Annotated in this window: 97 protein-coding genes and 2 riboswitches (2 of these 99 only partly in view); of the genes, 46 read left to right on the top strand and 51 right to left on the bottom strand. The window is 45.5% G+C overall.

Going from position 1 to position 115,343, the window contains the following annotated elements; all coding sequences use genetic code 11:
• Together FDF36_RS04210 and FDF36_RS04205 are read left to right on the top strand one after the other, a co-directional pair.
• On the top strand, positions 1–1,187 hold the 3' end of the coding sequence (locus tag FDF36_RS04210; protein WP_220390447.1) for a glycosyltransferase family 1 protein. Its footprint begins 1,378 nt before the window's first position; only the last 1,187 of its 2,565 coding nucleotides appear in the window; its start codon lies off the left edge, out of view; its stop codon occupies positions 1,185–1,187.
• Between the two features lie 100 nt (positions 1,188–1,287).
• Entirely contained in the window at positions 1,288–1,938 is a 651-nt protein-coding gene (locus FDF36_RS04205) for a hypothetical protein (protein ID WP_220390446.1), read from the top strand.
• Between the two features lie 173 nt (positions 1,939–2,111).
• On the opposite strand, the gene FDF36_RS04200 is transcribed toward FDF36_RS04205, so the two are convergent.
• Positions 2,112–3,215 carry a TlpA disulfide reductase family protein gene (locus FDF36_RS04200; protein WP_220390445.1) on the bottom strand — a complete coding sequence of 368 codons (1,104 nt, stop codon included), beginning with the start codon at positions 3,213–3,215 and terminating at the stop codon, positions 2,112–2,114.
• A 137-nt stretch (positions 3,216–3,352) separates the two neighbouring features.
• On the opposite strand from FDF36_RS04200, the gene FDF36_RS04195 reads away from it, so the two are divergent.
• From FDF36_RS04195 to FDF36_RS04165, 7 genes are all read left to right on the top strand, one after another.
• Entirely contained in the window at positions 3,353–4,738 is a 1,386-nt protein-coding gene (locus FDF36_RS04195; protein WP_220390444.1) for a polyamine ABC transporter ATP-binding protein, read from the top strand.
• A gap of 17 nt (positions 4,739–4,755) precedes the next feature.
• On the top strand, positions 4,756–5,553 hold the full coding sequence (locus FDF36_RS04190; protein ID WP_005778456.1) for an ABC transporter permease: 798 nt from the start codon (positions 4,756–4,758) through the stop codon (positions 5,551–5,553).
• A complete protein-coding gene (locus tag FDF36_RS04185; protein WP_005788416.1) occupies positions 5,547–6,335 on the top strand; it encodes an ABC transporter permease in 789 nt (262 codons plus the stop codon). Before FDF36_RS04190 ends, FDF36_RS04185 begins: the two co-directional genes overlap by 7 nt.
• A 168-nt stretch (positions 6,336–6,503) precedes the next feature.
• Positions 6,504–7,844 carry an ABC transporter substrate-binding protein gene (locus FDF36_RS04180; protein ID WP_220390443.1) on the top strand — a complete coding sequence of 447 codons (1,341 nt, stop codon included), beginning with the start codon at positions 6,504–6,506 and terminating at the stop codon, positions 7,842–7,844.
• Positions 7,845–8,052: 208 nt separating this feature from the next.
• Positions 8,053–8,421, top strand: coding sequence for an RNA recognition motif domain-containing protein (locus FDF36_RS04175; RefSeq protein ID WP_220390442.1), 369 nt, complete (start codon positions 8,053–8,055; stop codon positions 8,419–8,421).
• 228 nt (positions 8,422–8,649) lie between these two features.
• A complete protein-coding gene (locus tag FDF36_RS04170) occupies positions 8,650–9,885 on the top strand; it encodes a 6-bladed beta-propeller (protein WP_220390441.1) in 1,236 nt (411 codons plus the stop codon).
• Positions 9,885–10,289 carry a DUF4891 domain-containing protein gene (locus FDF36_RS04165; RefSeq protein WP_220390440.1) on the top strand — a complete coding sequence of 135 codons (405 nt, stop codon included), beginning with the start codon at positions 9,885–9,887 and terminating at the stop codon, positions 10,287–10,289. Before FDF36_RS04170 ends, FDF36_RS04165 begins: the two co-directional genes overlap by 1 nt.
• 195 nt (positions 10,290–10,484) lie before the next feature.
• On the opposite strand, the gene FDF36_RS04160 is transcribed toward FDF36_RS04165, so the two are convergent.
• Both FDF36_RS04160 and FDF36_RS04155 read right to left on the bottom strand, forming a co-directional pair.
• A complete protein-coding gene (locus FDF36_RS04160) occupies positions 10,485–11,030 on the bottom strand; it encodes a 30S ribosomal protein S16 (RefSeq protein WP_220390439.1) in 546 nt (181 codons plus the stop codon).
• Between the two features lie 189 nt (positions 11,031–11,219).
• Complete coding sequence (locus FDF36_RS04155; RefSeq protein ID WP_005778445.1) at positions 11,220–12,521, bottom strand: Na+/H+ antiporter NhaC family protein; 1,302 nt, start codon at positions 12,519–12,521, stop codon at positions 11,220–11,222.
• Positions 12,522–13,109: 588 nt separating this feature from the next.
• Here FDF36_RS04155 and FDF36_RS04150 point away from each other — a divergent pair.
• The 4 genes from FDF36_RS04150 to FDF36_RS04135 are packed head-to-tail and all read left to right on the top strand — an operon-like array spanning position 13,110 to position 16,981.
• Positions 13,110–14,507 carry an RtcB family protein gene (locus FDF36_RS04150; protein WP_220390438.1) on the top strand — a complete coding sequence of 466 codons (1,398 nt, stop codon included), beginning with the start codon at positions 13,110–13,112 and terminating at the stop codon, positions 14,505–14,507.
• Between the two features lie 4 nt (positions 14,508–14,511).
• Positions 14,512–15,132, top strand: coding sequence for a peptide chain release factor H (gene prfH / locus FDF36_RS04145; RefSeq protein WP_005820657.1), 621 nt, complete (start codon positions 14,512–14,514; stop codon positions 15,130–15,132).
• 23 nt (positions 15,133–15,155) lie between these two features.
• Positions 15,156–15,869: an RNA ligase family protein gene (locus tag FDF36_RS04140; protein ID WP_220390437.1), complete on the top strand. Its 714-nt coding sequence runs from the start codon at positions 15,156–15,158 to the stop codon at positions 15,867–15,869.
• Complete coding sequence (locus FDF36_RS04135; protein WP_220390436.1) at positions 15,866–16,981, top strand: AAA family ATPase; 1,116 nt, start codon at positions 15,866–15,868, stop codon at positions 16,979–16,981. Before FDF36_RS04140 ends, FDF36_RS04135 begins: the two co-directional genes overlap by 4 nt.
• A 51-nt stretch (positions 16,982–17,032) precedes the next feature.
• Here the strand turns inward: FDF36_RS04135 and FDF36_RS04130 are convergent, their stop codons facing one another.
• Entirely contained in the window at positions 17,033–17,293 is a 261-nt protein-coding gene (locus FDF36_RS04130; protein ID WP_259281356.1) for a helix-turn-helix domain-containing protein, read from the bottom strand.
• Positions 17,294–17,351: 58 nt separating this feature from the next.
• Here FDF36_RS04130 and FDF36_RS04125 point away from each other — a divergent pair, with 58 nt between their 5' ends.
• The 3 genes from FDF36_RS04125 to mgtA all read left to right on the top strand — a co-directional run bounded on the left by FDF36_RS04125 (position 17,352) and on the right by mgtA (position 22,211).
• Positions 17,352–18,041 carry a response regulator transcription factor gene (locus tag FDF36_RS04125; protein WP_220390435.1) on the top strand — a complete coding sequence of 230 codons (690 nt, stop codon included), beginning with the start codon at positions 17,352–17,354 and terminating at the stop codon, positions 18,039–18,041.
• Complete coding sequence (locus FDF36_RS04120; RefSeq protein ID WP_065739441.1) at positions 18,038–19,405, top strand: sensor histidine kinase; 1,368 nt, start codon at positions 18,038–18,040, stop codon at positions 19,403–19,405. Before FDF36_RS04125 ends, FDF36_RS04120 begins: the two co-directional genes overlap by 4 nt.
• Before the next feature lie 151 nt (positions 19,406–19,556).
• Positions 19,557–22,211 carry a magnesium-translocating P-type ATPase gene (gene mgtA / locus FDF36_RS04115; protein WP_005820640.1) on the top strand — a complete coding sequence of 885 codons (2,655 nt, stop codon included), beginning with the start codon at positions 19,557–19,559 and terminating at the stop codon, positions 22,209–22,211.
• A gap of 37 nt (positions 22,212–22,248) precedes the next feature.
• On the opposite strand, the gene FDF36_RS04110 is transcribed toward mgtA, so the two are convergent.
• A complete protein-coding gene (locus tag FDF36_RS04110; protein WP_220390434.1) occupies positions 22,249–25,407 on the bottom strand; it encodes an ATP-binding protein in 3,159 nt (1,052 codons plus the stop codon).
• 514 nt (positions 25,408–25,921) lie between these two features.
• Here FDF36_RS04110 and FDF36_RS04105 point away from each other — a divergent pair.
• Together FDF36_RS04105 and FDF36_RS04100 are read left to right on the top strand one after the other, a co-directional pair.
• Positions 25,922–26,275: a winged helix-turn-helix transcriptional regulator gene (locus FDF36_RS04105; RefSeq protein WP_220390433.1), complete on the top strand. Its 354-nt coding sequence runs from the start codon at positions 25,922–25,924 to the stop codon at positions 26,273–26,275.
• Positions 26,272–26,721: a GNAT family N-acetyltransferase gene (locus FDF36_RS04100; RefSeq protein WP_220390432.1), complete on the top strand. Its 450-nt coding sequence runs from the start codon at positions 26,272–26,274 to the stop codon at positions 26,719–26,721. Before FDF36_RS04105 ends, FDF36_RS04100 begins: the two co-directional genes overlap by 4 nt.
• Here the strand turns inward: FDF36_RS04100 and FDF36_RS04095 are convergent.
• Positions 26,697–27,770 (bottom strand): LacI family DNA-binding transcriptional regulator, encoded by a 1,074-nt coding sequence (locus FDF36_RS04095; protein WP_220390431.1) that lies wholly within the window; start codon positions 27,768–27,770, stop codon positions 26,697–26,699. The two genes, FDF36_RS04100 and FDF36_RS04095, sit on opposite strands and share 25 nt — an antisense overlap.
• A gap of 257 nt (positions 27,771–28,027) precedes the next feature.
• Here FDF36_RS04095 and FDF36_RS04090 point away from each other — a divergent pair, with 257 nt between their 5' ends.
• On the top strand, positions 28,028–29,053 hold the full coding sequence (locus tag FDF36_RS04090; protein WP_220390430.1) for a sugar kinase: 1,026 nt from the start codon (positions 28,028–28,030) through the stop codon (positions 29,051–29,053).
• Between the two features lie 46 nt (positions 29,054–29,099).
• Entirely contained in the window at positions 29,100–29,768 is a 669-nt protein-coding gene (locus FDF36_RS04085) for a bifunctional 4-hydroxy-2-oxoglutarate aldolase/2-dehydro-3-deoxy-phosphogluconate aldolase (RefSeq protein ID WP_220390429.1), read from the top strand.
• A 77-nt stretch (positions 29,769–29,845) separates the two neighbouring features.
• On the opposite strand, the gene FDF36_RS04080 is transcribed toward FDF36_RS04085, so the two are convergent.
• The 12 genes from FDF36_RS04080 to FDF36_RS04025 all read right to left on the bottom strand — a co-directional run bounded on the left by FDF36_RS04080 (position 29,846) and on the right by FDF36_RS04025 (position 45,714).
• Positions 29,846–30,370, bottom strand: coding sequence for a threonine/serine exporter family protein (locus tag FDF36_RS04080; protein WP_220390428.1), 525 nt, complete (start codon positions 30,368–30,370; stop codon positions 29,846–29,848).
• Positions 30,367–31,140 (bottom strand): threonine/serine exporter family protein, encoded by a 774-nt coding sequence (locus FDF36_RS04075; protein ID WP_005788374.1) that lies wholly within the window; start codon positions 31,138–31,140, stop codon positions 30,367–30,369. Before FDF36_RS04075 ends, FDF36_RS04080 begins: the two co-directional genes overlap by 4 nt.
• 9 nt (positions 31,141–31,149) lie before the next feature.
• Positions 31,150–31,398: a hypothetical protein gene (locus tag FDF36_RS04070; protein WP_005788372.1), complete on the bottom strand. Its 249-nt coding sequence runs from the start codon at positions 31,396–31,398 to the stop codon at positions 31,150–31,152.
• A gap of 425 nt (positions 31,399–31,823) precedes the next feature.
• Positions 31,824–32,873 (bottom strand): ribonucleotide-diphosphate reductase subunit beta, encoded by a 1,050-nt coding sequence (locus FDF36_RS04065; protein ID WP_005788370.1) that lies wholly within the window; start codon positions 32,871–32,873, stop codon positions 31,824–31,826.
• Between the two features lie 25 nt (positions 32,874–32,898).
• Complete coding sequence (locus FDF36_RS04060) at positions 32,899–35,418, bottom strand: ribonucleoside-diphosphate reductase subunit alpha (RefSeq protein ID WP_220390427.1); 2,520 nt, start codon at positions 35,416–35,418, stop codon at positions 32,899–32,901.
• Positions 35,419–35,483: 65 nt separating this feature from the next.
• Positions 35,484–35,706, bottom strand: a riboswitch (cobalamin riboswitch).
• A gap of 172 nt (positions 35,707–35,878) precedes the next feature.
• Positions 35,879–36,205: a DUF2149 domain-containing protein gene (locus FDF36_RS04055; protein ID WP_005778408.1), complete on the bottom strand. Its 327-nt coding sequence runs from the start codon at positions 36,203–36,205 to the stop codon at positions 35,879–35,881.
• Positions 36,202–36,804 carry a MotA/TolQ/ExbB proton channel family protein gene (locus FDF36_RS04050; protein WP_005788367.1) on the bottom strand — a complete coding sequence of 201 codons (603 nt, stop codon included), beginning with the start codon at positions 36,802–36,804 and terminating at the stop codon, positions 36,202–36,204. The genes FDF36_RS04055 and FDF36_RS04050 overlap by 4 nt, the downstream gene beginning before the upstream one ends.
• A 44-nt stretch (positions 36,805–36,848) precedes the next feature.
• Positions 36,849–37,532 carry a hypothetical protein gene (locus tag FDF36_RS04045; RefSeq protein ID WP_005788365.1) on the bottom strand — a complete coding sequence of 228 codons (684 nt, stop codon included), beginning with the start codon at positions 37,530–37,532 and terminating at the stop codon, positions 36,849–36,851.
• Positions 37,533–37,540: 8 nt separating this feature from the next.
• Positions 37,541–41,773, bottom strand: a complete 4,233-nt coding sequence (locus tag FDF36_RS04040) for a cobaltochelatase subunit CobN (RefSeq protein WP_220390426.1) — start codon at positions 41,771–41,773, stop codon at positions 37,541–37,543.
• A gap of 237 nt (positions 41,774–42,010) precedes the next feature.
• Positions 42,011–44,155 carry a TonB-dependent receptor gene (locus FDF36_RS04035; protein ID WP_220390425.1) on the bottom strand — a complete coding sequence of 715 codons (2,145 nt, stop codon included), beginning with the start codon at positions 44,153–44,155 and terminating at the stop codon, positions 42,011–42,013.
• A gap of 29 nt (positions 44,156–44,184) precedes the next feature.
• The gene (locus FDF36_RS04030) at positions 44,185–44,856 is read right to left on the bottom strand and encodes an HmuY family protein (RefSeq protein WP_220390424.1); all 672 of its coding nucleotides are present in this window, start codon (positions 44,854–44,856) and stop codon (positions 44,185–44,187) included.
• Between the two features lie 6 nt (positions 44,857–44,862).
• Entirely contained in the window at positions 44,863–45,714 is an 852-nt protein-coding gene (locus tag FDF36_RS04025) for a calycin-like domain-containing protein (RefSeq protein WP_220390423.1), read from the bottom strand.
• 604 nt (positions 45,715–46,318) lie between these two features.
• Here FDF36_RS04025 and FDF36_RS04020 point away from each other — a divergent pair.
• The 10 genes from FDF36_RS04020 to FDF36_RS03975 all read left to right on the top strand — a co-directional run bounded on the left by FDF36_RS04020 (position 46,319) and on the right by FDF36_RS03975 (position 59,263).
• On the top strand, positions 46,319–46,663 hold the full coding sequence (locus FDF36_RS04020) for a DUF6686 family protein (RefSeq protein ID WP_005788354.1): 345 nt from the start codon (positions 46,319–46,321) through the stop codon (positions 46,661–46,663).
• Positions 46,664–46,710: 47 nt separating this feature from the next.
• A complete protein-coding gene (locus tag FDF36_RS04015) occupies positions 46,711–47,619 on the top strand; it encodes a cation diffusion facilitator family transporter (RefSeq protein WP_220390422.1) in 909 nt (302 codons plus the stop codon).
• A gap of 677 nt (positions 47,620–48,296) precedes the next feature.
• Positions 48,297–49,895 carry an aspartate:alanine exchanger family transporter gene (locus FDF36_RS04010; RefSeq protein WP_220390421.1) on the top strand — a complete coding sequence of 533 codons (1,599 nt, stop codon included), beginning with the start codon at positions 48,297–48,299 and terminating at the stop codon, positions 49,893–49,895.
• Positions 49,896–50,106: 211 nt separating this feature from the next.
• The gene (locus FDF36_RS04005; RefSeq protein WP_220390420.1) at positions 50,107–50,787 is read left to right on the top strand and encodes an HlyD family secretion protein; all 681 of its coding nucleotides are present in this window, start codon (positions 50,107–50,109) and stop codon (positions 50,785–50,787) included.
• A complete protein-coding gene (locus tag FDF36_RS04000; protein ID WP_220390419.1) occupies positions 50,784–52,313 on the top strand; it encodes a DHA2 family efflux MFS transporter permease subunit in 1,530 nt (509 codons plus the stop codon). Before FDF36_RS04005 ends, FDF36_RS04000 begins: the two co-directional genes overlap by 4 nt.
• 148 nt (positions 52,314–52,461) lie before the next feature.
• Positions 52,462–53,649, top strand: coding sequence for a DUF418 domain-containing protein (locus FDF36_RS03995; RefSeq protein WP_220390418.1), 1,188 nt, complete (start codon positions 52,462–52,464; stop codon positions 53,647–53,649).
• A 254-nt stretch (positions 53,650–53,903) separates the two neighbouring features.
• Positions 53,904–54,224, top strand: coding sequence for a hypothetical protein (locus FDF36_RS03990; RefSeq protein WP_005788335.1), 321 nt, complete (start codon positions 53,904–53,906; stop codon positions 54,222–54,224).
• Between the two features lie 70 nt (positions 54,225–54,294).
• Positions 54,295–56,598, top strand: coding sequence for a TonB-dependent receptor (locus FDF36_RS03985; RefSeq protein WP_220390417.1), 2,304 nt, complete (start codon positions 54,295–54,297; stop codon positions 56,596–56,598).
• Positions 56,599–56,745: 147 nt separating this feature from the next.
• Positions 56,746–56,952: riboswitch (cobalamin riboswitch) on the top strand.
• A 64-nt stretch (positions 56,953–57,016) separates the two neighbouring features.
• The gene (locus FDF36_RS03980) at positions 57,017–57,994 is read left to right on the top strand and encodes a uroporphyrinogen decarboxylase/cobalamine-independent methonine synthase family protein (protein WP_220390416.1); all 978 of its coding nucleotides are present in this window, start codon (positions 57,017–57,019) and stop codon (positions 57,992–57,994) included.
• Positions 57,995–58,153: 159 nt separating this feature from the next.
• The gene (locus FDF36_RS03975) at positions 58,154–59,263 is read left to right on the top strand and encodes a cytochrome-c peroxidase (RefSeq protein WP_220390415.1); all 1,110 of its coding nucleotides are present in this window, start codon (positions 58,154–58,156) and stop codon (positions 59,261–59,263) included.
• Positions 59,264–59,315: 52 nt separating this feature from the next.
• Here FDF36_RS03975 and trxA read toward each other — a convergent pair whose 3' ends face one another.
• From trxA to FDF36_RS03945, 6 genes are all read right to left on the bottom strand, one after another.
• Entirely contained in the window at positions 59,316–59,801 is a 486-nt protein-coding gene (trxA, locus tag FDF36_RS03970; protein WP_220390414.1) for a thioredoxin, read from the bottom strand.
• A 21-nt stretch (positions 59,802–59,822) separates the two neighbouring features.
• Positions 59,823–60,857 carry a TQO small subunit DoxD gene (locus tag FDF36_RS03965; protein ID WP_220390413.1) on the bottom strand — a complete coding sequence of 345 codons (1,035 nt, stop codon included), beginning with the start codon at positions 60,855–60,857 and terminating at the stop codon, positions 59,823–59,825.
• An 11-nt stretch (positions 60,858–60,868) separates the two neighbouring features.
• Complete coding sequence (locus FDF36_RS03960) at positions 60,869–61,084, bottom strand: DUF6132 family protein (RefSeq protein ID WP_220390412.1); 216 nt, start codon at positions 61,082–61,084, stop codon at positions 60,869–60,871.
• Positions 61,085–61,398: 314 nt separating this feature from the next.
• The gene (locus FDF36_RS03955) at positions 61,399–61,761 is read right to left on the bottom strand and encodes a DUF2023 family protein (protein WP_220390411.1); all 363 of its coding nucleotides are present in this window, start codon (positions 61,759–61,761) and stop codon (positions 61,399–61,401) included.
• 21 nt (positions 61,762–61,782) lie between these two features.
• Positions 61,783–62,292: a flavodoxin FldA gene (gene fldA, locus FDF36_RS03950; protein ID WP_220390410.1), complete on the bottom strand. Its 510-nt coding sequence runs from the start codon at positions 62,290–62,292 to the stop codon at positions 61,783–61,785.
• Between the two features lie 127 nt (positions 62,293–62,419).
• On the bottom strand, positions 62,420–63,595 hold the full coding sequence (locus FDF36_RS03945) for a phosphoribosylaminoimidazolecarboxamide formyltransferase (RefSeq protein WP_220390409.1): 1,176 nt from the start codon (positions 63,593–63,595) through the stop codon (positions 62,420–62,422).
• Between the two features lie 208 nt (positions 63,596–63,803).
• On the opposite strand from FDF36_RS03945, the gene FDF36_RS03940 reads away from it, so the two are divergent.
• Together FDF36_RS03940 and FDF36_RS03935 are read left to right on the top strand one after the other, a co-directional pair.
• Entirely contained in the window at positions 63,804–64,508 is a 705-nt protein-coding gene (locus tag FDF36_RS03940; protein WP_005788306.1) for a hemerythrin domain-containing protein, read from the top strand.
• Positions 64,498–65,106, top strand: a complete 609-nt coding sequence (locus FDF36_RS03935; RefSeq protein ID WP_220390408.1) for a response regulator transcription factor — start codon at positions 64,498–64,500, stop codon at positions 65,104–65,106. Before FDF36_RS03940 ends, FDF36_RS03935 begins: the two co-directional genes overlap by 11 nt.
• 598 nt (positions 65,107–65,704) lie before the next feature.
• Here FDF36_RS03935 and FDF36_RS03930 read toward each other — a convergent pair.
• The 13 genes from FDF36_RS03930 to trpB form a co-directional block, all read right to left on the bottom strand.
• On the bottom strand, positions 65,705–66,334 hold the full coding sequence (locus FDF36_RS03930) for an acyltransferase (protein ID WP_220390407.1): 630 nt from the start codon (positions 66,332–66,334) through the stop codon (positions 65,705–65,707).
• 11 nt (positions 66,335–66,345) lie between these two features.
• On the bottom strand, positions 66,346–67,242 hold the full coding sequence (locus tag FDF36_RS03925) for a glycosyltransferase family protein (RefSeq protein WP_220390406.1): 897 nt from the start codon (positions 67,240–67,242) through the stop codon (positions 66,346–66,348).
• 17 nt (positions 67,243–67,259) lie between these two features.
• Entirely contained in the window at positions 67,260–68,420 is a 1,161-nt protein-coding gene (locus tag FDF36_RS03920; RefSeq protein WP_220390405.1) for a sugar transferase, read from the bottom strand.
• The gene (locus FDF36_RS03915) at positions 68,421–68,786 is read right to left on the bottom strand and encodes a response regulator (protein ID WP_220390404.1); all 366 of its coding nucleotides are present in this window, start codon (positions 68,784–68,786) and stop codon (positions 68,421–68,423) included. It abuts the gene before it with no gap.
• Positions 68,787–69,090: 304 nt separating this feature from the next.
• Positions 69,091–71,517, bottom strand: a complete 2,427-nt coding sequence (locus FDF36_RS03910) for an LruC domain-containing protein (protein ID WP_220390403.1) — start codon at positions 71,515–71,517, stop codon at positions 69,091–69,093.
• 299 nt (positions 71,518–71,816) lie between these two features.
• On the bottom strand, positions 71,817–72,863 hold the full coding sequence (locus FDF36_RS03905) for an asparaginase (RefSeq protein ID WP_220390402.1): 1,047 nt from the start codon (positions 72,861–72,863) through the stop codon (positions 71,817–71,819).
• A gap of 262 nt (positions 72,864–73,125) precedes the next feature.
• Positions 73,126–73,896, bottom strand: a complete 771-nt coding sequence (trpA, locus tag FDF36_RS03900) for a tryptophan synthase subunit alpha (RefSeq protein ID WP_220390401.1) — start codon at positions 73,894–73,896, stop codon at positions 73,126–73,128.
• A 59-nt stretch (positions 73,897–73,955) separates the two neighbouring features.
• Positions 73,956–74,576, bottom strand: coding sequence for a phosphoribosylanthranilate isomerase (locus tag FDF36_RS03895; protein ID WP_017142166.1), 621 nt, complete (start codon positions 74,574–74,576; stop codon positions 73,956–73,958).
• A gap of 81 nt (positions 74,577–74,657) precedes the next feature.
• Positions 74,658–75,482, bottom strand: a complete 825-nt coding sequence (gene trpC / locus FDF36_RS03890) for an indole-3-glycerol phosphate synthase TrpC (RefSeq protein ID WP_220390400.1) — start codon at positions 75,480–75,482, stop codon at positions 74,658–74,660.
• 25 nt (positions 75,483–75,507) lie between these two features.
• Entirely contained in the window at positions 75,508–76,503 is a 996-nt protein-coding gene (gene trpD, locus FDF36_RS03885) for an anthranilate phosphoribosyltransferase (protein WP_005803789.1), read from the bottom strand.
• 46 nt (positions 76,504–76,549) lie between these two features.
• The gene (locus FDF36_RS03880; protein ID WP_005792933.1) at positions 76,550–77,155 is read right to left on the bottom strand and encodes an anthranilate synthase component II; all 606 of its coding nucleotides are present in this window, start codon (positions 77,153–77,155) and stop codon (positions 76,550–76,552) included.
• Positions 77,156–77,339: 184 nt separating this feature from the next.
• Positions 77,340–78,746, bottom strand: coding sequence for an anthranilate synthase component I family protein (locus FDF36_RS03875; protein WP_220390399.1), 1,407 nt, complete (start codon positions 78,744–78,746; stop codon positions 77,340–77,342).
• Between the two features lie 134 nt (positions 78,747–78,880).
• Entirely contained in the window at positions 78,881–80,053 is a 1,173-nt protein-coding gene (gene trpB / locus FDF36_RS03870; protein WP_005788278.1) for a tryptophan synthase subunit beta, read from the bottom strand.
• A gap of 1,216 nt (positions 80,054–81,269) precedes the next feature.
• Between trpB and FDF36_RS03865 the strand changes: the two genes are divergently transcribed.
• On the top strand, positions 81,270–82,415 hold the full coding sequence (locus tag FDF36_RS03865) for an iron-containing alcohol dehydrogenase (protein ID WP_220390398.1): 1,146 nt from the start codon (positions 81,270–81,272) through the stop codon (positions 82,413–82,415).
• A gap of 189 nt (positions 82,416–82,604) precedes the next feature.
• Here FDF36_RS03865 and FDF36_RS03860 read toward each other — a convergent pair whose 3' ends face one another.
• Together FDF36_RS03860 and FDF36_RS03855 are read right to left on the bottom strand one after the other, a co-directional pair.
• Complete coding sequence (locus tag FDF36_RS03860; protein ID WP_220390397.1) at positions 82,605–83,519, bottom strand: Ppx/GppA family phosphatase; 915 nt, start codon at positions 83,517–83,519, stop codon at positions 82,605–82,607.
• Positions 83,516–85,582: an RNA degradosome polyphosphate kinase gene (locus tag FDF36_RS03855; RefSeq protein WP_220390396.1), complete on the bottom strand. Its 2,067-nt coding sequence runs from the start codon at positions 85,580–85,582 to the stop codon at positions 83,516–83,518. Before FDF36_RS03855 ends, FDF36_RS03860 begins: the two co-directional genes overlap by 4 nt.
• A gap of 170 nt (positions 85,583–85,752) precedes the next feature.
• Here FDF36_RS03855 and FDF36_RS03850 point away from each other — a divergent pair, with 170 nt between their 5' ends.
• Positions 85,753–86,319 (top strand): HdeD family acid-resistance protein, encoded by a 567-nt coding sequence (locus tag FDF36_RS03850; protein ID WP_220390395.1) that lies wholly within the window; start codon positions 85,753–85,755, stop codon positions 86,317–86,319.
• Between the two features lie 164 nt (positions 86,320–86,483).
• Here FDF36_RS03850 and FDF36_RS03845 read toward each other — a convergent pair whose 3' ends face one another.
• The 6 genes from FDF36_RS03845 to FDF36_RS03820 all read right to left on the bottom strand — a co-directional run bounded on the left by FDF36_RS03845 (position 86,484) and on the right by FDF36_RS03820 (position 92,699).
• Entirely contained in the window at positions 86,484–87,716 is a 1,233-nt protein-coding gene (locus tag FDF36_RS03845) for an LL-diaminopimelate aminotransferase (RefSeq protein WP_220390394.1), read from the bottom strand.
• Positions 87,717–87,803: 87 nt separating this feature from the next.
• Entirely contained in the window at positions 87,804–88,613 is an 810-nt protein-coding gene (gene dapF, locus FDF36_RS03840) for a diaminopimelate epimerase (protein WP_220390393.1), read from the bottom strand.
• A 461-nt stretch (positions 88,614–89,074) separates the two neighbouring features.
• A complete protein-coding gene (locus tag FDF36_RS03835; protein ID WP_022012618.1) occupies positions 89,075–89,854 on the bottom strand; it encodes a LytR/AlgR family response regulator transcription factor in 780 nt (259 codons plus the stop codon).
• Positions 89,847–90,884 (bottom strand): sensor histidine kinase, encoded by a 1,038-nt coding sequence (locus FDF36_RS03830; RefSeq protein ID WP_032530056.1) that lies wholly within the window; start codon positions 90,882–90,884, stop codon positions 89,847–89,849. Before FDF36_RS03830 ends, FDF36_RS03835 begins: the two co-directional genes overlap by 8 nt.
• A 236-nt stretch (positions 90,885–91,120) precedes the next feature.
• A complete protein-coding gene (locus tag FDF36_RS03825; RefSeq protein WP_022012619.1) occupies positions 91,121–91,675 on the bottom strand; it encodes a DUF4251 domain-containing protein in 555 nt (184 codons plus the stop codon).
• 262 nt (positions 91,676–91,937) lie between these two features.
• Positions 91,938–92,699 carry a glycerophosphodiester phosphodiesterase family protein gene (locus tag FDF36_RS03820; protein ID WP_220390392.1) on the bottom strand — a complete coding sequence of 254 codons (762 nt, stop codon included), beginning with the start codon at positions 92,697–92,699 and terminating at the stop codon, positions 91,938–91,940.
• Positions 92,700–93,038: 339 nt separating this feature from the next.
• Between FDF36_RS03820 and FDF36_RS21505 the strand changes: the two genes are divergently transcribed.
• The 5 genes from FDF36_RS21505 to FDF36_RS03795 all read left to right on the top strand — a co-directional run bounded on the left by FDF36_RS21505 (position 93,039) and on the right by FDF36_RS03795 (position 100,493).
• On the top strand, positions 93,039–93,488 hold the full coding sequence (locus FDF36_RS21505) for a glucosamine-fructose-6-phosphate aminotransferase (RefSeq protein WP_220390391.1): 450 nt from the start codon (positions 93,039–93,041) through the stop codon (positions 93,486–93,488).
• 121 nt (positions 93,489–93,609) lie between these two features.
• Positions 93,610–95,493, top strand: a complete 1,884-nt coding sequence (locus tag FDF36_RS03810) for an amidophosphoribosyltransferase (RefSeq protein ID WP_005793382.1) — start codon at positions 93,610–93,612, stop codon at positions 95,491–95,493.
• A 34-nt stretch (positions 95,494–95,527) separates the two neighbouring features.
• Positions 95,528–96,604 (top strand): glutamine-hydrolyzing carbamoyl-phosphate synthase small subunit, encoded by a 1,077-nt coding sequence (gene carA / locus FDF36_RS03805; RefSeq protein ID WP_220390390.1) that lies wholly within the window; start codon positions 95,528–95,530, stop codon positions 96,602–96,604.
• Positions 96,605–96,766: 162 nt separating this feature from the next.
• Complete coding sequence (gene carB, locus FDF36_RS03800) at positions 96,767–99,997, top strand: carbamoyl-phosphate synthase (glutamine-hydrolyzing) large subunit (RefSeq protein ID WP_220390389.1); 3,231 nt, start codon at positions 96,767–96,769, stop codon at positions 99,995–99,997.
• A gap of 199 nt (positions 99,998–100,196) precedes the next feature.
• Positions 100,197–100,493: a thioredoxin family protein gene (locus FDF36_RS03795; RefSeq protein WP_220390388.1), complete on the top strand. Its 297-nt coding sequence runs from the start codon at positions 100,197–100,199 to the stop codon at positions 100,491–100,493.
• A gap of 108 nt (positions 100,494–100,601) precedes the next feature.
• Here FDF36_RS03795 and FDF36_RS03790 read toward each other — a convergent pair whose 3' ends face one another.
• On the bottom strand, positions 100,602–101,489 hold the full coding sequence (locus tag FDF36_RS03790; protein ID WP_220390387.1) for a helix-turn-helix transcriptional regulator: 888 nt from the start codon (positions 101,487–101,489) through the stop codon (positions 100,602–100,604).
• A gap of 331 nt (positions 101,490–101,820) precedes the next feature.
• On the opposite strand from FDF36_RS03790, the gene FDF36_RS03785 reads away from it, so the two are divergent.
• The 7 genes from FDF36_RS03785 to FDF36_RS03755 all read left to right on the top strand — a co-directional run bounded on the left by FDF36_RS03785 (position 101,821) and on the right by FDF36_RS03755 (position 112,304).
• Entirely contained in the window at positions 101,821–102,981 is a 1,161-nt protein-coding gene (locus FDF36_RS03785; protein ID WP_220390386.1) for a 6-bladed beta-propeller, read from the top strand.
• A 280-nt stretch (positions 102,982–103,261) separates the two neighbouring features.
• Complete coding sequence (locus FDF36_RS03780) at positions 103,262–104,518, top strand: TolC family protein (RefSeq protein ID WP_220390385.1); 1,257 nt, start codon at positions 103,262–103,264, stop codon at positions 104,516–104,518.
• Positions 104,519–104,557: 39 nt separating this feature from the next.
• A complete protein-coding gene (locus FDF36_RS03775) occupies positions 104,558–105,454 on the top strand; it encodes an HlyD family secretion protein (RefSeq protein WP_220390384.1) in 897 nt (298 codons plus the stop codon).
• Between the two features lie 13 nt (positions 105,455–105,467).
• Positions 105,468–106,928: an ATP-binding cassette domain-containing protein gene (locus FDF36_RS03770; protein ID WP_220390383.1), complete on the top strand. Its 1,461-nt coding sequence runs from the start codon at positions 105,468–105,470 to the stop codon at positions 106,926–106,928.
• A gap of 3 nt (positions 106,929–106,931) precedes the next feature.
• Positions 106,932–108,032: an ABC transporter permease gene (locus FDF36_RS03765; protein ID WP_220390382.1), complete on the top strand. Its 1,101-nt coding sequence runs from the start codon at positions 106,932–106,934 to the stop codon at positions 108,030–108,032.
• Positions 108,029–109,147 carry an ABC transporter permease gene (locus tag FDF36_RS03760; RefSeq protein WP_220390381.1) on the top strand — a complete coding sequence of 373 codons (1,119 nt, stop codon included), beginning with the start codon at positions 108,029–108,031 and terminating at the stop codon, positions 109,145–109,147. Before FDF36_RS03765 ends, FDF36_RS03760 begins: the two co-directional genes overlap by 4 nt.
• A gap of 88 nt (positions 109,148–109,235) precedes the next feature.
• A complete protein-coding gene (locus FDF36_RS03755) occupies positions 109,236–112,304 on the top strand; it encodes a hybrid sensor histidine kinase/response regulator (protein ID WP_220390380.1) in 3,069 nt (1,022 codons plus the stop codon).
• Positions 112,305–112,399: 95 nt separating this feature from the next.
• Here FDF36_RS03755 and FDF36_RS03750 read toward each other — a convergent pair whose 3' ends face one another.
• From FDF36_RS03750 to uvrB, 5 genes are all read right to left on the bottom strand, one after another.
• Entirely contained in the window at positions 112,400–112,828 is a 429-nt protein-coding gene (locus FDF36_RS03750) for an Hsp20/alpha crystallin family protein (RefSeq protein ID WP_220390379.1), read from the bottom strand.
• Positions 112,829–113,071: 243 nt separating this feature from the next.
• Entirely contained in the window at positions 113,072–113,536 is a 465-nt protein-coding gene (locus FDF36_RS03745) for an alanyl-tRNA editing protein (RefSeq protein WP_220390378.1), read from the bottom strand.
• A gap of 36 nt (positions 113,537–113,572) precedes the next feature.
• On the bottom strand, positions 113,573–114,349 hold the full coding sequence (locus tag FDF36_RS03740; protein ID WP_220390377.1) for a transglutaminase-like domain-containing protein: 777 nt from the start codon (positions 114,347–114,349) through the stop codon (positions 113,573–113,575).
• A gap of 41 nt (positions 114,350–114,390) precedes the next feature.
• Positions 114,391–115,029 (bottom strand): SanA/YdcF family protein, encoded by a 639-nt coding sequence (locus FDF36_RS03735; RefSeq protein WP_220390376.1) that lies wholly within the window; start codon positions 115,027–115,029, stop codon positions 114,391–114,393.
• Positions 115,030–115,313: 284 nt separating this feature from the next.
• Positions 115,314–115,343, bottom strand: partial view of an excinuclease ABC subunit UvrB gene (uvrB, locus tag FDF36_RS03730; protein WP_220390375.1) — the final stretch only. It continues 2,004 nt past the right edge of the window; 30 of the gene's 2,034 nt are visible here — the last part of the coding sequence; the start codon falls outside the window, past its right edge; the stop codon is at positions 115,314–115,316.

Below are 115,343 nucleotides of genomic sequence, written 5' to 3'. Positions count from 1 at the left end.
TAACGATGAAGAACAAGCTGGTGGATTATATCCGTAAGCAGTTCCGTGAAACGTGGTTGAAGAATCAGGGAGATCCTTCACGCATTGTATCACTGTTGGACAAGATCAATCCGAATGCATTGCTGATCGGTTTCGGTCGCCGTTTTGCCACTTATAAACGTGCTCACTTGTTGTTCACCGATCTGGAACGTCTGTCTAAGATCGTTAACAATCCCGATTATCCGGTACAGTTCCTCTTCACAGGTAAGGCTCACCCGCACGATGGCGCAGGTCAGGGACTGATCAAGAGAATCGTTGAGATTTCTCAGCGTCCGGAATTCCTGGGTAAGATCATTTTCCTTGAAAACTACGATATGCAGTTGGCCCGTCGTCTGGTGACCGGAGTTGATATCTGGTTGAATACCCCGACCCGTCCGCTCGAAGCATCCGGTACATCGGGTGAGAAAGCGTTGATGAATGGTGTATTGAACTTCTCTGTACTCGACGGATGGTGGCTTGAAGGTTACCGCGAAGGTGCAGGTTGGGCATTGACCGAAAAACGCACTTATCAGAATCAGGAACATCAGGATCAGCTCGACGCAGCTACTATCTACAGTATCCTTGAAACAGAAATCCTGCCGCTGTATTATGCACGTAACAAGAAGGGATACTCTGAAGGCTGGATTAAGAGTGTGAAAAACTCAATCGCCCAGATCGCTCCTCACTATACAATGAAACGTCAGCTCGACGATTACTACAGCAAGTTCTACTGTAAGGAAGCTAAACGCTTCAAAGAACTGTCTGCCAATGACAATGCAAAGGCAAAAGAAATAGCAGCCTGGAAAGAAGAAGTCGTTGCTAAGTGGGACTCTATCGAGATCGTTTCCAAAGAGAGAGAAGCAGACATTGTACAAGGCGATATCGAAAGCGGCAAAGAGTATACCATTACAATTGTAGTTGACGAGAAAGGATTGAACGATGCGGTGGGACTGGAGTTGGTTACAACTTATACAACTCCGGAAGGTAAGCAGCATGTTTATTCGGTAGAACCATTCAGCGTGATCAAGAAAGAAGGCGATCTGTATACATTCCAGGCTAAGAATGGCTTGTCGAATGCGGGAAGCTTTAAAATAGCATACCGTATGTTCCCGAAAAATCAGGATTTACCTCACCGTCAGGACTTCTGCTACGTACGTTGGTTCGTCTGATTGATGTAGAGTAAAGAGAGATTTACCAAATTTATTTTGAAGGGCTGTTTTGAAGTGTATACTGTCAAGACAGCCCTTTATTGCTTAAAGTCGATGTATTATGAGAAGGATTTTTATTTTTATTGCTTTTGCACTGTGCAGTTTGTGGCAATTGAGAGCTCAGTCTGATACGACTTCGTTCCTGTTTGATAAGTATGAAGATGCCCAAGTGCTCCTGAGAGCCGGAGGCGAATTGAAGTCCCAAATGAATTACAATATAGTAGTCAATAAATTTTATTTTATAGACCCTCAGGATAAGCAGGTGAAAGAGCTTGCCAATCCGGGAGATATTCTGCTGATCAAGATAGCGGGACGTACATTTTATCCCGAATCCAACGGAGCCGGTATAGAAATGTTGCCGACCAAACCGGTGGTTTACGTTCAGTATAAAGCTACCGCCCGTAAGGAAGCTCCCATGGGGGCTTATGGTACCCGTTCGGAAACAACGGCAGTTCAGAGCTATGGCACTATAACGAGCAACGGACAGTCTTACAAGCTGGAAGGTGAAAAAATTATTGTCACCAATCGACACCATATCTATTGGGTGGAGAAGGAGGATAAAATGAAGCAGTTCCGCAGCTTTAAGCAACTTGCCAAAATCTACTCAAAACATCGTGCGGAGGTGGAGAAGTATATTGAAGATAATAAGGTGAATTTTGAAGATGTGGATCAGATTGTGAAGCTCTGTTCTTATGCCGATTCACTGAAATAAATCGGAGTCCGTACCTCTCTATCGGGTAGTCCGTCAAATAAAAAATGAAGATGTGCCGATATTCATATTCACCACAGATTACACAGATTTATATTATTGGTTGTCAGTAGACTAAAATCGTTTTGTGTAAATCTGTGTAATCTGTGGTGAGTTATGACATCGTATTTCACTGATTACTTATTCAGCACTTCTTCCAGTTTGGTCTGAAGCTTTTCGCCGTGCAGGCCGCGTGCCAGGATCGTTCCGTCAGCGTCCACCAACATGGTGTGGGGGATACTCTTTACAGCATACAACTGTGCACCTTCATTTTGCCAGCCTTTCAGGTCGGACATCTGAGGCCATGTGATGTTCAGCTTCTTGATGGCATCTTTCCATTTATCGGCATCCTGATCCAGAGATACACCTACAATTTCGAAGTTTTTGCCTTTATATTTTGCATAAGCTTCTACAATGTTAGGCATTTCGCGGCGGCATGGACCACACCAGCTTGCCCAGAAGTCAACCAATACCACTTTGCCTTTGCCTACATAGTCAGACAGTTTCACCGGTTTTCCGTCAGGTGTCAGCATTTCGAAGTCGATGAATTTCTGTCCGGCGGCAGTAGCTTTCTGCTTTTCAGTGATATCCTTGATTTTCACGATCATTTCGTCATCCTGATAGTTGGCGGGAATTTGTTTCAGCAGAGCGTCGTTATCCTCGGTAGAGTTTTCATAGAAGCTTTGTTTGAACAACATGATACCTACCGGATTGGTGATATTCTTCTGTACGCCTTCTTTGATAGCCTGGCTATACGCCTCTTCCAGTTCTGAAAATTCTTTTTGTTTAGCCATCTTCTGGTCGTCGGTCAATGTGCTGTCGCCCATAGCCTGATAGATAGCGGCCTGTTTCTGGTCGATTGCATTTATCTTGTTCCGTATCTCCTGATAAGCATCGTTGTTCGGAGTACCGGTTGCCGATTTATCGTCTTTAGACAGGTTTACCTTGATTTTACCGTTTTCGAGGAAGAAATCCACATAGACTCCGTCGCCGTCTTTAGAATAAGTGATGTAGCGGTTCACTACGGAATCTTGTGCGCCTTCGAATGTAAATGTTCCGTTAGCGATGATAGCTGTGTCCAGTTTGTTGAACTGTCTGTTCACACGTTCCTGGATAAATACAGTATCTCCGTCGGCAGCGCCTTCCACAGTACCTGTTATTACATAACCGGGTTTGTTGTTGTTACAAGATGCCACTCCGAGAGCAACTGCTGCAACAGCCAGATAAGTTAACTTTTTCATTGCTTTAGTATGTTTAGTGAATAAATATTTATGCAAAGATAGGTGTTTTTTTAATTCCGGATAGAATTTCTCTGTTATATTAGATTAACATGTATGTACGAATCGGATAAATGTGTACCTTTGCACCCCAAATTAGTATGAATATGCAAGAAAGCAAATCCATTATTGAGGTGAACGGTGTGTCTAAATTCTTCGGTGAGAAAACTGCCTTGGATCATGTGACCCTGAATGTAAAGAAAGGTGAGTTCGTCACCATTCTGGGGCCTTCGGGATGTGGCAAGACTACTTTGTTGCGCCTTATCGCCGGCTTCCAGACAGCTTCGGAAGGCGAGATAAAAATATCGGGGAAAGAAATCACACAAACTCCTCCACACAAACGTCCGGTAAACACGGTATTCCAGAAATACGCTCTGTTCCCGCATCTGAATGTATATGATAATATCGCTTTTGGGCTGAAACTGAAGAAAATGCCCAAGCAGACCATTGAGAAGAAGGTAAAAGCGGCTTTGAAGATGGTGGGGATGACCGATTACGAATATCGTGATGTAGATTCGCTGTCCGGCGGACAGCAGCAGCGTGTGGCCATTGCCCGTGCCATCGTCAACGAACCGGAAGTGTTGCTGCTTGACGAGCCTTTGGCAGCTCTCGACCTGAAAATGCGTAAAGACATGCAGATGGAGTTGAAGGAGATGCACAAATCATTAGGGATCACTTTTGTGTATGTCACTCACGATCAGGAAGAAGCACTGACGCTAAGCGATACGATTGTAGTCATGAGCGAGGGACGCATCCAGCAGATTGGTACTCCGATCGATATATATAACGAGCCTATCAATTCGTTTGTAGCCGATTTCATCGGAGAAAGTAATATCCTGAACGGAGTGATGATCCACGACAAACTGGTACGTTTCTGTAATACCGAATTCGAGTGTGTAGACGAAGGTTTTGGCGAGAACATGCCCGTGGACGTAGTGATCCGTCCGGAAGACCTTTACATCTTTCCGGTTTCGGAAGCGGCGCAACTGACCGGTGTGGTGCAATCGTCTGTCTTTAAAGGCGTACATTACGAAATGACGGTTCTCTGCAATGGCTATGAATTTCTGGTACAAGACTATCATCATTTTGAAGTCGGGGCTCTTGTCGGGTTGCTGGTGAAGCCGTTCGATATTCATATTATGAAGAAAGAGCGTGTGTGCAATACTTTTGAAGGCAAGCTGATCGACGAAACCCATGTGGAGTTTTTGGGATGCAACTTCGAGTGTGCTCCTGTCACGGGGATCGAAGCAGGCAGCGAGGTGAAGGTGGAAGTCGGTTTCGACCACGTGATTCTTCAGGACAACGAAGAAGACGGTGCACTGACCGGAGAGGTGAAGTTTATCCTTTATAAGGGTGACCATTATCATCTGACTGTGCTTTCGGATTGGGACGAGAATGTGTTTGTAGATACGAACGACGTATGGGACGATGGCGACCGTGTAGGTATCACCATCCCCCCGGACGGTATCAGAGTAATTAAGAACTAATAAAATAAGAGTTAAGAGTGAAAAGATTATCGGTCTTTTTTTCATCACGTAAGAGTTGGACACTCCCTTACATTATCTTTTCGGCGATCTTCGTCGTTATTCCGCTACTCCTTATCGTGGTCTATGCTTTCACCGATGACAGCGGACATCTGACTTTGGAAAACTTTGCGAAGTTTTTTCAGCACCACGAAGCTATCAATACCTTTGTCTATTCCATCGGTATTGCCATTATTACCACCATTGTCTGTATCCTGCTGGGCTATCCGGCAGCATGGATACTGAGCAACGCAAAACTGAACCGGTCGAAAACAATGGTCGTACTGTTTATTCTTCCCATGTGGGTCAACATTCTGGTACGTACGTTGGCTACGGTAGCCTTGTTCGACTTTTTCAGTGTTCCGCTCGGTGAGGGTGCCCTGATATTCGGTATGGTCTATAACTTCATACCATTTATGATTTACCCCATCTACAACACTTTGCAAAAGATGGATCACAGTTATATTGAGGCTGCGCAGGATCTGGGTGCCAATCCCGTTCAGGTCTTTTTTAAGGCCGTGCTTCCGCTTTCCATGCCGGGGGTGATGAGTGGCATCATGATGGTTTTCATGCCTACTATCTCAACCTTTGCCATTGCCGAGTTGTTGACGATGAACAACATCAAACTGTTTGGTACCACAATCCAGGAGAATATCAATAACAGTATGTGGAACTATGGCGCAGCCCTGTCGCTGATTATGTTGCTGCTGATTGCCGCGACCTCTCTGTTCAGCACCGACGACAAAGATAATACGAACGAAGGAGGTGGGTTATGGTAAAGAAGATTTTCGCCCAGACCTATTTGTGGATTCTGCTTTTGCTGCTCTATTCGCCTATCGTGATTATAATGATCTACTCTTTTACCGAGGCAAAAGTGCTGGGCAACTGGACCGGATTCTCCACAAAACTGTATTCGTCACTGTTCACTACCGGCACTCACCATTCGCTGATGAATGCGCTGATCAATACCGTGACCATTGCTTTGATTGCAGCTACGGCTTCCACCCTGCTGGGGAGTATCACCGCTATCGGCATCTTCAACCTGAAGGCACGTTCGCGGAAAGCCATCAGCTTTGTGAACAGCATTCCTATCTTGAATGGGGATATTATTACCGGTATTTCACTGTTTCTGTTGTTTGTGTCGCTGGGGATATCGCAGGGATACACGACCGTTGTACTGGCACACATCACTTTCTGTACTCCTTATGTGGTACTCAGCGTGTTGCCCCGTCTCAAGCAGATGAATCCTAATATTTACGAAGCCGCCCTCGATCTGGGAGCGACTCCGATGCAGGCACTCCGCAAAGTGATTGTTCCGGAGATTCGTCCGGGAATGATTAGCGGTTTCATGCTTGCGCTGACACTTTCTATCGATGATTTTGCAGTAACGGTATTTACGATCGGTAACGAAGGTCTCGAGACACTTTCCACCTATATCTATGCCGACGCCCGCAAAGGAGGGCTGACTCCGGAACTGCGTCCGCTTTCGACCATTATTTTCGTGGTAGTGCTGGCATTGCTGATTGTCATTAACCGGCGTGCCGGAAAAGAGAAAAAGTGACGCCTGACGTTGGTCGGCCTCGCCGTTTAAAGCGAGAGGCCGCTGGTTTAAAACCCAACTGTCATTGCTTTTAAAGATAGTGTCCGTTGGTTTGAAACCAACCTCCTTTGGGTTTTAAACCAAAATAGAAGAGAATTTACGAGAATCAAGAAATAGTATAAAGTGCTAATGAATAAGCTGTTAATAACTCTTTGCCTTGCAGCGTCGTTTATGCTTTCCGGTTGTTACAATTCCGGTGAGCCCCGCGAAAAGGTATTGAAAATTTATAACTGGGCCGATTATATCGGCGACGGAGTGCTGGAAGATTTCCAGGCATATTATAAGAAGCAGACAGGCGAGGATATTCGTATTGTCTATCAAACTTTCGATATCAACGAAATCATGTTGACCAAGATCGAAAAAGGGCACGAAGATTTTGATGTGGTATGCCCTTCGGAATACATCATCGAGCGGATGTTGAAGAAAGACTTGCTGTTGCCCATCGACACCGTTTTCCCCCATTCGCCCGACTACATGAATGACGTGTCTCCTTATATCCGGGAACAGATCGATAAGTTGAGTCAACCCGGACGCGTTGCCAGTCATTATGCCGTGTGTTATATGTGGGGAACGGCCGGGATACTGTATAACAAGGCTTTTGTTCCCGATGCGGATGCCGAGAGTTGGAGTTGCCTTTGGGATCGGAAATATGCCGGCAAGATATTGATGAAAGACAGTTACCGCGATGCGTATGGAACGGCTATCATTTACGCACATGCCCGTGATCTGGCCGGAGGCAAGGTGACAGTAGAGGATCTGATGAACGACTATTCTCCCCGTGCAATGGAGATTGCCGAAAAATACCTCAAGGCGATGAAACCCAATATAGCCGGTTGGGAGGCAGACTTCGGTAAAGAGATGATGACCAAAAATAAAGCATGGCTCAATATGACCTGGAGCGGAGATGCCAAATGGGCCATCGAAGAAGCGGATGCGGTAGGGGTGGACCTGGACTATGTAGTGCCTCGGGAAGGAAGCAACATCTGGTATGACGGCTGGGTGATTCCTAAGTATGCCGGCAATCCGGAGGCTGCCAGCTATTTCATCAACTTCATGTGCCGTCCCGACATTGCTTTGCGGAATATGGAAGCGAGCGGTTATGTAAGTGCTGTGGCTTCGCCTGAAATCATGGAGGCGAAGACAGACACCACCCTGACTTATTATTCGGATTTGAGCTATTTCTTCGGACCGGGAGCAGACAGTCTGCAGATTGATAAGATACAGTATCCGGACCGTCAGGTGGTAGAACGTTGTGCCATGATTCGTGATTTCGGCGATAAGACGAAAGATGTTCTTGAAATCTGGTCACGCATTAAAGGCGACAATCTGGGAGTGGGCATTACGATCCTGATCTTCGTAGTAGTAGGTTTGATGAGCGGCTGGATGATTTATAAACGGATACAGCGCTATAAACACAAGAAGATACAGAGGCACCGGAGCCGCAGGCGGAAAAAACAGAAGTGGGACTAAAGCATCGTCAAAATCTCAATTTTAATAAAAAAAATAAAAGAAAATGATGATTTTGTTTCTCAGTCTGTTGTAAATGTCTATATTTACCGCGTATTAAAGATTTCTGATAGGATGTGTTTTATTTCCAAGGTACTTGTAGAGTAATTTATCTCCTTATTAAGACTTCTCTAAGATAACAAATTTATTAATTGTATTAATTATTTTTTCAATGAACATTTTTATTGCAGGTATCAGCTATAATCTTAGCAACGCTGATTTAGGAGAATTATTCGAAGATTTTGGAGAAGTTATTTCAGCCAAAATTGTCATGGACAGAGAAACTGGCCGTTCTAAAGGATTCGGTTTTGTAGAAATGCCTAATGACGAAGAGGGAAATGCTGCCATCGCAGCACTGAACGAAAAAGAAATAGACGGAAAGACACTTGCCGTATCAGTTGCACGCCCGAGAGAAGAAGGTCCGCGTCGTAACAACAATTACGGTGGTGGTAACCGTGGTGGCTATGGTAACAACCGTGGTGGCGGTTACGGTGGTGGTAATCGTGGCGGCGGCTATGGCGGCGGTCGTGACAGATATTAATCGAAAAAGATTACCTGTTTGTCAAAACAGACTTATAGAGGAGATGCTCGGGATTTATTCCGGGCATCTTTTTTTGTGGTTTTATCTCTATGCCAAGCGGTACATTTTGTAGGTAGAGCTTTTCGATATAGATAAATTCTGAGACGAATAAGAAGAAAAAAAACTACGGGATATTCGTAGATTATTTGCTTTTATTTTTATCTTTGCATTTATAGAAATGGAGAGCTTATGAAGAATATCAGGCAATTTCATCTCCTAAGTTCAATTCTGGGGGGAGTATTTTTATTTTCTTCCTGTTCGGTCGTTCCCAAGGCCGGAGAGAAAAATCTTTCGGAGCAATGGCCGGTGGTCGCTTCGTATCAATGGGTCGGTCAAGACTCGGTTGTGGTATGTGATCTCAGCTTGCTGAAAGATACGGTTGACTTACCGTCCAGCTTCTTCTTGAAAGACTTTCAGATCATCAAGCTCGATAATCGTGATGAAGCGATGGTCGGAGAAAACAATCTGTGTGCTTCCGAAAACTATATCCTTGTCTACGGCTCTGTTAATGAACTCCATCCCTGCCGGTTATTTACTAAAAAAGGAGAGTTTATTTCCAATATAGGTGCCATCGGGCAAGGGCCGGGAGAGTATCGTGCCGTATACAAAGCCGAGATTGACGAAAAACACAATTGCATCTATCTGATGCCTTTCGCTAACTGTAATGTCATCTATGTCTATGATCTGGCTGGGAAGCCGTTGCGTTCCATTCCGTTACATCAGTCGGTCTCCAAGGCTGTATTCAAGGTCGATGCCGATAAACGTGAACTTACGGTGGGGGCACTTCCCTTTACCGGATACCCTTTTGTGGCATGGGTACAGGATTTTGAAGGACATCTGCTCGATTCGGTCCCTGCTGCCAGGCATCTGTCTGTTCTTCCCGATTATAGCAATGAGGTGATGTACGGTGCCAATACGGAAGTATTCGATTTTTATATCAGCACCTTCTTTGAACTGCGTCCCGATACGCTTTATCATTATATCCGTTCGGAAAGCAGGCTGAAGCCCCGCTTCACACTCAACATTGGAGACAGAAAACGTTCGATAACCACATTCTATGAGTTGCCTCAGGCCTATGTCGGCAGATTGATGGTAGAGGAACAAGTGGGTGATGGAATGTGGGAGACGAAATCACCTTCGAATTTTATAGTGGATAAGGCATCGTTGCGCGGAACTTTTTTCCGGGTGATCAATGACTTTGCGGGAGGGATGCCGGATCGGTTGTGGACCCCTTGGTCACTCCGTAACAAACAATATATAAGGCTGGTGGAACCGGGAGTGCTGAAAGCGGAAATAGAGTCTTATCTTTCCTCGGCAGATGGTAGGAAGGGGAAGAATAGGAAAAAGTTACAGGAATTGTGTGAGTCGATCGCTGAGGAAGATAATAGTTATGTGATATATGCTAAACAGAAAGGAGTTCAATAATGAAAAAAGTATTTGGATTATTGTTGTTAATTTTATTCGTCTGCACTTCGTGTGGCGATAGTGGCAGTAAGAGTGAACCTTCATTTAAAGTGTACGATGAATACTCTAAAGAGAAGAAGGTGGAAAAGAAGAATAATATCGGGAAGGCGACTTATATCTTCTGGATAAATAAAGCAGAAGCCAAGAAACTACGTGGGTTAACTTTTAATATCAAATGTAAAGTGACGATCAACGAGGACGGTAGCATAAAGATTCTCGGGTATGAAAAGGAACAGCCCTATACGGTGACTAAAAGTTTGAAGAAGTACCTGAAAACCTTCCGGGTAGACCAGGAAGCTCTGAAGGATGGAAGAGTTAAGATCGGCGATCAGGTGGTCTTTCTGCGTTATGTCGTGCTGAAGTAGGAATTGGTGAGCTTGCTACAAGGGTATACAAGGCTACAGAACTAATTATGAACTTACTTGGGGGCATAAAACTTGTCCTCCGTGCTCTCTCTGTGAGCAATTCCGTAGCTGAATGATCCAATAAAAAATCCTCTCCAGCGGACTGAAGAGGATTTTATTGTTTTAATCCTATTTACGAATGATAGATACTGCCGATTATTCAGCAGCAGCTTCAGTTGCAGTTTCTTCTGCCGGAGCAGCTTCTTCTGCGGGAGCTTCAGCAGCAGCCTTAGCAGCTTCTTCAGCAGCTTTCTTTTCAGCCAATGCTTTTGCTTTTGCTTCGTTTACTTTCTTTTCAGCTTCCAGACGTGCTTTTTCGTCAGCTTTCTTAGCTTCATCTTCTTTAGCTTTCAGAGCAGCCAAACCAGACTGTTTGTTGTTCTTCCAAGCTTCGAATTTAGCTTCTGCTTCAGCTTCGCCGAAAGCACCTTTAGCTACACCGCCGAGGAGGTGTTTTTTCATGTAAACGCCTTCACGAGAAAGGATGTTGCGAACTGTGTCTGAAGGTTGTGCACCTACCAGTACCCAGTGCAAGGCACGTTCGAAATTCAAATCTACTGTAGCAGGATTGGTGTTAGGGTTGTAAGTACCAATCTTCTCTGTAAATTTACCATCACGTGGTGCTCTGCTGTCTGCAATAACGATAGAGTAGAAAGCGTAGCTTTTACGTCCATGTCTTTGCAATCTAATTCTTGTTGCCATTTTAAATAAATGTTTTTTTAATGAATGATTTGAATTAATGCTACTAACTCGTAATAGCGGGTGCAAAGATAAAGGTTTTGTTTTGATTGACAAAGTCTTCCTGCTCTTTTTTATAATTACCGGGGTGTTCGGGGCTTTTTCACTCTATTTTGATATTTATAGAATATCCGGAAGTAAGCTGTCTGCTATTCAGGAATACCTCCTCGGATAACGGAATAGAATGGCCAGCAGAGCACAGATACCCATTGTAAACGGATAATACAGGTTTCCGATGATACTGAGCGGAGAGATCTGTGCCAGTCCGGCAGCAATCAGCATTTGTGCTCCGTAAGGGATGATCCCCTGTATCAGGCACGAGAAAGTATCGAGGATACTCGCTGTCTTTCTTCGGTCCAGATGAAACCTCTTCGCGATATCTTTAGCAATCGGTCCGGTAGTGATGATAGCGATCGTATTGTTAGCCGTGCAGAGGTTGGCAATGCTTACCAGTGCGGCAATGCTGAGTTCCGCTCCCCGTTTTCCGTTTACATGCCGGGTCAGTTTGTTAATAATGAAATCTATTCCTCCGTTGTAGCGGATGGTTTCAAGCATTCCACCCGCCAGCAGAGTGATGATGATCAGTTCACCCATTCCGGTAATGCCCGTTCCCATAGCTCCGAACCAATCGAAGAATCCGAGGCTGCCTGTAGCGATACCGATTACACCACTGGTGAAGATGCCTATTATCAAGACCAACATTACGTTCATTCCGGCTATGGCCGTTCCCAATACGATAAGGTAAGGAATCACTTTCACCCATTCGATCTCCTGTACCTGTGGCGGAGCAGCTACCGAAAGTCCCTGAAAGATATAGATACCCAGTACCACCAGTGCGGCAGGCACTACGATCATGGAGTTTACCCGGAACTTATCACGCATTACGCATTCCTGTGTCTTGGTCGAGGCAATGGTTGTGTCGGAGATGAACGAAAGATTATCTCCGAAGAATGATCCGCCCACTACCACCGCTACCATAAACGGCAGGTCTATGCCGGTTTTTTCCGCCAGTCCGATGGCAACGGGAGTCAGTGCCACGATGGTTCCCACGCTGGTACCGATAGATAAGGAGATGAAGCAAGAAGCCAGAAAAATGCCTGCCAATAAAAGGTTATCCGGCAGAATATGGAGTGTGAGGTTTACAGTGGCATCGATGGCTCCCATCTGCTTGGCACTCTGCGCAAAGGCTCCTGCCAGAATGAATATCCACACCATCAGCATGATATTTTTATTGGAAGCTCCTACCGAGAACTGATAGACGCGTTGTTCCAGATTCAGTCCCCGTGTGATGGCGATGGCATAGCACGACGAGATGAGGAAGGCTACCGTTATAGGAACTTTGTAGAAATCGTTCACCAGGATGGAGGTGACCAGATAGAGGCACAAGAATACGAATAAAGGGCTGAGTGCCCACCAGCCTGAAGTGCTTTTATGTATCTTTTCTTCGTTTATCATTGAATGATTCTTAAAATTTTGAGGTGCAAAGATAGTGAATGATAGGGAGAAAAACGGTAATTTTGCACCGACAATATAAAGATTAACGCTAACCGCTTCATGCATTTAAAAATTTCCGGAGAAGAACGCTGTGAGGCGGGAAGCTTTGGTGCGAGTTAGCAACAGGGGCGGTGCGAAGTGATTCGTGCCGCTTTTTCATGAATATGGGTACTGTTCCTGAAAAAAATGTCTTTTTGTTTTGCGGGAATAAAAAGAACTATTACTTTTGCCGCCGATAAACAGAGTATTCACCCTTTAAATAATCAGAAAGGGTTTTAATTATGTCAGAGAAATAATATCTTCAAAATTGGAACTGAGTTGACCCGTCGGGAGGATGGGGCTTTGCAACTTTGTTTTTTATACGCATCGCAATTCTGCTGCTGGCGATGCAGGTTGATTAGTTCCACAATCACGTTTAATTTATTTATTATTCACTTCAATGCTGTGAACAGGATGTGTTATATCCTTTTCTAAAGTATTGGTATCCCGCATATTGTCTGTTGCCTGCCCATGGCAGGTAGCCGGTATTGTATGCGAAAGAAAAACAGTATGGGAATACGTTTGAAAGATTTAAGCAAACTGGGATATAGAGACAACGTGGCCCGTAGTCTGGCCGTTGCCCTCGTCAATAAGTATTGTAAACACGAGACAAAAGAGCGGATATTAGCTATCCTGGGCGATGTACTCGGAAATCCCGAAATATATAAAAACAACGAAGTATGGAGTAAACTGGCCGAACAACTTTCTCCTACTTTAGTCGAAAAAAGTTTTACGTCGTATGACTTACTCGACGAGCCTTTGGCTTATAAAACATACGGAAGCAAGCATATTGAAACATTGGCCAAACAACAGATGAATCTGGCTATGCGCCTTCCGGTCACTTTTGCCGGAGCGTTGATGCCCGATGCACATGCCGGTTACGGATTACCTATAGGAGGAGTATTGGCTACGGATAATGCAGTCATTCCGTATGCGGTGGGAGTTGATATAGGTTGCCGGATGAGTCTTACCCTGTTTGATGCCGGGGAAGACTTTCTAAGGCGTTATTCGCATCAGATGAAAGAAGCGCTGAAAGAATTCACTCATTTCGGCATGGATGGCGGGTTGCCTTTTGTACAGGAACACGAGGTACTTGACCGGGAAGAGTTCCGAATGACTGAATTGCTGAGAGGGCTGCATGGCAAAGCGGTGCGACAACTGGGAAGTTCCGGTGGTGGAAATCATTTTGTGGAGTTTGGCAGGATCAGCTTGCAGGCGGACAATGTTTTAGGAGTTCCGGAGGGTAATTATGCGGCTTTGCTTTCCCATTCCGGTTCACGGGGGCTGGGTGCTGCCATTGCCAAATATTACAGTCTGCTGGCCCGTGACATCTGTCGCTTGCCCTGCGAGGCTCAGCACTTTGCTTGGTTGGGATTGGATACGGAAGAGGGGCAGGAATACTGGCTTAGTATGAATCTGGCAGGCGATTATGCCCGTGCCTGCCATGAACGGATTCATCTGAATCTGGCCAAAGCTCTGGGACTGAAACCTCTGGCCAATGTGAACAACCATCATAACTTTGCATGGAAGGAGGAACTTGCTTCCGGACAAACTGCCATTGTACACCGTAAAGGAGCAACTCCGGCTCAGAAGGGCCTTCCGGGACTGATTCCCGGAAGTATGGCCACCCCCGGTTATCTGGTATGTGGAAAAGGAGTGGGTGAAGCCCTTTGTTCCGCTTCTCATGGAGCAGGACGTGCCATGTCCCGCCAAAAGGCGAAAGACAGTTTTACCCAGTCAGCACTGAAGAAGTATCTTTCGCAGGCCGGCGTGACACTGATTGGCGGTAGTGTCGAAGAAATGCCGTTGGCTTACAAAGACATTGACCGGGTGATGCAGACTCAGGAGGCATTGGTGGAAATTCAAGGTACCTTTATGCCCTGTATCGTACGAATGAATAAAGAGTAGAATGATGGAAAAGACGTATTTACAAATCACTTCGGGACGTGGTCCCGTGGAGTGTTGCCGTGTAGTGGCATTAGTGCTTGAGAGAATATTAAAACAAGCCCAGACCCGGAAACTGAAAGTGGAAATAGTGGAAAAAGAAGCCGGTCCTGCCAACCGTACATTGTTGTCGGCAGTCATTGCACTTGAAGGTGCAGGTTGCGATACACTGGTGGAAGAGTGGGAGGGAACCGTGTTGTGGATTGCCCGTAGCCCGTACCGGATTCATCACAGACGCAAAAATTGGTTTGTCGGTGTGCAGACCTTCTTGCTGTCCGAAAGCCGTGAGGCGACCGAAAATGAAATCCGTTATGAAACTTTGCGGGCTTCCGGACCCGGCGGACAGCATGTCAATAAGACGGAATCTGCTGTAAGGGCTGTCCATATTCCCAGCGGAATCAGTGTAGTGGCATCCGACCAACGTTCACAATGGCAGAATAAGAAACTGGCCACCGAACGATTGCTGGTCAAGCTGACTGCTTGGAATGTAGAGCAGGCAATGATTCAGGCACAGGCCAACTGGAGTAACCACAACAGCCTTCAAAGGGGAAACCCGGTGAAGGTCATTCAAGAAGAGCTCCGGTTTTGAGTATTAACGATTAAAAAAAAGCTATGTTATCAGAAAAATATGGTCGTACCTACCACTATCCGTTCTCTCCCGGGACGACGAGTGACGACCGAATCAATCATACCTATTGGGAGGATATCCGGGAGATAAACACGCTGGTCCATACCGAAAAACTGGATGGGGAGAACAATTGTTTAAGCAGATACGGGGTTTTTGCCCGTTCGCATGCTGCTCCTACCACTTCACCATGGACGAGCCAGTTGCGTCAGCGTTGGGAGTTGTTGAAGAATGACTTGGGAGATATTGAACTCTTCGGCGAGAATCTGTATGCTGTTCATTCCATCGAGTACAAGCGGCTGGAGACACATTTTTATGTGTTCGCAGCCCGCTGTCTCGACAAATGGCTGTCGTGGGAAGAGGTGAAGTTTTATGCTGCTTTGTTCGATTTGCCTACTGTACCCGAATTGTGTACGGAGCAGGTAAACGGACTAACAGCCGAAACCCTGAAACAGCATGTCATCTGCCTGGCCGGGGAACCAAGTGTCTTCGGATCGCGTGATGCGCTGACAGGGATGGACTGTACCCGTGAAGGGGTAGTAACCCGCAATACCAGCGAGTATCTTACCGCAGACTTTGCCCGTAATGTGTTTAAGTATGTCCGTCAGGGGCATGTGCAGACAAACGAGCATTGGACTCGGCATTGGAAGCGTGCCCGCCTGGTGTGGGAGTCGAAACAAGAGAAAGGAGGGAACGAATGATTTGGAGATTGACAGAACGGAAAGATTGGGATTCACTGGTACAGCAGTTCAGCTGGGTGCGGGATATGGATCTGGTTCCCCAGCACGCTTTGCATCATGCCGAGGGAAGTGTAGCCGTACATACCCGCATGGTACTCGAGGCATTGCAGCAACAGCCTTCCTATCTGAGGCTTGCGGAGCAGGACCGGGAGATCCTTTGGGCAGCCGCTTTGCTTCACGATGTAGAAAAGCGTTCGACTTCGGTCGATGAAGGCAATGGGCAGATCACCTCCAAAAATCATGCGAAGCGGGGGGAAGCTACTGTACGCACCCTCCTTTACAGGGATATTTCTACGCCTTTCGGTATCCGCGAGCATATTGCCTCTCTGGTACGCCATCATGGTTTGCCTATCTGGCTGATGGAACGGGAAGATCCCTTGAAACATGCTTGTGAAGCTTCGCTGAGGCTGGACACTTCGTTACTGAAACAGTTGGCTGTGGCCGATATTTGCGGGCGTATCTGCACGGACAGGGAAATACTGCTGGAAGCTACCGAATTCTTTGAAATGTTTTGCCGTGAACAACAATGCTGGGGGAAAGCCCGTGCATTTGCCGGTGATACGGCCCGCTTCCATTATTTTCATACGAATCAGGCTTATATCGATTATGTCCCCCACGATGATTTCAGATGTGAGGTTACTTTGCTTGCAGGGCTGCCCGGTATGGGGAAAGACTATTATATAGAGTCTCGATGTGCCGATATGCCGGTTGTCAGTCTGGATGCTATCCGACGCGAACATAAACTCAGCCCCACGGATAAAGCGGCTAACGGCTGGGTGACACAAACGGCCAAAGAGCAGGCACGGGGCTACCTCCGGAAGGGACAGGACTTTATTTGGAATGCCACCAACGTGACCCGCCAAAGACGTGCCCAGTTGGTCGATTTGTTCATCACCTATGGGGCACGGGTGAAAATAGTCTATATAGAGAAACCTTACTCCGTCTGGCGGCGGCAAAACGGCATACGCGAATATAAAGTGCCGGGGCCGGTTCTGGATGTGATGTTGGATAAACTGGAGGTTCCCCGGTTGACAGAGGCGCACGAAGTGGTTTATGCCGTGCAGGAACAATAGGGCTACACCCAACCGGGGGGAGGGTGTAGCCTTAGGTACCTTGGGGTGTAGCTATCCGGACCGGATGGCTACACCCTGTTTATTTTCCGGCGGTGTCTGTATTTTGTTTGTAATATTGTAACGGCGTTTTTCCGGTAAGCGTTTGAAACTCTTGATGAAATGGTTTAGGTCACAATACCCATTATCGACAGCAATACCCGTTAAGTCATTCTCCCCGTTAGCCGGTAGTTCGCTATAGGCATGAACCAAGCATTGGATGCGGTCGGAGCGAGAAGGGGCAAATAAACGCCGATACTGTTGAGGATTTATCATTATGTGTTTATCTTTGTGCCCGGTGAATTGATAACTAACGGTAAGGAGGGATTGCATCATGATAAAGATACTGGTTGTGGAAGATGAACAGCGTGTGGCGGAACTGCTGAAGCGCGGTCTTGAAGAGTCCGGCTATCAGGTGGAACTTGCCTACGACGGAGCTTGGGGGTTGCGCCTGTTCCGTACCGGAGAGTTTCAGATGGTCATTTCCGATGTAATCTTGCCGAAGATGAGTGGTTTCGAACTCTGTAAAGAGATACGGAACATTAATAACCGGGTTCCGGTGCTGATGCTGACAGCGTTAGGCACAACGGATGATAAGCTCGACGGTTTCGATGCCGGGGCTGACGACTATATGGTGAAACCTTTCGATTTCCGCGAACTCAATGCCCGTATCAAGGTATTGCTGAAACGACGACTTCCCGGTATACCCGAAACACAACTTACGGAACTCGTCTATGCGGACTTGCGCATCGACCGGCAGACAAAAACCGTCTATCGGCAGGAGAGGGAGATTAAACTCTCTCCCAAAGAGTACAACCTGTTGCTTTATATGGCCGAGAACCCCGAACGGTTACTTACCCGTGTTGAAATAGCCGACAAGGTGTGGAATACCCATTTCGATACGGGCACCAACTTTATCGATGTGTACATCAACTATCTCCGCAAAAAGATAGACCGGGACTATGATGTGAAACTGATCCATACCAAACCCGGTATGGGCTTTATATTCAGGCAGGAGTTATGAAGATAGGTACCCGGCTCACTCTCCGCTATACCGGTTTCACGGCAGCCGTTTTTCTGTTGCTGGTAGCTGCTATCTATCTGTTTTCGGAGCGGAACCGGAGCAATGAATTCTTCCGTGACCTGAAAAAGGAAGGCATCACCAAAGCCAACCTTTTCCTCGACAACCGGGTGGATGCCAAGACCATGCAGTCCATTTACCTCAACAACCGCGAATTTATTAATGAAGTGGAGGTAGCCATCTACGATACTACTTTCCATTTGCTTTATCATGATGCCAAGCAGATCGACCTGGTGAAAGAGACCCCTGAGATGATCGACCGAATTTTGCAAAATAAATCTATCGAGTTTTATCAAGACGGTTATCAGGTCATCGGGCTCCTTTACACGTTCCATGGTAAACCTTATGTCATCACAGCGGCTGCTTTCGATGGTTACGGATATGCCAAGCAACACTCTTTGCAGACCATGCTGATTGTTCTTTTCTTTTTAGGTATCGCTCTTTTGGCGGGAGTCGGTTACCTGCTTTCGCGGAGTGCCCTGGCTCCTGTGTCCGATATTCTCGGGGAGGTGGAAGCTATTTCTGCTTCCCGTCTCGACCTGCGTGTGCCGGTGAAGGACGAAAAAGATGAATTGGGCGAACTTGCCACCACCTTCAACCAGATGCTGGAAAGGTTGGAACAGTCTTTCGATTCTCAGAAAATGTTCGTCAGCAATGTGTCCCATGAACTGCGTACTCCCATGGCTGCCCTGATTGCCGAACTTGAACTGGCTCTGTTGAAAGAGCGTTCTTCCGAAGAATATCGCCGTGCCATCGGTAATGCGCTCGACGATTCGCGTAAGTTGGTGAAACTTTCCGAAGGATTGCTCAATCTGGCCAAAGCCGATTATCTGCCCGAGCAGATCAAATTGGAGGAGATCCGTCTGGACGAGCTTCTGCTCGATGCCCGTGAGATGGTGATGAAAGCCAATCCCGACTATACCATCGAATTGATATTCGGCGAAGAAGCCGATGACGACTCCGTCCTCACGGTGTTGGGCAACGGCTATCTGTTGAAAACAGCTTTTGTCAATCTGATGGAGAATAATTGCAAGTTCTCCGCCAATCACACTTCTTTCGTCCAGATCAGCTTTTGGGAGCAAAAGTCTGTTATCCGCTTTTCGGACACGGGTATCGGTATGAATGCCGATGACATGCAACATCTGTTTTCTCCTTTCTATCGGGGAAGCAATAAAGACTATGCCCGTGGAAACGGCATCGGGATGATGCTGACTCAAAAGATCATACATACCCATAAGGGTGAAATCACCGTCAATAGCCAGCCGGGTGAAGGTACGGTCTATACGGTGGAAATTCCTCATATCTGAAGAAGCTCTAATAAAACTCTAATAGTACTCTAATCGTTCTCTAACGTCCCTTTTGCGGGGAGCTCCCTACCTTTGTACTGTAAATGCAAATGAATGAATGGGATTCTTCCAATAGGGAGCGGCCCCGTATCTCTAAAAAAAATGTACTATGATGATTTTTAGAAAGAAACAAACAGACAAGACTGTGCAGTTCAATACCGAGAAGGTATTTCTGGCAGCAACCCAACCGCTGAAGTTGGTGTATGGCTATTTTTGTACTACCCCCCACGGACTCTCGGAGGAGGATGCGGAAGAGCGGCTTAAAAGCTGCGGTGAGAATAAAATCGTGCAAGAGACACGCCCCAATCCGCTTCTGATGTTTTGCAAAACCTTTATCAACCCCTTTATCGGTGTACTGATGGCACTTGTACTTGTGTCGTTGGTGCTCGACGTCTGGATGGCCCGGCCCGAAGAACGGGAGTGGACCAGTATCCTTGTCATCGGAAGTATGGTGATGCTGAGTGTCGTGTTGCGCTTCTCGCAGGAGTGGCGTTCCGGCAGGGCTTCGGACGCTTTGCAAAAGATGGTGAAAAATACCGCATCCGTCATTCGTAGCGGTGGTCCGGAGCCGTACGAGATCAACATTACAGACTTGGTGCCGGGAGACATCATCTGTCTGGCTGCCGGAGATATGATTCCGGCCGATGTCCGCGTCATCGAGTCGAAAGATCTGTTCGTCAGCCAGTCCTCGTTGACCGGAGAATCCGATGCCATAGAGAAGTGTGCCGTATTGGCGGAGGATCGTCACCGTTCCGGCAGTGTGGTCGAGCTCGATGACATTTGCTTCATGGGCTCCAATGTAGTGAGCGGTTCGGCACGTGCCATTGTTTTCGGTACAGGGCGAGATACCTATCTGGGCACCATCGCTCGGAGTATCGTCGGCGTACGTGCGCAGACGGCATTCGATAAAGGAATCAGCAATGTCAGCCTTTTGCTGATCCGTTTCATGCTGGTGATGGTGCCTCTGGTGTTTCTCATCAACGGAGTGACGAAAGGCGACTGGTTCGAAGCCTTTATTTTTGCCATTTCCGTAGCCGTGGGACTGACTCCTGAGATGCTTCCGATGATTGTCACCGCTAACCTGAGCAAAGGAGCTGTCTCTATGGCTAAGAAAAAGACCATTGTCAAGAACCTCAACGCCATCCAGAATTTCGGGGCGATGGATATTCTTTGCACCGATAAGACCGGGACACTGACCCGCGACCACATTGTGCTGGAAAAGTTTATCAATGCCGACGGGAGCGAGGATCACGAGTGCCGCGTACTCCGTCATGCCTATTTCAACAGTTATTTCCAGACGGGGCTGAAGAATCTGATGGATCGCGCCATCCTTTCACATGTTCGTGAGTTACAGTTGGATTATCTCAGGGATACTTATACCAAGGTAGACGAAATCCCCTTCGACTTTACCCGCCGACGTATGTCCGTGGTGGTGGAAGACGGACAGAGGAAGCGTCAGATCATCACCAAGGGAGCGGTAGAGGAGATGCTTGCAATCTGCACTTATGCAGAGTTCGGCAAAACCGTTCACGAGTTGACCGATGACCTGCGGCGGAAAGCCTTTGTCATCAGTGAGCAGATGAACAAAGAAGGTATGCGTGTGCTGGCAGTGGCACAGAAGAGTTGGGTAGAAAAAGAACATGATTTTTCTGTCGAAGACGAATCCGGAATGGTGCTGATCGGTTATCTGGCTTTTCTCGACCCTCCCAAACCTTCGGCAGCCAATGCCATTCGGCAGCTCCATAGCCATGGAGTCGATGTGAAAGTGCTGTCCGGTGATAACGAAGCGGTTGTACGTACCATCTGCCGTCAGGTGGGAGTCGATACGGCCTGTACGCTGAACGGTACGGAGATAGAGCGGCTGACGGATGAAGAACTGAAGTTGAGAATACGGCAGACTACCGTGTTTGCGAAGCTGGCTCCCATGCAGAAGACCCGTATCATCACCTTGCTGCAGGAATTGGGACATACGGTGGGCTTCCTGGGTGACGGCATCAATGACGCTTCCGCCCTGCGCCAGTCCGATGTGGGTATATCTGTGGATACGGCTGTGGACATCGCCAAGGAGAGTGCCGACATTATTCTGCTGGAGAAAGATCTGATGGTGCTTGAAGATGGAGTGATAGAGGGACGCAGAACGTTTGGCAACATTATGAAGTACATCAAGATGACTGCCAGTTCTAACTTTGGCAATATGTTCAGCGTGCTGGCCGCCAGTGCTTTTCTGCCTTTCCTGCCTATGCTGCCTGTCCATCTGCTTGTTCAGAATCTTCTGTACGATACGTCGCAGTCCACCATTCCGTTCGACCGGATGGATCCGGAATACCTGATGAAGCCGCGCAAATGGGATGCATCCGACCTGAGCCGTTTTATGATTTTTATCGGTCCGGTCAGTTCTATTTTCGACATAGCCTTATTTCTGGTCATGTGGTATGTGTTCGGTTGCAACTCTCCCGAACATCAGACTCTCTTTCAGTCCGGTTGGTTTGTAGAGGGCTTGCTGTCGCAAACGCTGATTGTACATATGATCCGTACCCGCAAGATCCCGTTTATTCAGAGTACGGCATCCTGGCCGGTATTAGGACTAACGTCCGTCATCATGGTTCTGGGAATCGTCATTCCCTTCACGCAGTTTGGGGCTTCCATCGGGTTGATGCCGTTGCCGCTCAGTTATTTCCCCTGGTTGGCAGGCATCCTGCTGAGCTATTGTGTGCTGACGCAGCTTATTAAACAATGGTATGTGAAGCGGTTTACGAAGTGGCTGTAAACACGAATAAAGACCTTAAAAACGGGTCATCCTGTTGTTATAGCAGGATGATCCGTTTCTGCATAATCTCTTTGAGCTGTGCCTGTAACTGGCGCGCATTGATGGGTTTGGGCATGTATCCGTCGAATCCGCTTTCCATCACCCGCTGTTCGTCCGAAGCGTAGGCAAAGGCCGTAACTGCGATGATAGGGACTTTGGCCGAATATTTACGGATCTCTTTAGTGGCTTCATATCCGTCCATGACCGGCATGTTGATATCCATCAGGATAATCTGCGGATCTTCTTTGCGGAATATTTCTACGGCTTCGCGGCCGTCCCAGGCATGAAGCAGGCGGTAATCCTGGCGGAGGATGGACTCAAATAACCTGAAGTTGCTTTCGTTGTCTTCGGCAATCAGGATGGTCAGTTTGTCTTTCTCTACCGCAATGGGCTGTATAACTGTTTTCCGGACAGGTTCGGCTGTCGATGCGGCTTCGTAAGGGAGGGTAAACCAGAATGTGGAACCTTTACCTTTTTCTGATTCTACACCGATGTGTCCGCCCATGTGGTTGACCAGTGTCTGGCAGATGGATAGTCCGAGCCCTGTGCCTTGTGCGAAACTGTTCAGTTTGACGAATCGGCCGAATATGCTTTCCTGCTCGTCCTTGGCAATGCCGCAACCGGTGTCGGCAACGTAGAAATAAAGCTCTTTTCCGCGAAGCTCGTAGCCAAAGCGGATACTCCCTTTCTCGGTGAACTTGATGGCATTGGTCACCAGATTGATGATCAGCTGGGAAACACGGTTCTTTTCCAGATGAACCAGGCAGCGGTCTGTCGAAGGTACAAATTCCAACTTTACGGTTTCAGATTTCATCTTGAGCTGTAACGTGCTTTCCAACTCTTTCATTAGGGCATTCAGTTCGACATTGGAATATTGGAACTCAAGGGTGCCGGCTTCTATTTTCGACAGATCCAGGATGTCACTGATCAGTTGTAAGAGCAGGGTATTGTTGTTTTCGATGATGTTGACGTATTCCCGCTTTTCTTCTTCCTCGTCGGTAGATGCCAGAATACCCGAAAAACCTACTATGGCATTCAGCGGAGTACGGATTTCATGGCTCATATTGGCAAGGAAAGCCGATTTCAGACGGTTGGATTCTTCGGCGCGGTCTTTAGCTGTGGTAAGTTCCATCTCCATCTTTTTACGCTTGGTGATGACAAGTGAAGAGCCCACCAGTGTGGTAGGATTTCCATTTTCGTCGCGTGACTCTACGGCGGCTTGTGCTTCTACCCATTCCACTTTGTGGGTGTGGTTCTCTATGTTGATTACGCGATACTCCTCTTTAACCTTGTCCGTGCGTCCTTCTATCAGGTCCTTATAAGCCTGTTCCACCCGTTTGCGGTCCTCTTTGAATATCTTTGAAAAGTATTGCGAGTCCGGCACAGCCAACTGCTCGTCGTTCACGCTGTTGCCGAGCGAGCTGAGTTCGATGGGTTTATTGATATCACAAAGAATAGTTTTGCTGAGTAAGTCCCATTTCCAAGGAATGATATTTGCCACATCCAATGCCATTGACAGTTTACGGTTAGTGGCGGTTAGTTTTTGTTGTGCCAAATGCAACTCAGTGCTGTCCAGACAAAAAATATCGACTACATTGTCCTGATGGGTACTTTTAAGGACGATATCATAGAATTTATTGATTTTCCTGAAATAATATGGGAAAGTAATAACTCGGTTTTCCTTGAGTGACATTTGAATGAAATGCAAAAATTCAGGGAGGGATTCGGGAAACATCTCACTGGCTTTCTTGCCTACTGTATCTTCTCTGCGGAAGAATTTCTGTTCGAAATGGGAGTTTACGTTCAGGTAGATTAAATCTGTGCCTATACCCTGTTCGTTTGTTATCAGCTTCTCCTGCATATAGAGGATGGGCATGTTGTTGATCAGGTTTTTATAGCTGGTCATGGTCTCTATCTCTTTCAACTGTGTTTTCTTGAGCCTGTTCAGTGTGCGGATGCGGTACTGGAAAAACAGGACGAGCAGGACGATGGAGATGCATGTACCTATAAGGAAATAGCTGTATTGTTCCCAAAAGGTGCGCGGTTTGTTGATGAAATACGTGTTGGCCGGACATAAGTCAGGAGAAAATCCTTTATGAATCAGTGTCTCATAATTGATGATAGGCATACCATCCAGAGGATAATAGTAAGGGAGGTTACGGGGTTGCTTGCCATTCAGTACATCGGAAAATATACCGAGAAGCCGTTTGTTGAATTCTGCCTGATTGTAAGAATATCCTCCGGTCATTCCGCTGCTTTTGTCTTTTACGTCAATACTGCTGAGGGCAAACAGGGGAGGTGAAACTGTAGAAACAATTTTGGGTGATACAATAGACAGTGAAGTGTTGCCTGCAAACTTCCGCTTATAGAACCAGGAAGAAAACAGGATGCCGGTGGTCTGGGGATCAACAAAGTTGAGAGAGTCGATCAGTTGGTTGGTTTCCAGAATATTCTCAGGAGATAAAAAAGTATATTGGACTTCGGGATGGCTGGATTGTAGTACTTCCTGTATTTCTATACTGTTCGTTTGATTGACGAATCTCTGATCGCCTACGTAAATCAGCTTTTTCATATCGGGAAGGATATGAAACATTAATTCCAGATTCTCACGAACATACTGGTTGGAATAAAGAAGAACAAGGTTATAGGGTTGGGCCAGTTCAGTCAGCGGAATTCGTTCGGATGGAGGAATGGGTTGTTTTTTCAGATAATATTCTTTGGGACCGATGTAGTCTTTTTCGGAACAAAGTATAACCGGAATGTCACCCCATACTTTTCTGAAGTCGTCTCGTAACATTAAAGTAGAATTACCTAGCAATAATAGCATGCGCGGAGAGTGGGAACCATACTTTTCAAACAGGGTGGTCTTGAATTCACGCAGTGTACTGTCATTATCCATCATTAAGAGATTCATGTGTTCGGCATAGATAGCTAAGTGAGGATCATCCTTGACAAACTCTGTTGCTGTGAAAATCAGGCGATTGCTCCAGGAAAAAGCTTCTGTATAAGTGTTAATGACCAAAATATAGTCTTTAGTATTTATTGTATCTCTTTGGGAAGACACAGGAGTTACTGATAGAAAACAGATGAAAATAATTAACAGTTTCCTCAGTGACTGGGTACGGAAAATAGATTTTACTCCAAAAAAAGTAGTCATAAAAAATTATTAAATAATAGTAGTTTGGGGCTTATTTGACTGTAAAAGTATTAATAATAAATGAATTATGCTCTGTTTTTAGTTAATTATATGAAAAGACTGGGGTAGATAATGTGGCGAGGGAGCAAAACGCAAAGTGTGTCGGGAAGCAGATAGCGTTATGGATGGCTTCCGGTAAACTGTCATGATAAGTCTGTAAGGAGGTGTCTGGCATTACTTTTCCAGAACCTTGGTCAACTGAGGTGCCATGGTTCAAAGGGTATTAGTTGCGAAAAAATCTCCCGAGTGCTGGAACAAGTCAAAGCCGTTGGTCGGATTGACTGCTAATACTGCGACTTTCTTAGTCATAACATAAAATATTAAGTGAAACAATAGTTCTCTTTCGTAAGTTTATTACTTTTGTGCTTGCAAATGTATGTTTCTCTGTGCGGATAAACAAGAACGAACCTCAGAATAAGGAATTTGCACAGAGATAACTATTGCTGGAATTCAATGGAACAGAAAAGATAAAAAAATGAAAAAATTTCATCCTACAGGGACATGTCCTATCAGGGACGTGTTGTGCCGGCTGGGCGACAAGTGGTCGATGCTGGTACTGGTGACACTGAATGCAAACGGAACGATGCGCTTCAGTGACATTCATAAAACGATTGATGACATTTCGCAACGGATGCTGACTGTCACGCTTCGAACACTGGAAACCGATGGACTGGTACAACGAAAGGTGTATGCGGAGGTACCGCCACGAGTTGAGTATTGTCTGACGGAGACAGGACGCAGTTTGATTCCGCATGTAGAGGCGTTGGTAGGCTGGGCACTGGACCACATGACAGTGATTCTTGAAAACAGGGAAGGAGAAAGGAAATGAAGGTAGAGCAAGTGTTTTCTGACAAGAAGCGTTTCCTCGATTTGCTTCTGCTGGCGGACGAACAGGAGGATATGGTGGATCGCTATCTGGAACGTGGAGAGATGTTTACCTTGTACGACAGGGGAGAGCTCAGAGCGGCTTGTGTGGTGACCAACGAGGGGGAAGGTATTTACGAACTGAAGAATATCGCGACTTATCCGGAGAGCCAGCGCAAGGGCTACGGCAGATATCTGGTTGAATTCCTATTCCGTCACTATTCGGACAGATGCTCGGTTATGTTTGTAGGGACGGGCGATACTCCGCATTCACTTTCGTTCTATCAATCTTGCGGATTTGTCCCTTCCCACCGTATTAAGAATTTCTTTACCGACCATTATGATCATCCCATCTATGAAGATGGAATTCTGCTCCGGGATATGGTTTATCTGAAGAGGGAAAAGTTATAATAGTCGATGTTTTCTTTGGTCAGAAGATCAATTGGCATGTAGTTAGTGCATGTCACCTCCTTTTTGAATATCAGGTGGTCACATAGAGTCCTGATACTGTTGAATCCTTGCAACTCCGGTTGCTGGGCAATCAGGAAAGAGACGGTGCCATCCTTCAGGCAAGCCACATTCCGTTCGAGCAGGTCGTAACCGATCAGGTTGATATCGTTTTTCCGACGCATTTTCAAGTATTCACCGATAATGTATACTTTTGAATTGAACGTGATCCCGTTCTTCACTTCCGGATGTTCGCTGAAGAAGTCGTCCAGCATACGGTTGTCTTCAATATTCGGGTCGGCATGCAGGTCGAGTTCAAGGATGTTGCAGTCGGGATGATGCTCCCGCATATATTGGCGGAAACCGATTTCACGGTTTTCCTGCTGGTTCGATCCGATCACTCCTTCGTGTATCTTACGGAAAATCACGATCTCCCGGTCGTTTCCGGCAAGCAGCATCAGCATACGTGCCGCAAAGTATCCGCTTTGGTGGGAGTTTTGACCGAAGAAGGCGAGGGGGGGGACATCTTTTATTTGCGAATCGATATATATATAAGGTATACCCAACTCGTTCAGTGCATCGGTGAATTCTTTTGTGTATTGCGGTATGGTAGGAGCAAACATCACTCCGTCCGGTCGTTCTTCAATGACAGCCCGGCTGGTTGCTGCAAACGAATTGTAATCGTAGGGATCGTAGTGGGTGATGTCCACTGAGATATTAAAATCGGAATATGTGCTAACTGCTTCACGGATACCTTTCTGTACATCTGTCCAGTATTCACCTTCCAAATGCTTGGGTAACAGGCAGGCGAAAGTATATTTTTTGTTGGAAGCCAATGCACTGGCATACATATTGGGCTGGTAGTCCAGTTGTTTCAGGATTTCTTCCACCCGTTTCCGGCTTGCTTCTGATACTCCGCTACGTCCGTGGAGCACACGGTCTACAGTTCCTACAGATACATTTGCCAAATGGGCAATATCTTTAATTCTGATTCTTTCTGGCAATTTATTCATGCGTTCATCTTATATTTATGTGAGGTTTAGTGCTCGGACATATTAATAATTCTATTTTTATGGATACAAATATATAACAATTTTTGTAATCCTGAAAAATTATGTATCTTTGTGCTCGCACACGAAACATTTTTCGGTGTCTGTTTTATGAGTTTGCCATCATTCCTATAACCAATTTGTTATTGGAAAAAACGGAAAGGCAACGATAAATTATAACTGAATAATCTAAATTGTTCGTTTCATTAAAATATTAAATTATGGGAAAGAAAGTCGTTACATTAGGCGAAATCATGCTTCGGTTGTCTCCTCCGGGAAATACACGCTTTGTCCAGTCGGACACTTTTGATGTGGTATATGGTGGCGGGGAGGCTAACGTGGCAGTGAGCTGCGCTAATTATGGTCACGACGCTTATTTTATAACTAAGCTGCCTGAACATGAAATCGGGCAGTCGGCAGTAAATGCACTCCGTAAATACGGTGTAAGGACAGATTATATTGCCCGGGGAGGCGAACGTGTAGGAATCTATTATTTGGAAACCGGTGCAGCTATGCGCCCCAGTAAAGTGATTTATGATCGTGCCCATTCTGCCATCGCCGAGGTCGTTGCAACGGACTTTGATTTTGACAAGATCATGGAGGGTGCCGACTGGTTTCATTGGTCTGGTATTACTCCTGCCATCTCAGACAAAGCAGCCGAATTGACTCGGCTTGCTTGTGAGGCTGCCAAGCGTCATGGAGTGACGGTGTCGGTCGACCTGAACTTCCGTAAAAAATTATGGACGAAGGAGAAGGCGCAGTCCATCATGAAACCTTTGATGAAGTATGTAGACGTATGTATTGGTAACGAGGAGGATGCGGAACTCTGTCTGGGATTTAAACCTGATGCAGATGTGGAAGGCGGACATACAGATGCAGAGGGCTATAAGGGAATTTTTCGGCAGATGATGGAAGAGTTTGGGTTCAGCTATGTGATCTCGACGTTGCGCGAATCTTTCTCTGCGTCACATAATGGTTGGAAAGCCATGATTTATAATGGTGAGGAATTCTATGTTTCCAGACATTACGATATCGATCCGATTATTGATCGTGTGGGAGGGGGGGATTCTTTCTCCGGCGGTATCATACACGGTCTGCTTACAAAGCGAACCCAGGGTGAGGCTCTCGAGTTTGCAGTAGCAGCATCGGCATTGAAGCATACCATTAATGGTGACTTCAATCTTGTTTCTGTGGCGGAGGTCGAAGCGCTTGCTGGAGGAGATGCGAGCGGACGTGTACAAAGATAATCGTGGATGATAGTGGGTTGTCAATCTTTAAATCGTATATATTCTTATGGCTAAATTTGATAAAATAGCTGTCTTGAACAAAATAGGTTCGACAGGTATGGTTCCCGTATTTTACCACGAAGATGTGGAAATAGCGAAGAAAGTGGTAAAAGCTTGTTATGAAGGTGGGGTTCGTGCTTTTGAGTTTACCAACCGGGGGGACTTTGCCCAGGAAGTATTTGCCGGGCTCGTAAAATTTGCTGTCCGTGAATGCCCGGAGATGGCTATGGGAGTCGGATCAGTGGTTGATCCGGCTACTGCGACTCTGTACATACAATCGGGGGCTGACTTTGTGGTAGGTCCCTTGTTCAATCCGGAGATTGCTAAGATATGCAATCGCCGACTGATCGCTTATACACCAGGGTGTGGCTCGGTTTCGGAAGTGGGCTTTGCACAGGAAGCCGGTTGTGATCTTTGTAAGATATTTCCCGGAGATGTGTACGGACCAAATTTTGTGAAAGGCTTGATGGCTCCGATGCCTTGGTCCAAATTAATGGTGACCGGTGGGGTAGAGCCTACCCGGGAGAACCTGACAGGATGGTTTGGAGCGGGTGCATTCTGTGTCGGTATGGGATCTAAATTATTTCCGAAAGATAAGGTAGCAGCCGAAGATTGGGGATATGTTACCAAGAAATGTACCGAAGCTTTAGAATACATTGCCGAGGCAAGAAAGTAATTAAAATGGCGAATAGGGATGTTGTAAAACAGATCCTTATTCGCCATTTTGGATATTTATTTATAACATGAACGCCGTCATCCTTTTTTTACGAACTTTTTCAGTAAACGTGTAGCTGTGAATGATTGGCGATGGAAGATGAATACTGGTACGGCTGCCCCTACAACCAAGGCAAATAGCACGAAGATGGTGGTACTGCCATTGTGGCAAAAATCTACCAGGTATCGCAGTGAATCGGTTTCATCTTTAGTCTGCATGAACTTTGTCAGTGCAAGGATACTTTTATAAGCAAACATTCCCGGAATCATGGGCAGGAGAGACGGAAACGAGAAAACCTCTGCCGGGCAGTGAATCGCTTTGGCAAAAGGGATGGCTAATAAACCGATGGAAACAGCTGCAAAGAATGAAGCTGTAGCAATGTCCATCGTAAACAGATGTGCATGCATCAGAAAGTAACGTAATCCGTGACCTACAGCCGCCAGGAAGGCAGAGATCAATATGGCTTTTCGCGGTGGATTCGATATAATGGCAAATCCGATAGCGGCTACGGCAGCGAATGCACCGTCGAGTACGGTGGCTGTTATAAAATCTATATTTATCATAAGGTGCTGATTCCGGTGATTAAAAGGGTCATTGAAAGGCCGATCGCTATACAGATGATAAGCAGACAGGCGTTAATAAATCTCGAAGTTCCGGCCAATACATGTCCGTCGATGATGTCCATGATGGCATTGATTAGCGGTACACCCGGAATCAGATAAAGTACGCTGGTACCTAAAGCCATATCCGGAGTGTCACCCCAGTGCATCAGATAGCCCGTACTACCGATCATGGAAGCAATGAACGACGAAATGATGAATATTGCCAGATGATTCCAGTGACGTCCCATCAGTTCGGTACGGACAAAGAATCCGGCCAAGGTGGCTACAAATACGATTCCCATGGAAATAAAGTCACCTTGGAACAGGCGGCAGAAAGATGCGTTGGCAAAGGCAACCAGAATCAGTACAAGCCATTTACTTTCACGTGGTTTGCTGACAATTTCGTGATAGCGACGTTGGAGCTCGCTGAGAGACAAATGTTCGTCATATGCTTCCCAACTCAGCGTGCTGAGTGCTGAATTAATGGCGAAGTTCAGTCCCATGGGCTTGATCTTGTTTACCGTACTGTATGAATGCGAATTGTCGGCATCGCGTAATGTCATGATGATGGTTTTCTGAAAGATTGTCATGTCACAGAAGAAGCCGAAAGATTCAGCGATTCGTGATGTATTTCGTACGATTCGTGATGTCTGTACACCTACGGCCATCAGACTGGTCGAATATTCAGACAGGAATTTAGATAGTTCTTTTAGTTCTTGGTGGATGTCCATAAGGTTGGGTTAATGGTGAGTTTTTCTCGTCTTGATGATGCGGTTGATAATCAGGGCAGCAATATAGGCAACGGCGAATCCGATAATGGAAAAAATAGCCGGTTCTTGCTCTTTAAATGATTTCCGGTGCATGGCCGGTGTTGTGGCGGTGTAAGTGGCGATGGTCCTGGGAGTTTCCTGGGTTGCCGTTACAGGTTCACTGACCTGGCAACTGTCGGTAGTGGAAGCTGTAGCTTCCATGGTGTTGGTTACTAACATTTTTTTTACTTTTTCTTAAATCTGTGTGATACATACATGTTGCTTTTCCGCATTTCCGGCGTATGGGAGGAAATGTGGTTAATGTGTCAGTACAGTGTTTCGATTTCGGTTCAGGTTTTGAGTGGGGGAAGAGGATGTGTGAATAATGACACACCCTTGAACTGCGTCTTTTCGGGGTACAAAGGTAATTAAAAAAATCAGGGGTCAAAAGTTTTTTGAATGAAGAAAGGATTTGAATGATTTATGATGGACGAGGAATCATTACTGATGAATATTTTTTTAATGTGGTCATATGTATTCCATCGTTTGGGTATTCATTGATAATGTGAATCAGTAATTGAATTTCATACCGCATAGGTCTCTCAAGAACTGATTCACATGAATGATCCATTGTTTATCGTTGATTGCCCGGAAACGTAGATTGTTTATAAATCATCTTCCAGCGCAGTGCTTTTGGCATACGCCGTACTTTTTGCTTCGAAGAAGTCTGTCTTTACCATGTTGGCGTTTGAATATTGCGATACCCAATGCATGCTTTCCGGTTCCTTCCGGTTGTCTTCGTACAGAGGAGTGTAACCCAGGCTACTCCAACGGAGATTACCCAGAAAGTGGATATAGTCAGAGATCATCTGCCGGTTGAGGCCTTGGATTTGGTCGCCTATCACATATTGTCCCCATGCGATTTCCTGTTTCACTCCTTCACGCATCATCTCTTCATACACTTTCACCTTGTCAGGCGTAAACAGTTCCGGTTCTTCCTTCTTCAATTCCAGAATGATGTTGCGAAATAGCCAGAGATGGGTGTTTTCATCCCGGTTGATGTAACGGATTTCCTGAGCTGATCCGGACATCTTTCCATTGCGGCTCAGATTGTAGAAAAACATAAAACCGCTGTAGAAGTAAATACCTTCAAGGATGTAATTGGCAATTAGGGTCTTCATCAAGGCAAATCCGTCACGATTTTCCTGGAATTCATTGTAGCAATTGCCGATAAACGTATTTCTCCTTAGCAGATGTTCGTCTGTTTTCCATTGATACAGAATATCATTGCGTTCCTCCGGACTACAGATGGAGTCGAGCATATAGCTGTAGCTCTGGCTGTGTACACACTCCTGGAATGCTTGAATATGCAGGCAGAGGTTGACTTCGTTTGCCGTGATGTATTCGCTGAGTGTCGGGAGATTGTTACTCTGCAAAGAATCCAGGAAGACGAGGAAGCTCAGAATTTTATCATACGCCGTTCGTTCGGCCGGGGTCAGGTGGGGATAGTCTTTGGTATCTTGTGTCAGATTGATTTCTTCAGGTATCCAGAAGTTATTCATGGCCTGACGATACCAGTCGCTTACCCATTTGTATCGCATGTTATTGAAATCATTCAGATTGGTTGTATTGCCTCCGATCATCTTTCTGAGACGGGTTTCTGTATCACCTTCGGGATTGAAGAGGGCATTTTTCTTTAATTTTTTTGTTTCCATATCGTTTTCTTGTTTATTCGTTTATTTAAGATGCACAGCTTTCGCATTCTTCCACTTCCAATGATTTACTGCGAACGTAATATACCGTTTTTACTCCGCATTCCCATGCCAGTAAGTAAAGATCGAGTACTTGTCGCATGGTAAATTCATTGGTGATATACAGGTTCAGGCTTTGAGACTGGTCGATGTGCAACTGGCGGGTGCCTGCCGCACGGATACTCCATTTTTGGTCGAGTGTATAGGCATCTTTATATAACCAGAAGGTTTTGTCTGACAGTGCCGGTGCCACACGTGGCAGCATGGCTCCTTTTTTCTCTTCAAGGAAGAAACGTTTCATTACAGGATCGGTACCGGCAGTGGTTCCCGCGATGATACTGGTACTGCTGGTCGGTGCGATAGCGAGAAGATAGGCGTTTCGCATACCGTTTTCCGCTACTTTGGCTGCCAGCCGATTCCATTCGGGGGAAGTATATCCCCGTTTGCCGAAGTATGCTCCCGTTTGCCAGTCGCTTCCTTCGAAGTATTCATAACGTCCTTTTTCTTTTGCCAGGTCGGCACTGGCTTCGATGGCTGCATAATTAATCTGTCCGAATACTCGGTCCACAAACCGGAGATGTTCTTCGCTTTCCCAGCGGATATTGCGTATGGCAAGTGCGTGATGATAACCGCTTACTCCCAGTCCGATACTGCGGTAGCGCTGGTTGGTGATTTGCGCAAAAGGGAGTGGATAGAAATTCAGGTCGATAACATTGTCGAGAGCACGCACTACGGTGCTTACTTTCTCCTTTATCTGTTCTTCGTCCTCCAATGGGAGATGCCCCAGCGAGAGGCTGGCAAGATTGCAAACTACAAAGTCGCCAGGCCGTACCGTCTTCACCACTACTGTGTCACCCTCTTCCGTACGTATCTCGGTGGACACCGTTTCGATAGCTGCCATGTTTTGTGCTATTTCCGTACAAAGATTCGAACAGTAAATGATGCCCCGGTGAGCATTGGGGTTGGTCCGGTTCACTGTGTCACGGTTGAAGGTGAAGGGAGTACCTGTTTCGACTGCCGACCGCAACACCAATTTGACAATGTCTTTAATGCTTATACTTCTTTTGGAAAGCCGGGTATCGTTTACACAGTCATGGTATCTTTTTTCCCATTCTTCTCCGTAATAATCTTCCAGGCAATACCCTTTGATTGTCATAATCTCGTTAGGACAGAATAAGTACCATGGTTGGTTAAGGTCTTCCTTAGCCATTTTCCAAAACAGGTCCGGATAACATACCGAAGGAAAAATATCGTGAGCTTTCATCCGGTCATCTCCGTTGTTGGTCCGCAATTGTAAGAATTCCGGTAGGTCTTTGTGCCATACATCCAGATAGACAGCGACGGCACCTTGACGCATACCCAACTGATCAACAGCTACAGCTGTATCGTTCACAAGCTTCATCCATCGAATTACTCCTCCTGCTACACCTTTAAAACCCCGTATATTTCCTCCTGCCGCACGTACTTTGCCAAAGTACATTCCCATGCCGCCACCAAATTTGCTTACCATGGCAAAGTTATTGATACTGCGGTAGATACCTTCTAAACTGTCGGGTACCGTATCGATGAAACAACTTGAAAGTTGATGATAAGGTTTCCGGGCATTCGAGAGGGTAGGAGTGGCCATTGTCACCTCCAAACGACTTAGTAAGTCGTAGAATTTTTTCACCCAAGTCATCCGTTCTTTCTGTTCGGGCATAGCCAGATGGAGGGCGATACCCAGATACATCTCTTGTACGGACTCTGCCGGTTCATGGAGTCGGGTACGGATCAAGTAGCGTTTGACAAGCAGATCCAGTCCGGAATAATTAAATAGTTTGTCTCTGTCAGGGCAGATAAATCCGGCTGCTTCTTCGATCTCCTGTTGCGAGTAGGCCGCCAGTATGTAACTACCGTATAGTCCTTCTTCCGTCAGATAGCGCAGTTTGTCGTAAAACGAACGGATGCCTGCCGATGCCGCCTGCTTTTCCAGTTTCTTCGATAGTTGGAAGTTGAGTAGACGGGCCGCGATAAACTCCCAGTCAGGTGCTTCCTGAGTGGTTAGTTCCACGGCAGCCTTAATCAATGCTGCCAAACGTTCGGAATGTGGCATTTCTTGTTTGCAAAACCCTGAAAATTTTTCATAGAGCACAACAAGACTGTATTCGTGGGTGGTGAAGTCTTTCTGAATCTCTTTCAGGACATCCATCACAGTTCCGTCGCCCAATTCATTTATTATGCTGTTGAGTGCTTTTCTGCGTTCAGTCCGTTGCCAGCGGTAGAGTATGTAATTTTTGGCCTCGGCATAAAAGCCGTGTTCCATCAGACTTTGCTCCACTTTGTCCTGTATCTGTTCGACACTACGGTTTGCGGTATCTTTCCCGACAAAATTCTCCACCTCTTCTACCACCGAATAGATGATTTCGTTACTTACTTCCTGCCCTGTACTGGCAAAACTTTTTCGTATGGCGACGGCAATTTTCTCCCTGTCATAGGGTTCCGTCGTTCCGTTCCTCTTGGTTATTTCCATGAGTTATGTTCTAACTAAATATTTATAGAATCTTTTCGTACCGTTTCCCTAATCCCACGAGTGGAAACAGCCTTTGATAAACGGCAGGTCTTCTGACTGACTCCTTGTTTCCGATGCCTTCCCGGTGACTCCTTATCTATTGTACAAAAAGGTATCCCAGTGGCAACAGTTGTTATCGGAAATTCAGACGGAGCTTCACAGCAGCGGGACTGTCCGGGATTTACACCCGATTCCCTTTTAATCCGGATAGAGGAATGACTATTCGGAACCGATCAGGGAGCAAAGATAATAGAATTTGGAATGGTTGTGCAGAGAGTGTGTTTTAAAAAACAACAACTATTCATAAAAGAGCGGGTGTATTGTTGACTTGTAAAAGAGATGCAGACAAATACATCTTTCGTTGCCGGATGGGCGGATGAAAGATGCGTTTGTCTGCATTTTAAGGATAATCTATTCTTTGTTATTCTTCCGGAACGTAGATGATTTCCCCATTATCGAGTTCATAGGCGATACCTACTTTCTTTCCTTTTTTACCGCTTTTCTGCTGGTCTTCCGAAGGAGTATAACGGTTGATTTTCTGTCCCTCTTTGGTAATAATTTCCATGTTCTCTTTTCCCGGATTTTTCACCATCGTGTAGTCTTCCTGAGAGAAAACTTCGGTCATGTTGTAGCGGCTGACAAGAGCTACCATCAGGGCTACGGCAAAAACCATGGCTACATCGAATAGGTTCGATACAACACTGATCGGGTCAGCATCTTCTTCTTTTCTGAGTAGGTTTCGTTTCATCGGGCCGCACGTTTTTCGTTCAACAATTCAGAAAGGAATTCCAGGTTGGTCATGTCCTGAAGATACCAGCGTTGTTTCACCTGCTGGGTCAAGAAACCTACGGCGCCTGCTACCAGTCCGACAACGGTCGTGGCAAAAGCAATCTGCATGTTATAGGCCATTGAAGCAATGTCGCCGCTTGCCAGTCCGGCAAGGGCAGGTCCCATCGGGATAAGCGTACCCATCAAACCGAGGATAGGTCCGAGCTTTGTCAGAGTTTTAGAGATAGCCAGATCTTTATCGGCGGCTATCTCAAAGTTGGCAAGCAGTCTCTGTATCTGTGCCGGGCTTTCATGTGCCTGGAGCACCTGGCGTATGTACGATATGACTAATGATGATGATTTTTCCGGAAGCTTGTCTGCCAGTTCCATAACGGTGGCAGGAGTGAGTGCATTCAGTTCGTTACGGAGTAGTGCCTCGGTTTTGCGTATCGAGAGATATTGTCCGTAGAAACTGCCGACCAGCAGAAGTGCACGGCCGAATAATACGATAAGCAATACGATGTCAGGAACGAGTAGTCCTGTAGAAATCCAATATAAAATGTCTGATATAATATTCATTGTTGATCTGTTTTAATGAGTTGATTTACTTATTATTTTTGTGATTAATTGATTCTTTTCTTCACCCTTCGCCAAACGAGTCCGATGGCACTGCCGATGATGGTTATTCCACCGACGCCGGCCAGTGCTCCCCAATTTACTTCACTGACTCCGGCTACGGAGGTCCGTCCGTTTACGGTAGCGACAATTCCCAGAATGGCCACCAATGCGTTAGTGAGGAAGAAGAGTTCCAGCCGCAACTCCTTCTCCGGAAGGAGGTAAAGCAGTAACCAACGTCCTACGGGAATGGCTATCAGCACGCAAGCGGCATACATCCATGCCACGGTGGTGAATGGTGTCCCCGGGAAGGCAAAGATAAGATAGACCAGCCCGCTGAATAGTACCGGAAAGATGAGCAGTCCCGGAAACCATCTCAGGAAGCGGTAGGTGAGCAGTGTACGCGGTTTTACCGGATAGGCACTGGCAACATGTACCGCCAGCATGGCATAGGCCATCTGGAGGCTGACTTCGATGGTCAGCAAAACGGAAGTGTCCAGCATCAGGGCTGTGTTACCCAGCCAGTCGGCAATCTGTGTTTTCGATTGCTCGATGGCATACGGCCACATCAGTCCTGCAAACAGGGCGGCAACAGTGGCTATGATGCCGACTGCAACCGTTTTCCAGAAAGTCTGTTTCAGCAGAAAGTTGAATGCTATTAACAGCATTAATACAAGTACGACTGTATCCATACTTCTGATTATTCTGATGTTTTACGACGTTTACGGACAAAGAGTACGAGTGCCAGTATTACCACTACAACGGCTGCACCCACGGCAATGTTGCTCAGGGTTGTCTTTTGCTCTTCCGGTGTCCGGTTTATCTCTTCTTTCTTCATCACCATTCCTTTGGCATCGCCCGAAACTTTCGCTTCGCGTATTTTAGAGATATTTTCTTTGTACTGTGCGGCAGTCGGAGCGTCTGACTTGGACGCGATGTATTCGCGCAGTTTGGCGTTGTCGCATACAAAGCCCGAGCACGACGGACGATATTTATTTACCGTCTCCGTATGCAGTTTTGCCAGTTCGGCAACCTGTTCGGCACTTGCTTTCCACAAACCTTTACGGGCACTTTCGAGCATGATGGCAGTCATTTCTTCAAGCGCTGCGGGACTTTGTGTTTCGAAAAATTCTTTCACGTTCAGGTTGTATTCGTCTTTTACGTATACATTGTAAATGTTGTCCCAAAGCTCTTTGTCGATGGCGGCAGGTTTCATTACGTTCCAGCCATATGTATTGGTGACTGTCTCGGCAAATTCGGCAGCAGAGGAAGAGCCGCCTTTCATCTTCTCTTTGATGTAAGCGGGGTTGAGGATGGTGGTACGGCTTTCTACACCGACAGCCTCTTTGACTTCTTGCATGCGCATGTGATTACGGTTGCGATAATCGCTCAGGTAAGCATCGGGATCTTTGCCGGTCACGTTGCGTACGGCCAGGTTCATACCTCCCATAAACTCGTAGACATGATCGAGGCTCAACGCGCCCCATGTATTGCTTTGACGAGGCTGAACCACTACGTCCGTGCGGGTCAGTGCGGCTTCGAAGGCATATTTCCGGAAGGCTTCCCAGTTCTTTTCACTGCCATAGTAAGCCCCCATGTTATTAAGATAGGTGGCGGCTATCTCTGATTCATCTTCCCAGCGGTCACCGGATTCAACCATCTCCTGAATGCCCGTACCATACATTCCGTTGGCACCGCCGAACACACGGAATGCAGCCATTTCACGGGCATCTTTCGGACTTACCCCTTTCTCGGTCAGTGTCTTTTCGGCTTCTACCACGCTTGCCGCTACCAGATTTTCATATTTGTCGTCTTTGGCGGCCGCGGCCATCTCTACCGCACGATTGATCAGAAAAAGGCGGGAGGCCGCAATGTCGCGTAGTTGCCCCGATGTCTGTACTACTACGTCGATGCGCGGGCGGCCTAATTCGGCAGAAGGAATCAGCTTCAGATCGCTGACACGTCCGAATGCATCACGAACCGGCTCTACACCGAGCATATACAATACTTGTGCGATGGTAGCTCCTCCCGTTTCAATAAACTCGCCGGACCAGAGCGTGTAACTGACCTTACGCGGGATACTGTCATTATGGCGGCGTTGGTAAGTTTCGATGGTTTGCTTGGCAAGCGCGACTCCTTTCTCCCAGGCCGATTCTGACGGAGTGGCTTCTGCGTTGATGGCATACATGTTGCGTCCTGTGGGTAGGGTGTTGGGATTGGCAATCGGATCACCACCCGGTGAAGGTGCGGTGTATCCTCCATTGAGGGCATTGACAAGGCTGGCAAGCTCTTTCTCGGGGCTGGCAGCCAGTTCCGTTTGGTAGTTGCCTACGTTGCGGATGGTGCGTTCCACCTCCGTCAGTGCAAGGGCAAAGTTGATTTCTTCTTTGCTGTATTCCTTTTGAGCCGTTTTTTTCCCCATGGCGGCCATCATGTCCGACATGCCTTTGGCTTTATCCGCTTCCGGCTTATCTCCCTTTGAGGTATTCATTTGGGCTTTCATTTTCTTCTTCATGGCTTCCGGCATCTTATCGGCTGTTTTGCCGGTTTTATCCCCGGCCTTGTTTTTGGCGGCGGCAGCCATCATCATCGCCATCATTCCTTTCGGAGCATTGCGTGAGGCTTCTATTTCTCGTGCTTTTGCCAGTTCTTCGGGACTGACACCGGCAGTGCGGCAGATCAGTTCGTCTGTTGCCAAAGCAGGGTTGGCTATCAGTTTCTCTACTAAGGCACGGGCCGGATTCAGATAGCGTTGGGTGAAGAGAGAGCGATGCTTTTCTACATCGGCTGTTGCTTTGCCACGTTGTTTGTCGAGTGACAAGAGGCTGTAAGCGATCGGTTCGGTTGTCATGGCAAGTACGGAAGAGGTGATACGCTCCGGTTCATAGGGAATCCCCATGGTATAAAGCTGCCCGGTGATTTTTTCCGTGGCCAGTTCTTCGGCGAAGTTCTCTACACGTGCCACTTCGTCCTCGCTGTATGGGCGGTTCGGCAAGCTGTCCAGCCCCAGTTCACGATGGATGCCCAGTTTCACGGTGAGTGCTTTTACGGCAAGCGACTGCTTTTCTTTCGCTCCTGTGGTGTTATTGTAAATCTTGATTTTCTCCATCAGGTCACGGTAGATGCCCCGTACACTGCTTTCGAGGAAAGGAGGTGTAAGGTAAGATTGCAAGGTAGCATACGAACGTCGTTTGGCTATCATGCCTTCCCCCACGTTGCCGATAGAATATATATAAAGGTGTGGAAGAGCTCCTACAAGGCGGTCGGGCCAGTCATCGCTACACAACGCTACCTGTTTTCGTGGAGTGAACTCAAGGCTTCCGTGCGTACCGAAGTGGATCATTGCGTCTGCCTTAAAACCATGCTGCAACCAAAGATACGAAGCGATATAAGTGTGGGGAGGTGCGGCGTTGGTTCCATGCACCACTTGGAAGGCGTTGTCTCCGCTACCGGCTGCCATCTGCGGCATCAGTACCACATTGCCAAACTGCAATCGTGCGATGCCCAGGCGTCCGTCCGGCGTAGTCATGTATTGGCCGGGGAATTCACCGTTAGCGGCTACCACTTCAGCATATTTTCCGGGGCGTAGCGATGCTTTTACCCAGTTCTCGTATTGTTCTTTAGTCACCAGTTCGGGATTCCCTGTTTTCATGAATTCATCAAATGCGCCTTCTGCATACATTCCGAATACGGCTCCCTGTGCCTGGATCATCTTTTCCAGCTCTTTGGCGCTCTCCGGAAGGTTTTCTATCCGGTAGCCTTCTTTCTTCATTCTCAGCAGCAGGTTGTAGAGTGACGGGCCTACTTCCATTCCGCTTGCTGTGAGGGCATTTTGTCCGGGGCCTTTGTAGTAGACGATGGCTATATGCTTTTCGCTGTTGGGTTTTGTTTTCAAGGTGAGATAATTGTTCACTGTGTTGACAAATGTCTCCAACCGTTCCGGAACGGCGAAAGAGTGTTGCAGTCCTTCATCGTCCTTGTATTGGGCAAAGAGGGCGAACGGACGGATGGCACCGTCAATTTCCGGTGTCACTACGCTTTGCGAAAGAAATCCTCCCGACATACCCATCGGATCGTTTTCCCACTCTTCTACCAGGCTGTTGACTGTGAGTGGTGCAAAGAGAGGGATATTGCGTTCTTTCAGATATTCCACCATATCGTCTCCCATGCGTCCGTGTGCCATATTGATAACAGCGTCCGGTCGTATTTCACGGACGAACTCCACGAAACGGGTGAAAGAAGAGATCGGATATACATTGTGTCCGGCTTTTTCGAGTGCCTGAATTAGTCCTGTGGCATCCGCCATCTGCCCGGTGATCACAACCTTGCGGGCACCTTCATGATAGAGTCCGTTTTCACGAAGGAACTTTTCATAATCGGTTACGTTGAGAAATTCCATTTCATCATCCGGGTTCTTCACTCCGGCATGGTAAAGAATGTCGGTCGGCTTTTCTACCGGTGCTTCCGGTACGGGGGCGGAGATCAGCTTACCATCAATCTCTTTGCGGACATACGAAAGCAGATTCCGGTAATTTACTTTTCCCGCATTAGTCAGGTATTGACGTATTTGACTCATCTGTACCGAATCGAGGTTGCAGATATTGTTTGCGGGATTGGTAGCCATGGAGGTGTACACCGGTATACCTTTGTCGGCCGCCCGTTGTATCTGTTGGCGTTGTTCTTCGACGATGCGCAATCCCATACCGTTGACGAACACTATATCATAGCCCGTCAGTTCGTCCAGGTGATCGGTAGAGACCTCCCTTAGTTTGACAAATGAATTGTCGTTCGCCTTCGAAATATTTCCCAGGTTGATGGTCTGGAAATTGACAAAGGCAATCTTCGTGGCACTGAAGTAGGCTTGCCAGACGAATACCCCGACGAGTATTGCCGCAGCCACACAACAAGTGGTGATGATTTGTTTCTTTTTCATATTGTTTTTTTGTTCTTTGGTTTATTTCGTTCTTATTTATCATGGACGCAGACTTTGTTTGTCCGCTTTTTTGAGTGGTTTTAAGACCTTTTGTAATTACTTGGTTATCAGTGTTTACGTGCGGGCGTTGTCACTGTCCTATACTGATGCGGTCACTGCCCAACACTGATACGGTCACTGCCCAACACTGATGCGGTCACTGCCCAACACTGATGCGACCGTTGTCGTCCTTGTCCGCTATTTTCTGAACATTTGGTCAATGTCCAGCGACAGCCCTACGGAGAAGTTGGTTCCCGTCGTATAGGGTGAATTGGCATAATAATAGTCAGGTCGGTAGTTGAACAGGTTGTTGACGGCCATATTCACATTGATCCCCTTCCATACTCTTTGTGTGAGCGTCAGGTTCCACATGGTATATCCCGGATAAGTTACCTTTTCCGTTCCCGCATTCGGGTCATTGGAAGTATATTGATTGGTTTTCACCTGTGACAAGGCCCGTCCGTCGAGTGACAGATTGAAGTCATAATGATCCCATATCTTGCCATACTCCAACCGTACCGTGGCCGAATGGGGGCGGGTAGAGCTGAGTTTGGTCTGTCCGTCACGCATGAACTCGTGGATGTACGTATACGAGATACGTGCACCTATACCGCAAGGATATTTGGCAGAGGCATTGGCATCGATTCCGGCAATGTCTACCTGTGGGGTATTGATATATTTTTGTGCGATCATTCCGTCGGTATCTCTGAAAGAGGTGTACTCGATGCGATTGTGCACCAGGTTATAATATCCTGTCAGCGTAAAATTATAACGGTTTTTGGTATATTCTCCGGAGAGCGAGAAGTTGTGACTGGTTTCCGGCTCCAGATCCGGGTTACCATAAATCATCATGGTGTTTGCCATGTAGAAGTTCATGTGCATCTCTTTCAAGGTGGGCGAACGGAACCCTTGCGCATAAGAGCCCCTCAGCGAGCAGTTTCCTATCTTGTACATCAATCCCAGATGCGGTGAGAAATGGCGCACGTTCGATTCGGAGAAGTAGTCGAACCTCAATCCGGCAATCACGTTGAAGTGTTCCGTGGGATTCCAGTCGAACTGTCCGAAAGCATCGGCGGAATGCATGGTATAATCGGCGTTTTCTTTGAACTGATACGACATCAGATAATCTCGTAGATAGTCTCCTCCGACGGTGAGCGTGTTCTTATCGTTGAACGTATAATTGTAAAGCGCGCGTACACTGTGTTGCACATTACTGTAGTCGCGGATATCATTCTTATACGATACCAGATAGTCACTTTTGTCGTACTGGTCGAATGTGTAGGCCAGTTCCAGGTTACTTTTCGTGTTGAAGTCGTAGTTTCCTTTCAGCCCGCCACTGAATCCGCGATAACGGTTCTTGGTTTCCGAGGAGGCATCCCGTTCACGGAAATAATAGCCAGCACGTGCCGTCAGTCGCAATTGCTCGTTCGGGGTGAACATCAGGCGTTCCTTCACGTTCCAGGTTTTATTGCCGTTGATGGTCGTATAATCTCCTTGTTTTACGTTATAAGAGTCTATGTTGGTATATTGTACGTTGGTCTGGCTGTAGAACTTGCCGGCATTGAATCCTACCGTACCCCCATGCCGCTGATCATTATGTACTCCGAAACGAGTATTGAGGTTCAGATTCCACGGATCGTCCGAAGCTTTGGTAATGATATTGATTACCCCCCCGATGGCACTTGAACCATACAGCGTAGAGGCCGCGCCTTTCACTATCTCCACTCGTTCTACATTGTCCAGGTTGAGGCGGTTGTAGTCTATGTTATCCAGTGTTTCTCCGGCCAGACGTTCCCCATCTACCAGAAAGAGGACGGCATTACCGCCAAATCCCTGCATGTTGAGCTTTACCTGCTGATCCATTGAATAAGAGAACTCGATACCCGGTAGCTCTACCTGAAGCAATTGTCCGATATGGGTTGCGTCCACTTTCTTCAGATCGTCGGCTGTGATTACCCGGGTGATGATCGGAGCGTCTTTCAGTAGTTTCGGAGTACGTGTTCCGGTGATAACTACGGTACTCAGATTCATCTGATCTTCTTTCAGAATGAAATCGAGACGACCTTGACGGGCAGCTGTTGTTTTTTTTGTAGCGGTCACATATCCCACAAAAGAGACCTGTACGGTATATTCTTTCTGGTCCGGCAGTGTCAGGGTGTAGCGTCCTTCCGTATCGGTGGTGGTACCGACAGACGGTTTTTCTTTCAGGGTGATGGTGGCACCCACCAGAGGTTCCTGGGTGGTATCGATCACCCTGCCGGATATTTTATGTTGTGCGGCAGCTGCTGTCGTCAACAAGAGGGCTGCGAAGAAGCAATATGCCGATTTTAGTAGTCTTTGCATATTTATTTTTATTTGTCTTTATCAAAGCATTATGGTTCGTATGGGTAGACGTAGTCAAAAGTCATGTATCCCTTTATGCCCGCAGCATTCATGTAACTCACCAGGCGGATGGCAGCCATTGTGCCGTCTTTCATCCTGAGCAGATAGACTTTGTTGGACGGAGTGTAAATGGGAGGCATTTCACTGGTATCGACGTTGAGCCACTTTGAAAGTTCCGGATTGAAGTCCGACGGAGCATAAATCAGATAACCGTCATCCTCCATCATGTGTGAAACGTCGACAGCTATTTTATTTGTGGTCCATTCGTCGGCGACAAAGGTACCTTGAGGCATGCTGCCTGCGTTTTTCAGTGCACTCAGGCTTTGGTAATCGGTTTCAAGCACCTCACCGCCATTAGTCTTTACATCGTATCGATGAATGGCAAGGTCCCATGTGTCCGGATCATCCGCACCTTCTGCGGTAACTTTGGCCGAGTCAATCTGCAGGGTGTGCAGATTGATGTAGTTCCATTTTGCATATTGGGTAGCATCCACCCGTACCGTACCGCTATGATTGGCATGATCTATCGTAATGAAGCCGAAATCCTTTGCGGTTTCCGGTTCATCATATAGGCTGCTCAATATCCCATTACAAGCTGAGAACGATATAAGCATCGTTCCCAGCAGAGTAATGGCTAAACAAAACAAAATCGCCTTTCTCATGCTTTTTTATTTCTTTCCTTTAAACATTGCGGTAATATCAATTGGCATGGCACCGGGTTTAAAAGTGAAAGTAATATTAGTTTCACTATTGCTCACTGTACCTGAAAGAGTTCCGGTAATTGGGGTATTGTTGGTATCAGTAGTATGAATGCTTCCTTCAATCTTGAAAATACTATTGTCAGTGCTGGTAACTTTAACATCAGTTACTGTGAAGTCTCCTAAATTCATAGCTCTGCCTGTTTGAGAACTGTTCAAGTTAGATAGTCCTTTAAGAGTAAGCTCTACAGTATCATCCGATGAACGTTTTATGCTGACTTTACAATCTGTGATATCCGGATATGTAGTCGATCCGACACTGACTGATAAATTGGCTTCTTTGTTGTAAGTACCCGAAACGTGATATGATATAGGCAATGTCCCTTGTATAAATTCAATAATAAGCCCTCCCATCACACTTGGTACATTCACTTTAAGGGTTAGTTTTTGCTGTTCATCTACACTTCCTGTGAGTGTAAAATCTTTAGCACCTGCAGGTTTATCATTCATAGAGAGTTCTACCTGTCCCGATCCTTCGAATGTTTTGGAAGTAACTTTAATATTATTCAATTTAAACTCACCGGATCCGGAATCATAGGTTACATTTATAGTGCCATCTTCATTGGGAACAATCGTTGCTACTGATTTTTCACCCATTACATAGTCTGTGAACATGGCACAATTACCTATTGAGTAGCCTTCGTATTTCCCGGCTATCTCCTGAGCCTTATTCGTACCGTCATCATCGTTATTACATGCGCTAAAAAGAGATAACATTCCCAAAAGGAGAAGTGTGCTCGGTGTAAATAATTTCTTTTTCATTGTTAAAAATATAAATGTTAATTAATAGGATTGCCCTTCTTACTTTGTAATTGTTTGCAAAGGTAGGTGCACTAAAAAGGTGTTACAATACCTAAACAGAATGAAAAAGACTGGACTCAGTACCTATTAATAAGTAGATGTGCTGGCGAGTAGGGAACGAAAGAGTGGCCTGTGCCATGATCTGTAAAAATATGGTATATACAAGCAAGGAAAAACAACTTTACTTAGCTATTCATTTTGTATATTGTTATCATATATGTGGCAAAGAATTGAAATAGCATGTGATAGTTATGGCTTTTCTGAAAAGTGATCCAAGTGTTATGCTATTGTCCGAAAACAATTCAGTTTTTGAAGACAATAATATCTCTTGTAAGAATAAGAGTAGTATTGCGGATGGTCGTAGCGGGAGTTTTGGTGATGACTGCAGTAAGGTTGATGGGGTATCCGACCGTTTCTGAACATTGAGATTTCTTCATACTATGATCGTACGGCAGACTTGTCTCCCCATATGTGGCTATCGGTTGCCTGATAATTAGATATTAGTAGGTATTGCCTTCATTTGGTGATCTGCGTACTTTTGCGCCATCACCAAAACGTTAAAGTTATGATGGAACTAATCAGCAGAACCCGCAATGGAATGATCACTTACTGTGCCCATTGTAAAGTGTATCATCTGGAATTTGGCAACCTTTTCTTTCGTCTGTCCGAAGCCGGATTTGAGTGTTTACGCAATTATATTGTATCGATTAACGGACCTTACTGTGAGAGGTCGAACAGGAAAATGAATGCCAATCGGAAGATCTTTCTGAAGTTGCCGGCCCAGAATGTCTATTTCTGTGTCTGTACGGCCGAACTTGAAGAACTGAAGTCTCTGGTCTTGCTACAGTCGCCGGCCGTTGAAGAAACGGATGGCTTGATACCTTTTATGCATGATATTTCATTGAACTAATCTGCCTGTTTGTCTGTTTTTAGAATAGATAAATATCTTAATCGAGCATGGCACATTCTCACGAACATCATCACGAGCACGTCCACGAACTGACGTCGCTCAATAAATCTTTTATAATTGGCATTACGCTGAATATTTTGTTTGTCCTCGTTGAGTTCGGCATCGGTTTCCGTTATGATTCTTTAGGGTTGCTTTCCGATGCCGGGCACAACTTGGGTGATGTGGCAAGTCTTGTGCTTGCCATGCTTGCTTTCCGGTTGGCAAAGGTGCATCCCAACAGTCGTTATACATACGGTTATAAAAAAAGTACGGTACTGGTATCCCTGCTCAATGCTGTTATTCTTCTGGTTGCCGTCGGCATTATCATTACCGAGAGTGTAGAGAAGTTGTTCCATCCCGTTCCGGTTGAAGGTGCTGCCATTGCCTGGACGGCGGGTGTGGGAGTGGTTATCAATGCCGTTACAGCCTGGCTTTTTATGAAAGATAAGGAAAAAGACCTTAACGTGAAAGGAGCTTATCTGCATATGGCTGCCGATACGTTGGTATCGGTGGGAGTGGTCATTTCGGGTATTATCATCATGTACACCGGTTGGACACTTGTCGATCCGATCATCGGCCTGGTGATTGCCGTCATCATTGTCATCTCAACCTGGAGCTTATTGCACGACAGCCTCCGTCTTTCGCTCGACGGAGTCCCGGTGGGAATAGATAGCGAAAAGATCGGGCGGGTTATCCTGGAGCAACCCGGTGTGGAGAGTTATCACCATCTGCACATCTGGGCATTGAGCACTACTGAAACAGCATTGACTGCCCATATCGTGATAAGCGATCTCCGCCGTATGGAAGAGGTAAAGCGCGAGATTAAGCATGAACTGGAATATGCCGGGATCACCCATGCCACTTTAGAGTTTGAGTACAAAGGAGCATGTTGCGAAGGGGAGGATTGTATTTCTTAAAGTATATTTTCGGAGAAAAGAGCAATTTGTCAAATTGATATTTAGAACCTCGTAGAATTCCGTATTTTGTGTCCTCACCGGAAGTTGTTCGGAAAAACACCGGGAAATGCCGTTAGCGATTTTGGGTTCGGATACTTAATGTGCCGCATGGACTGCTATCTGTCGCTGATTCGGTTGCAATATGTGAAATATGGATCTCTTATTAACTAATATCGTTGCTTTCTGACACTTGGTTGCCGTTCGGAAGCGTGGACGAAGTAGAGCAAAACAGTCTTTTTCAAGGCCTTTTCCCGGTTAGGTTATACCATTTTGACCGGATGATTACTTCATCCGGCAAGTATGGTTACGGCATACTGGCCGGATGGTTACTCCCTTTAGTGTCTATCCTTATTGTTTTTCTGTAAAAGTGAAAAACAGAACCCCGTTTTCAGGGCTTCTGGAAGGGGTGAAGTTGACTGCTAAGTCTTCCGGTTACCCTATATGCCCGTTTTTAAATAGAGGGTGCGTTAGCAGAATCTTTTGATTTCTGTCTTTTTGATTGTGAAATATCCGTTCTGCTTTCCTTATGTGAAGGCTTTAGGGCTTGGTGGAGAAAATAACTTCTTCTTTTGCTATAGTCGAAAACAGTTTTTTACGTACCTTTGCACCACTAACAACTAAAATTAACCTTTTTATTTATGTTTACTGATTTATTGCACTCCTCTTATTTCTCTCTCTTCCTTATTGTTGCGTTGGGCTTCATGTTGGGAAGAATCAAGATTAAGGGACTATCGCTCGACGTGTCGGCGGTTATCTTCATTGCCCTTCTTTTTGGGCATTTCGGTGTAATTATCCCAAAGGAACTGGGTAATTTCGGATTGGTACTTTTCATTTTTACGATCGGTATCCAGGCAGGTCCGGGATTCTTCGATTCTTTCCGTAGTAAGGGGAAGACGCTGATCATCATTACACTTCTTATCATTGCTTCGGCCTGCTTTACAGCTATCGGTTTGAAGTATGCTTTTGATATAGATACTCCCAGTGTGGTAGGTCTGGTTGCCGGAGCGCTGACCAGTACGCCGGGTCTGGCTGTTGCCATCGACAGCACCAATTCTCCATTGGCTTCTATCGCTTATGGTATTGCCTATCCGTTTGGTGTGATTGGCGTCATTCTGTTCGTGAAGCTGTTACCTAAGATTATGCGTATTGATCTTGACAAAGAGGCCCGCCGCCTTGAGATAGAACGCCGGGGACAATTCCCGGAGTTGGGAACCTGTATCTACCGCATCACGAATCCGAGCGTATTTGGCCGCAGCCTGATGCAGATCAATGCACGTGCCATGACAGGAGCGGTTATTTCACGTCTGAAACATCAGGAACAGATATCCATCCCGACAGCCCATACAGTGCTTCGTGAAGGGGATTATATCCAGGCAGTGGGTAGCGAAGAAGCTTTGACGCAACTGGCCGTATTGGTGGGCGAACGTGAAGAAGGTGAACTTCCGTTGGAAAACACGCAGGAAATCGAATCGCTGCTGTTGACCAAAAAGGACATGATAAACAAACAGTTGGGGGACCTGAACCTAATGAAGAATTTCGGCTGTACCGTAACCCGTGTCCGCCGAAGCGGTATCGACCTCTCACCGTCACCCGATCTGGCACTGAAGTTTGGCGATAAACTGATGGTGGTGGGCGAGAAGGAAGGTATCAAAGGAGTAGCCCGTTTACTGGGAAACAATGCGAAGAAGCTGTCCGACACCGATTTCTTCCCCATTGCCATGGGCATTGTGTTGGGAGTACTTTTTGGTAAGCTTAATATCTCGTTCCCGGGCGGATTGTCTTTCTCACCAGGATTGACCGGTGGTGTGTTGATGGTGGCTTTGCTGCTTAGTGCAGTAGGTAAAACAGGTCCTATCCTCTGGTCTATGTCCGGACCTGCCAACCAGTTGCTCCGTCAGTTGGGATTGTTGCTTTTCTTGGCTGAGGTAGGTACATCGGCCGGTAAGAATCTGGTTGCTACTTTTCAGGAGAGCGGTTTGTTGCTGTTCGGAGTAGGTGCTGCCATTACCCTCATACCGATGTTGATCGCCGCGTTCGTTGGGCGTCTGATATTTAAAATCAGTCTGCTTGATCTGCTGGGTACCATTACCGGTGGTATGACCAGTACACCTGGGCTTGCCGCTGCCGATTCCATGGTAGACAGCAATATCCCCAGTGTAGCTTATGCAACGGTATACCCGATTGCGATGGTGTTCCTGATTCTGTTTATACAGGTGATTGCGACAGTGGTGTACTAAGTTATTCCATCAAAGAATTTCGGGGAATGTCAAAATTTACCACAGAGGACACAGAGATGATTCTATGTTGTTGATTACTATAGTAAATACTCAGTGTTACTCTGTGGCACTCCGTGGTGAGTTCTTCTGTAAAATTCGATTCCTTTTGCTTCCTTTTCCAAACCTTTTCTTGCGGATTTTGTTTACACCCTTGTAACTAATCCCAAGAATTATGGACGCTGCAAATACATCGAACCCCTCTGATAAGAAAAAGTTTATCTGGCTGGTGATATTGCTTATCATCGCTATTGTCGTAGCCGTTGTCTGGTGGTGGAACTATCGAAAATACGTATCTACCATAGATGCAAACCTGGATGGCAGTCGTGTGAATGTGTCTGCCCGTGTGATGGCCCCTTTGTCTGCTGTATTCAAGCAGGAGGGTGACAGCGTGAAGAGAGGTGAATTGCTGGCTGTGCTCGACAGTACGATGACTGAGGATTACCGGATTGTTTCACCTGTCGATGGCTTGATAGCCAAGCAGTGGGTGGTTCCCGGCGATCTGTTGCAGCCGGGTGAGAACATCTTTACCTTGAACGAGGGCAAGGAACTCTGGGTGACTGTCTACTTGCAGGAGACTAAGTTTGATGAAGTCCGTATGGGACAACAGGCTCTTTTTACCCTCGATGCCTATCCCGGACTGACGTTTTACGGCAAAATCTTCTATATCGGTGCCAACACTGCATCCGAGTTTTCCCTGATCCCCCCTGATAATGCATCGGGCAATTATACAAAGGTGGCCCAGCGGATTCCCCTGAAGATATCGATCGACCGGGTGGAGGGGAAAGAGAAACTGAAAGCCAAACTCCGACTGCTTTCGGGGATGTCTGCTAACGTGAAGATCGTCAAAGAATGAAAGGAAGTTCTTCTTATAAATGGATCGTATTGGGCAACATCATGATAGGCACCTTTATGGCGGTGCTCGATTCTACAGTCGTCAATACCGGGTTGCCTGTGATTATGGGCACTCTCGGTGCGGATATCAATGTGGCCGAATGGGTACTGACCGGATATATGCTTTCGATGGCGAGTATTCTTCCTGCTGCCGGATGGCTGTCCGAACGCTTCGGTTATAAAAAGATCTATTTCTTGTCCTTGCTTGTCTTCACAGTCGGTTCCTTTATGTGCGGCAGTTCGTCCACTATCGAAGAACTTATTTTCTGGCGGGTGATCGAAGGTTTCGGATGCGGCATGCTTCTTCCTGTCGGCATGGCTATTGTGAGCGATGTGTTCCCACCCGAACAACGGGGGACGGCATTGGGGTTCTGGTCTATCGCTTCGGCCGCTTCGGTCTCTTTTGGTCCTACCATCGGTGGATACCTGGTTGATTACATGGACTGGAACTATATTTTTTACGTCAATATCCCGATAGGGATTCTCGCTTTGATCGTAACTGCCATTGTACAGAAGGAACATGTGAAAGGAACCAAAGTTCCCTTCGATATTCCCGGTTTTATCACTTCTGCCATTTTTCTGCCTGTCTTTATGTATGGGCTTTCCGAAGTCAATTCGTCCACTAACTCCATGGGATGGAACAGTCCCGTAGTGCTTGGAGCCATGTGGATTGCGGTGGTCACCTTTATTTTGTTCCTTTACTTTGAGTTCACTGTCAGGACACCGCTGATCAATCTGCGCCTGTTTGTCGACAGGGACTTTGCGTTATCCAACCTGATCCTGTTCGTCTTTGGTATCGGCATGTTCGGCAGTACGTTTTTGATTCCGCTCTATCTACAGGACAATCTGGGGTATTCGGCTTTGCAGGCTGGTATGTTTTTCATGCCAGTGGGGATTATCCAGGGAGTGGCTTCACCTTTGTCCGGCAAATTGATGCAACGGATTAACCCCAAAGTCTTTATCGTGTCGGGAATCCTATTGATGGCTCTGAGCTTCTATATGAACTATTATCTGTCTTTTCTGACCGAGAAGTGGTACATCATGCTGAGTCTTTATCTGCGCGGACTGGGCATGGGATTGCTTTTCACTCCGTTGCTGACTCTGTCGCTGGTGAATATCCGTAACAGTGATATGGCACAGGCTTCCAGTATTACGAACATTGTCCGGCAGATGGGAGGAAGTTTCGGAGTAGCCATCTTCAGCCATCTGCTGACGCAGCGTACGGCTTTTCACACACAGCGATATGGCGAAGCACTCAACTATACAGGAGACGTATACCGGCAGACCCTTCATTCCTTGAGCCGCTTTATAGAACATACAGGGGGCAGAACGACCGATACAGCCAAAGAAGTGGCGGAGATGCTGATATTGAAGCGTATCGATCTGGAGGGATACATCAGTGCCATCAACGATGATTTCTTTATCGCCTTTATCGTCACGTTGCTGTGTGTCGTTCCGGTATTGTTTCTCAGGACGAAGAAAGGATAGTATGATGCAGGTTGGGAGTTGAAACCTAAGATCCTGCAAGGTGACTTTGCGAGGTGCCACTTTAGTGTCTTTTATCTTTTTCAGTTCTGATTCATTTTTATTACTTTTGTCCCTAATTTAATAATCACATAATAAAAACAACAAAAACATGCGACAAACAATTGCTTCAAAAACTCCCCGCATCGAGGTAGTGGACGCATTGCGCGGTTTTGCCGTGATGGCGATCCTGCTGGTTCATAACCTTGAGCACTTTATCTTTCCGGTGTATCCCGATGCAGCCTCCCAGCCGGGATGGCTCAATATCCTCGACGAAGGGGTATTCAGTGTGACATTTTCTTTATTTGCCGGGAAAGCTTATGCTATTTTTGCTTTGCTTTTCGGGCTGACGTTTTACATACAGTATACCAACCAACAGAAGAAAGGCAAGGATTTTGGTTACCGTTTTCTCTGGCGTCTGCTCCTGTTGGGTGGTTTTGCGACTTTGAATGCGGCATTCTTCCCCGCAGGAGATGTGTTGCTGCTATTCTGTGTGGTAGGTATTTTCCTGTTTATTGTCCGTAAGTGGAGTGACCGTACGGTATTTATCCTGGCCATTTTCATGCTGCTGCAACCGGTGGAATGGTATCATTACGTGATGAATCTTTTCAATCCCCCCCATTCTTTGCCCGACTTGGGAGTCGGTCAGATGTATGGCGAAGTAGCCGAATATACCAAGGAAGGAGATTTCTGGAAGTTTATCTGGGGAAATGTAACCTTGGGACAAAAAGCGAGCCTGTTCTGGGCAATAGGTGCAGGACGCTTCCTGCAGACAGCCGGACTGTTTCTGCTGGGAATGCTGATCGGACGAAAGCAACTCTTCGTCACTTCGGAGACCACGATCCGCTTTTGGGTGAAAGCCCTGATCTGGAGTGCCGTTCTGTTTGGTCCTCTCTATCAGCTGAAAGTGCAATTGATGGATGCCGGACAGCCGGATATGATACGCCAGACAGTAGGGGTAGTGATGGATATGTGGCAAAAGTTTGCTTTCACAATAGTATTGGTCGCTTCGTTCGTGCTGCTATATCAAACGGAGAAATTCAGGAAGCTGACAGCTGATTTGCGGTTTTATGGTAAGATGAGCCTGACGAACTACATCTCCCAGTCTATTGCCGGAGCTATTATTTATTTCCCGTTCGCGCTGTATCTGGCCCCTTATTGCGGTTATACCGTCAGCCTGCTGATAGGCTTTGCATTTTTCCTTTTGCAGGTTCGTTTCTGCAAATGGTGGCTGAAGGCGCATAAGCAGGGACCTTTGGAAAGCATCTGGCATAAACTGACCTGGATTCGTTCGGAATAGCGGCTGGGATGGATTCGTCCATCGGCCGTATCTATGGAAACGAGGTGTGTCATCTGTGATGAATAATGACATACCTCGTTTTTATATATGCCGCTTGGAAACCCGAAATATCTAATAAGATTGAAAATGCGTGAACAATCTGTCCAGATGCGGTGTTACATTTATTATCCCTATAAATAGGGATTGTTCCATTATGGAATACTTCTTATCTTTGCCACAAAACTAAACGGATGAAACAATTGCGCCTGACAATAATGAGATGGTTTCTGCCTGTACTATTTATATCGTACATGGCAGGTATCACACTCTTTACTCACTCGCATGTAGTGAATGGGGTGACCATTGTCCATTCGCACCCGTTTAAGAAAGACTCTCCCCATAGTCACACCACGGTCGAATTTCAATTGATTCATTTGCTGAACCACGTGGTGACTACCGGAGCCGGTATCTTTTTTCTCTCTCTTCAGTTTATTGCTTGTCTGCTCTATACCCTTTCGTGGCGTCCGGATAGGGCAGGATACTGTTCGTCCGTCGTGGGCGTGGTATCTTTGCGGGCACCTCCTGCCGGGAGATAGAACATCTCTCTCACTCTCACTGCATTATTTAGAGAAATTTATTTAGTAATTCTACTATCCAAAAATGAAAATGAAGAAATATATATTTTTCCTCGTTAGCCTGTGCTGTGCCCTGTTGCCTGCTATGGCCGACCAACCGGAACATCCGGAACTGAAAGCGTCTGATGCCAATATCATCGGCCATGTACTCGATAAAAAAACAGGTGAACACCTCTCTTATATAACAATCGCCCTGAAAGGAACTACCATCGGTACGGTGACGGATGCCACCGGACACTATTTCCTGAAAAACCTTCCCGAAGGGAATTTTGTGCTCGAAGCCAGTTCGGTGGGGTATAAAACCATCAGTCGCAATGTCAGCCTCAGGAAAGGAAAGACACTTGAAGAAAATTTTGAGTTGGAAGAAGATGCCGTAGCGCTTGACGGAGTGGTAGTATCGGCCAATCGCAGCGTGACCAAACGGCGCTTGGCACCTACATTGGTCAATGTGGTAGATATGAAGATGTTTGAGAATACAAACTCGCCTACACTTTCACAGGGACTTAACTTCCAGCCCGGTGTCCGCGTCGAAACGAATTGTCAGAATTGCGGTTTCCAGCAGGTGCGCATCAATGGACTGGACGGTCCGTATACGCAGATTCTTATCGATTCGCGTCCCATCTTCAGTGCCCTTTCCGGTGTTTACGGGTTGGAACAGATTCCTGCCAATATGATCGAGCGGGTAGAGGTGATGCGCGGTGGAGGTTCTGCCCTGTTCGGTTCGTCCGCTATTGCCGGAACCATTAATATCATCACCAAGGAGCCATTGCGCAATTCGGGGCAGTTGGCACATACCCTTACTTCTATCGGAGGCAGCTCGTCTTTTGATAATAATACTTCGTTGAATGCATCGCTGGTGACCGATGATCATCGGGCGGGACTTTATGTGTTCGGACAGAACCGTCACCGGGATGCGTACGATCATGATGGAGACGGTTATTCCGAAATGCCGAAGCTTAAAAACCAGACAGTCGGCTTCCGTTCGTTCCTCAAAACAAGCACTTATTCTAAGCTGACATTTGAGTACCATCACTTACAGGAGTTTCGTCGTGGCGGAAACCTGCTGAACCGTCCGCCTCACGAGGCTGACATTGCCGAGCAGATTCAGCACTCCATCAACGGTGGCGGCTTGAAATTCGATTATTTTGCTCCGAATGAAAAACACCGCCTGACTGTTTATACTTCGGCACAGCATACGGACCGCGACAGTTATTATGGCAGCAAAAAAGACCAGAACGCCTATGGAAAGACAACAGACCTGACCTTTATCGGCGGTTCTCAATATGTGTACAGTTTCGGTAAATGCCTTTTCATGCCTGCCGACCTGACTGCGGGATTGGAGTATAACCGGGATAACCTGAAGGACGATATGTGGGGATACAACCGTTATACGAAGCAGACGGTAAATATTGGTAGTGCTTTTTTGCAGAATGAATGGAAAAACGAGAAATGGAGCATTCTGTTGGGCGGACGTCTGGATAAGCACAATCTGATCAACCATGTTATCTTTAGCCCTCGTGCCAACCTCCGTTTCAATCCTTCCGAGGACATTAATCTTCGCCTGAGTTATTCGTCGGGCTTCCGTGCCCCGCAGGCTTTCGACGAAGACCTGCATATTGAGAATGTAGGCGGAACGGTGTCGATGATTGAGCGTGCCAAGAATCTGAAAGAGGAAAAATCGCAGAGTTTCAGCGCCTCAGCCGATATGTATCATCGTTTCGGTGCTTTTCAGGTAAACTTTCTGGTTGAAGGTTTTTATACCAGACTGTCGGATGTATTTGTACTCGAGAACATCGGAGAGCGGGATGGCATTCTTATCAAAGAGCGCCGTAACGGTTCGGGTGCCAAAGTATTGGGACTGTCGATGGAGGGAAAAATGGCTTATCTCTCTTTGTTCCAGTTACAGGCAGGAGTCACGTTGCAACAGAGCCGTTATGACGAACCGGAAAAGTGGAGCGAAACAGCACCGGCCGAGAAGAAGATTTTCCGTACGCCGAATACCTATGGATACTTTACGGCAACATATACGCCGATCAAGCCTCTGTCATTATCCCTGTCGGGCACGTACACCGGATCGATGCTGGTGCAGCACATGGCCGGTTATATTGACAAGGATGTGGCGGTGAATACGCGCGATTTCTTCGATATGGGAGTCAAGGCGGCTTATGATTTCAAACTTTATAAGTCGGTGGACCTGCAATTGAGTGCAGGTGTGCAGAATGTGTTCAATGCTTATCAGAACGATTTCGACCAGGGAGTGGAGCGTGACTCCGGATATATTTATGGTCCGGCTGCTCCGCGAAGCTATTTCGCCGGAATAAAGATCAGCTATTAACCCCCGTTACATTTGAATGGAAACCGAGCTTCTGTTCGGTCGAGATAAAGGCTCTGTTCCGACCGGACAGAGCCTTTGTTTTACCCGGATGGAGGCTCTGATTGAAAAAAGTATCGTGTTGAACACAAATATCTGATTTATTGTTTTTATATTTGTCGGCAGATTGGTTCGCCGAAGCTTTCCTGCTTTGGGCGATTAAAAGGGAATCGGGTGTAACTCCCGGACAGTCCCGCTGCTGTGAAGCTTTAATATAAACATTCCGACAGGATACTCTTTGGCCACTGACTCGTGTAGTCGGGAAGGCGTTCGGAATGGAAGCTAAGTCAGAAGACCTGCCACTCTCGCTGATAAGTCTTGGTTCCTCGTGGGTTAGGAGCGAAGCACGATAGTAACAATCAATATTAAAAACGTAGAACGTATGGAAAACGTAGTTCCTCCGTTCAAAGTAGACATTGCCGGTACTTTTCTTTTGCCTGCTGCATTGAGAGAAGCCCGTGAGCAATATCGAAACGAACAAATCAGTCTGCTGGCTTTGCGTGCTGTCGAAGATGCCGAAATACGGAATCTGGTAGACAGACTGAAGGCAGAAGGGTTGAAGGTGGTCACTGACGGCCGTTTCCGCAGTGATGCGTGGCCGCTCGACTTTATGTGCGGATTGGATGGTATCCGGTTCCGGGATGACAGAAAGACCTCTGTCGAACTGGCCGGACGGATCGATGTACATCACCATCCGGTGCTCGATGATTTTGTCTTTCTTACCGGGGTGACCGGTGGAGATGTAATAGCTAAGCAAGTGCTTCCTGCGCCTTCGCGCCTGCTGGCAGAATTAATGAAAGACGCAAACCGGACCGAACTCGATTCGGTCTATCCCGACCGTGAGATACTGTTGGTAGACCTTGCACAGACGTATCAGAAACTGATTATGGAACTGTACAGATCGGGATGCCGTTATCTGCAACTCGATGATGCAACGCGTACGGTGACGGATAACGCGATCCGTGTCAACAACATGGCATTGGAGAATCTTCCCGCCGATCTTTTCATTGCTTTTCATTCACCTACCGAGATGCTTTTCTCGCTACAGGGGATTCATGCTTTTTTCCTCGATTACGATTCGGAATGTTGCGGCAAGAACCGTTTGTTGTGGTTCATCCGCGAGAAGCAATCTGTGTTTGGCTTCGTACTTTCCCATTATCCCGTGGAGGAAGAGCTGGAAGAGTTGAGAGCCAAGATCGACCAGATCATACGTTATATTCCTTCGCACCGTTTCTCACTGTGCATACCCAATGCCGAAGTGTTGCCTTCGGAATCTTATGAAGCTGCCGAAGAAAAACAGTGGCATACATTGAAAATGGCTGAAATGGTTGCCGGAGAACTCTGGCCGGAAGAAGGATAGAAATTCTTTATAACTATAGTATATTTTCGTGGAACAGATTCGTGAGAAGCTGTTTGGAGGGGTCCGGGCGATGTGATTTCGACCGGACTTTTTTATCTCTTTTCGGAAAATAATGTATCTTTGGCCTCTTGAAATAACCATATCTCTGTTTTTACAACTATGAAGACATATAAACTACTATTCGTCACACTGCTGGGCACTGTCTGTATCTCCTGTGGTCATCCGTCTCACAAAACCGGAAGTGAGAAGGAAGCGTTAGGCAAACTCCTTTTTCATGATACTTCACTGTCCGAGCCACCCGGGCAATCGTGTGCCACCTGCCATGCTTCTTCCAAGGGATTTGCCGATGAACAAGCCCGTGCCATATCCGAAGGAGCCGTGCAGGGACTCTTTTCCCAGCGCAACTCCATGTCGGTGTGCTATGCGGCCTTTGTGCCCGAATTGCATTATGACGATGATGATGAAAACTACGTGGGAGGGTTGTTCTGGGACGGTCGTTCTCCCTCCTTGCAGGATCAGGCAGGCATACCGCTTTTGAATCCCGTGGAAATGGGAAATAGGGACAAACAGATGGTAGCGGAGAAAGTGAAGCGGACTCCGTATTATAACCGGATAGTGCAGATATATGGAGAGACAGAACATGCCGATTCTTTGTTTGCCCATGTTACGGACGCATTGGCCGCTTATCAGGCATCCAGGGAAATCAATCCCTTTACATCCAAATATGATGCATATAAAAAAGGAAACTATCAGCTGACCGACCAGGAAGCGAGGGGCAAGGAATTGTTCAAAGATAAAGGGCAGTGTGCCGAATGTCATGTCCTGGACCGTGACAAACGTGCGCATCGCACGTTGTTTACCGATCATACTTATGATAATTTAGGCATTCCGAAGTTGCCGGATCATCCCCACTATAAGGTAGCGGCAAAATATTTTCTGTTAACTGCGGATTCGGTTGATTTAGGACTGGGAGCCATTGTGAATGCCGAAAGCGAAAATGGCAAGTTCCGTGTACCCACGTTGCGAAATGTCGAACTGACGGCTCCGTATGGTCATAATGGCTATTTTAAGACACTCGAGGAGATTGTACATTTCTATAATGTGCGGGATGTGAGTGATGAATTTCCTCCTGCCGAGTATCCTGCCACCGTGAACAAGGAGGAGCTGGGAAACCTCGGGCTGACACAGGAAGAAGAAGCCGATATCGTGGCATTTATGAAAACACTGACCGACGGCTATATGAAAGTGCATAAATCAGAGAAACGTTAGAGACAAAAAGAGCGGCCTCAATACCTGTTGGAAGGAGAGGCCGCGTTATGGATCATTGTTTCAATAATACTTTATCGATGTATCCTTTTAATTGCTCCTTGGATAGAGCTCCCATACTGACTTGGGGCTCGCCTTTCATCGGCACAAACCAAATGGTAGGAATACTCTGAATCCCAAAGTCTTTTGCCAGTTCCGGCTCTTTATCGACATTTACTTTATAGATATAAATCTTTCCGGCATACTCTTTGGATAATTCTTCAAGTATCGGGGCCACCATTTTGCAGGGACCGCACCAGTCGGCGTAGAAGTCGACAATAGCCGGTTTGTCACCCAGATACTTCCACTCTTTGGAATGGTTTTCGTAGTCGACTATCTTTTTCAGAAATTCCGCACGGGTCAGGTGAATGATTCCCGGTTGTGGGTTTTCGGCTTGTACCGTATCTGTTGTGACGGACGATTTATTTTCGGATGTCCCTTTGCAAGAAGCGAAAGCCAACAGTCCCATGAATAGGAAGGGGATAAGAATGCTCTTTTTCATTTTTCTGCTTTTTAATGGTTATTAATAGATGATTTCTTTTTTCCAGGTGATGCCACTGATGTCGGTCAGTACTAATTCATACCTTCCTTTGGGCAAATCGCTTATGGCCGCATCATTGATTTTAAGGGTCGCTTTGCTTCCGAGTGGGATTACCAGGCTGTGCTTACCCGGAGCTACCCGGGCGATGTATTTATTATCGATATTTTCCATCGGGAAGTCAGCCAATTCTTCTCCTTTCTTTTCCAACACAATGTTTCCATCGGCGTTCTTCAGGCTGATGCCAATCAGAAAAGAACCGTATACATCGGCACCTTCAATGCGATAAACACTGAATGACAGAGAGTTGTTCTCTATTTGTGCGTCGGATATTTCAATTTTCGGTTTGACGGACTTGTTGTGCAGAGGTCCCCAGACACCATTGTGAAACTCTTGATTGGTATATAGGGTCAGTATGGAGATAACGATAGCACCTGCTACGCTGACATTGGCAAATCGTTTGGTGCTTACAGGCAATTCTCCGGAGGTCAGCCATGCCAGCCAGCCCGCTTTCTTTTTTAAAGAGAACTTCCGCTCCATCAGATGGTCAATCGAGTATTTTCCACCACCGGAAAGGAAAATAGTGAAGCCGGCGGCTACTCCCAGGATACCGATCTGCCATTCGTCCAGGCAGGTTGTTCCCAGCCATCCAGACCCCAGAAGAATGCCGGTAGCCAGGCTGAATACGCCGATACTCATCAGACGGGTGAAGAATCCTAACATGTAAAGCAATCCGACTATACCTTCTATAAGAGTAAAGATCACCATTGCCCACCATAACATATCAGGTGTAGATACCAGATATTCGATGACCGGACGGATACCTATCGAATTGGGAAGGAAGTGGTTAAACTTTTCTCCGATATATCCGGCACTGTCCGGTATCAGTTTATTCTCGAGCACGAGGCGTCGCCAGAAAGCCGAAAAGTAAGTCCATCCCACTACAAGACGTAGTGAAAGCGTAAAGATGCCTGCAAGTGTGTAGGCTCTTGATTGTTCTTGTTCGTTTGTGGTTGTCATAAGAGGTATGGTTAATTTGTTTTTTTGGAGGTACTGTCTGTTTTAAATAGATTCAAGAGTAGTCCGCCCATAACAGCTCCCCAAAGGGTACTGTTGACTGGCGAAGAGGTGATGGGACAAGTTCCGCTGGTACAGCCTACATATTTCCAATACAGAAAACCTCCTATAGCTCCTATGCCAAGTCCGACAAATGTGAGCCAGTTCTTTTTGAAAAATGTTTTAATCATCTTAATTTCCGGGTGTTTTAATTAATTGTTTTCTTATAAAACAAATTTCCATCGGAAAGTACTATGGGAATAACATTCTTTATGAAATGGAGAAGAAGGAAGTAGGTAGGTGTGGCGTGGCCGGTGAAAGTGTAGTTCGATTGGGTAGTGAATTGATTTCACCACAAATTGAAACAGAGTTTCACAGAGTTTTCTGTTATTTTCTTCTCTGTGGAACTCTGTGTTACCCTGTGGTGAAATCTTCTAATACTACATTTCCGTATGCCATTGTGCATTTACCCGATAAGCCGTGTTACCTATACACAACCTGCAACTTAGCCAGCTATTTTTATATTTTCTTTTTTATTGCAATATCGTTTACATTGCTGGCAGATATCGTATCCTAACATGGCACCCAAAATGAAATCTTCTTCCGGAGTGAGATGGTTTAAAGGCCGAATAATGATATGCCGTATGGCATCCATACATTCGGCCTTACCAAAGAACAGATTTATCTTATTGGTGTTTACTTCTTGTATCAGGTAGCTGATATTCTGTCTTTCCAGACGGCGTATGGCGAAGGCTTCGTGTTCCTTATTCATCGTATAGAGTACCATGTTACGTACTCCCTTCTTGAATTCGTATACATGGTTCAAGAAAATCCGTATTTCACCCGGAACCTTTCGTTCGATAGCCATAACGTTCGTTGGAGTTTTAAATTAGTTGTTACATTCTTTTTTCAAGGCTTCAGTCCATTGAGCGATACGCTCGTCGGTTTTGCCGTCTTCGTTCACTTCATCTAAGGGAAGTCCTACAAACTTGCCGTTGATTACCGCAACAGAAGAGTCGAATGTGTAGCCCGTCGGATCGGTTGACCCGCAGAAAGTGCAGTGGGTACCTTTAAGTTCTTCGTATAAGATGCCGATACCATCGCAGAAGGTATCACTGTATGAGTCTGAGTCACCGCAGCCGAAGAGGGCTACAAATTTGTGAGATAAGTCTGCCTTTTTCAGTACCTTGATACCGTCGTACCAGTCATCCTGAAGTTCGCCAGCCCCCCATGTAGAGGTACCCAGTACTAATACATCATATTCTTTCACTAACTCATCGTTCAGCTTCGAGGCATCGTGGATGTCACCATTGGGAACGTTTAGTTTTTCTGCGATCCGGCGGGCTACATCTTCGGTAGTCCCCGTTGTGGAACCATAAAATACTCCAATCTTATTCATTTCTGATCTTATTTTTAAATGATACGGCAAAGATAGGTGGTCCGGTAGAAATAGAAAATCCCCATTTATAATGGAAATAGCAGGATGGCTATCACTATAAATGGGGATTAGAGGGTGGCGGTTGTTATCAATGGTGGAACAGGCGGATACCTGTAAAGGCCATTGCTATGTCGTATTTATCACAAGTATCTATCACATGATCGTCACGAACAGAACCTCCCGGTTGGGCAATGTAGCTCACGCCGCTTTTGTGCGCACGTTCAATGTTGTCTCCAAATGGGAAGAAAGCATCCGATCCTAAAGCTACACCCGATTGGGTATCGAGCCATGCGCGTTTTTCTTCACGGGTCAGCACTTCCGGTTTCCGGGTGAAGAATTGTTCCCATATACCATCGGCCAGCACGTCCATGTAGTCGTCCGAGATGTATACATCGATTGTATTGTCTCGGTCGGCACGGCGTATTTTTTCTTTCCAAGGCAGACTCATTACCTTCGGGTGTTGGCGTAAATACCAGATATCGGCTTTGTTTCCGGCCAGGCGGGTACAATGAATACGTGATTGCTGTCCTGCGCCGATGCCGATGGCCTGTCCGTCTTTGGCATAGCAGACAGAGTTGGATTGTGTATATTTTAAAGTGATCAGTGCGATAATCAGGTCGCGTCGGGCATCGGCCGGGATGATCCGGTTGCGGGTAGGCATTTCTTTTAGAAGGCTTTCGTCTATCTTTAGTTCGTTGCGTCCCTGTTCAAATGTGATTCCGAATACATCCTTATGTTCGATGGGAGCCGGACGGTAGGCCGGATCGATCTTGATGACATTATATGTACCTTTACGTTTATTTCTCAGAATCTCGAGTGCTTCCGGAGTATAGCCGGGAGCAATCACGCCATCCGATACTTCACGGTTGATGATGCGGGCAGTCGGTTCATCGCAGGTATCGGAAAGGGCGATAAAGTCTCCGTACGATGACATTCGGTCGGCACCTCTGGCACGAGCGTATGCAGTTGCCATCGGAGAGAGCTCCATGTCGTCTACGAAATAAATCTTCTTCAGCGTATCGCTCATTTCTACCCCTACTGCAGCACCTGCCGGGCTTACATGCTTGAATGAAGCTGCTGCCGGAAGTCCGGTCGCTTCTTTCAGTTCTTTCACTAATTGCCAACTATTGAGGGCATCCAATAGATTGATATATCCGGGTCTACCGTTCAGGACTTCGATGGGCAGTTCGGCTTCTTTAATAAAGATACGCGCGGGCTTTTGGTTGGGGTTACAACCGTATTTCAGTTCCAGTTCGTTTGCCATATTGTTATGTTTTAGTTGATTTGTGCAAAGGTAAAAAATAGTGGTGAACGATGAAGGATAATCTATGATTTTGTTGTTTGCAGACTGTCCCGTTTAGTCATTTCTTGTCCTTTTTTAGTCCGTTTACAGTGAAAATACCTATTTATGGTGATTGTGTACCACCAAAATATTGTGTTTCTTTGCACCCGTAATATAAATAAGGTAATTGATGGATAAACTGCAAAAATATAAGCCTACCGATAAAATGATCGACCTTATCGGTGATAATTATTCTCTTTTACAAGTAATGAGTCGGTTTGGACTTTCGCTGGGTTTTGGTGATAAGACGGTGAAAGAGGTCTGCGAAATGAATAATGTCGATTGTCAGACGTTTCTGGTAGTCGTTAACTTCATGGCCGAGGGATTCTCGCGTATGGACGGCAGTGCCGATGACATTTCGATACCGGCCTTGGTCGATTATCTGAGACAGGCGCATATTTATTTCCTCGATTACTGTCTGCCTGCTATCCGGAGGAAACTGATTGAAGCCATTGACTGTTCGCAGGACGATGTCTCCTTCCTTATTCTAAAGTTCTTTGACGGATATATGCGGGAGGTACGCAAGCACATGGAGTACGAAGAAAAAACTGTATTTAAGTATGTAGACACACTGATCCATGGTAATGCTCCTAAGAATTATCAGATCAGCACTTTTTCGAAACATCACGATCAGGTAGGGGAGCGTCTTACGGAGCTGAAGAATATTATTATCAAATACTGTCCTGCCAAGGCCAATACCAATGTGCTGAATGCTGCCTTGTTCGATATATATGCTTGTGAAGAGGGGCTTGAATCACATTGTAAAGTAGAAGATTATCTGTTTGTTCCTGCCATTCTGAAATTGGAAAGGAGGATGCGAGAAAATGAAAAATAATGAATCAATCCGTATAGCTGTTGCCGAGACTTCGGTGATCATCCGTAGTGGTTTGACACTGGCCTTGAAACGTTTACCCAATTTAAAAATTCAACCGGTGGAGCTATTGTCGGTAGAGGCGCTTCATGATTGTCTGCGAACGCAGTTCCCTGACATACTGGTTGTCAATCCTACCTTTGGTGACTTTTTCGATGTGACACGTTTCCGTGAAGAGACTACCGGCAAAGGAATCCGGGTAGTAGCATTGGTCAGTTCGTTTATCGATGCTTCGCTGCTCAGTAAGTACGATGCGTCTATTTCTATTTTCGATGACTTGGAGGCATTGGCCAATAAAATTAATCTTTTGCAGAATATCGAGCCCGAAGAAGAAGGAGATAGTCAAGAGACTTTAAGCCAGCGTGAGAAAGAGATCGTGATTTGTGTGGTAAAAGGAATGACCAATAAGGAAATTGCCGAAAAACTATTTCTCTCGATCCACACTGTGATTACACATCGCAGAAACATCAGCAAGAAGTTGCAAATACATAGTGCGGCCGGTCTGACCATCTATGCTATTGTAAATAAGCTGGTTGAGCTAAGTGATGTGAAGGATTTATAGCTCTAAAAGAATGTTATAAAACATAAAAGCGCTTGCTGAATCAGAAAAAAGCCGTACCTTTGCAGTGCAGTTGAGAAATTGCTATTTAAGGTAAAATAGAATATTAGGTATTAGATAAAGATTTAAGGTATTAAAAAGTTTCAAGTGATTTTCAATTAGGTAAAGATTTTTAAAGGTAAAAGAAGAATAGGTTATTGAAAGTTTTTTAGGTAAAAAGAAGATTGTGTTTTTAGGAATTTTGAGGTATTAAAGAAAAGCCTTTATGGCTTTTCTGATGTGGGGCGGGTAATTCTACTTAAGAATTTACTCGTTTTTTTTATATTCTAAACTCACCACAGATTACACGAATTAATGATTTATTTTATTGAAAATCAGATGATAGAATCTGTGCTAATCCATGTGATCTATGGTGAAATAGATTCATAACAAAATCCCGACGAAATCACTTCGGCGGGATTGTTTCTTTTACTTAAATGTGGCTACGTAATAAAATTATGACTAATTAATTAAATTCTGATACTGCAAAGATAGACGGTTTCGGCGGTTGCCACAATCCCCTTTTTAGGGTATATTATGTAGCGTTTCTCACTATATGTAGTTACTTTCCGTCTTTTGAGGCTGTTTTTTCCCAGGTTCGGCTCTCCGGATTGAACTGTTTGACTACTTTAGCCGGACTGCCGGCACAGACAGAGTAGGGAGGGATCGAGCGACTGACTACACTTCCGGCAGCTACTACACAATGTTTGCCCAGTGTCACTCCAGGTAAAATCACCGAATTGGCTCCTACCCATACATCATCTTCAATCGTGATGGGGTGTGTATTTACTCCTTGTTCGTCTATCCGCTTGTCTGCATCCTGATAATTATGGTTCAGACCGGTTACGGTTACATTCTGTGCCAGATTTACATGGTTACCGATGGTTGCGGGACCGATAATAGTATTACCCAGTCCGATTCGGGTATACTCTCCGATGATCAGGTCACCTACAGCATTGTTCAGACACGAAAAGTCTTCCACCACCGAATACTTTCCGAGAGAGAAAAGATTGAATGGGGGAAGATCTTGCCGTACGCTGCGGTATATCACAGAACCTTTTCCACGTTTCAGGTAGAGGAAAGAGAATATACGTATCCACCAGTTGGGGCGTGTTTTTACCGGATGCATGATGAAGCGGTGTACAGTTTGTTTTAGTGCAGGGTTCTGTTTGATTTTCTCTTTCAGTGACATAATCGGTAGAGTTAATTATTTTTTGTTTTTTGTCGTACCAGATAATCCGGGATAGCCAGACAGATGATGAATATCAGTATATAAAGTAAGCTCCACCACTTCAAAGACAGGCTCCAATCGTAGCAAAGCAATAGTGTTGCAATAAGCACGATAATAATTAAAATCGTTTTCCAAGAAGGAAGAATCCACCTGAGTATCTTATTGCAATAATCCCAATGGGCAGTGAGTATTGCTTCCGGAAGTGCGCGGAGCGCTTTGGAAAATCTTACTTTATAGCGTGGGATACGTATGTCGCTGCTATAAACTTTCACTTTCTCCAGATATTCTACGAAAACACCTTGCCGGACTAATCTTCTTTCCAGATTACTCTTGCGGCTCTTTTGATTCTTTTTCAGCCATTTCAGATCCAATACCATGTCCGCACCGTATAAAGCTGATGATATCCCCAGGCGGGTTACCCCTTTCCCGAACAGGGCCTGAATGATTTCTTCGTTCAGAGCCTGAAAGTATTGTTTGCGGGTCGAACGGTTTTCTGTGATGTGCCGGAGTTGAATGGCTTGAATGCCGGCATCGAAAGCTCTGTTGATTTCTTCCAGGAAGGTAGGTTCTATCCGGGTGGTTTCTCCCAGGACGACTACACCATCGAAATCATTTTCATTCAGTGCGGCTATAGCTTCTGTCAGATTTTCATAAGTGAATATTTGATATAACTCTTCCGGATAATGGGGTGAGAGGAGGGAAGTGTTACCCGGGGGAACCAGAATGGCGAATCTATGTCTTTTTCCTGCTTGGGGATATGGAGCGTTGTTTCTTAGAGAAGCAGCTATTGCCAAAACTCCCAGATAAACAGTCATCAGACTGAAGCATAGAAATAAGATGAAATCTGTTGTTTGAATAAAAGTATCCATGATCTGATATCGTACGGTTATACGTTTTCTTTTTGTATAAACGCGGTGAAGGTCCTTAGGATAATCTCCATGTCGAGTAAGAAAGAAAACGTTTTGGCATATTTAATGTCCAGTTGTTTACGTTCATCGGCAGACAACTTTCCACTGCTTCCGCGTTTTTCTACTTGCCAAAGCCCGGTTAGTCCTGCCGGTCCCATAAAACGGTCGATATATTCATCGCTTGTCAGCAGTTCGGCTTCGTAAAGCGGTAGAGGGCGATTACCCACGATAGACATATCTCCTTTCAGGATATTGATAAGTTGTGGCAGTTCGTCGATGCTGTACTTACGGATGATGCGTCCCACTTTGGTGATGCGGGGATCATTCTCCAGTTTAACGAACGCATTTTTCTTTTCTACGGACTTTTTATTTGTATAACTTTGTTCGGATATGACGAAATCATCTGAAATTAGCATGATATCTTCCTCATTCAGTTCCATATCATCGCTGATAAGCAGTTCTTCTTCCGTCAGATTCTGCTCCTCTTCGGACTGATATTGGTTAAGTTGGTTGAAGTCTTTCAGATGTTTGTCCGCATCGGTATACATGGAACGGAATTTCAGGAAATCGAATATTTTGTAGTTGCTTCCTACCCGCTTGGATTTGTATACTACGGCACCCTTACTCTCTATTCGGATGGCTAACGCTGTGATTAATAATATTGGGGATAAACAGAGTATGGCTATTGACGAGAAAGCTATATCAAATAATCTTTTCCATAAAGGAAGTCTGAAAGTCTGTAAATTCGATCTTTTTTCGTTGATATCGTTAATCTTTTGCTGTTTCCGTCGCATCATAAACTCCGACATGTTTTTAAATGCTTCGGAAGTGGAATCAAACGACATTGAATTGTTGATACCGGCTTTCAGATAGACGGGTCTGTCTTCTTTATTGATCCCTTCTGTGACAAGGACGATGTATACACCCGGGTATTTCTTTCTCAGATACTGGATTTCAGGAATATCTTTTGATACAACCCGTTGTTCGAAAAGGATCGCTATATCATACTTTTCACGTATCTTATCAATAAATTCGCTCGCTTTCTTGCTGTTTTGAATAGCATAAAACGCACCTTCAGCTATCTTAGAGAAATGTTCGATGGTAGCAGTGTGTCTCCCAATATAAATGAGATGTGGCATTTATTCTATGATTTTTCTAACACGTATTTTTAGTTCCATGGGATTGAAGGGTTTCAGGATATAGTCTTCGGCTCCTTCTTCCAATAACCTGATTCTTTCGGTCGTACTTTCTTCACTGGAGAGCATAATGACTGGAATGTCATTGAATAACTCATTATGTTTCAGGTAATGCAGGAACTCGTCACCTCTCATCTCCGGCATTCGTATGTCTGATATTATCAGGTCCGGTAAATTACCTTCATTTAACCATTCAATTGCTTTTATCGGATTTTGTACATACTGAAAATCGTAATCTTTGCCTAAATAGATTGACGCAACTTTAGCAATCGTCTCTTTATCGTCAACAAGTAATATCTTCTTTCTCATAATGTGATTAAGTGTGGTTATATGTTGTTTGCTTTGTTGTTTGTTTAAGTGTAAAATAGAGTATTTACTCAGTACTGCAAATATATATAATATTTTTGTAACAATGTTCTCTAAAAGAAGTGTTTTTATCTGAAGACTCTCTTTTAGACACGAAAAGAGGCTGGGTCAAAACTATTTTCACCACAGAGAACACAGAGTGGCACAGAGTCTTTTTGCTAATAATCAACAACTTAAAATTACCTCTGTGTTACTCTGTGTCCTCCTGTGGTGAGTTTTGACACAGCCTTCTGTTCAATAGTCTGTTCTAATTTTTATTGGTCTGGAACACTTTGGTATTATCAAAATCGTTCCACCACTTTGTGTTATTCACTCCACCGCTGGTTACCCATCCGGCAAACTGTTTATATGCATTTTGAATCTTTGTATATTCTAACGGCCATTTAAATTGGGTAGGAACTATGATGCCCCATGCCAGATTATCTTTGCTGATATAATATTTCTTCCCGTTTACGGAAGATGCATCATTGTTGCCTCCGAACAGTTCAGTATTTGCCAGTTTGGTTGGCTGATATCCGGCTACGTGGATCTCTTTTCGTTTGCTGCCTCTGTCAGTGATGATGAAGAGATTCAGTTTGTTTATATTGAGTGCATCGCTGCTTGGTGCCGACGCCTGATCGAATCTGAGTGTAAAGTTGATGATCTTGGAGTCTTTTTGGTTATTGTCACTACCGGAAACTGTATTGACGAACGAACCTGCCGGACGCTCCATCAGTGCATGTGCATTGTCAAACAGGGGAACTACCGCATAGTCCTGGCCTTTCTCTATATTCTTATCAGTAAGGTCGAATGATATCGGACGATAGTTGTTTGCGTAAGTAACAGGCTGCGTGATGGCAGATGCCGGAATTTCGTCGAACATGATGGCGGCTGCAATTGCTTTCTGGGCACCGACAGCAGTTAACTCAATCGTCAGGTCGAGTTCTGTGATCTTATTCCATTTGTCTATGCTTATCTTCCTTTGTTTTATTTCCAGAACGATATCATTCATGTCGTAGTCTCCATACAGGGGCCACTGGTCTTCGAACAGGTATGTATAATTATGATTGTCATCCACAATAATCGGGAAGTCCGGATCAGAAGGTTCCGGAGCAGGATCTGGCAGTTCCGTTTTTCCATTGCAGCCGGTTATGATGATATCAGGTTTGCTTGAAAAGATCACCTCACTTCCCGCTTGATACATGTCTTTATGGGAACAACTGATTTTACCGCTGATATAAAGTTTACCACTAAACTTATTTGACCAGTTATCGATCTGCAATTTATCGGTCACTTTCAATAGAGAAGCTTCATCTCCTTCGCCTATAGCTGAAAAACCGGAGTTAATGGTTATTTTTTCTGCTTTTATCATAGAACTATTGGCCAACGTCAATTTGGCGTTGTCATAAAAGTATATATCATCAGCTTCTTCAAAATAATCCTTATTTTTGTCATCTTCTTTTTCTTCTGCTATGACTCCATGATCCAGATAAATAATGCCTCCTGCTTTCATATGTTCTACAAAGAGCATGCAGTTATTATATAGGGAACCTCCCGCTTCACCGCTATCATATGTATCGAATTCCATTTCTCCGAAGTTCACGTTCTTACTTCCAGCTGCTGTATATTTCTCCGCTTCCAACTCACTTCCGGCAGCATTGTATACAATTGAAGAAGTATTCAATTTTATTTCTTTTTCTACATCTAATTCTCCGAAATTATGAATACTTCCTCCTTTAGAGGCATCTATATTGTGTTTAACATCTACTTTATTCCCATTATAGAGGAGATCAAAAGAATTTAATAGTAGATTATCCACTTCTATTTCACCGAAATTACAGATCGTACTTTGCGTATTACCTTCCAATTTAGCTATCTTAATCTTGGCTCCGGATTGGATCGTTAAATTACTTGCATTCTGTAGTTTCAGGTCTGTTCCCTCAATCGTTCCACCCTTTAGAACAATAATATCCAGGTAGTTTTGGGTAATGGCTTGTGCCGGTTCCCAGTTTCCTTGTATATAGACAGTCGCTCTGTTGGAGTTGCTGAGAGAGGTATCTTTAAATTTTCCTTGGAATTTTCCGGTTACAATATAGGCTTTCCCTCCTTCCAAAACTTGGGAAGAACTTGTTATCGGGATAGCTCCATTGGTGTCATAGCTTTGTTCTGCTCTTTTAGGAATGTCAATTCCTCCGTTATTTCCTCTGGTGGCTACCAAAGCTCTCGTTTTGATGGCAGACGTACCTGTAAAAGAGCATTGAACATGGGAAGTTGATTCGCTGATTTCCACTTGTTTTATCTGGTCCCTGCCACGTGGGTCAGTCTGACGGACATAAAGATACTTTATATCCTTGGAAGACACTACTTCGGTCTGATAAGCTTCTCCTTTCTTGGCAACTCCTTTGGCTAAAGTATTGTAGGGATACTCTGCTGTTGCTTCAAGCGGATTTTTATCTAATATTTCTACGGTATAATAATACTGTCCGTCAAACTCGTCATCGACTTCCACACTAAATTTGATGGAATTTGTAGATGCCCAGTCGAACCCCGCCGGAGCACTGATATCCTCCATGGGGTTGGGAGTTTGATAAGAAGGGTCATAGAGATCTTTGTTATCATCAACGCAAGCTGTAATGCACGCCGTCGATAGGATTATTGACGATGCGAAAAATAGTTTGTTAATTGTTGTTTTCATACTTGTTTGTTTTGTTCAGTATTTGCAAATTTGCAACACAAATATACAACTATTAATCGATCTGTATTGTTTGAAATATAACTTATTATAACGTAATTAATGTTTTTTATGAATAGGATGATCCGGTGGTAACAAAGGTACCTGAGATGCTTGGTGGAGAGGGAGGATACTTTGTGTTTGAGGGGGACGATAGAGAATTAAGTTGCGGGTTTAAGTGGTTGTTTTTCGACAAAAGGTATCTGAATAAGATGTGCATTAATCTTTCAGATACCTTTTTCTATATCAGTGTATGGGATTGTTTATTCGCCCCTTTTGGTTATTTCACCGATCAGGCAAGAATTCATTTTATACCTGATCTCTTTATTGTCAAGTCCATGCCCTAAAAGGAACATTAATTTAGTAACCGCACATTCCGGTGTGCTGTCATAACCGCTGATGACCCCTGCCTGTAGTAATTGAATTCCTGTTCCGTAGCGTTCCATTTCGACGGCACCGGAAGCGCATTGGGTGATATTGACGATAATGATACCCCGGTCGGTAGCGTCTTTCAGTTCTCTGATAAACCACTCTTTCTGGGGTGCATTGCCTGAGCCGAATGTTTTTAATACCACTGCCTTTAGTTCCGGCACATGGAGCAGTGCGGATACGATTCCTTCCTGGATTCCGGGGAAGAGTGTCAGAATGACTACGTTCGTATCGAACAGGTAGTGGGGTTTTAGAGACTTGGTCAGATCCGGTTTGCGAATCAGGTTGGGTTCATATTTAATATGTATGCCTACCCGTGCCAGTGGTGGGTAGTTGAACGAGCGGAAAGCATTAAAGTTTTCAGCATTGATTTTAGTCGTGCGATTGCCACGCATCAGGTGGTTTTCAAAAAAGATACAGACTTCGGGAACGATGGCGGTACCGTCCGGATTCTTGGCTGCCGCAATTTCAATAGCTGTAATCAGGTTTTCTTTGCCATCCGTACGCAGGGTGCCGATCGGGAGTTGAGAGCCGGTCAGGATGACGGGTTTACTCAGATTCTCGAGCATGAAACTGAGAGCAGAAGCCGTGTAGGCCATTGTGTCGGTGCCGTGCAGGATCACAAAGCCGTCAAAAGAATCGTAGTTGTAGTTTATTATTTCAACCAGTTTGGCCCAAAATGCCGGTTCCATATCCGAGGAGTCGATGGGGGGATCAAATTGGTAAGAAGAGATACGATAATTGAATCTTTTTAGTTCGGGTACGTGTTTTAGTAGATGGTCGAAATTGAAATTTTCCAGAGCACCGGTTTCCGGGTTTTCTATCATTCCGATAGTTCCACCCGTATAAATAAGTAGTACGGAGGGGTAATCTGCTTTCATATCTGCGTCATTTTTGCTGTTTTCCCGACAAAGATAACAATTTTAAATGATGAATGGCGAATGATAAACAATAAACTTTCAATGACAAACAGTTTTCGATGATAAACGGTGAGGAAGGTGTGGTGAATGATACCGGTTTCGAGGATGTATCATAACTCTTTTCACCACGGAGTATCACAGAGTATCACAGAGTCTTTTTGTTAATAATCAACAACTTAAAATCACCTCTGTGTTACTCTGTGTGGGTTTTGACACATCCCCATTATTTTATTTCGTTCACTAAGCGTGTGATTGCTTTCTCCGGGTTCTTCTCTTCATGGAGCAGAGTGACAAAACGGCTGCCGATGATGGCTCCCGAGGCATTTTCGCAAGCGGCACGGAAGGTAGCCTCGTTGCTGATACCGAAACCGACCATCCGGGGATTGCGAAGATTCATTTTTTCGATCTTTTTAAAGTAAGCACGTTTTTGCCCGTCAAAGTCTTGTTGAGCTCCTGTGGTGGCAGCCGATGAAACCATATAAATGAATCCGTCGGTGTGTTCATCAATCTCGCGTACGCGTTCTTCACTTGTTTCAGGGGTGATAAGCATGATTACCTTCACGTCATACCGCTCTGCAATGGTGCGGAAGTGTTCCTGATAGTCTTTGAAAGGAAGGTCGGGAATGATGACTCCGTCAATGCCGCATTCGGCGCATTGCCGGCAGAAGTTATCAAAGCCGAATTGCATGATCGGGTTGAGATATCCCATCAGGATTAATGGGATTTTTACATCCCGACGGATGTCGTGCAGTTGTTCAAACAACAGTCTGAGTGACATTCCGTTGCGGAGGGCCTGTGTGGCGGCATTCTGAATAACCATACCGTCAGCCATCGGATCGCTGAAAGGAATACCGATTTCAATCATGTTCACTCCATGTTTTTCAAGGGCACGGATTACTTCGGTTGTTCCTTCGAGAGTAGGATAGCCGGCACAAAAATAGATGGATAGCAAATCCTTAGGATTGCTGTCGAAAAGTTGGTTTATTCTGTTCATATACTTTTATTTTTATCTGTTACTGTCTTATGTGAATATAGGGTTGGTGCAGATGCGGGTTATTTTCTCAGTTCCTCCAGAAAGTGCCTGAGTCTTTCCACATCTTTCAATCCCGGTTTTGTTTCGAAACGGCTGTTCAGATCGAAGCCTGCCAGTTGTGGATGGCGCAACTCTTTCAGTGTTGGCGGACTGTATGGATTGATGCCTCCACTAAGCAGAAAAGGCTTTTTCCCTTTATAGCTGTTTAGCATGTTCCAGTCGAACTGATTTCCTGAACCGCCATGTTGTTCGCATTTGGTGTCGAACAGGAAATAGTCGCAGGACTCTTCGTAAGTTCCGATGTTTTCAAAGTCTTTTCTTCGGGCAATGGAGAACGCTTTGATCAGCCGCAGTCCGGTAGCCCGGAGCGAATGACAGTATTCCGGCGATTCATTGCCATGCAGCTGGATATAATCCAGGCTGAAACGGTCGGCAAATATTTCGATCTCCTTTTTGTCTTCGTTGACAAAGACACCGACACGCTTTGCTTTAACCGGCATGTAGGCAGGAAGTTCGTAGAGGCAACGGGGAGATTTCGGATAGAAGATGAAGCCTATCATGTCCACCTTTAGTTGCTCTACCTCCCGAATGTTTTCAGCTTCGCGCATCCCGCAGACTTTTATTAATTTGTCGTTCATCATTTTGAGCTCTTTATTGAATGGTTTTGATTCCACCACGGATTACACGGATTTTCACAGATTAATAATTTATTTCATTGAGAATTAGATTAAAGTATCTGTGTTAATCTGTGTAATCTGTGGTGAATTCAGGTCGTTTATAAATTCTTTTAATTTCTGTCCGGGCTGTTGGGTTTTCATAAACGTTTCTCCGATCAGAAATCCCCGGAACCCGGCTTTACGCAGGCGTTTCACTGTTTCCGGATCCGATATGCCGCTTTCCGATACCAACAGCGCATCCTGAGGCAACTGTCCGGCTAACCGGAAAGAGTTTTCCACATCTGTGAAGAAAGTGCCCAGGTTGCGGTTATTGATGCCTACCATGTCTATCTCCTTATTTATAAATGGCAGTTCTTCGGCAGTATGGATTTCGAGCAAGACTTCCAGTCCCAATTCATGGGCTTTTGCGGCAAGCGCATGACATTGATCGGTCTCCAGTGCGGCGGCTATCAGCAATATAGCGTCGGCTCCCACAATTTTGGCCTGGAACAGTTGATATTCGTCGATTATAAAATCTTTGCGCAGGATCGGGATATTCACCAAAGGGCGTGCTGTGCGAATATCCTTCAGGCTTCCTCCGAAGAATTTTTCATCCGTGAGTATAGAAAGCGCCGAAGTACCGGCGGCTACATAGTCCGGCACGACTTGTTCCGGACATGCATTTTCATAGATCCAGCCTTTGGACGGAGACCGGCGCTTGAACTCGGCAATGATGCCGGTAGCCGAAGAGGCCAGTGCCTGCTTCATGGAGTAGCCCGGCTGTACCTCGTCAGATAACTTCTCCTGAAGCTGTTCCGATGGGATGGCCTGTTTCTGCATGTCGATCTCAAAACGTTTATTGGCAATGATTTCAGATAATATATCTTTCATGTTTCTTTGATGGGTGATAGCTTTTCTATCCGTTTAGTTCGACAAATTTCTTTAAAGTCTCCCGTGCCTTGCCGCTTTCCAGTGATTCCCGTGCCAGGGCGATACATTCTTCTATCGGTTTCTCCGGACAAATCACCCGGATGGCAAAGGCCGCATTAACGATCACCACATTCTTCTGTGCTTCGGTGGCTGTTCCCTCCATTACGGCGTCAAATATTCTTGCGGCATCTTCCGGGGTATTTCCACCGTCGAGTTCGGATTCCCGACAGCGGTTGAAGCCCAGGCTCTCCGGAGTGTAGATTTTCTCGTTTCCACAAGTCGCCACTTTAAATTCGTCGGTCAGAGAGATTTCGTCATATCCGTCCAGGCTATGCACTACCGCAAAGCGGGTAGCGCTTTCCTGATAGGTATAGGTATACAGGCGGAGCAGCGGGAGGTTGTATACTCCGAGCAGTTGATAGGTGGGGATGACAGGGTTTACCAACGGGCCCAGCATATTGAAGAACGTGCGTACGGCCAATGCTTTGCGTATCGGTGCCACCGCTTTCAGAGCCGGGTTGAACAGAGGTGCATGCAGATAAGCGATGTTACACTTCTCCATCGAGCGGCGAAGGCGGTCTGTATGGTCGGTGAACTTTACTCCGTGCTGTTCCATCACGTTGCTGGCTCCGCTGACGGAAGTGGCACCGTAATTCCCATGTTTGACTACCGGAAATCCGGCACCGGCTACTGTGAAGCAAGCCGCGGTGGAGATGTTGAAGGTATTCTTGCCGTCCCCTCCGGTTCCCACAATGTCTATTGGGGCAAATTCACTCAAATCTACCGGGACCCGCATTTCAAGCAGTGCGTCACGAAATCCGCAAAGTTCCTCTACCGAGATGTTACGCATCAGGAAGACGGTGATCAGCGAGGCCACCTGTGCATCATTGTATTTGCCTTGCGCAATGTTCTGCAATATGGTGCGGGCTTCGTCGCGACCCAGATATTGATGTTCGAATAATTTGTATAGAATCTGTTTCATAAAGTTTGTTTTTTCAATGTTACGCAGGCGCGGTCATAAGGCGCGCTTATCGGTTATTTAAGAAGTTCTTGATTATCTCTTTGCCCTGTGGAGTCAGCACCGATTCGGGATGAAACTGAATGCCATGTACGTCGTACGTCCGGTGTCGTAATGCCATGATTTGTCCCTCCCGGCTTTCGGCCGTGATCTCCAGGCATCCGGGGAAATCCTTGCGGCTCACCACCCAGGAGTGATAGCGTCCTACGGGAATTTCACGTCCCAATCCCCTGAAGAGGATATCTTCTTTCAATATGCTGACCGGAGTCTGAACCCCGTGATATACTTCCGTCAGATTTTCGAGTGTGGCTCCGAATGCTTCGCCGATGGCCTGATGGCCCAGACAAACTCCCAGGATACTTTTGGTTGCCGCATATTTCCGGATGATGGGCAGTAACAGTCCGGCTTCTTCCGGTATGCCCGGTCCCGGCGAGAGGATGATCTTATCGAAACGCTCCACCTCGTCCAGTGTTATCTCGTCATTGCGGAATACTTCAATGTCGGTCACTCCCTGTTCTTTTACCACATGCAGCAGGTTATAGGTGAAAGAGTCATAATTGTCCAGAAGGAGAATCGCTCCTTTCTGTCTGTTAAGGGTATTTATCTCGTTGTTCATTGTTTTGAAATTGTTTTAGAATTTGGGTTCACCACAGAGGACACAGGGTGCACAGAGTTTTTTTGGACATTAGAACAAAAGAACAAATAATTCTTTATGGGTTCTTAGGTTCTTTTATCTGAAAACAGATGGAGCGCAGCTAATTAATCTCTGTGTCCTCTGTGTCCTCTGTGGTGAATGCCTTTCAGTTTTTTAGTTTTACGGCCAGGTCTATTGCCTTTTTCAGGGCCCCCAGTTTATTATTGACTTCTTGCAGTTCGTATTCGTCTTGACTGCGTGCCACGATACCGCCTCCGGCCTGGAACCACAATTCGTTGTTGCGGCTTACGAAAGTGCGGATCGTTATCGCCTGGTTCAATTCTCCGTTCAGGCCGATGAAGCCGATACAGCCTCCGTAGGCTCCGCGGTTGTGGGGCTCTATTTCGCTGATAAGCTGCATGGCACGTACCTTGGGCGCACCGCTCAGGGTTCCGGCAGGGAAAGTGTCGATAAAGGTCTTGAGCGGATTTGCTCCGTTGTTCAGGGCACCGCCGACACGGCTCACCAGGTGGATGACATGGCTGTAGTATTGGGGTTCTTTGTAGAATACTACCCGTACGTCGTGGCAATTCCGGCTGAGATCATTGCGTGCCAGGTCCACCAGCATTACATGTTCTGCGTTTTCTTTCGGATCAGCCAAAAGAGCTTCCGTCAGTTCCTTGTCTTTGATGGTGTCTCCCGTGCGGCGTGTGGTGCCGGCAATCGGGTCGATATACGCCTGTCCGCTTTCCACTTTGCAATGCGTTTCGGGTGACGAGCCGAAGATGCGGTAGCCGCCGAAATCGAAATAGAACAGGTAGGGAGAGGGGTTGATGCTTCGCAAAGCACGATACACTTTGAAGTCGTCACCGGCATAAGGCTGGATAAACCGTCTGGAAAGCACAATCTGGAAGACATCTCCCCGCAGGCAATGGGCGATGCCTTTGCGTACGTTTGCCTTGTGCTCTTCGTCGGTGATGGTGCTGGTGACAGGGCCGGTCACAGAGAAATTGTACGAAGCGTAGTTACGGTTTTCAATGGCCGATTCCAGTTGTGACAAATTGCTTTCTTCTCCTTCAGCCAGCATCTCTACCAGAGTGAGTTCATTCTTAAAGTGATTGAAGACGATGATATACTTATATAATATGTATAGTAAGTCGGGAGCGTCATTCTGCTCGTCATGACTTTCTTTCACGGGGATGTGTTCAAAATACTTCACGGCATTGAATGTGGTGTAGCCGTATAGCCCGCAGAATTTCTTGTCGTCTCCCTCCACATGGAACCGGTTGATAAAGCGGTTGAGCGCATTTTCTACCCGGAACGATTTGCTGAGCGGTTCTTCCCGGCGGGTATTGTCGGGGTAAGTGGTGGTTACGATTCCGCTGTTGATGCCGATGCTTGCCAATGGGCAGAGGGCGATGAACGAGAGAGAGTTTTCTCCGGCATGGTAGTCCGAGCTTTCCATTAATGCGGATTGCGGATACATATCACGTACTTTGAGGTAAATGCTTACCGGAGTGTGCAGGTCGCCCAGGACTTGCTTGCTATGGGTGGTATAATTGAAGGCATTCATAATTTCATTTCTTTTTAATTTGATTTTGGATTCACCACAGAGTAACACCGAGTTTCACAGAGAGTTTTTTTTGATATTCCACAAACGAGAGTTTAAAAATCTGTGTTAATCTGTGTAATCTGTGGTGAAACGATTCATCCCAGATAAGTTTCTATATCTTTATCTCCCCGTCCCGATACCGTCAGTACGACTACATCCTCCGGCTTGAAAGTTATTTTTTCCAGGGCTCCCAATGCGTGGGCCGATTCCAGGGCAGGAATGATTCCTTCCAGCCGGGTCAACTCGTAAGCGGCACGGATGGCTTCGTCATCATTGACAGCCAGTACCATTGCCCGTTTTTTGTCTGCCAGGTTGGCGTGCATCGGGCCGATACCGGGATAGTCCAGTCCGGCGGAGATGGAATAAGGTTCCTCAATCTGTCCGTCTTCGTTTTGGATCACAAATGTACGTGCCCCATGAATGATCCCCATTTTTCCGAGTTGGATGGTAGCTGCCGTCATCCCGGTTTCAATTCCCTTGCCGCCGGCTTCGGCCAATACGATCCGTACCCGTTCGTCGTCGATATAATGATAGATGGTTCCGGCAGCGTTGCTTCCTCCGCCCACGCAGGCAATCAGATAGTCCGGATAGTCACGTCCTTCTTTCTCCTGAAGTTGTTTTTTTATCTCTTCGCTGATGACCGACTGCAAACGGGCCACCATGTCCGGATACGGGTGCGGCCCTACGGTAGAACCGATGATGTAATACGTATCCGAGGGGTGGCAGCACCAGTCGCGGATGGCTTCGTTCGTGGCATCTTTCAGAGTCATGTTGCCCGAAGTGACCGGAACGACTGTCGCTCCCAGCATTTTCATTTTTTCTACATTGATGTGCTGGCGTTCTACATCCGTTTTGCCCATGTATACGATACACTCCATGTTCATCAGGGCACAGACCGTGGCTGTTGCCACCCCGTGCTGTCCGGCACCGGTCTCCGCAATGATACGTTTCTTACCCATGCGTCTTGCCAGTAGAATTTGTCCGATGGTGTTATTGATTTTATGGGCACCCGTGTGATTCAGGTCTTCCCGTTTCAGATACATCTTGCAACCGTACTTCTCTGACAGGCGGCGGGCCGGATAGAGTGGGGAAGGGCGTCCTACGTAGTCACGCAGCAACTGGTCGAACTCTTTCTTGAAGTCCTCGCTCTCTATTACGTCGAGATAAGTATTCTGCAACTCTTCTACACACTTGTGGAGGATTTCCGGTACATAAGCACCTCCAAATTCCCCGTAATAGCCATCCTGGTCAACTAAAAAACTTTTCATAATCCTATATTTATTCGTTATTTGTATTTGGGGTTAAAAAAAAGAGCCCCGTCGCAGGTTGCGACAGGGCTCTTTCTAAATTCTGTTATATCTTTAATGAGGTATATACATACGAGCACTGCTCCCTTACGACTGTCGGAGTTGTAACGGGCGCCACCACCAATATGTATTTACTTGCATTGTCATCATTGCTAATTGTTATTTAACGGGGGCAAATATAGATACTTTGTTTGGAATAACAAATAAAATCTTTCTTTTTTTTATTGCCCTCCTTTCAATTTTTTGTTTTGGCGGGAATCTATTTATGATTTCTCAAATACCTGATGTACATATTTTTGATTATCGGATGCTCACTGGGAGTGGTTCCTGATTCTGCTGAAGCTGTATTGCTTTGTTGCTGTTGTATGATTATTAACTTTTTTATTATCAGAAGATTATGGGTTTGCTTAACTCTAAATTAGGGTCCAAAGGTCCAAGGTCCATTCTATGGGATGCCCATCCTGTGGGAAAATCTTGTGTTTGTTGTTAAAAAGTACTTTCTAAAAATCTTTTGCTCTTTAGCGCATTTTGGAGATAATGTAAAATATATTATATTCTATATGTGTGTTATTTATGTATGTTTTAGAGTTGTGTATTATCTCTTTTTGTGTCCACTACTATTAAAAATGTTAATATGCAATTATTTGATTTTTAATATTATATATAGAAATTCCTTTTTATCTTTCAAGGATGGCATCCCATAGAATGGACCTTGGACCCTTGGACCCAACCGATGTATATTATATGTACATTGAGTGTAAGAAAGAATTGGTGAATGCTCAAAATAGAAGTATTTTTTAAACATTTTGTTATTTATATTGTTTCTCAGATATAATTTATTTAAAAACAGAAACCAACATTATGAAACAAAGAAAAGTTTTAATTGCGATTGCCGTTGTCATATTCATCCTATTGCTGCTTTACTGGCTTTTTGTAGCCGAAGATATCAATGCCTGGCTACCTGTAAACTAAAGACTTGAATCTTTCATACTAAACACTTAAGTCTTTCCGGTGAAACGTTTAAGCGTTTTCAAAAAACGTTTAAGTCTTTTGCGGGAAACACTTAAGTCTTTTTTCGGTATGGAATACTTTGCGAATCTTTTTGTTTTCTGGAAAGAAGCGATTATTTTTGTATCAGATTGAATTCTGTACAAATGACGATATAAAGTAATAACCTATGGATAATTTTATTTTTCAGAATCCCGTAAAACTAATCATGGGACGCGGGATGATCGGTCGCTTGGGTGAAGAAATACCGGCGGACAAACGGGTGATGATTACCTTCGGTGGTGGCAGTGTGAAAAAGAATGGTGTATATGACCAGGTGAAGGAAGCACTGAAGAATCATTTCACGGTAGAGTTTTGGGGAATTGAACCCAACCCTTCCATCGAGACCTTGCGTAAGGCCATCGCTCTCGGAAAGGAGGAAAAGGTGGACTATCTGCTTGCAGTAGGAGGAGGATCGGTCATTGATGGCACCAAGCTGATTTCCGCCGGACTGCTGTATGACGGCGACGCCTGGGATCTGGTACTTGCCGGGCATCCGGTGACCCACACCGTCCCTCTTGCCACTGTTCTTACCCTGCCTGCCACAGGATCGGAGATGAATAGCGGAGCCGTGATTTCGCGACATGAAACCAAAGAAAAATATCCTTTCTATTCCAATTATCCTCTGTTCTCTATCCTCGATCCGGAAGTGACGTTTACTTTGCCGCCCCATCAGGTGGCTTGTGGAATTGCCGATACGTTTGTGCATGTGATGGAGCAATATATGACTACTCCGGGACAGAGCCGGGTAATGGACCGTTGGGCGGAAGGCATTTTGCAGACCTTGATGGAAATAGCTCCCAAGATCCGTGAGAATCAGCACGATTATCAGTTGATGTCCGATTTTATGCTGTCGGCCACTATGGCACTGAACGGCTTTATCGCCATGGGGGTATCTCAGGATTGGGCTACACACATGATCGGGCATGAACTGACTGCGCTGCATGGTTTGACTCACGGACACACACTTGTCATTGTCTTCCCCGGTACGTTGCGTGTGCTCCGTAAAGCAAAAGGTGACAAGATTCTGCAATATGGAGAGAGGGTGCTGGGCATTACGTCCGGAAGCCGTGACGAACGCATCGATGAAGCTATCCGCCGCACCGAAGAATTTTTCCGTTCACTGGGATTGACCACCCGCTTAAGTGAAGAGGGCATCGGCATGGAAACAATTGACGAAATAGAACGCCGCTTCAATGAACGTGGCGTGAGATATGGCGAGAATGAAGATGTCACCGGAGCGGTTGCAAAGGAAATACTGAAGAGTTCGCTATAGGTTTGTATTCACCACAGATTACACAGATTAACACAGATTATTTAATTCCCGATGAATATAAATTATTAATCTGTGAAAATCCGTGTAATCTGTGGTGAATCATAGCTCACATTTGCATAGATTCTTTTATACCATGAATCAACACGATAAATAATCTGTGTTAATCTGTGTAATCTGTGGTGACCCGTTTTATTTAGCGTCCGTTTCCATGCGCATATTCTTGGTATAGAGGCTGTCGATGATACCGTCCGACAGTCCGATTGTCGGGACTGTGATCCCCGTTGCATTTACTTGTTTTGCCACTTCCAGAAAAATTTCCGTTGCCGGAACAATTACATCCGCCCGGTCGGGTTTCAGTTTGAACTGCTTGATCCGTTCTTCTTTTGATAGCGCTTTCAAGGTTTCGCAGATTTCCTTCAACGATTCAATCGGGAGGAAAGACTGTTTCTTATCCTTTTTGTCCGCCAGCCGGAAAAGCTTATTGATATTGCCTCCCGATCCTATAATCTGTATGGGAGCATATTCGGCAGCCAATGCCTGGAGGTCGGTTCGCATTTGCTCTTTTTCTTCGTTTTTCACCATGCCGCTGAGCATGCGCACGGTTCCGATGTTGTAGGAGCGTGAACTTTTGAGTTCGGAGTCACAGATCAGATTGATTTCTGTGCTGCCGCCGCCGACATCGACATACAGATAATTCTGGCCCGAAGCAAAAAGCTGTTCGATGTGGTTATCGTAGACGATATGCGCTTCTTCCTGACCGTCGATGATTTCGACTCGGATGCCGGTTTTCTTTTCTATCTTGCGCGTGATTTCTTTTCCGTTGCGTGCATCGCGCATGGCAGATGTGGCGCAGGCACGGTAATCCGAAACTTCGAATATTTTCATCAGCTGCTTGTAGGCTTTCATCAGCCGGATCAGTTTTTCTGCTTTCCCTTCTGATATTTCTCCGGTGGTGAAAGCGTCCTCGCCCAGCCGGAGGGGAATGCGTATCAGTTGGACTTTTCTCAACAAACCCTCGGGCGAACCCTCTTCATTTACACTCTTTATCAGTAGCCGCACGGCATTGGAGCCAATGTCGATGGCGGCATAGTTTACCTTTTTCATTCTGATTCTTTATAGTATTTGTATAATTCTTCCTGTGAGCGGAAAGGTGCATCGCTGTTTTCCCAGGTCTTGTTCTCACCGCTTCCGTCCACGATTCGCCCTTTGGCTGTGTCGCGAAGTCCGTAGCAGACCACACGTTTCAGTTCTGCTTGTATCACTTTGTCGTATACAGGCGTAAGCACTTCGATGCGGTTGTCCAGATTGCGGGGCATCCAGTCGGCCGATCCTATATAGTATTTTTCTTCCCCTCCGTTGGCGAAGATGAAGATGCGCGGATGTTCCAGATAACGGTCGATGATGCCGTTGATCCGGATGTTGTCGCTGACTCCCGGGATGCCGGTCACCAGGGAGCAATTGCCCCGGACCACCAGGTCTGTTTGTACACCGGCTGTCGAAGCTTCGTAGAGTTTCTGTATCAGTATCCGGTCGGTAATATGGTTCACTTTGGCAAGGATGTATGCCTCTTTTCCCTGTCGCTTGTTCTTGATTTCTTGGTTGATCAGGGCTGTCAGCCGTTTGCGCATATCGTTGGGCGACACGAGCAGCTCCTTGAAGTTCACCGGGAGGTAGGGCTTCTCTATGAAGTCGAATACCCGGTCTACTTCCCTCACAATGGAGCGATGTGCTGTCATGATGGTGAAATCGGTATACATCCGTGCGTTTCCTTCATGAAAATTTCCGGTGCTGATACAGGCCAGGTCGCCAAACCGTGTTCCGATATGTACCAGCTTGGAGTGGATTTTCAGACCTTCCACTCCGAATATCACTTTGATTCCTGCCTCTTGCATGCGTTTGCTCCAGCTGATGTTGGACGCTTCGTCGAAACGGGCGAGCAATTCGATGATAACCGTTACTTTTTTTCCGTTTTGTGCGGCGCAGATCAGAGCTTTCACTACCTTCGAGTCTTTGGCCAGGCGATAGAGAGTCATCTTGATGCTTTTCACTTCTTTGCTGATGGCTGCCTCGCGCAATACACGGATCACGGTATCGAACGATTGATAGGGGTAATGCAGCGACCGGTCCTGTTTCCTGATCTGTCTCAGGATGCTTTCCGTCCCGTTCAGTTCCTGTTTGAAGACGGGAGGCCAGGCAGGATATTTCAGGTCGGCCCGTCCGCAGTCGGGAAACTTCATCAGGTCTTTGAAGTTATGATAGCGCCCGCCTGCTACACGGGTGTCGTTTTTATCCACGTTGAGCCGGTCGGTCAGTTTTCGCAGCAGATCTTTCGGCATCTCTTTGTCATAGACGAAACGGATCGGTTCGCCCCGTTTCCGGCTTTTGATGCCCTTCGATATTTTTTGGAGCACACCTGTACGCAGATCACTGTCTATCTCCATTTCGGCATCTTTGGTGAACTTGAAGGTGTAAGCTTCATAGTCCGTATAATTCATGCCTATGAAGATCATCGGCAGGCAGTAGCGGATAACGTCGTCCAGAAACATCAGATAGGTTTTGCCGTCCGAATCCGGCAGGCGGATGAAACGTCCGAACTCGGCGGTGGGAAGCTCGATGACGGCATAATCTTTCATTTTCACTTTTCCCTCACTGTCTTTGCGCAACAAGCGGATGGCAAGGTAGATGTCTTCATCGGTCTGGTCGTCCGTATGACGGGACGTTTTAGTAAGAAAGAGCGGATTGGTAGACCCATTCAGCCGGTTTCGGTAGAGTGAAGTGATGAAGTGTTCCTGTTCCGGTGTCAGTTCGGTATCTTTGATGATGTGGATGTTTTCTTGCTTTAACTTCTCCATGATCGAAGCGAATGTTTCTTCAAACTGCCGGTAGTATTGATCGTGCAGCTTTCCGATCTGTTTCAAGGTGCGTGCGGCCGTGTCACGCTCTTCACGGATATTCTTGTCGTCGTACTCTACAATGCGGTTCAGTGTAGCTACGCGAACACGGAAGAACTCGTCTAAATTGTTAGAGTAAATGCCCAGAAAGGTAAGTTGTTCCAGTAACGGAACTTCCGGGCGGGCAGCTTCAAGCAAGATGCGTTGATTGAAATGCATCCAACTGATGTCCCGTTCTACATAAAGCTTTTTACGTTTCGCTTCGTCTGATTTCATTCGGATAAGAGTTTACTTATTTTTCTGCAAAAGTACGCTTGCATGATGTAATAGATATTACAATCTTGCTATGAACTTATTACAAAATTCATTTGTTCTTTTTATATGTAGACAGAAACACGTATATTCGCAGAATGTATGCGGGATATCCCGTTAAAAAAATGTAAGATATGAAATCAATGAATTATTCTCTTATCCGCACTATTTGTGCGCTTGTCATCGGTCTGGTACTGGTACTCTGGCCGGATGCGGCAATTAACTATATTGTCATAACCATCGGCGTCCTGTTCCTGATTCCGGGATTTATTGTGCTGATCGGCTATTTCGGAACAAAGCCGGAACCGGGTGTGTCCCGCCGTTTCCCCATCGAGGGAGTGGGCAGTCTGCTATTCGGACTCTGGCTGGTCACGATGCCGGGGTTCTTTGCCGATGTACTGATGTTCCTGCTGGGCTTTATCCTGATTATGGGAGGCGTACAACAGATTGCATCCCTTTCGATGGCACGTCGCTGGACACCCGTTCCGGGAGGTTTCTATGTGATACCGGTCTTGATCCTGATAGCGGGTATCGTAGCCCTGTTTAATCCTACCGGAGCACGTAACACGGCCTTTATGATTATCGGTGTCAGCAGCTTGGTTTATGCCGTTTCCGAACTGATCAACTGGTTCAAGTTTGCCCGTCGTCGTCCTACAACTCCGGTGAAAGGAGAGATTGAGGATGCGGAGATTATCGAATAATAAAGATGGGGCAAGTATTCACCACAGATTACACAGATTAACACAGATGCTTTAATCTGATTTTCAATGAAATAAATTATTAATCTGTGAAAATCCGTGTAATCTGTGGTGACATGACTGTCTGCCGTATTCATGCCATTTATCCTGTTGAAGAGTGAGGAGAACTACAGCCGGTTCTTGATGCGTTGCATCGCTTCGATACAATCATCCCGCTCGCCAAATGCCGTCAGGCGGATGTAACCTTCTCCGCTGGGACCGAAGCCGACTCCCGGAGTTCCTACTACGTTGGCTTCGTATAGCATCTGGTCGAAGAAGCGCCACGAGCTTATTCCGTTCGGTGTCTTTACCCATAAATAGGGTGCATTCACTCCTCCGTACACTTTCAGACCGGTAGACTCCAGCCCTTCCTTCATGATCCGGGCGTTTGTCATATAATAATTGATCGTTTCCTGTATCTGCTCTTTTCCCTCAGAAGTGTAGATTGCTTCTGCCGCACGTTGCGTAATGTACGATGTACCGTTGAATTTGGTACATTGCCGACGGTTCCACAACTGGTTCAGAGGGATGCGTTCTCCTTCGAGCGTGGCTGCTGTCAACTCTTTCGGCACGACGGTGTATCCGCAACGTATTCCTGTAAAACCAGCTGTTTTCGAGAAACTGCGGAATTCGATGGCGCATTTCTTGGCCCCTTTTATTTCGTAGATGGAGTGGGGAATATCCGGTTCCCGAATGTAGGCCTCGTAAGCTGCGTCAAACAAGATCAGGATATCATTAGCCAGTGCGTAATCCACCCATTTCTTCAGTTCCGCTTTTGTCAGCGTCGTACCGGTCGGATTGTTGGGATAACAGAGGTAGACGATGTCGATGCGTTTCTCCGGAATGGCCGGGATGAAATGATTTTCGGCGGTGCAAGGCATATAAGTGACGTTACTCCATTTGCCACTTTGGGTATCCAGCACTCCGGCACGTCCGCACATCACGTTGCTGTCGATGTAAACCGGATAAATGGGATCTGTGACACCTACACTGTTATCGTGACGGAGGATGTCTCCGATATTGCCCGTATCGCTCTTGGCACCGTCATTGACAAATACTTCTGTAGGCGAAAGATGGATGCCGCGCGGAGCATAATCGTTCTTGATGATGGCTTCGATCAGGAAATCGTATCCTTGTTCGGGGCCATATCCTCGGAAAGTTTCGACAGACGTCATCTCTTCGACTGCCTTGTGCATGGCTTCGATGCAGGCCTTCGGAAGGGGACGGGTCACATCGCCGATCCCCAGCCGGATGATATCCTGCTTCGGGTGTGTTATTTTAAAAGTATTGACTTTCTTCGCTATATCCGAGAACAAGTAGCTTCCCGGTAATTTCAAAAAATGTTCGTTTACTAATGCCATATTGTTCTTGTTTTAAGTTTGAAATGTTATTCCTGAAAACTAAATCTTTATACCTTATCAAAAGGACTGATACCTGAAATCCATTAACTATTCTCTTAGTTCTATTGTTCCGTCGAATACTTTAACTGCCGGTCCGGTCATGTATACATGGTCTGTTGCTTCGTCCCACTCTATGGTCAGTGTGCCTCCGTCCATCACGATATCTACGGTTCGTCCCGTCCGTCCGGTGAGATGGGCCGCTACGGCTGTCGCACAGGCACCTGTCCCGCAGGCCTGTGTAATGCCCGATCCCCTTTCCCACACCCGCATACGGATCTTGTTTTCTCCTGTTATCTGTGCAAACTCCACGTTCGTACGGTCAGGGAAAAGCGGATGTTTTTCCAGCTTCGGGCCGATCTCCGGAAGGTCTATACTCCGGATATCGTCCACGAAGGTGACGAGGTGCGGATTCCCCATCGATACTTGCGTGGAGACGAATGGAAATTTGTTGTCGAAATCTATTGTTCCGGTTTCCAGTGGTACACCCATATCAACCGTTACGGCTTTTACCGTTTGGGCTTCAAGGTGCAGTTTCAGCACTTTGATACCCGAGAGGGTTTCCAAGGTGATGATGTTTTTTGAGGTCAGTCCGTATTCATAAAGATACTTGCCGATGCACCGGCTTGCGTTGCCGCACATCATTGCTTCCGAACCGTCGGCATTGAATATGCGCATGCTGAAATCCGCTTTGTCCGAATGACCGATCAAAACGAGCCCGTCACTGCCGATCCCCGTATGATAAGCGCTCCATTCGATGGCTATCTTTTCGGGGTGTGCGATTGGAAATCTGAGGGTATTGACATAGATGTAATCGTTCCCTGTTCCATGCATCTTGGTGAATTGAAACGTTCTTGTCATTTTTATCTATATTAATTGATTTTTGTATCTTTTTGTCTTTTTACATTGCAAAGATATGACTTTTTGTTTTGTATTTCTATCAAAAGCATGTCTTATATCTATTTATTTTAAGAAATCTTTCACTTTGTGATATTTCTGCCTGTTTTTACTTCTGAATTGAAATAAGAATGCTGCGTATTTTAAATAAACTGTAATGAAGCGATTTTGTTCTGTGTCTCTTTTAGGATTTTGGGATAGGATGGATGAATTGATTTAGATCAATTTGGCATCTTTATAAAAGAGGAAAGAGGCCCCATCCTGACAGAATGAAACCTCTTTCTTCTTAAATGCTTTCTTTTTGTGTGCGGCTAACCGGACTGTATCAGAATATGTATTTGAGTCCGAAGTTGGATACAGTTAAATCTCTATATCAATGATGGAGGAGATAAAACAATTTCAAATGTCTAAGATATGTAATGCTTTTAGTAGTTTAACCAAAGTTTCAACTGAGGTATTTTATCACGGCTGACGATTATCTTATCTTTAAAAGGAGGTTTTACATGTAAAATGGCTTTTCCCAGAAAATACGATTCAATCCGCTCAATAGCGTTAATACTGATCACTGTCTGCCGGCTACTTCGGAAAAAGATATCCGGATTGAGTTGTTCCATCAACCTGTCCAGAGAGAGATCGATAATATGTTCCCTGTTTTGCTTGGTAACGGCAAAAGTTATTTTGTTTTCAGAATAGAAATAGGCGATATCTTCAACTTGCAGGGTAAAAAGTTTATCTTCGCCTGATATAAGAAAACGGGTGCGATACTTTTTGCACGGATTGGCTATGTTTTGTAAAATGTCTATTAGATCGGTTGTCTTTTGCTCCTGTACCAGATATTTGGTGGTAAGATGTTCGAACTTGGCAATAGCTTCTTCCAGCCGGACACTGTCTATCGGTTTAAGTAAATAGTCAATGCTATTGACGGCAAAAGCCCTAATAGCATATTCATCGTATGCAGTGGTAAAGATGATAGTGCTCTCCGGACGTGCTTGTTCGATAAATGTGAATGAAATGCCGTCTGTCAGTTGTATATCGAGAAAAACAATATCCGGATGTGGATTCTTATTAAACCATTCTACACTTTTTTCTACACTGCCGGGCAATATCGTGACTTGCCATTCGGGACGTATTTCATTTATGATCTTATTCAATCGGCGGGCCGCCGGAATTTCGTCTTCAATAATAACAGCTGTAATTTTATTCATTTAATAGGGGAACTTTAACGGTGAAATAATTAGTATTACTTTCTATGAGGATATTCTTATCGCATATCAGGCGATAGCGGATTGAAAGATTCTTTAGCCCCATTCCCGTAGTAGCTACATTGGGCTTTACTCTAATTTCATTGGTTACCGCCAACATACCACTTTGTTGTTCGTAATCAATCAGTATCTTCATCGGATAATCCATATTAATAATGTTGTGTTTAATGACGTTTTCTACTAATAACTGTAGGGCCAACGAAGGTAACTTCAAATCGTAATTGTGTAACTCTACCTTGTTATCGATTCGGATACAATCTCCTAAACGAACTTTATGAAGAAAGATGTAGGAATCAATGAAAGACAATTCCGATTTTAAAGTAACCAAGCGCTGTTGCTGGCTTTGTAATATATACCGGTATACGTCGGACAAGCGCTGGGTGAATAGAACGGCGTTTCGAGGAGAATATTCTATTTCGGAGATAAGCGTATTGAGGCTGTTGAAAAGAAAATGCGGATTCAGTTGATTCTGTAAGGCTACGTATTGGGCTTTTATGGAAGCTTCTTCAAATTGCTCTGCCTTTTCGTGCAAAAGAACCAATTGCCTGTAGAAGTTGATAGTCAAAGTTAGATTGGTTATCACCATTTCTACTAACCAGACCAGGGCTATTATTCTTAATCCTCGGCCTTTTAGGATAAAAGGTTCGGGAACCTCAAATATGGCTTTTACTATTGACCAGACTAGATAATTCATCAAAAACAGTATGATTGCAGTAAGGATGCAGTCAATAATTAATCGATCTTTACGTTTGACCAGGAACTGGAAACTGCGCTTCTGCCAGTTGTGAATCATCAATACTCCGAAACCAACCAGATTAAAAGCGGCAAGTATCAATATGAACGACTTAAAAGAAATCAATACTTCCAAATGCTTCGGAGTCAAGTCGGAGTACAGCACGAGAAACAGATATGAAAAAGATGCTAACCCTGAGAATAGCAAGCCATTGAACAAATGATTGTATTTTTGTCGCATATTGATTGTAGACTTTATGTGTATATTACAAATTTAGTAAAAAAAACAAGAGGAGGCACAAAATATCACAATGGTTTTGGGCAACCTCTTGTTTCTCGGAAAATAGTATAAACAAATGCCTATGCGGAAACTGGCGTTATTCTCTTATTCCGTAATTCCGTCCGGTAATTCACTTTTAGGGGTAATGTAATTATTATTTCAATACTTGATTATGGCCTGAAAACAATCTTTTTACCTTAAAGTGATGTACCTTTGAAAACGTTAGCTTTAGTCAAAGGAAGTAAACTTCCGGTTAGTGTGAAACGATTTGAATTGAAGTTCGGACTTATATCTACCGACGCATTATTACTTCCCTTGTCCAAGCGAATGTTTACTTGTGCGGATATTCCGGTTCCCATTACGCTCATTGATACGAATATATTTCCTTTTTTGTCGGTAGTCTGTTTGTAGTTGGAGGTACTACCTTCGACGGTGATACCACCCAAACCGTTAGGACCGCTAACGGGTATGTTGAAAGCTACCTGAACCACGGCCTTGTCATCTTTTACTGCTACAAAATTTGTATTCGAAGAAACGAAGGCCGATGTACCGTACTTAAATATCACATGGTCGGCCTCTAAAATGAAATTTTTCATGGTAATTGCCTGTTTGGCTTCATCAAATAATGCTTGATCCAGTAATTCCTGTTCAGCTTTCTTTTGTTTACGTGTCATTTCTTTTGCTGTTTGTGCCTGTACATTTCCCAGACAAACGAATAACAGCAACACCGGTAATACTGATAACTTTTTCATGATTCTAATTTTTTTAAGTTATATATTTTCTTTTGCCCAAAGATAGAACGTTTGCTTTATTTTTTTTCAAGTTTATTTTCTGAACTGTAAACGGTAGTTGCTAAATTGTAAATATGGTATGCTGAATCGTAAAAGTAACATTTTAAATAGATACGGAATGGTTTTTGTAGCTATGAGACACGAAGTCGGGATTGAAAAAACTCCCTTGAGCGGGCGTGTACTCACTCAAGGGAGAATTAAAAAAATGATTGGATACGGAGATTTATTTTTTCAACAGATTTTGCAGTTGTACCGGTTCATTGGTGGTGATGAAATCTACTTTTCGATCGATCAGCCATTTCATGTCATCCGTCTTGTTCACAGTCCAGGCATTCACTTTCATGCCCAAATCATGGCATTCCCGGATCCATTCGGGATGTTTGCGGAATACGGTGTAATGATAGTCCGGCCCGGCACATCCTAATTCTTTCAGCTCCTTGGGTGACAGGTTACCGTCAAGATAGTAGACGGGAGTGCCTTCCGGAGCCAAGCGGATAAATTCTTTTGTGGCATGCAGGGAGAAGGTGATGTATTCCATCCGTTCCTCCAGTCCCATGTCTTTGACCAGGGCAACGATTTTTTCGATGGCTTTCGTTTCGCGGAGTGGGGTGCTGTGTGCTTTCAGCTCAAGAATCAACCGGGTGTGTAGCGGTTGTGCCGCTTTCAAGTATTTGGCAAGGGTAGGCAGGCTCTCCCCATTATCCAGTTTGATGGCTGTCAGTGCGGTGGAAGGTGAGTTTTCCATCCTTTTCCCTTTGAATGTGGGATCATGGTTGACCACTAACTGGTCATCGGCTGCCAGCCATACATCAAACTCCGAACCGTAGCATCCGATGGAGTCGGCTTTTAGCAAGGCGGCGATACTGTTTTGCGCAGAACCTTCGGTTTTCCAGAATCCGCGATGTGCAATGACCTGGGTTTGCGCAGCGGCATTGTATGCTGAAAAAAGCAGGGCAGAGGCAAACAGAAGTTTTTTAATTTTCATATATTTCAGTTTTTGGTTCGCCTTCAAAGATATAAAAAAGTAACGCAAATCAGCAGGATAAGGATGCTAATCTGCGTTAAACAAAGCTATAAATTTCTTTTAAATCTCTTTACAATACATTCCTGTGTACCGAAAATGGGAGTATGGGTAAGAGAAATGCTTCCATTTTATCGTTAAACGATTTTGAATTCTTTCTTTTTGAGATTGAAATATTGCGTTAATTAACGTTTTGGTATTAAAACAACTTTTTTGTACGTTTATGTCAAATATTTATAGGAAAGCTTATCTTTATGTCATATAGATTGTGTATCTTTGCACGCGAAAACAAAAAAGGATAATATGTGTGGAATCGTAGGCTACATTGGTAAGAGAGAAGCCTACCCCATCCTTATCAAGGGGCTGAAGCGACTGAAGTATCGCGGATACGACAGCGCCGGGGTAGCGATCATCAACGACAACCAGCTGTTAAATGTATATCGGCCGCAAGGCGAAACGTTCGTGTTTGCTTCTGACGGCATTATCGAGACTCCCACCGTTATCCTCCAAGAATTTCCATCCCAAAGTTACATCTTCCGTAACAGTACCTATACAGAGGTACCCGTTTATTCCTTTTCTTCTTTCCGCCCGATGCATAAGTTTTGTAAGATAACGGTTTCTCGTGCTGTGAGGCCGGAAACATTAAAGTACTCTGATTCGTTGATAATTAGAGAGGCTTTTTCTGACACACTGTTGCAAGGCAGGAAAGATGAAGCGACCGGGATAAAGGAAGAGAGTGTGACTATGGAGTGAGTTCAATGACCCATGTATAAATAATACGAATCAGGAGTTGGAGCAGTTATGTTTGAACTCTTGGGAAAAATGATAAGTCCTTTAATTTTTGATTCGCGTAAACTGCTAAATAAGAGAATAGATGGAACAACTGAAACATGAATGTGGCGTTGCCATGATACGTTTGCTTAAACCGCTGGAGTACTATGAAAAGAAGTACGGAACGTGGATGTACGGGCTGAATAAGCTCTATCTGCTGATGGAAAAGCAGCATAACCGTGGTCAGGAAGGTGCCGGTCTGGCGTGTGTGAAACTGGAAGCAAATCCGGGTGAGGAGTATATGTTCCGTGAGCGGGCATTGGGTTCCGGTGCCATCACCGAGATATTTGAGACAGTACAAAGTAACTTCAAGGATCTGAGCAAAGAACAGTTGCACGATGCCGCGTTTGCCAAACGGACACTGCCTTTTGCCGGAGAAGCTTATATGGGGCATCTGCGTTACTCGACTACCGGAAAATCCGGGATATCCTATGTTCATCCGTTTCTCAGAAGAAATAACTGGCGGGCGAAGAATCTTGCTCTTTGCGGCAACTTCAACATGACCAATGTGGATGAAATTTTTGCCCGTATCACGGCCATCGGCCAGCATCCCCGTAAGTATGCCGATACGTATATTATGTTGGAACAAGTGGGGCACAGGCTCGACCGTGAAGTGGAACGTCTCTTTAACCTGGCTGAGGCTGAAGGCCTGACCGGCATGGGCGTGACGCATTACATTGAGGACCACATCGACCTTGCCAACGTGTTGCGCACGTCGAGTAAAGAATGGGACGGGGGGTATGTGATGTGCGGACTGACCGGTAGCGGAGAGAGCTTTGCATTGCGTGACCCGTGGGGGATTCGTCCGGCGTTCTGGTATCAGGATGACGAGATTGCGGTGCTTGCTTCCGAACGTCCGGTCATTCAGACGGCACTCAATGTTCCGATAGGAGAAATCAGGGAATTACTGCCGGGACAGGCCCTCCTGATCAGTAAAGAGGGAAAGTTGCGTACGGCACAGATCAATAAGGCACGGGAGAAGAAAGCCTGTTCGTTCGAGCGGATCTACTTCTCGCGAGGCAGTGACGCGGATATTTATAAGGAGAGAAAACAACTGGGTGAGAAACTGGTTCCGAACATCCTGAAAGCGATTGATAATGACCTCGACCATACCGTCTTCTCGTTCATCCCGAATACGGCAGAGGTGGCATTTTACGGTATGCTTCAGGGGTTGGACAATTATCTGAATGAAGAGAAGGTGCGGCAGATTGCGAGCCTGGGACATCATCCGGATCACGATGAATTGGAAGTGATTCTGTCCCGCCGTATCCGTTCGGAGAAAGTGGCTATCAAAGATATCAAACTGCGCACTTTCATTGCCGAGGGCAATAGCCGGAATGACTTGGCAGCACACGTATATGACATCACATACGGCAGTCTCCGTTCCGGTATCGACAATCTGGTGATTATCGACGACAGCATTGTTCGCGGTACTACTCTGAAACAGAGTATTATCGGTATCCTCGACCGTCTGGGACCGAAGAAGATAGTCATCGTCTCTTCTTCTCCGCAAGTTCGCTATCCCGACTATTACGGTATTGATATGGCGAAGATGTCCGAATTCATCGCCTTTAAAGCTGCAATTGAATTGCTGAAGGACCGGGATATGAAAGATGTGATCGCATCGGCTTACCGGAAGTCGAAAGATCAGGTGGGACTGCCGAAAGAGCAGATGGTAAACTATGTGAAGGATATTTATGCTCCTTTCACCGATGAGGAGATTTCGGAGAAGATGGTGGAACTGCTGACGCCGAAAGGAACGAAAGCGAAAGTGCAGATTGTCTATCAGCCGCTCGAGGGGCTGCACGAGGCGTGTCCCAATCATACGGGAGACTGGTACTTCAGTGGCAACTATCCTACACCGGGCGGGGTGAAGCTGCTGAACGAAGCATTTATTAACTACATCGAGCAGGTGTACCAATTTTAAAAGAAAGGTGAACTTAAATAAAGAAAAGATAAGAATGAAGAATGTGACTTTGGTCCTTGACGACGGGAGCCGTTTCCACGGTAAGTCGTTCGGTTACGAAAAGCCCGTGGCAGGTGAAGTAGTGTTCAATACCGCCATGACCGGTTATCCGGAGAGTCTGACCGACCCTTCGTATGCGGGGCAGTTGATGACACTGACGTATCCGCTGGTGGGCAACTATGGTGTACCTCCTTTTAGCATAGAGCCCAACGGACTGGCTACGTTTATGGAGAGCGAACGCATCCATGCCGAAGCTATTATCGTAAGCGATTACTCACAGGAATACAGTCATTGGAATGCCGTTGAGAGTCTGGCTGACTGGCTGAAGCGTGAGCAGGTGCCGGGCATTACAGGGATCGATACCCGTGAGCTGACCAAAGTGTTGCGTGAACATGGGGTGATGATGGGACGGATCGTATTTGACGATGAACCGGAGAGTGCTCCGGAAGCTGTATACAGTGGAGTGAACTACGTAGACAAGGTTTCATGCAAAGAGGTGATCCGTTATAACGAGGGGGCGGACAAGAAGAAAGTGGTGCTTGTGGATTGCGGTGTGAAGACGAACATTATCCGTTGCCTGCTTCGCCGGGATGTGGAAGTGATCCGTGTACCCTGGAATTATGATTTCAATCATCTGAAGTTCGACGGACTCTTCATCTCCAACGGACCGGGTGATCCGGATACGTGTGATGCTGCCGTGCAGAACATCCGTAAAGCGATGCAGAATCCCAAGTTACCTATTTTCGGTATCTGCATGGGTAACCAGTTGCTGAGCAAAGCCGGAGGGGCTAAGATATACAAGCTGAAATACGGGCATCGCAGCCACAACCAGCCGGTACGCATGGTTGGCACGGAACGTTGTTTCATCACTTCGCAGAATCATGGTTATGCGGTAGACAATAATACACTTGGCACCGACTGGGAACCGCTGTTTATCAATATGAATGATGGCTCTAACGAAGGAATACGCCATAAGACGAATCCCTGGTTCTCTGCACAGTTCCATCCGGAAGCAGCCAGCGGACCCACGGATACGGAGTTCCTCTTCGACGAGTTCGTGAAGTTGCTCTAAAGTATATTCTGCATAAAGAGATAGAAACGAATCTGTTTTACCACAGAGTAACACGGAGTCTCACAGAGTTTTAATTTCTTGTTTATAAGATGTTAAGAGAAAATAATCTCTGTGGAACTCTGTGTTACTCTGTGGTAAACCAAACTCAAAAACATTATAATAATGAAAGAAAACAATATAAAGAAAGTACTGCTGCTTGGTTCCGGTGCCTTGAAGATCGGTGAGGCCGGTGAATTTGATTATTCCGGTTCCCAAGCACTCAAAGCCCTGAAAGAGGAGGGCATTGAAACCATCCTGATCAACCCCAACATCGCTACCGTGCAGACATCGGAAGGCGTGGCCGACCAGATATACTTCCTTCCCGTGACACCCTACTTTGTGGAGAAGGTGATCCGGAAGGAACGTCCCGAAGGCATTATGCTCGCCTTTGGCGGACAGACGGCATTGAACTGCGGAGTCGCCCTTTACCGCGAAGGGATTCTGGAGAAATATAATGTGAAAGTTCTGGGAACTCCCGTACAGGCCATTATCGACACCGAGGACCGTGAACTTTTCGTCGACAAGCTGAACGAGATCGATGTGAAGACCATCAAGAGCGAGGCGGTGGAGAACGCAGAAGACGCCCGTCGTGCTGCCCGGGAATTAGGCTATCCGGTCATTGTCCGTGCAGCTTACGCACTGGGCGGATTGGGTTCGGGTTTTTGTGACAATGAAGAAGAACTGGACCTACTCGTGGAAAAAGCTTTCTCCTTCTCTCCGCAGGTATTGGTTGAGAAGAGCCTCCGTGGCTGGAAGGAGGTGGAGTACGAGGTGGTGCGTGACCGTTTTGATAACTGTATCACGGTCTGCAATATGGAGAATTTCGACCCGCTGGGCATCCATACCGGTGAGTCTATCGTGATAGCTCCTTCACAAACCCTGACCAATAAGGAGTATCATAAACTGCGCGAGCTCGCCATCCGCATCATCCGCCACATCGGCATTGTGGGAGAATGTAACGTGCAATATGCTTTCGACCCCGAAAGTGAAGACTATCGCGTGATCGAGGTGAATGCCCGCCTGAGCCGTTCGTCTGCCCTGGCTTCCAAGGCTACCGGTTATCCGCTTGCCTTTGTGGCCGCAAAACTCGGACTTGGCTACGGGTTGTTCGACCTGAAGAACTCTGTGACGAAAACCACCAGCGCCTTCTTTGAGCCGGCACTCGATTATGTAGTCTGCAAAATTCCGCGTTGGGACCTCGGTAAGTTCCACGGTGTGGACAAGGAACTCGGCTCTTCGATGAAGTCCGTCGGTGAGGTAATGGCCATTGGCCGCACTTTTGAGGAAGCGATTCAGAAGGGCTTGCGAATGATCGGACAGGGGATGCATGGTTTTGTGGAAAACAAGGAACTCGTTATCCCCGACATCGACAAAGCACTGCACGAACCGACCGATAAACGTATCTTTGTCATCTCGAAGGCTTTCCGTGCCGGATATACTATCGATCAGGTGCACGAACTGACCAAGATCGACAAATGGTTCCTCCAGAAATTGATGAATATCATGGATACTTCTGAGGAACTCCATCAGTGGGGGAACAATCATAAGCAGATAGCCGACTTGCCTGCCGACCTGCTCAAGCAAGCCAAGCGTCAGGGATTCTCCGATTTCCAGATTGCACGTGCCATCGGCTACGAAGGCGATATGGAAGACGGCAGTCTTTATGTCCGCAATTACCGTAAGAGCCTGGGCATTGTTCCCGTGGTGAAGCAAATCGATACGCTGGCTGCCGAATATCCGGCACAGACCAATTATCTTTACCTGACCTATAGCGGCACAGCCAACGACGTCACTTACCTGGGTGACCATCGTTCCATTGTCGTTCTCGGTTCGGGTGCCTACCGGATCGGTTCTTCCGTAGAGTTCGACTGGTGCGGGGTGCAGGCGCTTAATACGATCCGTAAGGAAGGATGGCGTTCGGTGATGATCAACTATAATCCCGAGACCGTATCGACCGACTATGATATGTGCGACCGGCTTTATTTTGACGAACTGACGTTCGAACGCGTGATGGATGTCCTTGAACTGGAGAATCCGCACGGAGTCATTGTTTCCACCGGCGGCCAGATACCTAACAATCTCGCCCTGCGTCTCGATGCCCAGAACATCCACATTCTCGGAACATCCGCCCAGAGCATCGACAATGCCGAGGACCGCGACAAATTCTCCGCCATGCTCGACCGTATCGGAGTGGATCAACCGGAGTGGCGTGCCCTTACTTCACTCGAGGACATTAACTCGTTTGTCGATAAGGTAGGTTTCCCTGTGCTTGTCCGTCCGTCGTATGTGCTCAGCGGTGCGGCAATGAACGTATGTTCCAACCAAGAAGAGCTGGAACGCTTCCTGCAACTGGCGGCCAACGTATCGAAGAAGCATCCGGTAGTGGTCAGCCAGTTCATCGAACATGCCAAGGAGGTGGAGATGGATGCTGTGGCACAGAACGGTGAAATCATCGCTTATGCAATCTCCGAACACATTGAGTTTGCGGGAGTACATTCCGGTGACGCCACTATCCAGTTCCCGCCGCAGAAGTTGTATGTAGAGACGGTTCGTCGCATTAAACGCATCAGTCGTGAGATAGCTAAGGCGCTCAATATCTCCGGCCCGTTCAACATTCAGTATCTGGCTAAAGATAATGATATAAAGGTGATCGAGTGTAATCTTCGTGCCAGCCGTTCGTTCCCCTTCGTCAGCAAGGTATTGAAGATCAACTTTATCGAACTTGCCACGAAAGTCATGCTCGGCCTGCCTGTTGAGAAGCCGGAGAAGAATCTGTTCGAACTCGATTATGTTGGGATCAAGGCGAGCCAGTTCTCTTTCAACCGCCTCCAGAAAGCCGACCCTGTATTGGGAGTGGATATGGCTTCGACCGGTGAAGTGGGTTGCATTGGCAGCGATACTTCCTGTGCCGTGCTCAAGGCTATGCTTTCCGTGGGCTATCGCATCCCGAAGAAGAAGATCCTGCTTTCTACCGGAACACCGAAGCAGAAAGTGGATATGCTCGAGGCGGCCCGTATGTTGCAGAAGAAGGGATATGATATTTTCGCGACAGGAGGTTCCAGCAAGTTCCTTACCGAGAATGGTGTGGAGAACACCCGTGTTTATTGGCCCAGTGAAGAGGGGCATCCCCAGGCACTCGAGATGCTGCATCAGAAAGAGATCGACATGGTGGTCAATATTCCCAAGAATCTGACTGCCGGTGAGCTGGACAATGGTTACAAGATCCGTCGTGCCGCCATCGACCTCAACATCCCGCTGATTACTAATGCCCGCTTGGCGAGCGCGTTTATCAATGCGTTCTGCACGATGGACATTGACGATATAGCGATCAAGTCGTGGGAAGAGTATAAGTAAGGACTTTAGGGCTTCACCACAGATTGGCAGACACAATGCACGGAGAAGATATAAATCGGTTTGAATTATGAATCTGTGGCATCGGTTAATCTGTGGTGAGTCTTCCGGTACATTCACTTTTGCTTAACAATCCTGAAAACCGGAACTTTTTCTGCTGCCTGTTGTTGAGAGTACATATAAATCAATAAAGAGTGTAATAATGAATATAGCAGAGCAATTGGATGCCGCATCCGGAACGAATCGTCTGGTGCTGGTGGAATTTTATGCAGACTGGTCTCCCCATTATGAATGGCTGGAACCTGTAGTACGGACTTACGAGAAACAAGTTTCCGAGGTGATTAAAGTGAATATCGTGGAAGACAAGGCAGTGGCAGATTCATTCAATATTGAGACGGCCCCGGCTTTTATTCTCTTGCAGCGCGGCCACGAATTGTGGAGACAAGTGGGAGAACTGACCATCGATGAACTTAAACTGGTATTGGAAGAGTTTAAATAATAAAGTGCCGATTGTACCGTTTTGTATTTTCTACCCGATGTAGCTTGCGCTGTATCGGGTAGTTTGTTTATGCGCTATTCAGTAACATATGATGCTATCATTGTGAATTCACCTTTTTTTATATTCCTGTGGAGTCATTCCTGTCATTCGCCTAAAGAACTTGCAGAAGAAAGAAGGATTCGGAAAATGCAGTTCGTCCGAGATTTGGTAAACAAGCAGATTACTGTGTTTCAATAACACTTTTGCTTCGAGAATAACGGACTGGTTGATCCATTCCATCACCGTCTGGTGACTGACCTGCCGGATCAGTGTGTTCAGGTAACGTGGGGTCAGACATAACTTGCCGGCATAGAAGCCCACGGTGCGTTCGCTTTTGCTGAATTCGTTCACCAATGCGATGAATCGCCAGAATATCTCTTCCTGATGTGAAAACCTGCGGGAAGTGTCATTTGCTTTTTCTGTACGTATATACTTTATATTGTGCAACAGGGCTGCAAGCAGATGTTGTACCACTTCCCGACGGAAAGGGATTTCATGAACAGTGTCCCATATCAGTGTGAAATATGCATCTGACAGTTTCCATTCGGTATCCGTTACCTGCGTAACAAGGTTTTGTCGTGCGTGCGATTCGAAGAACTGGTCACTTCGGAGCAGTGGCAGGAAATCTTTATCGACTGCGATCATCTGAAAGTCGTAGTCGGGTGTGAACTCTAAAAGTTCAATGATGGAACCGGGAAGGAATGTGACAATGGTCTGAGGATATATGTTGTACTCTATCAGATTGATTGTGATCCGGGCTTTGCCGCGTAGTCCCCGGATAATTCTTCCTTCCTTCAGCCGGTAAGGCTGTCCTAAACGGAATAGGTGGCTTTCCATATTGGCAAAGCTGATGACAATACCGAAATCGGATGTGACAAAACGATATTCGTTATTGCATACGATATTGCTGTGTTTCAGCAGGTCGAGCGCCAGTTCCAGAGGTTTGTTCTTTTCCATAAATCTGTTTTTATCACACGGCAAACTTAGGTAAAATATACGATTTATAAGCGGGTGCGATATAAAGAATAGCATATTTTATCCAATAAAAGAACGAAATTTAATACATGCTTCCCCGAACGAAAAGATACATCCGGACCGGAGCCTGACATCCCGACCGGGCGGAAGACTGTCGCTGTCATTGGGGTGATAAAGGACGGACCGTAGTGTGGAGTTTGTTTCGAAACAGTTAATATAATCTAATCGGAATCAAATTTATCCGTACAAACAATCCGGGGTTACGAACTATTCGTATATTTGTTAGTAATAAATAACTTAAATACAATTCTGCATGAAAACCACTTATCTACTCCTGTCCTCCGCTTTGTTGCTGGGATGCCTGTCCGCTTGCAACACTTCCACCAAGGAACCTAAAGTTATGAAAGCAAACGATGGAAGCGTAACTACTGTCGAAAACAACGGAAACAAACTGACGATATGTGACTTATCGGCTGTAAAAGACACGATAGAAGTGCCGCTCAGCGAGTTTGTGGAAGACTGTCGCATCGTTCGTTTTGAAACCTCCGAAGAGGCATACTTCAAAGCCTGGTTTATCAATGCTACCGATAAGCATATCGGTATCCGCCAGGGAAACCAGGATGTGTTTAAACTGTTTGACAGGGATGGTAAGTTCCTGTATAATGTCGGTTCCGTAGGAAGCGGTCCCGGTGAATATGACACCACCCTCTACGATGAATGCATTGATGAGAAGAACGGCCATATCTTCTTCACACCTTTTGTGGGGAAAAGAATCATGATGTATGATATCAACGGGCAATGGATTAAAGATATTCCGCTTCCCATGCAAATTAATAAAGCGAAAATATGGGTGAATGAAGACGGAAGCTTATCTGTTGTACACATGCCTTTCGAGGAAGGTGAGCCCCTTGCTTTCAGGGTGGATACCGAAGGGAATATACTGAACCAAATTCCGGCAACTGCTGCAACGAAGGTGATGAACTTCGACGGAGAGGTTTTCTCCTATAGGAACTGTGACGATTTCGATTTCTTCCATACCGGTATAGATACTCTTTTCACTTACGATCCCGCCGGAAATAAGTTGTTGCCCAGATTCACGATGACTTTCCCGAATATGAATGAGAAGCCGATACATCTATATTACAGACTGCCCCATCATTTCATGGTCACCTACTGGGGCAATAAGGGAGCGGGAGGTGGAGATGTCTTGGTGGATACTGAGAAGAATGCTTCTTCTTATTTCCGCCTTGTGAACGACTTTTACGGTAACCTTCCTATTCCGGCTCCGGGTCACAGTTTTTATCGTGGATACTTTATACAGAGTCTGGAACCGGGACAGTTGATTGAAAAGATAGAGAAACATATCGCTTCCGGCAAATGTTCCGCTTCGGATGAACAGAAACTCAAGGAACTGGCGGCTACTTTGAATGAAAACGATAATAATGTTCTGTTTATCGGAAAGGTTAAGAAATAAAGAGGGGGGATGTCATCGTTCAGCACGGAGTTTCGACACACCCTTATGGCAATGTTGATTTAGAAAAAAGTATTTCTAACTATGGAACCTCGGGAGAGTCATCTTCCGGGGTTTATTTTGTTCGGTCATTGATTTTCGCAAACTCGGATAAATTCACGGCAGGCATTTGATTTATCTTAAAGAATCGAACTAATGGAACATTATTGCAAACAATCGGAACCTGGTTGCGTGTTCTTATTCCCTATCTTTGTCGAAAAGAAAAATTAATAGGAATAGAAGTATGAAACGAGTTATCTTTTCTTTGTCTTTTTCCCTGCTTGCCCTGCTGATGTATGGGCAGGTCACCCTTGAAGAGTGTCAACGGAAAACCCGGGAAAACTATCCGCTGGTAAGGCAGTATGGGTTGATAGAGAAGACAAAAGAATATAATCTGGCCAATGCGTCGAAAGGTTATCTGCCTCAGTTTACCCTTTCGGGTAAGGCCAGTTGGCAGAGTGAGGTTACAGAGTTGCCCATACAGGTTCCCGGAGTAGATATCAAAGGTTTGCCGAAAGACCAGTATCAGGTGATGCTGGAACTGAAACAGAACATCTGGGACGGAGGTGAGATTCGTTCGAGAAAAGAGCAGGTCAAGGCATCGTCGGATGTGGACCGGGAGAAATTGAACGTAGATATGTATGCGCTTACCGAGCGGGTGAATCAAGTGTACTTCGGAATTCTGTTGCTGGACGAACAGTTAAGGCAAAACCAACTCTTCCAGGAAGATCTGGAACGTACCCATAAGCAGATTTCATCGTACATTGAGAATGGCATAGCCAGTCAGGCCGATCTGGATGCTGTCAGTGTGGAACAGCTTAATACCCGGCAAAAGCGGATAGAACTGACCACTTCTCGTCAGGCCTACCTGTCTATGCTTGCATTGCTGACAGGCGAAGAGATGCCTGCCAGGATCTCTTTGCAGAAACCGGTGCCGGAATGGGATATACCGGTGATAGCGAATAACCGTCCGGAGCTGATATGGTTTGATGCGCAAAACGGACGTTTACAAGTGCAGGAAGAAGCTTTGAAAACTCAGCTGATGCCGCGTTTCGGACTGTTCGTGCAGGGAGCATACGGTAATCCGGGACTCAATATGCTGAAAAATGAATTCTCGCCTTATTATGTGGCAGGAGTCCGCTTGTCGTGGAACTTCGGCAGTTTGTATACTTTGCGCAACGACCGGCGGGTGATAGCTGCCAATCGTCAGCTGTTGGACAGCAACCGGGATGTGTTTCTGTTTAATACCCGCCTTCAGGCAACCCAGCAGGGGAGTGCCGTAGAGAGTGTACACCGGCAGATGGCGGACGATGACGAAATTATCCGTTTGCGGACCAATATCCGCAAAGCCTCGGAAGCCAAAGTGGCCAATGGTACCATGACCGTAACCGATATGCTTCGGGATATGACTTCCGAGAACCTGGCGCGACAAACCAAGGCGCTGCATGAAGTACAGCTCTTGATGAACATGTACCAACTGAAGTATACAACGAATAACTAAACTTCTCTTATTACTGAAACAAAAAATAGAATAGTAGTTATGAAATCAATGAAATTTATAGGATGTCTATACTTACTGGCTTTACTTTCCGCTTGTGGAAGCAGAACTCCGGATTATGATGCCACGGGAACTTTTGAAGCTACGGAAGTACTGGTTTCGGCCGAGGCTTCGGGGAAACTCTTGTACTTTCATGTTGAAGAAGGTACCCGGCTGAAAGCCGGCGAAGAAGTAGGGCTGATCGATACGCTACAACTCTATCTGAAAAAACTGCAATTGCAGGCCAGCATGAAGTCGGTTGAAAGCCAACGTCCGGACGTCAACAAACAGATTGCTGCTACCCGGCAGCAGATCGCTACCGCCCGGAGAGAGAAGAGACGTGTGGAAAACCTGTTGAAAGCCGGAGCCGCCAATCAGAAGCAATTGGATGATTGGGAGGCACAGATCGCATTGCTCGAACGACAGCTTACGGCTCAGATGTCGTCTTTACAGAACAGTACGAACAGTTTGACGGAACAAGGATCATCAGTCGCAATTCAGGTGGCACAAGTAGAAGACCAATTGGCGAAGTGTCACGTCGTTTCGCCTATCAGTGGTACTGTATTGGCAAAATATGCCGAAGCCGGGGAGCTGGCTGCTGTGGGTAAACCTCTTTTTAAGGTGGCAGATATCGATCAGATGTATCTTCGTGCCTATATCACTTCCGAACAACTTTCACAAGTCAAGCTTGGCAATCGGGTGACGGTCTTTTCCGATTATGGGGGAGACGAGCGTAAGGAATATCCGGGTGTCGTGACATGGATTTCAGATCGTTCGGAGTTTACTCCTAAAACAATTCTGACGAAAGAAGAACGTGCCAATCTGGTGTATGCCGTTAAGATAGCGGTAAAGAACGATGGACTTCTGAAGATAGGTATGTACGGAGGAGTGAAGTTATAAATGATGCCTGCTTATGAAACCAGCTGTATCTGTAAATGACGTGACGAAACGTTACGGGGAGATAGAAGCCCTGAAAAGTGCTACCTTTGCTGTCAACCCCGGCGAGTTATTCGGTATTATCGGACCGGACGGAGCAGGCAAGAGTACACTCTTCCGGATACTGACCACATTGTTGCTGGCCGATAGCGGGACAGCTACAGTGAACGGACTCGATGTGGTGCAGGACTACAAACAAATCCGGCAACAAGTGGGATATATGCCCGGACGCTTTTCGCTCTATCAGGATCTGACAGTGGAGGAGAATCTTGACTTTTTCGCTACCGTGTTTCATACGACCATTCGTGAAAACTACGATCTGGTGAAAGATATCTATCAGCAAATAGAGCCTTTCCGTAAACGCAGGGCAGGAGCTTTATCCGGGGGAATGAAGCAAAAACTTGCTTTGAGTTGTGCGTTGATTCATAAGCCGGAGATTCTTTTTCTGGACGAGCCGACTACCGGTGTGGATCCTGTTTCGCGCAAGGAGTTCTGGGAAATGCTGAGGCATCTTAAGGATCAAGGTATCACAATTCTTGTTTCCACTCCGATCATGGACGAAGCCCGTCAATGCGACCGTATCGCTTTTATCAATGAGGGCGAGATACAAGGCATCGATGTGCCGGAACGTATCCTGCAACGTTTCAGCCATATTCTTTGCCCGCCCGGTCTGGAACGTACGGAAGTGCATGCCGGAAACGATTTTGCCATCGAGGTGGATCAATTGACCAAGTGTTTCGGTCATTTTACCGCGGTCGATCATATCTCCTTTCGGGTAAACCGTGGAGAGATCTTCGGATTTCTCGGAGCAAACGGTGCAGGGAAGACCACTGCTATGCGTATGCTTTGCGGACTGAGTAAGCCTACTTCGGGCATAGCGCGGGTAGCGGGTTTTGATGTAGCGGCTCACCCCGAAGAGGTAAAGAAGAATATTGGTTATATGAGCCAGAAGTTTTCGTTGTATGAGGACCTTAAAGTGTGGGAGAACATCCGCCTCTTTGCCGGAATTTACGGAATGCAGGATCGGGAAATAGCCGAAAAGACAGATGCTCTTCTTGATCGCCTGGGCTTCAGCGGAGAGCGTGACACACTTGTGAAAAGCCTGCCTTTGGGATGGAAACAGAAACTGGCCTTTTCCGTTTCAATCTTCCACGATCCCCGGATCGTGTTTCTTGATGAACCGACTGGAGGAGTCGATCCGGCTACCCGCCGTCAGTTTTGGGAACTGATTTATCAGGCTGCCGACCGGGGGATAACGGTCTTTGTGACTACCCATTACATGGATGAAGCAGAATATTGTAACCGCGTATCTATCATGGTGGACGGACGTATCGAAGCGCTCGACACCCCCTGTGGGTTGAAGGCGCATTTTCATGCCGATACGATGGATGATGTATTCCAACAACTGGCCCGTAAGGCAGTGCGTAAAGCTGATTAGTATATGAAACAATTTATAGCATTTGTAAAAAAGGAATTCTTCCACATATTCCGTGACCGGCGGACTATGTTGATTTTGCTGGGAATGCCTGTAGTGCAGATTATTCTCTTTGGGTTTGCCATCACTACAGAAGTGAAAAATGTGCGAGTGGGCGTACTCGATCCGTCGAATGACATCGTCACACGCAAAATCATCGATCGTCTGGATGCCAGCGAATACTTTTTCGTGAAGTGCCTTTTGCATTCTCCGCAAGAGATGGAAAGGGCGTTTCAGGAAAACGAGATAGATATGGCACTCGTTTTCAGCGAGCAGTTTGCTGACCGCCTTTATACAGGTGATGCCCGTGTGCAACTGGTTTCCGATGCAACGGATCCGAATATGGCTACCACACAAGCCGGCTATGCCACAGGAGTGATTGCTGCTGTCGGGCAGGAAATGCTTCCTCCCGGAATGTCAGTGCCTTCAGTCGTACCCAATGTGAAACTGCTTTATAACCCTCAGATGAAGAGTGCTTACAATTTTGTACCCGGTGTGATGGGGCTTATCCTGATGTTGATTTGTGCCATGATGACCTCTATCTCTATTGTCCGGGAGAAGGAGACGGGTACGATGGAAATACTGTTGGTGTCTCCGGTGAAACCGCTGTTTATTATTCTGGCTAAGGCAGTTCCCTATTTTGTATTGTCATTTGTCAATCTTACGACGATTCTGTTGCTTTCTGTCTATGTGCTTGATGTACCTGTGGCAGGCAGCCTGTTCTGGCTGATTATGGTGTCGTTGCTTTTCATTTTTGTATCGTTGTCACTGGGATTACTTATCTCTACGGTGACACGGACACAGGTAGCTGCCATGCTGGCCTCGGGTTTGGTGCTGATGATGCCTACCATGCTGCTTTCGGGTATGATATTTCCGATAGAAAGTATGCCTTTGGTGTTGCAATTAATTTCTGATATACTGCCTGCCCGCTGGTATATTCAGGCTGTACGTAAGTTGATGATCGAGGGAGTGGACATCTCGTTTGTATGGTCTGAAGTCAGTATTCTGGCTTTGATGGCAGTTCTGTTGATAACAATAAGCTTCAAGAAATTCAAAAACAGGTTATGATTAAATATCTTATAGAGAAAGAATTCAAGCAGTTGCTCCGCAACTCCTTCCTGCCGAGGTTGATATTTATCTTCCCTTGCATGATTATGCTTCTTATGCCTTGGGCGGCCAATCTTGAGATAAAAAATATCCGGATGAATATAATCGATAATGATCATTCGGTTATTTCCCGCAGACTGGTGGATAAAATAACGGCTTCAACCTACTTTCAGACCACTGCTTTGCCGGATTCTTACGAAAAAGGTATGGAGGCGATTGAAGCGGGAACAGCCGACCTGTTACTTGAGATACCCAGAGGCTTCGAGAAGGATTGGGTGAATGGCGGTGCTACAAACGTGCTTTTGGCTGTCAATGCCGTGAATGGTACCAAGGGTGGGCTGGGAAGTTCCTATCTGTCTGCCATTGTTAATGACTATGGAGAAGAATTACGGACTGAAAACGGTACCGTCTCTTTCTCTGCCGACGGAAATCTGCCCCGGATTGGCATTCTCACTCAGAATCTTTTTAATTCCCATTTGGATTATAAGCTGTTTATGGTTCCGGCTCTGATGGTGATGTTGCTTACATTACTATGCGGTTTTCTGCCTGCATTGAATATAGTAGGGGAGAAAGAAGCCGGCACGATTGAACAGATCAATGTAACTCCTGTTGGGAAGTTTACATTTATTCTTGCCAAATTGATTCCCTATTGGCTGATCGGTTTTGTTGTCCTGACCCTTTGTTTTATTTTGGCGTGGGTGCTTTATGGCATTTTCCCTATGGGGCATTTTGGAGTCATCTACTGTTTTTCAATTATATTTGTTCTGGCTGTATCCGGTCTTGGATTGGTTATTTCCAATCATTCGGCTACGTTGCAGCAAGCCATGTTTGTCATGTGGTTCTGTATGTTGATCCTGATTCTGATGAGCGGGCTGTTTACCCCTATTCGTAGTATGCCTGAATGGGCACAATGGATAGCCATGTTCAATCCTCTGAAATATTTTATGCAGGTGATGCGTATGGTTTATCTCAAAGGGAGTGGTTTTATTGATTTGTTGCCACAACTGGGAGCGTTGCTGGCATTTGCGCTGTTTTTCAATATTTGGGCAGTGAGGAGTTATCGGAAAAGTGGTTAAGAGACTTAAAAATTTTTGTAAATGTACGCTGGCTTGCAACTTATGTGTATTTTTGTAGAAAGAAACAGATATACTAAGATATTACGTAATGAGCAAACAAACATCAACTCCTTCTCAGATTCATCGTCTTCAGAAAACCATTTATGAGAATCTTCCTGTAGGAATGGAACTGTACGATGGCGATGGTCGCTTGGTAGAGATTAACAGTGTGGGACTAAGGATGATGGGAGTGAAGGATAAGCAGGATATGTTGGGAATCAATTTATTTGAAAATCCGAATATTCCGGTCGAAATGAAGAGACGTTTGCGTGCAGGAGAGAATATCCGTTTTACTGTCAAGTATGATTTTGATCTGGCAAAAGCCCATTATCCGACTACTTTATCAGGTATCAGTTATTTTGAAATCACAGTATCGGTAGTTCTGGATGAAAATAAGGAGATTGATAAATTCCTTTTTATAGCGCAGGATGTGACTGAAGCAGTGCGTACTCAAGAGAGCTTGCGGCAAAGCAAGCAAAAAACAGCATTAGCCATGCAGGCTGCTGAGGTGATGTTATGGGAATTTGATGTCCGTACTCAATTGTTTTATGCAGAGAATGAACCTCTTAATAACTACGACTCGACAAAAGCTCTCACCATCGGGGATTATAAGAAACAGATTCATCCGGAGGATTGGAAAAAAGCAGAGAAAATTCTATTGGATATGCTCAATGGCTGCGATTGCCTGTATGAAATGGATCTTCGGATTAAGTTGTCCGATGTATCCGAATGGGAATATTGTAAACTGAACTGTACGCCATACGAAAGAGGAACGAATGGAAAGGTAGTTAAATATGTGGGCTTTCGCAAAAATAATACGGAGTTGCAAAGGCGTAAGTTGTTACAAGAGAATATTTTGAATAGCATACCGCTCCCCATCCATATAAAGGATGTAGAAGATGATTTTCGTTATGTCTTCTGCAATGAAGAAAGTATGCGGATGTTTGGTACTTATGAAGGGGAAACCGTATGTAACATTCTGGATAGCGAACAGGCAGAACGCATGCAGAAAACAGATTTGGAAGTCTTCACTACCGGAAAACCTTATTTTGGAGTAGAAAGAATCATACTGAAAGACGGACGTAGTTATGATGCCATCGTACGCAAGAATATTATCTATGATGGCAGTAAACGTCTGTTGCTTAATATCCGTTGGGATCAGAAATTGCAGAATGATCTCAAACGTCGTGCTAAAGTGCTCTCTATGTCAATGGAAGTGATGAATGCTTATACCTGGTTCTACGAACCTTCGAAACAAAGGGTGAGCTTTGGTGAAGGATTTGATAAGATTGGACGGAATGCTTTGGATATAAACTCATTTGAAAAGTTTGCAGAATGTGTGCATCCTGATGATCGGAAACGGTTTGTCGATACAATGGATGCAGTGCTTAAACAGGATAGTGGTGAATGGGATATAGAATACCGTGCTGACTTGAGAGGGGATGGAAATTATGAATGGTGGCAAACCCGCGGGGTACTTGAAACCTCCATTCTCAATGATCGTCCTTATCAGTATGTTTCCGGAATGTCAATCAGCATTGAATCTTACAAACAGACAGAGTTGACTCTGCTGAAGAATAAGGAAAAGCTGAATAAACTTATCCGGCAGAATGAATTGGTATTGAATAATACTAATTCGGGGTTGGCCTATATCACGACAGACTATGTGGTACAATGGGAGAACGTGTCTGTTTGTTCATCCAGTCTCTCCTTTGAGGCTTATAAGAAAGGAGAATGTTGTTATAAAAGTGCCCATAATCGGACTTCTCCTTGTACAAACTGCGTGTTGAGCAAAGTCTTGGTATCGAGACAGATGGAAAAGATCAAGTTTCATCTGGAGAATAACCGGATTATAGAGGTATTGGCTACTCCAGTATTCAATGAAAGTGAAGAGATAGACGGTGTTGTCATCCGTGTGGATGATATTACTGACAGAGAGAGAATGATCGAAGAACTGAGGCAAGCAAAATTGCTGGCTGAACAATCGGATAAACTTAAGTCAGCCTTTCTTGCCAATATGAGTCATGAAATTCGTACACCGCTAAATGCGATTGTAGGTTTCTCTGATTTACTGATGAATTCGGACGAGCAGGCTGATAAAGAAGAATATATGCAGATTATCAATACTAATAACGAATTGCTGCTAAAGCTTATTAACGATATTCTGGACTTGTCGAAGTTGGAATCCGGTTCGGTGGAACTGAAATACGAGGAATTTGATCTGGCGGAATATTTTGACAGTATGGCATCTTCAATGAAACAACGGATGACAAATCCTAAAGTGCAGTTGGTTGCAGTGAATCCTTATAATGTGTGTCGGGTGAGACTTGACAGAAACCGTGTGGCACAAGTAGTAACTAATTATGTTACTAATGCCATAAAATATACTCCGCAAGGAACTATTGAGATGGGGTACGAGGTAGTAGATTTCGGGATCCGTTTTTATGTAAAGGATACTGGCATCGGTATACCGGAAGAGAAAAAGAAAAAGGTCTTTCACCGGTTTGAGAAATTGGATGAATTTGCTCAAGGTACTGGTCTTGGGCTCTCTATATGTAAGGCAATTACCGAATCGATGGGAGGAAATGTCGGTTTTGAATCAGAATATAACCAAGGATCTCTTTTCTGGGCTGTTTTTCCTTGTGATCCGGAAGTGCGGACACATCGGGAATCCAATATCTGCATTGGGCAGAATACAGGTGAAGATGAGTTGATACGCATTGGAAATCAGCACTCGTCTTTAGATAAAAGAACAGTCTTAGTTGTAGAAGACATTTCGAGTAATTATTTGCTGATATCGGCTATGTTATCCAAACATTATAATTTGCTTCACGCTGTGAATGGGAGGCAGGCTGTGGAGATGGTAAAAGATTATAAAATAGATCTTTTGTTGATGGATATGAAAATGCCGGTAATGGATGGACTGACGGCGACAGTTGAGATTCGGAAGTTCAATAAGAGTATTCCTATTGTAGCTCTTACAGCACATGCTTTCGATTCTGACAGGGTAGCTGCATTGAAAGCCGGTTGTAATGATTATCTTGTAAAACCGGTGGATAAGGCAAGACTGATGTCCGTGTTGCGCAAATATTGTTATCCCTTGGCTCCTCCTTTATAAAAGGATACCCCGGAATCTTTCTTTTTAATAGAGAGATGATTCCAGGGTAAACTTTAATCCCTTTGAATTAAGGGAGCTTTACTAATTCAATGAGCTTATTTAATTTCAATGGTTCTGTCAGGCTTCTTCACTTCTTGTTCACTCAATTTAGGCAATTCAATATTCAGAACTCCATTTTCCACTTGTGCGGAAATGTGATCTTTGTCTACATTTTCGGGCAGAATCATTGTCTGCTGGAATTTTGAGTATGAAAACTCACGGCGCAGATAACGCCCGTCTTTTTTCTCTTCTTTGTTTTCAGTTTTCTTTTCCATTGAAATTACCAGGTTATTTTCTTCGTCAATACGCACGTTGAAATCTTCCTTGGTCATTCCCGGTGCAGCCAACTCTACTTTGTAGGCTTTTTCAGTTTCAATTACGTTAATAGCAGGTGCAGTAGCATTTGCTTTTACCATCCATTCGTTATCAAAGAAATCATTAAAGATACTTGGTAACCAATTCTGAGATCTTCTAACAGGCATCATAATTAAATCTCCTATTTTTTTAGTTAAACATTCAGGTTAATTTTTGAACTCCGGTTCTTTCTTTCGAACCGTTGTTCGTTATCAGAATTACAAAATCTGTTCCAGTGCTATATATCTTCTTTATTTGACTAAATGTCAGGGAAGTAATGTCATATTTACTGTTTTTCTGTCAATTTGTTCCTCTATTTATGATTTAATAAAACTTTTGTTAAAACCTCTTGATGGTTCGAGACTATTATATACTTATTTTATCAGTTTGAATCTAAGGCGTAATTTTCCGTCGGCATAGTCGTAACTGATAATTTTAAAAATGCCTATTTCTGATGTGTTTTCTACGTGTTGCCCGATGCAGGCACAAGCATCGTAATCTCCTATTTTAACAATGCGCAACGTTTCACTTGCATTTTTCGGAAGCTTACTCATATCCACAATGTTTTTGGCCTCTTGGTGTGTCATAAACTCACAGATGACGGGTAAATGGCGATTGATAGCTTCGTTTACTTTTTCTTCAATGTCATGAATTTGCTCCTCCGTTGGGCAAGCCGGAAGTTCGTAATCACATTTGCTTTTTTTCTTTTCGATATGTGCATTCCGTGAACGCGGACATCCGAATGTTTTTACCATAGTGGCATTGAGCAAATGCTCTGCTGTATGCATGGGAGGATACTCTTGTTTGTTGTGGTCGTTGAGTTGAGGTTGTTGTTCCATGATTATCTGAGCGTTATTTACCTTTTTAATATACATTTATTCTTTTACTATTTCTATAGACTTGGGTACTAAATCCATAAAAGAGTTTAATCCACAGTCTGTATAATCTGTTCCGGCAAAAAGTCGGATTATAGTTGTTGGTAACCAGCTTTTTCCGGATTGGGGGTCTACTGCCATCCATCCGTATTGTTTGAGGTAGCATTCGGCCCAGGCATGGCATCCATAGAATTTTTGTTCAGGTATAAAAATAAAACCGGCAACAAACCGGCAAGGAATTCCTTTCTTTCTCATAAGTGCTGTGAATAAATTAGTATATTCGCTGCAAGTACCTTTCTTTCTTTGAAGGATATGATTTACACCCAATGTTTTACAATCACCTTTTGAAATAGCCATGGCCAAAGAATCGTCAAAACTTATATGATGGGATACAAACTCCAAGCCCTTTTTTATAATTGTCATTGTACTGTCTTCGCCTTTGAATAAAGAGTCTGTTATAGCCTCGATAGCAGGAGAGGAATAGTCGATAAGTTGGGTTGGGTTTAGATAAGGAGCGACCTCTTCGTCATAGATGTCATTGGGACTATAAAGAACCTTTTCTGCTACTGTTCTTTTTAAGGTATCGTCATAAGCTTTGGATACTTTTACGGTGAAATGGTAGACACTGTCTGCCTTTTTAAAATTAGCAACCTTTTGTGGATAAGAATCTGTAACCGGAGAATAATTTCTTGTCACCATTCGATAAGTTGTTTGGGCATGGCACAGGAACGAAAATGGTATCAGCGACAGTAAAAAAAGAAATAGTAACTTTTGCATGTCTTTTATGATAATGAAGTTATTAGGGAAATATACAATAATTATTCGGGTATCTTTACCTTTTCTCCAAGATGTTTGGGAGCTTTGTTGGTAATGATATCCATAAAGACCTTTACTCTTGCTAATAATTCTCGAAGGTTCGTTTTAAAGCCGGCATACGCACTCACGTCCTGAGCATTGTATCCGATAGCCTGGAGGTGGTTTTGCTGAGCCAGATAAATTGCCCGTTCGTTATGAAACTGTTGTGAAATCAGAGTAAAACGCTCCAAACCAAAAATTAAATGTGCTCTTACCACAGAATCCAATGTTCTTAAACCTGCATAGTCCAGTATAATCCGTTGGTCAGGTATTCCTGCTGTTATAAGTGCTTTTTTCATTTCTTCCGGTTCGTTATAATTATTTCTCCGGTTATCACCGCTAACCAGTATATATTTGATTTTTCCGGCATTGTAGAGTTCTGTGGCAGCTTTAATCCTATAGTCGAAATATAGGTTGGCTTTTCCACTTTTCAGTTTAGGTGAAGTTCCCAGTAACAGTCCTACCTTATTATATGGAATATCGGAAACAGTCGAATAGATATATGTTTCGCTATTTTTCTGTATAGTGCGGTTGCATACATAGATAGTGATCACAAGGGCTATCAGCAATAAGGGTATTCCCATAAGGACGATCTTTTTCATTTCTCTATATTCTGGATTCTGTGCAAAGATAAGGATTTGGAGTGAAAGTTGATTTGAAAGCATAAAAAAAGGAGCAACGCCTTGCTCCAACCTTTGTTAACCTTAAATCTAATACTATGAAAAACACAATGCAAAGATACAGGTTTTTGAGATCTTGGCAAATATTTCATAGAAAACCTTTGTTTTTATAACATTTCTTTTATTTATCAGCTTAATTTGTTAGGATAATTAAGAGTTAAAAAGTTCATTTTGATATATTCTGGAAGTTTATTACTTTGATATTCTTATCCGGGCCATTTCTCTTTCATTAAGTC

Origin of the sequence: Bacteroides fragilis, from assembly GCF_019583405.1 — a bacterium.
GTDB lineage: Bacteria > Bacteroidota > Bacteroidia > Bacteroidales > Bacteroidaceae > Bacteroides > Bacteroides fragilis_B.
This window is presented reverse-complemented; position numbering and strand designations above follow the sequence as displayed.

Bases quoted from the DNA above. Each gene is read 5' to 3' on its own strand.
- FDF36_RS04205 (WP_220390446.1), top strand. From the start codon at position 1,288: ATGAGAAGGATTTTTATTTTTATTGCTTTTGCACTGTGCAGTTTGTGG.
- FDF36_RS04200 (WP_220390445.1), bottom strand. From the start codon at position 3,215: ATGAAAAAGTTAACTTATCTGGCTGTTGCAGCAGTTGCTCTCGGAGTG.
- FDF36_RS04195 (WP_220390444.1), top strand. From the start codon at position 3,353: ATGAATATGCAAGAAAGCAAATCCATTATTGAGGTGAACGGTGTGTCT.
- FDF36_RS04185 (WP_005788416.1), top strand. From the start codon at position 5,547: ATGGTAAAGAAGATTTTCGCCCAGACCTATTTGTGGATTCTGCTTTTG.
- FDF36_RS04180 (WP_220390443.1), top strand. From the start codon at position 6,504: ATGAATAAGCTGTTAATAACTCTTTGCCTTGCAGCGTCGTTTATGCTT.
- FDF36_RS04175 (WP_220390442.1), top strand. From the start codon at position 8,053: ATGAACATTTTTATTGCAGGTATCAGCTATAATCTTAGCAACGCTGAT.
- FDF36_RS04170 (WP_220390441.1), top strand. From the start codon at position 8,650: ATGAAGAATATCAGGCAATTTCATCTCCTAAGTTCAATTCTGGGGGGA.
- FDF36_RS04165 (WP_220390440.1), top strand. From the start codon at position 9,885: ATGAAAAAAGTATTTGGATTATTGTTGTTAATTTTATTCGTCTGCACT.
- FDF36_RS04160 (WP_220390439.1), bottom strand. From the start codon at position 11,030: ATGGCAACAAGAATTAGATTGCAAAGACATGGACGTAAAAGCTACGCT.
- FDF36_RS04155 (WP_005778445.1), bottom strand. From the start codon at position 12,521: ATGATAAACGAAGAAAAGATACATAAAAGCACTTCAGGCTGGTGGGCA.
- FDF36_RS04150 (WP_220390438.1), top strand. From the start codon at position 13,110: ATGGGAATACGTTTGAAAGATTTAAGCAAACTGGGATATAGAGACAAC.
- prfH (WP_005820657.1), top strand. From the start codon at position 14,512: ATGGAAAAGACGTATTTACAAATCACTTCGGGACGTGGTCCCGTGGAG.
- FDF36_RS04140 (WP_220390437.1), top strand. From the start codon at position 15,156: ATGTTATCAGAAAAATATGGTCGTACCTACCACTATCCGTTCTCTCCC.
- FDF36_RS04135 (WP_220390436.1), top strand. From the start codon at position 15,866: ATGATTTGGAGATTGACAGAACGGAAAGATTGGGATTCACTGGTACAG.
- FDF36_RS04130 (WP_259281356.1), bottom strand. From the start codon at position 17,293: ATGATAAATCCTCAACAGTATCGGCGTTTATTTGCCCCTTCTCGCTCC.
- FDF36_RS04125 (WP_220390435.1), top strand. From the start codon at position 17,352: ATGATAAAGATACTGGTTGTGGAAGATGAACAGCGTGTGGCGGAACTG.
- FDF36_RS04120 (WP_065739441.1), top strand. From the start codon at position 18,038: ATGAAGATAGGTACCCGGCTCACTCTCCGCTATACCGGTTTCACGGCA.
- mgtA (WP_005820640.1), top strand. From the start codon at position 19,557: ATGATTTTTAGAAAGAAACAAACAGACAAGACTGTGCAGTTCAATACC.
- FDF36_RS04110 (WP_220390434.1), bottom strand. From the start codon at position 25,407: ATGACTACTTTTTTTGGAGTAAAATCTATTTTCCGTACCCAGTCACTG.
- FDF36_RS04105 (WP_220390433.1), top strand. From the start codon at position 25,922: ATGAAAAAATTTCATCCTACAGGGACATGTCCTATCAGGGACGTGTTG.
- FDF36_RS04100 (WP_220390432.1), top strand. From the start codon at position 26,272: ATGAAGGTAGAGCAAGTGTTTTCTGACAAGAAGCGTTTCCTCGATTTG.
- FDF36_RS04095 (WP_220390431.1), bottom strand. From the start codon at position 27,770: ATGAATAAATTGCCAGAAAGAATCAGAATTAAAGATATTGCCCATTTG.
- FDF36_RS04090 (WP_220390430.1), top strand. From the start codon at position 28,028: ATGGGAAAGAAAGTCGTTACATTAGGCGAAATCATGCTTCGGTTGTCT.
- FDF36_RS04085 (WP_220390429.1), top strand. From the start codon at position 29,100: ATGGCTAAATTTGATAAAATAGCTGTCTTGAACAAAATAGGTTCGACA.
- FDF36_RS04080 (WP_220390428.1), bottom strand. From the start codon at position 30,370: ATGATAAATATAGATTTTATAACAGCCACCGTACTCGACGGTGCATTC.
- FDF36_RS04075 (WP_005788374.1), bottom strand. From the start codon at position 31,140: ATGGACATCCACCAAGAACTAAAAGAACTATCTAAATTCCTGTCTGAA.
- FDF36_RS04070 (WP_005788372.1), bottom strand. From the start codon at position 31,398: ATGTTAGTAACCAACACCATGGAAGCTACAGCTTCCACTACCGACAGT.
- FDF36_RS04065 (WP_005788370.1), bottom strand. From the start codon at position 32,873: ATGGAAACAAAAAAATTAAAGAAAAATGCCCTCTTCAATCCCGAAGGT.
- FDF36_RS04060 (WP_220390427.1), bottom strand. From the start codon at position 35,418: ATGGAAATAACCAAGAGGAACGGAACGACGGAACCCTATGACAGGGAG.
- FDF36_RS04055 (WP_005778408.1), bottom strand. From the start codon at position 36,205: ATGAAACGAAACCTACTCAGAAAAGAAGAAGATGCTGACCCGATCAGT.
- FDF36_RS04050 (WP_005788367.1), bottom strand. From the start codon at position 36,804: ATGAATATTATATCAGACATTTTATATTGGATTTCTACAGGACTACTC.
- FDF36_RS04045 (WP_005788365.1), bottom strand. From the start codon at position 37,532: ATGGATACAGTCGTACTTGTATTAATGCTGTTAATAGCATTCAACTTT.
- FDF36_RS04040 (WP_220390426.1), bottom strand. From the start codon at position 41,773: ATGAAAAAGAAACAAATCATCACCACTTGTTGTGTGGCTGCGGCAATA.
- FDF36_RS04035 (WP_220390425.1), bottom strand. From the start codon at position 44,155: ATGCAAAGACTACTAAAATCGGCATATTGCTTCTTCGCAGCCCTCTTG.
- FDF36_RS04030 (WP_220390424.1), bottom strand. From the start codon at position 44,856: ATGAGAAAGGCGATTTTGTTTTGTTTAGCCATTACTCTGCTGGGAACG.
- FDF36_RS04025 (WP_220390423.1), bottom strand. From the start codon at position 45,714: ATGAAAAAGAAATTATTTACACCGAGCACACTTCTCCTTTTGGGAATG.
- FDF36_RS04020 (WP_005788354.1), top strand. From the start codon at position 46,319: ATGATGGAACTAATCAGCAGAACCCGCAATGGAATGATCACTTACTGT.
- FDF36_RS04015 (WP_220390422.1), top strand. From the start codon at position 46,711: ATGGCACATTCTCACGAACATCATCACGAGCACGTCCACGAACTGACG.
- FDF36_RS04010 (WP_220390421.1), top strand. From the start codon at position 48,297: ATGTTTACTGATTTATTGCACTCCTCTTATTTCTCTCTCTTCCTTATT.
- FDF36_RS04005 (WP_220390420.1), top strand. From the start codon at position 50,107: ATGGACGCTGCAAATACATCGAACCCCTCTGATAAGAAAAAGTTTATC.
- FDF36_RS04000 (WP_220390419.1), top strand. From the start codon at position 50,784: ATGAAAGGAAGTTCTTCTTATAAATGGATCGTATTGGGCAACATCATG.
- FDF36_RS03995 (WP_220390418.1), top strand. From the start codon at position 52,462: ATGCGACAAACAATTGCTTCAAAAACTCCCCGCATCGAGGTAGTGGAC.
- FDF36_RS03990 (WP_005788335.1), top strand. From the start codon at position 53,904: ATGAGATGGTTTCTGCCTGTACTATTTATATCGTACATGGCAGGTATC.
- FDF36_RS03985 (WP_220390417.1), top strand. From the start codon at position 54,295: ATGAAGAAATATATATTTTTCCTCGTTAGCCTGTGCTGTGCCCTGTTG.
- FDF36_RS03980 (WP_220390416.1), top strand. From the start codon at position 57,017: ATGGAAAACGTAGTTCCTCCGTTCAAAGTAGACATTGCCGGTACTTTT.
- FDF36_RS03975 (WP_220390415.1), top strand. From the start codon at position 58,154: ATGAAGACATATAAACTACTATTCGTCACACTGCTGGGCACTGTCTGT.
- trxA (WP_220390414.1), bottom strand. From the start codon at position 59,801: ATGAAAAAGAGCATTCTTATCCCCTTCCTATTCATGGGACTGTTGGCT.
- FDF36_RS03965 (WP_220390413.1), bottom strand. From the start codon at position 60,857: ATGACAACCACAAACGAACAAGAACAATCAAGAGCCTACACACTTGCA.
- FDF36_RS03960 (WP_220390412.1), bottom strand. From the start codon at position 61,084: ATGATTAAAACATTTTTCAAAAAGAACTGGCTCACATTTGTCGGACTT.
- FDF36_RS03955 (WP_220390411.1), bottom strand. From the start codon at position 61,761: ATGGCTATCGAACGAAAGGTTCCGGGTGAAATACGGATTTTCTTGAAC.
- fldA (WP_220390410.1), bottom strand. From the start codon at position 62,292: ATGAATAAGATTGGAGTATTTTATGGTTCCACAACGGGGACTACCGAA.
- FDF36_RS03945 (WP_220390409.1), bottom strand. From the start codon at position 63,595: ATGGCAAACGAACTGGAACTGAAATACGGTTGTAACCCCAACCAAAAG.
- FDF36_RS03940 (WP_005788306.1), top strand. From the start codon at position 63,804: ATGGATAAACTGCAAAAATATAAGCCTACCGATAAAATGATCGACCTT.
- FDF36_RS03935 (WP_220390408.1), top strand. From the start codon at position 64,498: ATGAAAAATAATGAATCAATCCGTATAGCTGTTGCCGAGACTTCGGTG.
- FDF36_RS03930 (WP_220390407.1), bottom strand. From the start codon at position 66,334: ATGTCACTGAAAGAGAAAATCAAACAGAACCCTGCACTAAAACAAACT.
- FDF36_RS03925 (WP_220390406.1), bottom strand. From the start codon at position 67,242: ATGGATACTTTTATTCAAACAACAGATTTCATCTTATTTCTATGCTTC.
- FDF36_RS03920 (WP_220390405.1), bottom strand. From the start codon at position 68,420: ATGCCACATCTCATTTATATTGGGAGACACACTGCTACCATCGAACAT.
- FDF36_RS03915 (WP_220390404.1), bottom strand. From the start codon at position 68,786: ATGAGAAAGAAGATATTACTTGTTGACGATAAAGAGACGATTGCTAAA.
- FDF36_RS03910 (WP_220390403.1), bottom strand. From the start codon at position 71,517: ATGAAAACAACAATTAACAAACTATTTTTCGCATCGTCAATAATCCTA.
- FDF36_RS03905 (WP_220390402.1), bottom strand. From the start codon at position 72,863: ATGAAAGCAGATTACCCCTCCGTACTACTTATTTATACGGGTGGAACT.
- trpA (WP_220390401.1), bottom strand. From the start codon at position 73,896: ATGAACAGAATAAACCAACTTTTCGACAGCAATCCTAAGGATTTGCTA.
- FDF36_RS03895 (WP_017142166.1), bottom strand. From the start codon at position 74,576: ATGATGAACGACAAATTAATAAAAGTCTGCGGGATGCGCGAAGCTGAA.
- trpC (WP_220390400.1), bottom strand. From the start codon at position 75,482: ATGAAAGATATATTATCTGAAATCATTGCCAATAAACGTTTTGAGATC.
- trpD (WP_005803789.1), bottom strand. From the start codon at position 76,503: ATGAAACAGATTCTATACAAATTATTCGAACATCAATATCTGGGTCGC.
- FDF36_RS03880 (WP_005792933.1), bottom strand. From the start codon at position 77,155: ATGAACAACGAGATAAATACCCTTAACAGACAGAAAGGAGCGATTCTC.
- FDF36_RS03875 (WP_220390399.1), bottom strand. From the start codon at position 78,746: ATGAATGCCTTCAATTATACCACCCATAGCAAGCAAGTCCTGGGCGAC.
- trpB (WP_005788278.1), bottom strand. From the start codon at position 80,053: ATGAAAAGTTTTTTAGTTGACCAGGATGGCTATTACGGGGAATTTGGA.
- FDF36_RS03865 (WP_220390398.1), top strand. From the start codon at position 81,270: ATGGATAATTTTATTTTTCAGAATCCCGTAAAACTAATCATGGGACGC.
- FDF36_RS03860 (WP_220390397.1), bottom strand. From the start codon at position 83,519: ATGAAAAAGGTAAACTATGCCGCCATCGACATTGGCTCCAATGCCGTG.
- FDF36_RS03855 (WP_220390396.1), bottom strand. From the start codon at position 85,582: ATGAAATCAGACGAAGCGAAACGTAAAAAGCTTTATGTAGAACGGGAC.
- FDF36_RS03850 (WP_220390395.1), top strand. From the start codon at position 85,753: ATGAAATCAATGAATTATTCTCTTATCCGCACTATTTGTGCGCTTGTC.
- FDF36_RS03845 (WP_220390394.1), bottom strand. From the start codon at position 87,716: ATGGCATTAGTAAACGAACATTTTTTGAAATTACCGGGAAGCTACTTG.
- dapF (WP_220390393.1), bottom strand. From the start codon at position 88,613: ATGACAAGAACGTTTCAATTCACCAAGATGCATGGAACAGGGAACGAT.
- FDF36_RS03835 (WP_022012618.1), bottom strand. From the start codon at position 89,854: ATGAATAAAATTACAGCTGTTATTATTGAAGACGAAATTCCGGCGGCC.
- FDF36_RS03830 (WP_032530056.1), bottom strand. From the start codon at position 90,884: ATGCGACAAAAATACAATCATTTGTTCAATGGCTTGCTATTCTCAGGG.
- FDF36_RS03825 (WP_022012619.1), bottom strand. From the start codon at position 91,675: ATGAAAAAGTTATCAGTATTACCGGTGTTGCTGTTATTCGTTTGTCTG.
- FDF36_RS03820 (WP_220390392.1), bottom strand. From the start codon at position 92,699: ATGAAAATTAAAAAACTTCTGTTTGCCTCTGCCCTGCTTTTTTCAGCA.
- FDF36_RS21505 (WP_220390391.1), top strand. From the start codon at position 93,039: ATGTGTGGAATCGTAGGCTACATTGGTAAGAGAGAAGCCTACCCCATC.
- FDF36_RS03810 (WP_005793382.1), top strand. From the start codon at position 93,610: ATGGAACAACTGAAACATGAATGTGGCGTTGCCATGATACGTTTGCTT.
- carA (WP_220390390.1), top strand. From the start codon at position 95,528: ATGAAGAATGTGACTTTGGTCCTTGACGACGGGAGCCGTTTCCACGGT.
- carB (WP_220390389.1), top strand. From the start codon at position 96,767: ATGAAAGAAAACAATATAAAGAAAGTACTGCTGCTTGGTTCCGGTGCC.
- FDF36_RS03795 (WP_220390388.1), top strand. From the start codon at position 100,197: ATGAATATAGCAGAGCAATTGGATGCCGCATCCGGAACGAATCGTCTG.
- FDF36_RS03790 (WP_220390387.1), bottom strand. From the start codon at position 101,489: ATGGAAAAGAACAAACCTCTGGAACTGGCGCTCGACCTGCTGAAACAC.
- FDF36_RS03785 (WP_220390386.1), top strand. From the start codon at position 101,821: ATGAAAACCACTTATCTACTCCTGTCCTCCGCTTTGTTGCTGGGATGC.
- FDF36_RS03780 (WP_220390385.1), top strand. From the start codon at position 103,262: ATGAAACGAGTTATCTTTTCTTTGTCTTTTTCCCTGCTTGCCCTGCTG.
- FDF36_RS03775 (WP_220390384.1), top strand. From the start codon at position 104,558: ATGAAATCAATGAAATTTATAGGATGTCTATACTTACTGGCTTTACTT.
- FDF36_RS03770 (WP_220390383.1), top strand. From the start codon at position 105,468: ATGAAACCAGCTGTATCTGTAAATGACGTGACGAAACGTTACGGGGAG.
- FDF36_RS03765 (WP_220390382.1), top strand. From the start codon at position 106,932: ATGAAACAATTTATAGCATTTGTAAAAAAGGAATTCTTCCACATATTC.
- FDF36_RS03760 (WP_220390381.1), top strand. From the start codon at position 108,029: ATGATTAAATATCTTATAGAGAAAGAATTCAAGCAGTTGCTCCGCAAC.
- FDF36_RS03755 (WP_220390380.1), top strand. From the start codon at position 109,236: ATGAGCAAACAAACATCAACTCCTTCTCAGATTCATCGTCTTCAGAAA.
- FDF36_RS03750 (WP_220390379.1), bottom strand. From the start codon at position 112,828: ATGATGCCTGTTAGAAGATCTCAGAATTGGTTACCAAGTATCTTTAAT.
- FDF36_RS03745 (WP_220390378.1), bottom strand. From the start codon at position 113,536: ATGGAACAACAACCTCAACTCAACGACCACAACAAACAAGAGTATCCT.
- FDF36_RS03740 (WP_220390377.1), bottom strand. From the start codon at position 114,349: ATGCAAAAGTTACTATTTCTTTTTTTACTGTCGCTGATACCATTTTCG.
- FDF36_RS03735 (WP_220390376.1), bottom strand. From the start codon at position 115,029: ATGAAAAAGATCGTCCTTATGGGAATACCCTTATTGCTGATAGCCCTT.